The organism is uncultured Caulobacter sp., from assembly GCF_947036865.1.
In the GTDB taxonomy this organism is placed as follows: Bacteria; Pseudomonadota; Alphaproteobacteria; order Caulobacterales; family Caulobacteraceae; genus Caulobacter.
Map to the genome: position 1 here is coordinate 1 of NZ_CAMQSF010000011.1, position 92,961 is coordinate 92,961.

A 92,961-nucleotide genomic window follows, 5' to 3' on the forward strand; every position below is an offset into this window, starting at 1 on the left:
AAACCCTCCTCTAAACGGAACCCTCAATCTGTCTCATGGGCGCTGACGGCGGACACTTGCGCCTGATCGCGATAGAAGTTGATCGCGCCAGTGGGACGCCGACCGGCCCGGGCGAGCGCGGTGGCGACGATCGCCGAGTCCAGTCCGCCGGAGATTTCACAGAGCATCGTCTCGGCATCGCTGGCCTCAGCCGCGACGCTGACGTCCACCCAGCGCCTGAGCGCGTCAGCAGGATCGTCCGGCGGCCTGCGCTCGCGCACGATCCGGGCTGGCGACCAAAGGCGCAGGGATTCGCCCGCGCCGACACCATGCCGGCACTCTCCGGGGTCAACGCCCAGGACGCCGCTCAGCGGCGGGGCCGCGCCGGTCCGGCGAGGATCGTCCAGGAGATCGCCGACCCGGCGCCAATCGATCGCAAGCCCTAGCGGCGCGGCCAGGCCCCTGGGGGCTTCTGATCCAATCAAGGTGACGCCGTCCCGGCGCCAGATGAAGGCCTCGACCTGACCGGTAGGATCGCGCAGCACGACCGGCGGGTCGGGGCGTCGCGGGGCCAGCACCGCCACGTAGCCGCCCCAAGCGCTCTGGATGAGGCGCGAGACCGCCTCGATGGGATCCAGATCGACCAGGCCATCGAGCTGAGGTTGGCGCGCCTCCCCAGCCTCTCCCGCCGCTCGATCGAATACGCGCCCCAGCAAGACGCCACCGACGCCGTGCGCGCCGGCAAGCGGCAGGACCGGCAGCGGCGCGGCGCCCTTGACCAGCACCGCCAGGGCATAGGCCTTGACGACATGGCGCCATCCTTGCCGCGCGACCAGGTCTTCGAGCATGGCGTCGAAGGCGGCGGCGGTGGCGCCGGGCGTGCGGACCAGAACGATATAGCCCATGGCTCAGACCACCAGGATCGGGTGGTAGGCGGACAGGCGCTCGGCCTCGTCGTCCAAGACCGCGTCCTCGACCTGTAGCCAGCAATGAGCGTCGAAAGGCCAGACGCTGACGCCAAAGACCCAGGCTGCGTCGTGCCCGAGCGCGCGAAGATAGGCGCGCAGCATGTGGCTGCGAAAAAGGCAGGCGCCGTCGATCGGGAGCCACGGCGTCAGGCGTCGGTAGGCCGCCAGATCGTCGAGGAAGTCAGGCGAGAGCGCCTGGGCCTGGGCGGGCGGTCCGGCAATGAGCTGCGCGAACGGCCGGTACCGGCCGGCGCGCGCGACGAGGACCGCGTGCGCCAGGGCGCGCCATCGCCGCACGGTCGCACGCGCGTCGATCGTCTCGAGGTGCTCCAGGATCCGACGCGCCGTGCGCGCCACCGGCGCGACACAGGCCGGCTCTGTCGTCGGGAGCGTCCCGCGCTCGGCCAATCGCGCCTCAACCAGCGCTCGCGCCAGCGGTTCGGGCGCGCCGTGCACCTGGCCGTCCGGGTCGATAACCACGCCCCTGATCGCGGGCAGGCAGAAATAGGCGTCGGCTTCGGCGTCGAGCAACACCAGGTCGTCCTCGACGCTGACTCCGCGCACGTGTCGGGCCAGGCACAGCGACATGCTGCCTCCAGAGACTTTGGGAAAGACAGGGAGCCGGCGCCGCGCGGCGCCGGCGCGCCCGCTAGACAGGGTCGTAGTAGAGCGGCAGGCCTTCTTCCATGTGCATAGTGCCGCCGCCGGCTCGGGTCAGGGCCATGGCGCTGCCGAGGCGGATCAGTCGAGGCATGGAGGTCATTGGACCGTCTCCATGAGCGTATGCCGCGCAAAAGCGCGATGAGACGGCGCGCCGTCGGATTGTGACCGGCAGGCGCGCCGCACGGAAGACGGCGTCCGCGAGCGGGCGCCGTCCGCGCCGGGTTCAGAGCGGGTCGTACCGGATGAACTCGACGGACTCGGCCTTCAGGGTGCCGCCGCTGGCCTGGGTCAGCTGCTTGGCCGAGCCGAGGCGGATCAGTTGCAGGGAGTCACGCATCGCAGGTCTCCTTTCGTTCAGCCGCGGGTTGCGGCTTAATCAGGAGGCGACGCGGAGGTGGTATATTCAAACTATATCCGGGCTATATCTGCAGCCGCTCGAGGGTCGCCGAAAGAACCCGCGCCGCGCCCTGGATGCGCCGGCGGTAGAAGGCCCGGGCGAGCGCGCGCAAGCGGCCGGGGTCGGGATAGGCCTGCGCCAGTTCGGCCATGACCGCCTCGGTGTCGCCGATCACCAGGGCTTCGGCCGCAATAAACACCGACAGGGGCTCACGCGTGCGCCGCAAAGCAGCCAGCAGGGTGCGGTCTCCGGCCAGGGCCACGATCACATCGAAGACCTGGTTGGGATCCTCGCCGTCGATCAGCGGCCAGGACGCGCGCCTTACCGGCCCAACGCCACGAGCCGCACCGCCCCGGGCATCGGCCGACAAAGCGGCCAGGACGTGGGCCAGGTTCAAGCGATAGAGTTCGGCCAGGCTCGTGGCGTCATGCGAGCGGCCGACATAGCCGGTCCGGGTGCGGACGATCAGACCTTCGCCGGCCAACCATGCCAGAGCTTCTCGCACCGGGGTCTGGCTGACGCCAAGCGCCTTGGCGAGCAGATTGATGGCCAGGGCCCGGCCCTGCAGCCCCTCCCCCTCCCGAAGCTTCAGCCGAATGGCTTCCAACGCCCGCTCGAACGGATCGCGATCACGGCTCACGACATCCCCACCACAAAGCGGCAAGCGTGAACGTCCCGCTTCCTGGCTGTCGAGGCGCGAAGGGCGCGATGCGCCACCAGGCGGTCAAATGTGTTCGCTCAGAGACTCAACCGGTGGGTGGAAACCAGAAGACGACGGCTCTTCCCCCAGAATCGTGCGGATTGGTTCGCATGGTTTAGAGCAAACCCGTCGCCGATCCCGCGACGGGCGCCGGAATTCGCAAAAACCTGCCCACCTGCACGCAATTGCAACCTTCGGTCATTGATCCGGCTGCGGACGAGCGCCAGATTGCAATTCTGCCTTAGGTTGACCGCGTGTGGTTGCGGAGTGAGCATGTCCCAGCAGGATATCAGCTATGCCCGGCAGTCGGAGTTGCTGTCCACAATCCTCAAGAAGATCCGGGTCATACGAAGGCTCACCCAGGTCGAAGTCGCCGAGGCGATGGGCATCGCCGAGAAGACCTACGAGAACTTCGAGGCGGGTCGAGGACGCTTGCACTTCGACCGCATCAAGCGGTTCGCGGAGGTGACACGCAGCGACGCCTTGGCGATCGTCCACGGCGTCATGTTCGAGGATCCGGAAGTGGCCTACCGGGCGATGGACAACAAGTCGTCCATGATCCTTTGGCTGGCCCACCGGGAGTTCAGCGCCGAGGCCGGAGACGCCGGCGCCCTGCTCCCGGGGACCGCCATTTTCGAGGCCTTCCGGCAGGCATTCGCCCATCTAAAGGCCTTGTTGGCGCGGCGCCGCGACGGGGCCGAGCACTGGCTCGAACGAGAGATCGGCCGGCTCTACCGCAGCGGTGACGCTTCGGAAACTTGACCCAGGCCTAGGCGGGCGGCGGTTTGTCGACCGGCGTCTCGGCCCGGCGGAACCAGACCAGCGGCAGCACCCCATCCTCGGCGGCCATGATCCGGCCGCTCACCGGCTCGGGCCAGGTCGGGTCGTCGATCTTGACGCTGAGCACCGCGCCGCTGGCGTCATTGACCCGCCAGCCTGCCCCGCACTCGCGCTGCCCCGACCAGGCGATGAAGTCCGGGGCCTTGGCCGAGAACTTCTCGGCTGGGGTCAGGGTGATGAGCGCGTCGCTGGCGAAGGTGTCCAGCTTGCCGGTGAAGCCGTCGCCGTCGCGACGGAATTGGCCGATGGTCATCATGAGGTTCTCCTTTTTGCGCTGTCGTGGTCCCCGCCTGGACGATGCCGGCGCCCGACCGGCGGCGGCTCGAGAGACCAGCTGGGGGGAGTTGAGCTGGTCGGACGAGCCGCCGCCTCGCCGCGCTCCGGGGGGAACGAGAGCGCCGCGACGCGCGGGTGCGAAACGGACGCCTGGGCGGGCGGTTGGTGGCGTCCTCGCGAGACCCGCAAGACCCTTGTGTGCCAGCGCCCAAAGGCTCTCAAGGCGCCCAGGACGCCAGTCGTAGAAAGACAGGCCATGGCGTGGAAACGGCGGCTCCGCCCCACGCCGAGCCCCGCTGAAGGCCGGCTTGAAACATCCCCGGCGCGCCGCGCCCGCCCCGCCGGATCGGCGGGGCGGGCTGACCGCCTTAGTCCTCCTTGGGGCCGGTGCTACGCGACCAGACCAGGGTGTGGACCGTCTCGATGACCACCAGGGCGGCGTTGATCGCCGCGCCGAACGAGGGGTCGTCCAGCTTGACCGACAGGTACTCGTTGTTGTCCTTGCTCGTCTTCTTCCAGGCGGCCCCGAGATTGGCGGCGCCGGCGGTGATGCGGAAATCGGGGCTCTTGTCGCTGGGCTTGTCGGCGACCGGGCGGATCTGGACCTTCTTGAGGTTGATGGCCAGGGTGTGGATCTCGCCCGTGAACGAGCCGTCAGCGTTGGCGGTGAAGGCGCCGATGGTGGACATGGTGGTCTCTCCGATCTGAACCGGGCCGCGCCGATCGCGGCCTCGATGGCGATCGCTGGACCGGGGCTTAAAGTCCGCCCCGCAGAGCGCGCCCCGCCCGTCCAAGCCGTGCTTGCGGGCGCGCTCCCGGAGCCTTGCGGAGGACCGAAGGCGTTGAAGTTTCTTGTCTCGCGAGGAATGGGGCGCCTGCGCCCCAAGGGAAGAAAGTCCAAGGCCAAGGTTGCGGGGACGGACCGGTCCCCGGTCAGATCAGGCCAGAAGAGGACGCGGTCGACGCGCCCGGCTCAGATTTTCATGGAGAGACCGCCTGTTCATCTCGGCGCCGGAACGACAACCCTGGCGGCTGGTTCAGCGGCGAGATCCACACCCTGACCATCGGCCTCGAGAGTCCAGGTCCGCCCGGTTGCCGACAAGTCCGCGACATGAGCTCGGGCTTTCGCATCACCTGCGGGAATGCCGGGTTCGGGCCGCCGGACGATGACGAGTAAGGATGACAGCGAGCACCAGTTGGTCAGCCTGGACGTCCCTTGTTCGGCGCGGCGATCAACGCCGCCCTGGCGATCGTCGAGAAGGCGACCCCCTGGTCTGGTCGCGCAGCACTGGCCCCGAGGTGGACTAAGGCGGTCAACCCGCCCCGCTGATCCGGTGGGGCGGGCGCGGCGCGCCGGTCCTTCAGCCCGTCACTCGATCCCTGCCCTCGCGCGGTCCACTGGGCGCTGACGTCTTGATCCGAGGCTGACTGGCGAAGCGCGCGACGCAGGCTATAGGCAGGGACATGCCCGCTCCCGTCGTCATCGGCGTCATCATCGCCTGCACCGCGCCGACCGTTCACGACGGCGATACCCTGCGCTGCGGGAAGACGTATGTTCGGCTGTTCGGCGTCGACGCCCCGGAAGTGCGGCGCGGCAAGACGGCGGCGGAGCCCTTGGCCTACGAGGCTCGCGATTTGCTTTTCAGCCTGACCCGCGAGCGGGTCGGCTGTCGGGTTGTGGCGGCGGACCGCTACGGCCGGCAAGTGGCCAAGTGCTGGTCGAGCGCCAGTCCTGACCTCAACGCCGCGATGATCCGGTCGGGCCTGGCGACGGAGTGGCGCCGCTACAGCAAGGGCGCTTACGCCGCCGCGCAGGACGAGGCGCGCATCGCTAAACGTGGCAACTGGGCACCGGGGGCGACGGCGCGCCCGGCCCGCTGACCCCGCAGGCGCTAGACCTTGGCGTCCTCGCGGCTCTTGAGGTCTTCGAATGACTTGGGGTCTTCGCCCATCGCCACGGCCTCGGCGCGCGTCCACACCCTCGTCTCGCGGCCCTTGGCGACCTTGATCTGAATTCCGCGCGTACGAATGCCGCGTCCTAGCGTGGTGCAGCAGGTCGAAAGGTTGGCGCCGACCCAGTCATCCCGGTCGAAGGTGATCAGGCCGGGACGCTCGCCATCGTCGCCGGTCTTCTCGAAGGCGGCTTGCATCTCTTCGAGGATGCGGTCGATCTGATCCTGAGTCATCGAGCGGCGATAGGTCGATTCCGCGCGTCGCCGACCGTCGATCCAGACCATCAGCCCGATGGTCCACAGGAAAGCGGGCGACGCCAAACGAAAGCGGCCGATCCCAAAGGATCGGCCGCGCCGGTCTTGCCGAAAAGATGACGGGTGGCCGCAAGGCCGCCCGTCCCTCCCTACTCGGCCGCGTCCAGCAGAGCCGCGACCTCAGCCTCGTCCGCTGCGGTCTGTTCGGCCTCGCCGCCGCCCAAGACATCGTCCACGTCGGGCGCGACCTCCTCGGCCTCGTCTTGAGCGCCCGCCCCCTCGGGCGCCCCGGCCTCGGGGGTCGGGCCTTGATCGTCGTCCTCGGCGGACGCCTCGGCACGCGGACTGACGGTGCGCAGGACGGGCGGCAGCCATCCGGCTTCGACCAGCAGCGGCTCGGCCGCCTCGACCATCTGCGGCTTCTTCAAGCCCGACAGCCGCCCCGCCACCTCGGCCGACACACCATCGCCGACCGCCGCCATGATCTGGGCCTTGGTGACGCGGTCCAGGTAGCGCACGGCGGTCGGCCTCCAGTAGGCCCGCATGTCGAGATCAAGCGCCGTGGCCAGGGTCTCGACATGGGCCAGGATCGTTCGCTCACGACGCTCCCAGGTGCGCAGGCCATCGAGCGTCAGGCTCACGCAGTGGGCGAGCAGACAGGCGCGGCTGTCGGCGTCGAGCCCGACCACGAACGCCCAGATGTCCTCGGGGGCGCCGGGGACTTGGCGCGCCCAATGGCTGTGGCGTTCGGCGATGGAGAGCCCCGCCGGGCTTTCCTCGATGCCTTCGCCAAAGCCATTGAGGTTGCGCGACCCCCAACGGATGTCGAGGCAGGTCGCCGGAACGCCGAGGGCGAAGACCCGGCTGACCAGAGCGTGGACCAGGGCGAGTTGGGCAAGGTCCGGGTCCTGGGCCAGGGCGTCGCGAAGGGCCGCGGTGCGATGGGCGGTCAGTTCGGCGATCACGCGGTCGGGCAGCGGCGCGGCGGCGTCACCGTCGGGCTCGTCGATGTCGTCGTCTTCGCCGCCGTCGTCTGCGTCGCCGTCGCCGTCTTCTTCGTCCCTGTCGTCGTCTTCGCCGAGGAATGGGCCGTGATCATCGGCGCCGTCCTGCCCGTCATCGGCCTCGTCTTCCGGTTCGGGCGCGGGCTCGTCCTCGGGGCGGACAAAGCCCCGGTCGATCCGCACGTCGCCGTAGGGCAGCAACACCACCATAACACCGGCTCGCGCCTTCTCTTGCGCCGTGTGGCCGAAGTCGTCGCCCAGCGCCTCCAGTTCGGCTTCGATGGCCTCGAAGCGCGCGGCGACCTCGGGCGGCAGCGGGTCTGCCTCGGCCCACTGCTCGGTCAGGGCCGCCTCTTCAGCCTGCAATGCGTTCACGGCGGCGACCGCCTCGGGCGTGCGCTCAAGCGCGTGTTCCCAGATACGGGCCAGGCCGTGGCCGTGCGGGAATTCGAGGTGAGCGCTCGCCCACTTCCAGCCCTCACGGTCGCGGATGTCCTGGGCCAGAGCGGCGAGCTTTTCGCCGACCAGGCGGTCGAGCAGAACGACGTCCTCGACCCAGCCGTCGTTGTCCTCGGTAAAGAGGTCGCGCAGCACCGGGCCGCCCGCCGCGACATAGGCGTCCAGCCCTAAGAAGCGCACGCGGCGGTCGTCGGCCCCCACCTTCATCTCGGTCATGAGGCGACGGATGGCGTAGGGCTGGCGATTGCCCGGCGACAGCTGCTCATAGACCTGCATCTGCCGCACCGGATCGGGATTGACCGCGAAGGCGGTCACCTGATCGAGGGTCAGGACCCCTTCGCGATAGAGGTCGAGCAGCGCGGGCGACACCGCGCCGAGCCGCAGGTGCTTGCGCACGGTCTCGGGGCTTGGCCCGAACCGCGCGCTCAGCTCCTCGGCGCTGTAGCCCTTGCGCTCGGCGAGGTCCTTGTAGGCTTCGTACTGGTCAGCCGGGTGCATCGGTTCGCGGCTAAGGTTCTCGTCCATTGAGACCTCGGACGGGTCGTTGACCGTATCGACCACGCAGCGAACCGGCGCCCCCTTGGCCAACCGCTTGCGCTGGGCCAGCAGGCGTAGGGCTTGGCGACGCCCTTCGCCCGCGCTGACGAGGTAGTAGCCGGTTTCGCGCCCATCCTTGATCTCGGGTTCGACGACGAGCGGTTGCAGCACGCCCTTGTAGGTGATTGAGGCCGCGCGGGACTCGATCACCTGGGCGCTGTGACCGACGCGTCGGACGTTGCGAGGCGAGGCTTTCAGGCGGTTCAAGGGAATGTCCCGAACCTCGCCGTACTGGACGACGATCTGGCTGGGCTTGGCGGCCGAAGCGTCAGCGACGGTCGCGCGGGTTTCTTGGGGGGTCATGTCTGCCTCCTTGGGCAAGGGTTGCAGGCACGCGGAAGGCGCGCCTGAAACCCTGCCAAGCGGCGAGCGCGGGGGTGCAAACGGAGGGGCGTCTTCGCGGGGACCCGCCTGCAGGACGCGACCTGGCGATGGCTGATCCCTGTCGACACGGCCGAAGGTGGGCGGAAGACGATCCGAAGTGCGCTGGGGGCGGAGCCCCAAGCCACGGCCGCGGCAGCGGCCAAACAAGCCAAAACTCAGTCGGCCGATCTTATCGCGGATCCGGCCTTCGCAGAGATGGGCCCTCGATCGCGGCCAGGGCGGCTAGCCAGGCCGGCGTATCGGGTTCGGCCGTCACAGAGATGGACCCTCGTGGCCTTATCGTCGCAGCGCGCCCACCGCGCCTCGCGCTGTGACCCATAGGCCAAGAACACTCGTAGTGATCCGAGCAACCGAACATCGACCTTCCGCCGACAGGCCAAGCTTGCACCAGGCTGCGGGTCGAGCGACTTGGTATTGGCGGCCTGGCATTGGACCGTCATGGTGACCCAAACGGCCAGGACGCTTTTGATGCCCAGACCCAGCAAGATCGACGAGGAGAGGTGGCGCACCGCGCTTGCCCTGGTGATCGTCGAGACGGGCATGCGCAACTCTCGCCTAGAGGAGCTGCACGCGGGAATCTTCCCGACTTCGGCGGTCGGCGACTACAGCGACGTCAAGGTCGTCACGCCCTACGGCGAGATCCCCTGGTCGCGGCTTTCGCGGCTGTGCGACGAGGAAATGAAGTCGCTGATGATCGAGGTGGTCAATCGCGTCTACACGATCTTGATGAATCCCGAGCCCTTCAAGCGACTAATGGGGGCCGCGCGTTGGAACAAGCCCGAGCCCGATCCGGCCCTGATGGATGTCATCGCCCGCTGGGAGGCCAGGCAGCGTGGGATTTCGGACGAGGAGATCTGGGCGAAGTGGCCTCTGGACGAGTCCAAGCGCCCGCCGCCGATCCGCATGGAGCAACGAACGGCCGCCTATGAGGCCGAGCTCGACGAACCACGGGAGCACTGGTCGTTCGAGGCGACGCCAGGAAGCCTGCGGGCCCTGGCCGAGGCTCCGGTTGCCGACGCGGCCTGGATCGCCAAGGCCCGCGAGGCCCTGCGGCTGGGGGCCGAGGAATGGGAGCGCGATCGGATGACGATCCTAGACGAGGAAGACGCAGCCTATCTGCGCGACGAAACGTGACAACCCAGCAGCGAAGACGCAGGCTCGCGCCTTCGATTCCCACACGGAGCCTACAAGATGAACGTTTCGGATCTCGTCGACGCCGCCGTCGCGGCTGAACCCAAGCTCACCAAGGCCCAGGCGAAGGCCATCATCGATGGCGTGTTCAAGTCGCTCGCGGACGCGGCGGTGAAGGGCGAGGAAGTCTCGATTCCCGGCTTTGGCAAGTTCAAGGTCCAAGCCAAGCCCGCGCGCACGGGTCGCAACCCTTCGACCGGCGCGAGCATCGAGATCGCCGCCAGCAAGAAAGTTGCCTTCTCGCCGGCCAAGCAGCTGAAGGACGCGGTGAATTCCTAATCTTTCGGGCAAGGGGCCATCGACAAAATGGCCCCTTCGCTGGACAAACGCGTCGGTGGACGGCGGTCAGAACAAGCCAGCCGTGCGTCCGCCCCACGGTGCTGTCCCATCTCAACGACCTTAGCCGAAGCCCTGGCCCACGCCCGTAAGCTCTGCCGGACGCTGGCGAGCGCGCCCCTCCCCCAGGTTCGCGCCAAGGAGGTTTTCCAGACCTTGGTGCGTGCGCACGATTGGAGCCCGGCTTAGAAGAGAGATCATCGCCTTTGGGCGGTGGCTCGACAACCGTCCCGCGCCCGGCGCGATCAATGAGCGCTACGAGCGGATGCTGAACGCCCTCTAGGGTTCAGCGCCGGAGGCGGCCCAACCCAGCCGCCGTGACCAAAGGTCTTGTACGCCGCCACGATCAGGCCCGCCACGCCCGCCAGCGCCTGGAAGCGGAGCCCCAAGCCTTTCCAAGCTGGAGGCTCGCCGTGGGCGAGCCGTCGCTACGTCGGATCTACGCGGGTTGGTGTCAGACCGGCTAGTCGAAGAGCCCTCCCAGGAAGCCCCGACGCCGGCCGTGGCCACCACCGTGACCGCCGCCGTGCTTTCCGCCCCCGTGCTTTCCACCGTGGCCGCCGCGATCATGATCACCGCGATACTCCCCTTCCCAGGGGCCGCCGTACTCGGGCGCCTGCTGACGCGGCGTCGGCGCGGGCTGAGGCGGCGGGGCCGCTTCATAGGCCATGCTGCGCTCGATGATCTTGTCGAGTTCGCCCCGATCCAGCCACACACCACGGCATTTCGGGCAGTAGTCGATCTCGATGCCTTGCCGATCCGTCATGACCAGATCGACGCGGCAGACGGGGCACAGCAGACCGCCTTCATGGCGGGCGGCGGACATCGTATCGGTCATTCGCAAGCTCCTCGGAACGGCTGCCCTGTGACGATGGCGACGGATTTTGGAACCCGCCAGGACTGACGGCCACTTAAGAACTCGCACGAGGCCATATAGTGGCGCTCGGCACGCTGGTTCCTGTCAAAGTATGGCGGAAAGACCTGCCCCTGTTGGAGACGTCCGTACGCCATGAAGGTTGATCCGACCGCGCTGTGGGAGACTGCCAACCACGTCTTCAACCTGGCCCTGGCCTTCATCCTGGCCTTGCCGGTCGGTTGGGATCGCGAGCGCGAGGAGCGCAGCGCTGGCATCCGGACGTTCCCGCTGGTCGCCATCGCCGCCTGCGGCTTCGTGCTGGTCGGCATCGCGGTGCTCGGCCGCGGATCGCCCGGCCAGGCCCGGATCATGGAAGGCCTGATCACCGGCGTAGGATTCATCGGTGGCGGGGCGATCCTCAAGCAAGGCGCCCGCGCATCCGGAACCGCGACCGCCGCCAGCCTCTGGGCGACCGGGGCGATGGGAGCGGCGGTCGGCTACGGCCTCTACGACATCGCCGTCGTGCTGGCCCTGACCACCTACCTGACCCTGCGGTTTGCCCGCCCGCTTAAGCAAGCCGCCCGCGATGATAAGGCCGACAGTGAGGCGACCGCTGGCGAGGATCGCGGCGAATATAGCTAGGCACTGGACCGTCCAGCGTCCCCGAACCGTTCCGGCGCTGCGGCTACAGCCGCCGCGCCGGAAGGTCTCGCCTGATTCCTCCGTAGTCGCCCTGAGCCAGGCTGGCGTGAGTGGCAGGCGACAGCCGCCGATTGATCGGATAAAGGCGCCGTCGTGAGCCGCTCGACCGCCATCGCCAGATTCTTGGCCCGCGACGCCTTCCTGGTGCTCGCGACCTTGGCGATCGCCCTCCGGATCATGCTCCCGGCCGGCTACATGCCAGGCCAGGCCACCGGCGACAGGCTGCCGTTCGCTCTGGTGCTCTGCACCGGCAACGGCCCCATGACCATCCAGCCCGGTGAAGACCTGGGGGCGCGCCACGGCGAGGCGCCGGGCGAGCCGTCCGCTCACGACACCCCCTGCCCGTTCGCCGCCCAGGGCGCCGCGGTCGCGCCGCCGACCATCACCGCCGTCGGCCAGGCCAAGGCCGTAGCCTATGCCGAACGGCCCTTGGCCGCCGCGGCGAACCTGACGCCCGGCCGAGGTCTTGCGGCCCCACCGCCTCCGCCGACCGGTCCTCCCAGCGTCCTGATCTGATCTCCGGCGGCCTTGCGCCGCCATCCGAGCCCGCGCGTTCGCGTCGAACCGCGCGCGGCAGATCGATCACGGCCGTCTCGCGCGGCCCAAGGACCTGAACAACGCCATGAAATCGCTCCTGCTGGCCGCCTCGGCCATTACCCTCTGCACGCCTGTCACCGCCCTGGCCGCCGATCTCGCGGCCGCCAACGACCAGACACCGGCCGATAGCCAAGTCTCGTCGGTCATCGTCACCGCCCGCCCGAACCCCGAGGACCCGCAGGTCGTCGCCGACGCCCGCCGACGGCTGTCGGAGACCCCCGGCGGCGTGTCGGTGGTCTCGCAAGAGAGCTACATCAGCCGCCAGGCCCTGGCGCTGGACGACATGCTGCGCGACGCCCCCGGCGTCTACGCCCAGCGCAAATGGGGCGGCGACATCCGCATCTCGATCCGCGGCTCTGGCATCGGCAACACCGTCCACAATCGCGGGCTGCTGCTGGCCCAGGACGGCGTGCCGCTGAATGAAGCCGATGGGTTTGGTGACAGCCAGGTCGCCGACCCGCTGAACACCCGCTACGCCGAGGTCTATCGCGGCGGCAACGCCCTGCGCTTCGGCGGGGCCTTGCTGGGCGGGGCGGTCAACCTGGTCACGCCCACGGGCAAGGACGCGGGCTTCGCCAACCAAGTCCGGATCGACGGCGGCTCGTTCGGGCTGCTACGTGAGCATGTCGCCATCGCCCGCCAGTCGGGGAGCTGGGACGTCTATGCCGCGGCCACAAACCAGACGGCCCAGGGCTGGCGCTCGCAGAGCCAGCAGAACATCCAGTTCGGCTCGCTCAATATCGGCCGCAGCTTCGGCGAGGACCGCGAGGTCCGCTTCATCGTCAACGGCTCGAATATCAACCAGGAGATCCCCGGATCCCTGACCCTGGCCCAGTTCCAGGCCAATCCGCACCAGTCGGCGGCCGGCAACCTCTCCGGCGACCAGAGCCGCAACCAGCGCGGCCTGCGCGGTTCGCTGCGCACCACCTGGCGGCTGGACGACAGCTTGGTGTTCGAGGGCGCTGTCTATGCGGTGTGGAAGGACCTGGACCACCCGATCTTCCAGGTCATCGACCAGCAGAGCCGCAACTGGGGCGCCTTCGGCCGCTTCGACTGGGACGGCGAACTGGCCGGCAAGCGGGCCGACGCCTTCTTCGGCGCCTGGGTGCGGACCGGCGACTTGGACAGCAATTTCTACGTCAACAATCGCGGCGCTCGCGGCGCGCCGACCTCGCGGACCTTGCAGAACGCCAAGGCCGTGGACGTGTTCGGCGAGGGCCGTCTGTTCGTCACCGACCGCGTCGCCGTGGTGGCCGGCGCGACCTGGGGCGAGGCGCGGCGCGACTACACCAGCTTCGCCATCCCCGGCCAGGCGGCGACCTTCAACCTCAAGGCCGACAAAACCTATGACTGGGTCTCGCCGCGCGTCGGCCTCCTCTGGCAGGACGAGACCGGCAACCAGGTCTTCGCCAACCTGACCCGCTCGGTCGAGCCGCCGAACTTCAGCTCGATGAGCCCGACCAATACCGGCTTCGCCCCCGTGAAGGCGCAGAAGGCCTGGACCGGCGAGGTCGGGGCGCGCGGCCACAAGGGTCCGTTCACATACGACCTGACGCTCTATCGCGCCGAGCTTCGGGACGAGATGCTGCAATATGCGGTGACCTCGTCGATCCCGGCCTCGACCTTCAATGCCGACAAGACAATGCACCAGGGGATCGAGGCGGCGCTGGACTGGGCCGTGGCCCCGCGCTGGCGCCTGCGCCAGACCTGGAGCCTGTCGGACTTCCGCTTCAAGGACGACGTGCAGTTCGGCGACAACCGCCTGCCGATCGTGCCGAAGACCTTCTACCGCTCTGAGGTCCGCTACGACGACCCGCGCGGCTGGTTCATCGCGCCGTCGGTCGAGTGGTCGGCCAGCGACGCCTGGATCGACTACAAGAACACCCAGGCCACGCCCAGCTATGCGATCGTCAATCTGAACGCCGGCTGGAAGGTCACGCCCGCCGTGTCGCTGTTCGTCGATGCCCGCAACCTGACCGACAAGGCCTATGTCTCCAACACCCAGGCCGCCGTCGCCTGGACCGCTGCGACTGCCACCCTGTGGCCCGGCGACGGCCGGTCGATCTTCGGCGGGGTCACCGTAAACTTCTGACCTATGCAGGCGCGCCCGGCGCGTCTGCCCCACCCGCCCTTTCGAGCCGCTACACCTGTCCCCCCATGGACGAGTCGGTCGGCCAAAACAGGGCGCTACGGTTTGCGAACCCCTCGTCCTTGCCCCAATTCAGGGTGCGCCGGCCAAGCGTGAGGTGAATCTTCGAGCCCATCACGCGATGGATCCGCGCCTGGCCGGATGGTTCAAGTTCCGTGTGAGCTCCTTGCATCGCGCACGGTGACGCCGATCGACGGCGGGCCTGGTCGTGCCAACCTTGGGCGAGCGACGCTGAAGGCTGAATCCTTGGGGAGCCCCTCAGCGGGCCTCGCCGCTCGGTGGGTGACCAATCAGCTGGGCGCATAGTGCTTCGGCCAGGTCCGGGTCCCCGTCGGCGATGGCCTGACCCAGACCCCGGTGAAGTCCGACGTCCTCCAGCTGGCTCTCCGGCGACTGCTTTTCCATCTGCCAGATCCAGAACCGGGTGGCGACGTTCTGCAGGGCGATCACGAACCGGGCCAGCGTCGGGTTCTGGGCGGCGACGGCGACCGCGCGGTGAAAGGCCAGGTCCATGGCCAGCATGGCGCGAAAATCACCCGTGGCGATGGCGTCTTCGGCGCCGGCGAAGGCGTCGAGAATGGCCACGACATCGGTCGGACGGCGATTGCGCGCGGCCAGCGCGGCGGCCTTGCCTTCGAGCATCCGCCGGACCTGAAAGGCGTGCTCGATCTCGGCGACATCGAGGGGCGCGACGATGGTGCCCACGCGCGGGCGACGCACCACCAGCCCCTCGATGGCCAAGCGCCCCAGGGCGTCCCGGATGCCCGCGACACCGCCTGCGTAGCGGGCGGCCAGGGCATTCTCCTCCAGGACCTGCATGGGCGGCAGATCACCCAGGATGATGTCCTGCAGAAGGAGGTCATAGAGCCTGGCCTTCTGGAGACCGGGCGACCAGGCGCCGTGCGGCGCGACACTATTGAGGGGCCCCTTCATGGGCGGGGCGCGATCGACGACTTCATGGCCAAGGTCCTAGTGACAAACCCCGCCGACGTCATTCCCATTGGCCTCTAAAATGTAAGACTTTCGAACGGCGACAAGCGCTTGGCCCGGGCCGGCCGCCCGCTCTAAGTCGCCGCCATGTCCTGCCCCCACCCTGCTCCCGGCGCCGTCGCATCGGCGTTCCAACAGGCCCTTGAAGCCGGCGCGGCCCTGGCCGGCGCCACCGCGCCCAATCCACCGGTCGGGTGCGCCGCCCTAGCCGCCGATGGCGAGATCCTGGCTGTCGCCGCCCACCATGGCGCCGGTCACGCCCATGCCGAGGTCGCCGCGCTGGAAGCCTGTCGCCAGACCGGCCGGCTGGATGCGGTGAGCGCCCTCGTCGTCACGCTCGAACCCTGCAATCACCACGGCCGCACCCCGCCCTGCGTCGAGACCATCCTGGCCAGTCCCGTCCGCGCCGTCTGGATCGGCACGCCAGATCCGAACCCGGCGGTGCGCGGCGGAGGCGCGCGCCAGCTCGCCGCCGCCGGTCTGGACGTGACCTTCGCCGCCGACCTGCCCCACCCGATGGCGCCGCGGCTGGCCGCCCGGAGCGCCCGGCTCATCGCGCCCTTCGCGCGGCGCCTGCGAAGCGGCCGGCCGTGGGTGACGGTCAAGCAGGCCCTGCGATCGGATGGCTCCATGATCCCGCCCGCCGGCGCCAAGACCTTCACCAGCGCCACGTCGCTGGACCTGGCGCACGCCTTGCGCCGCCGCGCTGACGCCATCGTCACCGGCTCTGGCACGATCCTGGCCGACAGCCCTCTCTTCACCGTGCGGCGGGTCCCCGACCCGCGCCTGTCCCCGCGCCGCCTGGCCATCCTCGACCGCCGCCGCCGCGTCCCGGCCGCCTATCTGGCCCGGGCACGGATGCAGGGCTTCGCGCCGAGCCTACACGACGACCTGCCGACGCTGCTGGCGCAACTGGCGGAAGATGGCGCCCTGGAGGCTTTGATTGAGGCTGGGCCGACCGTGACCACGGCGGTGCTGGCCGGCGATCTCTGGGATGAGCACGTCGTCATCAGGACAGCGGACGCGGCCGATCAGGACGACCGGATCGAGGTTCGGCTGGCCCACGATCTGGAGGCCCGCGCCTGATGTTCACCGGGATCATCGAGACCGTCGGCGAGACCCTGTGGGTGACGCAAGCGGGGGACGGCGCCCTCAAGATCGGCCTGGCCACTGGGTTTTCCGATCTGACCCTGGGCGAAAGCGTCGCCGTCGATGGCGTCTGCCTGACGGTGATCGCCCAGGACGACGCTGGAGAGGCCACCTTCTTCCTCAGCGCCGAGACGCTGGCGCGCAGTACCTTCCCGACCCTCGCCGTCGGCGCCCGCGTCAATCTCGAACGGGCGCTGCAGGTGTCGGCGCGGCTGTCGGGTCACATCGTGCAGGGTCATGTCGATGGCCTGGCGCGGATCACGGCCATCACCGGCGACGAGGACGATCGTCGCGTGCGCCTCAGACTGCCCGACGGCCTCTGGCCCTACTGCGTCGAGAAGGGATCGATCACCCTGAACGGCATCAGCCTGACCCTGACCGATGTCGGCCCGATCCAGGCCCCTGACGGGTTCAGCGTCGGCGTCGCCCTCATTCCCCACACCTGGACCCACACCACCCTGCGGCACGCGGTCGTCGGCGATCTCGTCAATGTCGAAGTCGACGTGCTGGCCAAATATGCGGAGCGTCTATGTCACGTCTATCTGAAGCGCTCGCACGCCTGAGGGCGGGCGGGATGATCATCGTGGTCGACGACGTCGACCGGGAGAACGAAGGCGACCTGGTCATGGCCGCCGAGCATGTCGACGCCGCCGCCATCGCGTTCATGGCCAAGGAAGGCAGCGGGCTGATCTGCCTGTCGCTGGAGGCCGGGGCCGTCGAGCGCCTGGGCCTGGCGCCCATGGTCGCCGACAACCGCACCCGACGCGGCACGGCCTTCACGGTCTCGATCGAGGCGGCGGAAGGCATCGACACCGGCATCTCGGCCCACGACCGGGCCAAGACCATCGCCGCGGCCACCGCGCCGGGCGCATCCGCCGTCGACCTGGTCTCGCCGGGCCACGTCTTCCCGCTGCGGGCCGCGCCGGGCGGCGTCCTGGCCCGCCGCGGTCACACCGAGGCCTCCATCGATCTGGCGAAACTGGCCGGACTGAGGCCCGCCGCCGTGATCTGCGAGATCATGAACCCCGACGGCGCGATGGCGCGGGGCCCGAGCCTGGACGCCTTCGCGGCGCGTCACGACCTGCCGATCGTCTCGATCGCCGAGCTGGTGGCCCATCGTCAGGCTGTGACCGAAGTGGCGCGCTCGCACCTGCCCAGCGCGCGCGGCGACTTTGAAGTCGTGGCGTTCCGGTCGGCGGAAGCTGAACACCTGGCCCTGATCGCCGGTCCGCGCGATGGCGCCGCGCCGTTGGTCCGTATCCACTCGGAGTGCCTGACCGGCGACGCCCTGGGCTCTGGGCGATGCGACTGTGGCGAGCAGCTGCGCGCCGCGATGGACCGCATCGGCCAGGAAGGCGGTGTGCTGATCTATCTGGGCGGTCACGAAGGGCGGGGCCTTGGCCTGGCCAACAAGATCGCCGCCTACGCCCTGCAGGACCAAGGTCTCGACACGGTGTCGGCCAACCATGCCTTGGGCTTCGTCGACGACGCGCGCGACTACGGCGCGGCGTGCCAGATCCTGCAGGCCCTGGGCGTGCGGCAGGTGCGCCTGATGACAAACAATCCGCGCAAGGCCGAGGCCGTGACGGCCGGCGGCCTGACCGTGGTCGAGCGCGTGCCGGTGCTGGCCCCGATCACCGCCGACAACGCCGCCTATCTCAACGCCAAACGCGACCGGCTTGGCCATGACCTCGGTCACGTCGCCTGAAAGGACCTCACGCCATGACCCATGATCTTCCCCGCATCGCCCTCGTCGTCAGCCGCTTCAATGCCGACATTGTTGACGGCCTGGTGCTGGGCGCCCGCGCGGTCCTCGAGGCCGAGGGCGTCAGCCTGGGCGAGGAGGACATCGTGGAGGCCCCGGGCGCTTTCGAGTTGCCGCTGATCGCCCAGACCCTGGCCGCCAGCGGGCGGTTCGATGGGATCGTCTGCCTGGGCTGCGTCATCAAGGGCGACACCGCGCACTTCGAGTATATCAGCCAGGGGGTCGCGGCCGGCCTGATGACTGCGGGGCTCAGCACCGGACGGCCGATCAGCTTCGGCGTCCTGACGACCTACGACGAAGACCAGGCCCTGGCCCGCAGCCGCGAGGACGTAGACAACAAGGGCCGCGAGGCCGCCCACGCCTGTCTCCAGGCCTGGCGGACGCTCCGGTCGATCAGATCACGCGCGGCCTAGACGGCGCCGCAGGCCGACGACCGCCCGGACTGAACGGCGTCGCCGATTGGGGAGCGGGTGACTGCCACAGGAACGGGCGAACACGCCCATTCCTGTGTCGAACACTCGACATCGAATACTGTCTAACCTCCTGACTTTGCTCTGGAACCAAAGTCTTTCGCTGGGATTGAAGCTGCAGTGAGCGGCCTCGGCAAAGGTTGTCCGGGCCGGCGGTGAGGACAGGGCCAGCCCATGACGACGGCGTCACGCGACAAGATCTTCGAAAAAGAACTGGTTTCGCAGATCCCCCACCTGCGCGCGTTCGCCCGCTCGCTCTGTGGGGATGCGGTTCAGGCCGACGACTTGGCCCAGGACGCCGTCGCCAAGGCCTGGCGCTGCCGTGAAAGCTTCGAGCTGGGCACCAACATGCGCGCCTGGACCTTCATGATCCTGCGCAACCAGTTCCTGTCTGAGAAGCGGCGCAGCTGGCGGTCGGTGGAACTGGATCAGGAACGGGCCGAGCAGACCCTGGTCGCCACCGACAATCCAGCCGCCGCGATCGAGCTGGACGATGTCCGCCAGGCGCTGATGGCGCTGCCGGTCCCGCAGCGCGAAGCCCTGATCATGGTCGGGGCCGGCGGCTTTTCCTACGAAGAGGCCGCCGCGGTGATGAACGTGGCGATCGGCACGGTGAAGAGCCGGGTCAACCGCGCGCGCACCGAGCTGCAACGCCTGCTGGAGACTGGCGACTATGCCCGCGATGGCCGCCCGGTCGGCGAGGCCATGGCCGCGCTCACCCCCTGGGACGTGGCGCAACGCGCCGACGTCGTGCTGGACGCGCAGTCGGCCGCGTGACGGCCGCCCCGCCCCCGGACACCACCCAGCGCCCGGCGACCAGCCTGCTGCGCAAGCTCGGACCTGGTCTCGTCACCGGGGCGGCGGACGATGATCCCAGCGGCATCGCCACCTATTCCCAGACCGGCGCGCAGTTCGGCTATGGCCTCTTGTGGACCATGGTCCTGACCTATCCGCTGATGAGCGCGATCCAGCTGGTCAGCGCCCAGATCGGTCGGGTGACCGGCAAGGGCCTAGCGGCCAATCTTGGCGAGGTGATGCCGCGCTGGGCGGTCAATCTGCTGGTGGTTCTGCTGCTGGTGGCCAACACCATCAACATCGGCGCGAACCTGGCGGCCATGGGCGCGGCCGCCGAGCTTCTCGCCCATCGCGGGTCCCACATCTTCACCGTGGGGTTCGCGGTGCTCTCGCTACTGCTGCAGCTCTTCGTGCCTTACCAGCGCTACGTCGCGTTCCTCAAATGGCTGACCTTCGTCCTGCTGGCCTATGTCGCGGTGCTGTTCACCGTGAAGCTCGATTGGACCTCGGTCATCCAGGGTCTGGTCTGGCCGCGCGCGCAGCCGTCGGCGGCGCTGATCACGGCGATCGTGGCCATCTTCGGGACCACGATCAGCCCGTATCTCTTCTTCTGGCAAGCCGCCCAGGAGGTCGAGGAGGTCAATCGCAAGGCCCATGCCAAGCCGCTGACCGAAGCGCCCAAACAGGCCGGCCGGGCCATGCGGCGCATCCGGCTCGACACCCTGGTCGGCATGGCCGTCTCCAACCTGGTGGCCATCGCCATCATGCTGGCCACCGCCGCCACTCTGCATGTCCAGGGCAAGACCGACATCACCAGCGCCGCCGACGCGGCGCGGGCCCTGGAGCCGGCCGCCGGGCGCTTTGCCTTCCTGCTGTTCGCGCTGGGCATCATCGGCACCGGCCTATTGTCCGTCCCGGTACTGGCCGGCTCGGCCGCCTATGCGGTCGGGGAGTGCCGCAAGTGGAAGTGCGGCCTGGCGCACAAGCCGTGGGAGGCGCCGGGGTTCTATGGCGTGATCGCCGCGGCCACCCTGCTGGGGGTCGGTATCGACTGGTCGCCGCTCGACCCGATGAAGGCGCTGTTCTGGAGCGCGGTGATCAACGGCGTGATCGCCGTGCCGATGATGGCGGCGATGATGCGGGTGGCTTCGCGGCCCGGCCAGATGGGGCAGTTCGTGGTCGGGCGCGGTGTGCGCCTGCTGGGATGGATCGCCACGGTCGTGATGGGCCTGGCGGTGGCGGCCATGGCGCTCTCGCCGCTGCTGCCGCGCGGCTGAAGCGGCCGGGCGCGGAGTCCTCGCGCAACTGGAACCGGGTCAGGTCCAGTTCCGTTGAGCCGATGGAACCGACGCCGAGAGATAGCGCCCGATGATCTACGACGCCCTCATCGTCGGCGCCGGCCCGGCAGGCCTGACGGCGGCTACCTATCTCGGGCGCTTCCGCCGCAAGGTCCTGGTGCTCGACGGCGGCCCGTCCCGCGCCAGCTGGATCCCCGAGAGCCACAACACGCCGGGCTTCCCGCAGGGAGTTGGCGGCGGAGCGTTGCTCGCCCGTATGCGCGACCAGGCCGAACGCTACGGCGCCGTGTTCCAGACCGCGCGGGCAGAGACCTTCGAGCGTCGCGGCGACCTTTTCGCGGTACGCCTCTCCGGCGAGAGCGGCGGAACGGTTCAAGGGCGCACCCTGCTGCTCGCCGCTGGCGTGGTGGACATCAAGCCCGACCTTCCCGGGATCGATGCGGCCATCCGGCGGGCGCTCGTGAGGATCTGCCCGATCTGCGACGCCTATGAGGCCATCGACCAGGCCATTGCGGTGCTCGGCGATGGGCCGCTGGGCGCGCGCGAAGCGATCTTCCTGCGCACCTATTCCAACCAGGTGACCTTGCTGCATCTGGGCGCGAGCGACGATCTCGACCTTGTGGCGCTGCGCGAGGCCGGCGTCACCGTGATGGCCACCTCGCTGGGCGCCGTCAGGCTGGAGGACCAGGTGATCGTCGAGACGGGCGACGGTCGGGCGACCTTCGACTGCCTCTATCTGGCGCTCGGGTGCGAGATGCAGAGCCGTCTGGCGGTGCGGTGGGGCGCCGAGCACGACGACGACGGCAACCTGAACGTCGACGCCCATCAGCGCTGCTCGATCGACGGCCTCTATGCGGCGGGGGACGTGGTCCGAGGCCTCAACCAGATCGCCATCGCCACGGCCGAGGCGGCGGTCGCGGCCACCGATATCCACCGACGCCTGCGGCAGATCGATCCTTCGCCCGGCGCCTGAAGGCGGCGCCGGGCGGGGATTACCCGTCGGCCTCTTCCTCGCGCTCGTCGAGGACGGCCATCGCGCCCATCAAGTCCAAGATCTGACGCCGCGCGGTGGACGGCAGGGCTGGAAAGTTCCGCGCCAACTCGACGCCCTCGGCCGACATCAGGAAGGCCTGCGTGGTGCGGGCGATCCGCTCGGCGTCCTGAGCCAGGGCGCTCTCGGGCTCGACGGGATCGGGCAAACCCTCGAAGAACCAGCCGACCGAGGTGTTCAGCACCGCCGCCATGCCGTGGAGCTTGGAGGCGCTGATCCGGTTGGCGCCGCGCTCGTATTTCTGGAGCTGCTGGAAGGTCAGGCCGACCGCGTCGGCCAGGGTCGTCTGGCTCATGCCCAGGCTCTTTCGGCGCAGGCGAAGCCGGGCGCCGACATGCAGATCGACGAAGTGGGGTGATGTTTCGGTCGGCACGTCGGTGCTCCCTGGGCGCAATTGTCCTCAGGGGACATGACGGTTGACCGCCGTTACGCCGAGTCGGTCCAGCAGCCAGCGGTCGCGCGCGGGCGAGTCTCGTCCCAGACGCGAAAGTCGAGACGCGCAACATCCCCGATCAGGGTTCGCGGCCACGGTCGGCCCGCCCCTCGCGCGTCCTCAGCCAAGGGCGCGCACAGCCGCCAAGAACAACATCAGGGCGCCGAGTAACCCGGCGATCCGGCTAGCGCCCAGAACCAGGCGCTCGAGGCCACGCGTGGTCACCGACGCGCCGAAGCTGCTGAAGGTTTCCAGCCCGGCCATATTGCGCCGATAGAAGCGACGGCGTTTGACCCACAGGTCGGCAGCGACGGCCAAGGCCACTAGCCCGATACCAACAATCCATTCCATGGCAGCCTCCACGCGCCGAACTCAACCCTGGATAAACTATCACACCCCTGGCGACATCCAGAGCCGAACGATCAAGCCACCCGCCCGTCAGGTCCGCCCACGACCCCGACAATCTCTTCGAGGCCGGAAGAATGTCCCGCCGCCGCGCGCCGCCGCCTTTGCGGCGGCGCGTCGCGACGCGCCTGCCCCCCCCTGGCCCAGCAAGCCGGAGCGCCCTCCCCGCCCCGGCCGCCTCTGGCGCCAGGCCTAGTATTCCTCGGCCAGCATCAGGGTCAGCACCCGCTTGGTCACGGCCGGGTCGGCCGGATCGGTCGAAGCCATGCAGAGGTCGAGGTCGTAGTAGTCGATCTTCCAGAAGAGCTTGGCGTCGCCGACCATAAAGGCCCCGCAATCGCGCTCGCCGTGCGGGTTGTTGTCCTCGTGGAAGTCGGTGAAGGCGGTCACGGCGGCGAAGGCCTTCAGCTTGTCGCCCTCAGGCAGCGCGTGAACGCCCTGGGTCAATACCCAGCCCGCGCCGGGCTCGGCGCGGCAGGCGTCGTTCAGGGCCGCGATGGCGGCGGTATGGTCTTGCTCGGTCATAGGAATTTTCTCCTAGGTGCTCGGGGTCAGGCGCAAAGCGCGCCTGACCCCGACGCCCGTCGGCGAGACCGGGTGTGCAAACGGAGGGGCGGCTTCGCGGGGACCCGGCTGCAGGACGGCCAAGGGCCGGCCGAAGCTGGGCGGAAGCCGATCCGAAGTGCGCCGAGGGCGGAGCCCTAAGCTGGCGCGTCCGCGTCAGCGGGCGCTCATGACAATGAAGCCTGCACAGGAGCCCGCGCGCAGCGCGTGGCGGGAGGCGGCGTCGAGCGTCCGGCGGCAGGCCAAAAGCCTGCCCGCAGGGGCGCGCCCGAGGGAGCGGCGAAAGCCGCGGGACCGAGCGTGCCCGCCGGTCGCTCGCCGGATCAGGCAGAGCCTGGCGCGAAAGCGCCGGGCGGCGCCCCGAGTAGCCCATTTGGACGCCCGCAACAGCGACGCCGGTCAGCGAACGCCGTTAACCAAGCTTGACAAGAGGCAAGTTTTGTGGTAGTATAGAAGTAGGATTGGGATTCCCTCAATCCGTTTTCAGCGCCCTTCAAACCGACGACTGAGAAAGAAATCAGATGAACTGAAATCTATAAGAGAGTTATAAATTGTATAATCCATTTATTCAACGCATTTTCCAATCCCGCCAAGCTCGCAACGGCGGGCTCGTTCGCCGCAATATCGGCTGGGTCAATCTTTTCGCCTCCATGGAACAGCTCGAAGCCGAGGTTCGCCGCCGCGGCTTCCACATGTTTGTCGTCGGCGACCAGGCGCTCATCCTCTGCAACAGCGGAGGCCTCACCTTGGTCTGCTAAAGCGCCCCACCACCGTCCTGGGCCTCTGGCCCAGGACGTATTCTCTTCACGGCCCCCGCCCCTGCGGGATGCGAATGACTCCCGGACAGGCGACGGAAGCTCTCTTTGACCGACACGAAGATCACCGAGGGGCTGCGCCCATCCAACCGCGTCCAGCGGGTCCTGATCTCATCGACCAGCTGGTTCATCGGCGAGTTCGCCGGCGATGATCTCTTGATCACCCACGCCTGGCCCAGCCTTGGAAACCGGGCGGCACGCCAGAGGATGCTGGCCGATCGCCATGCGCGCGGCGCCTTCGTGGCTGCGTTTCTGACCGACGACTACGAGAAGGCCCCAGGCGTCGTGGTCCCGCAATATGCCGGCTACGGCGAGATGTTCGCGGCCGGGATGAGCGTGCTGTTCGGCAAGCGCTTCGACGCCCATGGCTCGCTGCAGAACGATGGCATCTTCAACCTGCCCGATCTCAGCGCGTTCTCGACCTTCACCGATCCGGAGCTGCCGCAGAACAACCACCGTCCGCGCAAGACCCTGCCCGTCCTGCTGAACCTGGAAGAGGTCACCCGCCTCTATCCCGTCTGGACGGGCACGCGCGACATCCCGGCCCTGCACGCCTTCGACGCTGCGTGCCGCTTCTACATGCGCGCGCTACAGAGCAGCGAGCACGATCCCGAACAGGCCTATCTGCACCTGATCACGGCCGGCGAGATCATCTCCGAAGCCCAGTACCCGGCCGGCGGGCGGCTGCTCGACCCGGAGCTGGAGGCTCTCCTGCAGCGGATCGAGAAGGACCTGCCCGACGGCAAGGCCGCCGGCAGCACGCTGCGAAAGCGACTGTTCGAAATCAAGCGACGGTTCGTGACCACCTTCGTGGACTATATCGACCAGCCCTTCTTCGATGGGGGCGAGGCCGAGGCGGCATTCTGGTGCTTCCAGCCCGACAGCTTCAAGGCGTCCATCGGCGCGGCCTACGACCTGCGAAGCCGCTTCGTCCATACTGGCCAGTCATTCGCGGGCTGGGTCGAGCCCAGCCACCGGCTCAACGACGTCCAAGGCGGCCAGCCCGTCGTCAACGACAAAGACCTCCGCAAGATCCTGGAGCGCGCCCCGACCATCCTGGGTCTCGAGCGCGCAACCCGCTATCTGATCCTGCGCTTTGGCCAAGCGCGCCTCGGCCTCGACCTGACACCGCCCCCGCCACCCGAAACCACAGCCTAGCGACCCCAGACCGGGCATCCAGCGTTGAAGAACCCAACCGAAGGCGCGACAATGCGCCGGTTCATTCACCCGGGGGAACCGTGGGCCTCGCTGCGTTCAAAACCGTTCGACAGGCATTGGTGGCTTTCGCCGCCCTGCTGATGGCGGGGCTGTCCGTGCAGGCGCCGGTCGAGCAGGCCCATCTCGACGCGGACTTCGTTCAGGCCGCCAGCGCTTTGACCCAAGCGGCCGCACCCGCGGTCGCCGAGACGCAGGACGCTTCAACCTCCGTGAGACCGAGCGCGGTTCAGACCCCGACCGATCCTCACGCATCCGAGGCGCCGGCCTCGGGCGCGCATCATCACCATGCCGACGGCCCGCCCCTTCACGATCAGGTCGCGAACGCCAACGCTCCGACCATCGCGGCCACTGCAGCGGCTCGGTTCCGGCTGGACAATGACCACCGCGCCGGCCTGACCGGCAACCCGCAAGACCGCCCGCCCAGATCCGACCTCGAACCTATCGCCTAGACCGCGCGGCCCTGGCCGCGTCCTTCGTGTTCGAGGATTCCCATGTTTCTGAAATCTTCAGGCCGCACGTCGCGGCTCCATGCGCCCGCGCGCGCCTCCACTCTGCTGTCGTCGATTGATCACCGGAGCGTCGCTCCGTGAGCCCGATCCATGACCTCACCCTCTATGCCGCCGCCCATCCCTGGGCCGTGACGGCCGCCGTGCTGCTGGTCCTGATCGTCCTGATCGCCAGCCTGGTCTGGCTCTGGCAACGGCAGGCCGAGGAGATCCTCAGCCTCTACAAACAACCCGACGACGACCCACACCGGATCGATCTTGAGAACGGGCGCTTTCGGCTGGACATCGTGCGCCGCCACGCCGGCTGGCGGTTCGTGATCACCTGCCGTGACCACGATCTCAAACCCGGCGACGTGGTCGTGACCACAATCCGTCCGGACGGCTTGGGCCAGCGTTTCGACTTCGCTCGCCGCGGTCGACGCCTGCAATCGATCGTCAAGGTGCGTGAACCGCTGATCTTCGTGGCCCACGTGTCGATCAGCTGGGGCGGTTTCGACTCCACCTTCGTGATCGGCTTTGGCGGCGCCGTAGAACCGATCCGCGCCCACGGCGAAGTGCTCCGGCGCCCGGAGACCACCGCTGACAAAGGCTAGAGCGCCGACCTGGCGCGCCCGCCGGGTTCGCCCGGCGGGCCCTGGGGCTCGGCTCGCCCTACACTGGTGGACCGCGGAACGGATCGTTCTCCCGCAGCCAGCGCCGGGCCGGTCGCTCGACCGCGTGATAGACCGCCACCGACACAAGGAGGCACACCGCCAGGACCCCGAACCTGGCGCCCCAGGCCCAGACCCCGGTCGGCGGCGCCGGCAGGCGGTCCAGGACTTCGAAATAGGCGATGTCGACCGGCAAGTGGGTCATGTAGACCGCGTAGGAGATCTCGCCGAGATAGACCGCCAGCGGCGCGGCCAGGAGGGTGGCGCGCCCAGCCTTGTCCGTTTCCGCCAGGCAGAAGATCAGCGCCGCCAGGCCCGGCCAGATCCAACGATCGGCCAGACCCAGGGCGGTGGACAAGACGATCCAGACCACCGCGAGACCCGTACCCAGCAGCGCCAGCCTCGGCGACATCGACCGTGTCGCGCCCAACCGATGCAGGGCCACGCCCATGGCGAAGGACGGCACGATCCGCAACGCCCCGCCCTGGGCGGTCAACCGGGTCAGCGATCCGCCGAAGGTCTGCACGATCCCGTCGAGCGCGAAGAACAGGACGATCGCCAGCACCACGGCCAGAACGGGACGCGCGCGTAAGGCGATGGATGCGACGGCCGCCGCCGGGAACAGCAGGTAGGCGAACCATTCGGCCGAGATCGACCAGGATGGGAAGTTCCACTGCACGGTTGGCGTCGACCACCAGGCATGGATCAGCACCAGATGCTGCGGGATGGCGCTGGGATCGAAGGCCTGTGTCTCGAAGCTGGCGCCGGCCCAGCGGCCCAGGGCCCAGAGGACGATGGTCGCGCCCAGGGTCAGCAGATGCACCGGATAGAGCCGCGCCAGGCGGGCCCACAGGAAGGAACCGTATCGGAAGCGCCCCTCGGACCAGGCCTTCAGATAGACATGGGAGAGGATGAAGCCCGACAGGATGAAGAAGAGATCGACCCCGAGATAACCCTTGGCGATCAGACCGAACCGTTCGAGGTCGAGACCGAGGCGATTGCGGAAGTGGTAGACGAGCACCCAGGCGGCCGCGACGATGCGCAGGCCGGTCAGAGATCGAAGATCGGCTGGATACATGGTCCCCCCCGGGATGTTGATGGCCTAGCCCTCGCCGAGCATGCCGCCATCGCGGCGCGTTTCGGTTTCGCTCTCGACGCCCTCGACATTGCCGCCCGTCGGGCCGCCCTCGTCGATCATGCCGCCGTCCTTGCGGGGCGCGGGCTCCGGGGATGACGACGGCTTGCCATCGGTGCTGGTCGCCGCGTCGGGCTTGGGGGGATTGGGATTGGTCATGTGCTGCTCCTGAAAACTGGCCGTGGGGGCGGGTCGGGACGCGCCTGGCTCCGCGCTAGGCGGTCGCGGCCCCGGTGCGGTGTCGGTGGCCGCCATAGGCGACGACCTGGATCTTGCCGATGGTCGCCAACCCCACATCGGCGGCCACTTCCAAGGTCGCGGCCAAGGCGTCGAGCTTGGCGCGGCTGTCGACCATCTCGACGATCAGATGCTGTTCGGGAGCCAGGTCGCGGGCCTTGGCGCCGTGCAGCACCGCCTCGCCAAAGGCTTCTTCGATACGCAGCACCGCCGCGCCGGCGATGTCCATCTCGCGGGCGCGCGCCATAAGTACCGCGTCATAGGCGACCCCGTTCAGGGTCGCGCCGGCGTCCAGGTAGATCCGCAGGATGTGCAGGTCGTCTTCGTTCACGCGTCACCTCACGCTCTAAAGTCTGGCGCGCCCCAAGGTCTGGGGCGGCCAGCAGATTGAGGGCCGGCCGCCTAAGCGTGCCGCCCCTCCTCTCCGCACTCGGTCACTTCGGTCTGGATGGTGACGTGGTGCAGGTCGAAGTCGGTCTCTAGTCGGGTGGCGATCGCCGTGCGCACGGCCTCGCCCTGCGCTCCCTCTGTCAGCACGACATGGACGGTGCAGACCGCCTGGTCCGCGCCCGTGGTCCACAGATGCAGCTCGTGAACGCTGGCCACGCCAGGGGCCTCGGTAATGGCCTTGCGCACGCCGGCCAGGGCCATTCCGGGAGGCGCGCCTTCCAGGAGGATTCGGGTGGTGTCCTTCAAAAGGATCCAGGTCCGCGGCAGCACCCACAGGCCGATGCCGATGGCCACGATCGGGTCGACGAACCGCCAGCCGGTGATCTTGATGACGATGGCCCCGACGACCACGCCCAGCGAGCCGAGCATATCGGCCCAGACCTCGAGATAGGCGCCCTTGACGTTGAGGCTCTTGTCCTTGTGGCTGGCCAGAAGGCGCATGGAGATCAGGTTGATGACCAGGCCCAGCGCCGCGACGATGAACATCCCCACCGAGCCGACGGGCTCGGGGTTGAGGATGCGCTTGACGCCTTCGACCAGAACATAGATGGCGACGCCGAACAGCAGGATGGCGTTGAAAGCCGCCGCGAGGATCTCGAAGCGCCGATAGCCGAAGGTGAAGTCCTCGGTGGGCTTGCGCTGGCCGACCCGGATCGCCGCCAGGGCGATGGCCAGGGCGGCGGCGTCGGTGAACATGTGCGCGGCGTCTGACAGCAGCGCCAGGCTGTTGAAGGCGATGCCGGCGACGACCTCAGCGATCAGGAATGTCGAGGTCAGCGCCAGGGCTATGGCAAGCCGCTTGCCGTTCGCCTGGCTCGCGCCGTGATCGTGTCCAGCTCCCATTGAAAACCTCTCCTCTTCACGTGCGCCGAAACGCGCCTGCCAAGTTTGAGGGATCAACGCACGAAACCCGCCAAATGGGAGCTTCGCGCGCGCTCCCCCGCGTCTATTTCTTGTCGAGGATGGAGAGGGTCGCTTTCTCCATCGCGTCCTGGGTATCGAGGACGTTGAGATTGGCCTCATAGGCTTTCATAGCCTGCTTGAGGTCGAGGCTCTCGGCCAGGCTGTTGACGTTGGGCAGCAGCACGTAACCGGCGGCGTTGGCCGCTGGGTGGCCGGGGTCGTAGGCTTGAGGGAATGGTTTGGGATCGGCTTTCACGCCGCTCAACACCACGCCCTCATCGCCGCCCATCGGCTCGACCTTGAACACCGGGATCTGGCGGCGATAGGGCTCGCCGCCGGGGGTTCTGGCGGTCGAGTTCGCGTTGGCGATGTTCTCGGCCAGGATCTGGATACGCTTCTTCTGGGCTTGCAGTCCCGACACGGCGATCGCCGTGCTTCCCCCTTCGATCGGCTTACTCATTCAAGTGCTCCGTGGGTGGATATGAAGAACGGGCGGCGCGCCGGAGCTTGTCCGGCGCGCCGCCTTGGTCTTAGGCGTCGGCGGGTCTCCGGATTTCGGCCTTACGCAGGACGAAGCGGCAGATCGCCGGCAGGACGAAGAGCGTGAGGGCCGTGGCGGTGATCAGCCCGCCGATGACGACGGTGGCCAGCGGACGCTGGACCTCCGCGCCGGTGCCGGTCGCCAGGGCCATGGGAACGAAGCCCAGCGAGGCGACCAGACCGGTCATCATCACCGGCCGCAGCCGCTCCATGGCCCCGTCGATGATCGCCTTCTCCAGCGGCATGCCGGTGGCGAGGCGCTGTCGGATGGCGGTCATCATGACCAGGCCGTTCAGCACCGCCACGCCCGAGAGCGCGATGAAGCCGACGGCGGCCGAGACGGAGAACGGGATCCCGCGCAAGGCCAGGCCGAAGACGCCGCCGGCCAGGGCCAGCGGGATCGCCGAGAACACGGCCGCGGCCGGCGCGATGCCGCCCAGGGCCATGTAGAGCAGGCCGAAGATCAGCAGGAAGCAGAGCGGGACCACGAGCGCCAGGCGGCCTTGGGCGGCCTTCAGATTCTCGTACTGACCACCCCAGACCAGCCAGGAGCCGGCCGGCAGCTTGACCTGCGCATCGACCTTCTGCTGGGCCTGCGTGACGAACGAGCCCAGGTCCGCGCCGCGAACATTCGACTGGACCACGACGCGACGCTTGCCGTTCTCGCGGCTGACCTGGTTGAGGCCTTCCGAATAGGAGAACTTGGCCACGTCGCGCAGAGGCACCGAGGCGCGGGCGCCGCCCCCTGCCCGCTCAGGCAGCATGACCGGCAGGGCGCCGACGGCGTCCAGGTCGTTGCGGCTGGCGTCCGGCAAGCGGACCACCACGTCGAAGCGTCGGTCGCCCTGGAAGACCAGGCCGGCCTCGCGGCCGCCCATGGCCACGGCCAGGGTGTCGGCGACCTCCTCGACCGTCAGGCCGAGGCGACCGATGGCGTCGCGATCGAGCTGGACGTCCAGGGTCGGGAAGCCCGAGGTCTGCTCGACCTTGACGTCCGCCGCGCCCTTCACCGTCCGCAGGACCGTGGCGATCTCTTCGGCGGTGCGGCTCATGGCGTCGAGATCGTCGCCATAAACCTTGATCGCCACGTCGCCGCGCACGCCGGCGATCAGCTCGTTGAAGCGCATCTGGATCGGCTGGCTGAACTCGTAGGCGTTGCCCGTCAGGCCTTCCAGCTTGTTCTCGATGCGGCCGATCAGCTCGGCTTTGGTCTCATTCTTATTGGGCCATTCGTCCTTGGGCTTGAGGATGATGAAGGCGTCCGAGGCATTGGGCGGCATGGGGTCGCTGGCGACCTCGGCCGTGCCGGTCTTGGAGTAGACGAAGGCCACTTCGGGGAAACCCGCCACGACGCGCTCGATCCGGCGCTGCATGCGCAGCGACTGCTCCAGCGAGGTCGACGGGATGCGCAGGGCCTGGACGGCCATGTCCTTCTCGTCGAGCTGAGGCGTGAACTCCCGGCCCAGGAACCCGAAGGTCACGGCGGCCAGGACAAAGAGCGCCACCGCGCCGCCGATCACCGGCCAGGGCTTGGCCACGACCTTGTGCAGCAGCGGCTCATAGCGGGACTTGGTCCAGCGGACCGGCGCGACTTCCTTCTCGGCCACCTTGCCGTTGATCAACAGGGCGATCATGGCCGGGATGAAGGTCAGCGACAGCACGAAGGCGCCGGCCAGGGCCAGCATCACGGTGATGGCCATCGGCGAGAAGGTCTTGCCCTCCACGCCGGTGAAGGTCAGCAGTGGGGCGTAGACCAGGAGGATGATCGCCTGGCCATAGACGGTGGGCGAGATCATCTCGCGGGCGGCTTCGCGGGTTTCGCCCAGGCGCTCGGACAGCGTCAGGAGACGGCCCTCGTGGTGCTGGCGCTCGGCCAGGCGCCGCAAGGCGTTTTCGACGATGATCACGGCGCCGTCGACGATCAGACCAAAGTCCAGCGCGCCCAGGCTCATCAGATTGCCCGAGACGCCCAGCTTGTTCATGCCGATGGCGGTCATCAGCATCGACAGCGGGATGACCAGGGCGGTGATCAGGGCGGCGCGGAAGTTCCCGAGCAGCAGGAACAGCACCACGATGACAAGCAGAGCGCCTTCGGTCAGGTTCTTTTCGACGGTCTTGATGGTCGCGCCGACCAGCTTGGAGCGGTCGTAGACCACCTGGACCTTCACGCCGACCGGCAGACTCTTGGCCACCTCGGTCAGCTTCTCGGCCGAGGCGCCCGCGACGGTGCGGCTGTTCTCGCCGGTCAGCATCAGCACGGTGCCGACAACGACCTCTTCGCCGTTCTCCGAAGCCGCACCGGTGCGCAGGGCGCCGCCGAGCTTGACGGTGGCGACGTCACGCACGCGGATCGAGACACCTTCACGCGCCGCGACCGTGGCGTTGGCGATCTCGTCGACCGTGCGGACGCGGGCGTCGGCGCGAACGAGGAAGGCTTCCCCGCCCTTCTCGACGAAGTTGGCGCCGACGGCGAGGTTCGCCGCCTCCAGGGCTTTGGCCAGGTCGTTGAACGAGACGCCGACCGAGGCCATGCGGGTCGGATCGGGCTGGACGATGAACTGCTTTTCGAAGCCGCCGATGGAGTCGACACCGGCCACACCCGCGACCGAGCGCATCTGGGGCCGGACGATCCAGTCCTGCACTTCGCGCAGGAACGCCGCCTGGGCCGTGGGATCGGAAAGCCGCTCCCCCGTCGAGGTCAGGTAGGACCCGTCGCTCTGCCAGCCGGGCGAACCTTCGGTGACCTTGGCGCCCTTGCCGCCCGGATGCTCGAAGGCCACGGTCCACATCAGGACCTCGCCCAGACCCGAGGAGATCGGGCCCATGGCCGGTTCGGCTCCGGCCGGCAGGCTTTGGCGCACCTGGGTCAGGCGCTCGGCCACCTGCTGGCGGGCGAAGTAGATGTCGGTCTTTTCCTTGAAGACGATCGTCACCTGGGAAAAGCCGTTGCGCGAGATCGAGCGCGTGGACTCCAGGCCAGGGATGCCGGCCATGGCCGTCTCCACCGGGAAGGTGACGAGCTTTTCCACCTCGGCCGGGGCCAGGGTTCCCGAGACGGTGTTGATCTGGACCTGCTTGTTGGTGATGTCGGGCACCGCGTCGATCGGCAGGCGCACGAGGTTGTAGACGCCTAGGGCCGCGACCAGCGTGACCAGGGCGATGACGGCCCACCGGAAGCGGACCGAAAGGTCGAGGATACGGCCGATCATCGGGCCACCTCGCCGGTTTCCATGGCGTGGGGCTTGTCCTGATAGCGGACTTCCAGCTTGGTCACCGAGGCCAGCTGAAGCAGCGGAAAGGTCGCTTCAAAGCGAGCCGGCTCCCGGTCGGTGCGCTGGGGGCTGAGCGCCGCCAGGCGCGTGGGGACGGTGATCGCCCAGTGCCCGTCGGGATCGAAGGCGCTGACGTCGAGGTGGGCGGTGACCGGCGGCAGGCTGCGGCCTGGCGCGCGTCGGACCAGGCCCGACACGCGCAGGCCGTTGCCGGTATCGCGCGCCGAGGCGGTGATGATCTCGACGGTGCGGCCGCCGACACGGTCGATCGTCACCGCATCCTTGGCTTGGGCCGTTGAGGTGGTGAGCGAAGCGACCAGGGCGGCCGCGGCGAGGATGAGCTTAGTCTTCATGGCTCGCCTCCCCCTTGCCGAGTTCAGCCTTCAGCAGGAAAGCGCCCTTGCCGGCGATCTGCTCGCCGGTGCGCACGCCCGAGAGGATCTCGACCTGGCCGCCGCCACGGCGACCGACCCGGACCGGGCGCGGCTCGAAGCCGTTCTTGGTGCGCACGAAGACGACCTCGGCGCCATTGACGGTCTGGACGGCCTCGTCTGGTGCGGAGATGCGGCCGCTGACGCTGGCGGCGGCGCCGCGCGGGGTGATGCGCGCGCGCAGCGCCTGGCCGGGGGTCAGCATCGGGGCTTCGCCACTGACGGCCAGTACGGCGGTAGCCGAACGGTTCTCGGCGTCCAGCGCCGGGGTGATGCTGCGCACGGTGGCGTTCACCGAACCGCTTGCGGTCTCGACCACGGCCGCGTCGCCGGGCTTGACGCGCTGGGCGTCGGCGACCGGGAGCGCGGCCTGGATCTCGATGCGGCCCGGATCGGCGACCCGGAAGAGTTCGGAGCCGGCGGCGACATAGGCGCCGAGGGTGGCGGTGGCGGCGGTGATCCGGCCCGAAATCGGGCTGGTCACGGCCAGGGTGCGGCCATTGCCGCTGACGCCAGCGGCGGCGCTGGCGCCGCTCGCGCGCCGCAGCTCGGACTCGGCGATGGCGGCCTCGCGCTGGGCGGCTTCCAGGTCCTGGCGAGCGGTGATCTTGGCCTCGAACAGGCGCTGCTCACGGACCAGGGCCTGGCGGGCGGCGGCGGCCTTGGCGGCCGCGGCGCTCCGGTCGGCGCTGATGGCGGCGGCGTCGCGGCTCTCGATGGCGGCGATCACCTCGCCGGCGGCGACGGGGTCGCCCAGGCGCTTGTTGATACGAACGATGGCCCCGTCGGCGCGAGCCGCCAGGATCGCCGCGCCATTGGGCGTGGCCACCACCGTGGCCTGGGCCGGAACGGCCGCATCGAGCCCGCCGCCGGCCAGGGTCACCAGCTGGATGCCGTCGGCGGCGATGCGCTCGGCGGTCATCGCGACATGGGGCTTTTCGCCGGCGTGATCTTCCTTGGCCTCGGCGGCCGGGGCGTCCTTGGCGGGCGAGGACAGCATGGTCTTGCCGATCAGCACGCCGGCGCCGGCGGCCAGGACGGCGCTGACCGCCACGGCCGTCAGCAGGGTCTTTCTATCGTTGGACTTCATGGTGAGCTTTCCTATTGCGCGGCGGCGCGTTCGAGCGCGGCCAGCGCCTTGGCGCGTTCGAGGCGCGCGGCGATGAGTTCGGTGCGGGCGGTCGTCAGGGCGCCTTGCGCGTCGAGGACTTCGAGCAGCGAGAACTTCCCCGCCTCGAAGCCACCGCGCGCCAGATCGACGGCGGTTTGGGCCTGCGGGACGATCTTGCTGTCGAGCACTTCCAGCCGGGCATTGGCCGCGCGCAGCGAGGCTTCGCCGTCACGCACCGCCCGGACCGAGCGAGCCAGCGCCAGGCGCTCACGCGCCTCGGCGGCGGTCGCGTCGGCGCGAGCGGCCGCGACCGTGCCCTGGTTGCGATTGGAGATCGGGATCGGGGCCGTGAAGCCGACGATCATCGCCGAGTCGCCGGTCTGCTCGAACCGCCGCACGCCGGCCTGAACCGTCAGGTCCGGGCGGCCGGCGGCGCGCTCGCGATCGATGACGGCGCGGGCCGTTTCGAGGTCCGCGCGCGCCTGGCGCACGTCCAGGGTCTCGCTGGGATCGATCGTGGTCTGGGGGGGCGCGGCCGGGTCCTGACCGCGCACAAGCTCGATCGTCTCGCCCGCGTCGCCCCAGAGGGTGACGAGCGCGCGCCGGGCGGCCAGCGCCTCGGCTTCGGCGGCGATCACCGCAGCGGCCGCTTCGCGGCTGGCGGCTTCGGCGCGCAAGGCCCGCAGCGGCGGCTCGCGTCCGGCCTCGACCAGGGTGCCGGCGACCTTGGACAGCCCCTCGGCGCGGGCGGCGGTTTCACGCGCCAGGACCAGGCGATCCTGGGCGGCCAACGCCTCCGCGTAACGGACCCGAACTTCCTGGGTCAGGTCGGCCTTGGCGATGGTGAAGCCGATACGGGCGGCATCGACTTCGGCATTGGCGGCGGCGGCGCGGGTGCGGCGCTTGCCGCCCAGCTCCAGGCGCTGGCTAATCGTGGCGGTGGTTTCGGCGGCGCCGAACCGGCCATAGGGGCCCGAGCCGGCGAAGTTCTCCGATTGGAGGCCGGCTTCGGGGTTGGGCATCAGGCCAGCCTGGCGCGCGCGGCCTTCCGCCGCCTTCACCGAAGCTTCGGCGGCCGTGACAAGCGGTGACTGGGTCTGGGCGCGCGAAATGGCGGCGTCCAGGGTGAGCGGCTCGGCAGCGGCGCGCGAGAACGCGCCGACACCGGCGAGCGCCAGAACCGCGCCGAGAACGGCAGCGGGCCGGGCATAACGGGAATGCATGGGAGGTCCCTGTGTGAGAACTGACGATGGCGATTACGCGCGCGAAGGCGCGGCCAGGGTCAGGCTCGAGGGGGCTCGTTGGGGCCGTCAGGCATGCGCGAGGGCGGCATGTTGAGGGCCGAGGCGACCAACCGGATACGGTCGGCGGACACGACGTGCTGCGCCCCAACGACCGGGTTCATCAGCTGAGGCACATGGTGGCAGTGACCGCCCGGTTCGCCGCCTTTGGCGTCCGAGGCGTCCGCCGCGTCCTGGTCGTCGATCTGGGTGAAGCTCGCGGCTTCAGCCGCGGCGCCATGCTCGGCGGTCACCGACGTCTCCGGCGGACAGACGTCCAACCGGAACGACGGCGCGGCGACGGCGAGCACCAGCAGGCACGCGAAAAGCGCTCCCGTCCAAGTCTTCAGCCATGTCGGCACGTCGAACATAAAAGGGCCTATAGCGTCCGTGTTGCGTCGAGGAAATACGTTACAAGATACACTTGGCGTGGCGCATCAGCGCAGCCGCAAGGGTCAGATCCGGGTCCGCGGACGTGACCGGGTCACTGCACGCAAAGGCGTGCTGGTGGTGATATATTTCGCGAGAGCTTCCAGCCGGAAGTTGTAGATTCTAACCAACTTTTCGTGCTCAGCCTTAAACTTGAACTGCAAGGCCGCCAAACCGGTGATCTCGTTGGTGTGGCGAAGCAAGGTGCCGCGCGCACTCGGTTCGAGCCGGAAGTATTCGTACGATCGCGCGAAGAACGGCCCCGACTGGAACGCGACTTCCTCGGCCGGCGCCATGCCGATCACCTTGGCCCTGAACCGCAGCCGCTTCTCCGGGTTCGAACCGATGCGGATATAGACCCTAGCGCCCTGCACCGGCACGCCTTCGATCTCCCAGTGCGGGTGCCAGCGCGGATAGGCGCCAAACTCCGTCAAGGTTCGCCAGACCTTGGTCGGGGGCGCGGCGATATCGATCTCTGATTCTATGATCATGGGCGGCCTTTCGTCGCCTTGTCGCCCGCGCCCGATGGGGCCACGACGGGCTCCGGGCACGGGCGGTTCGTGGAAAGCAAGCAGACACGGAACAGCTCGCCGTCTATCGGCGGACTGGCCGTGGGCAAGTCGAAGAACGTGCAGTGGCGCTCGCGCCCGCGCAGATCCCAAAGGACCTTCGACGCGGTGCTCAGGATGTGGCCGTCGCGATCGAGGCGATCGGCTCGCACGAAGCGCGGCGCGGGACCGGCGGTGCGTCGGCAGACCGCGCCGTGGAAGCGCACGCCCTGGCCCTCGGCGACGGCGCGGACCGAGTCCAGCACAAAGCCGCGCGGGGTCGAAAGCGCGATCGGCTTGTCGATGGTGTCGGCCAGGGCCGAGCCGGCGATCGATGCGCCAATCATGGCCAGGCCAAGCGCCATGGCCGGGACGGATCGATGCCCGATCATGGCCGATGCCCCATGCCGATCACCGCCACGGCGATGGTTGCGGCGAGAAACACCATCGCGGCCACCAGGGCGAATAGGGCGCGGCGGGCCGAACGGCGGGCCCAGGCCGCGGCCTCGTCGTGGGATTCAGGGACGCTCATGCCCGGCGCTCCTTGTAAGCCAGGAGGCGCAGGGCGTTGGCCACGACCAGCAGGGTCGAGCCTTCGTGGAAGATCACCGCCTCGCCGATCTTCAAGCCAAACAAGGTCGCCGGGATCAGCACCGCGACCATGCCCAGGCTGACCCAGAGATTTTGGCGGATGATGCCGCTCGTCTTTCGGCTGAGCCCCACCGCGAACGGCAGATGGTTCAGGTCATCGGCCATCAAGGCGACATCGGCGGTCTCCAGGGCCACGTCCGAGCCAGCCGCGCCCATGGCGATGCCGACCGTGGCATTGGCCATGGCCGGGGCGTCGTTGACGCCGTCGCCGACCATCGCGGCCTTGCCGAACTGCTCGCGCAGGGCCTTGATCGTGGCGACCTTGTCCTCCGGCATCAGACCGCCACGGGCCTCATCGAGACCCAGATCACGGGCAATGGCGTCGGAGACCGACTGGTTGTCGCCTGACAGCATGATCATCCGGGTGATCCCGAGGGATCGCAGGCGCTTAATGACGTCGCGCGCCGCCGGACGGGCCGTGTCCATCAGGCCGAGCACGCCAAGATATCGGTCGCCATGGCGCACCATGACGACGGTGCGGCCATTGGCTTCCAGTTTCTGGGCCTCGCTCCACACATCTTCCGGCGGTCGCGGCCCCTCGGCTTCGAACAGGCCTGGCTTGCCGATCACGGCGGACTTGCCGTCCACCTGCGCCTGGATCCCCTGCCCTGTCAGGCTCTTGATGCTGGTGGCTTCCCGGCGGGCCTGGCCGTTCAGCTTGGCCTCGCCGTCGCGCACGACGGCGGCGGCCAGCGGGTGGTCGCTGAGCGCCTCGACCGCCACGGCGATGGCCAGCAGTTCGTCTTCCTCGACGCCTTGGGCCGGGACGATATCGGTCAGCTTGGGCTTGCCTTCGGTCAGGGTGCCGGTCTTGTCGAAAGCCAGGGCCGTCAGGGTGCCCAGGTTCTCCAGCGGACCGCCGCCCTTGACCAGGACGCCGCCGCGGCCGGCCCGGGCCACGCCGCTCAGCACCGCACTGGGCACCGAAATGGCGAGAGCACAGGGGCTGGCGGCCACCAGCACGGCCATGGCGCGGTAGAAGCTGCGGCTGAAGGGCTCATCGAGCACCAGGAAGGCCAGCATCAGGGTCGCGACCAGGACCAGCACGGCCGGAACAAAGACCTTCTCGAACCGGTCGGTGAAGCGCTGGGTGGGCGAGCGCTGGGCCTCGGCCTCGGCGACCATGCGCACCACGCGGGCCAGGGTGCTCTCGCCGGCCTTGCGGGCCACGCGGATGTCGAGCGCGCCCGCGCCATTGATGGTGCCGGCGAACACACGGTATTCCGCGCTGGCCTTGGCGAAGTCGAGATCGCGATCGGCGCTGGCGCGCTTGTCGACGGGCACGCTTTCGCCGGTGACCGGGGCCTGGTTGACGCTGCTGTCGCCCGCCACGACGACGCCGTCGGCGGCGATGCGCTCATTGGGCCGGACCAGGATGATGTCACCGATCTCCAGGGCCTCGACGGCGACGTCCTCGGTCTTGCCGTCACGGCGGACCGTGGCGCGCTCGGGGGCCAGCTTGGCCAGGGCCTCGATCGCCCGGCGGGCCCGGCCCATGGCATAGTGTTCCAGCGAGTGGCCCATGCTGAACAGGAAGAGCAGCAGTGCGCCCTCAGCCCATTGCCCGAGCGCCGCGGCCCCGGCGGCGGCCACCAGCATCAAGGTGTCGATCTCGAACTTGCGCTTGCGCAGGTTTTCGATCGCCTCGGTCAGGGTGAACCAGCCGCCGAACAGGTAGGCCGCCAAGTAGAAGGCCAGCGGCATCCACCCATCGGCCTTGAGGCTGATCAGCCACCCGACCAGCAGCGTCGCGCCGCACAGCAGGGCGAAGATGAGTTCGGTTCGCTCGCCAAACAGCCCACCATGGGCGTGGCCATGGCCGCCCTCCCCGTCGCCATGCTTGTGGTCGCCCTGATCGCCATGGTCATGGCCTTCATGGGCATGCGCAGACTTGCTGGTCATGGCGCTCGCTCCTACCGGTGCGGCTCGACGTGATGGCCGCCGTAACGCAACACCTCGACCTTCTCGAAGGTGACGAGGCCGATGTCCTTGAGATCGTCGAGCTTGGTCAGGAACTCGCGCAAGCGGGCTTCCTCGTCGACGAACTCGATCACCACCGGCAGGTTGTCATTGAAGTCCAGCGGCCGAGGCTCATGCATGCGCGCGGACTCGCCAAAGCCCTTGCGGCCGCGCAGGACCGTGGCGCCGGCCAGTCGATTGGCCTGCGCGCGCTGGACGATGACGTCCATCAGGGACCGGTCGCCGACCAGGGCGTTTTCGTCGGTGTAGATGCGGAGAAGGACCGCTTGTCCGGGGGTTTGCATAGGCGTCTCCTCTTGGTGATTACGGCCCCCGAAGGCTTGGCCCTCGGGGCGTTTGAAGGTGATGCGCCGGCGCGACGCTGTGGGGGCTGAGGGGCCGCGCCGGCGCCCCGGCTAGTGCGTCGTGCTCAAATCCGACGCGGCCGGACCCTCGTCTGGGGTCTTCCGACCAGACCCCAGTTGGAGGATGAGATTGGCGATGGCGGGCAAGACGAGCAGGGTCACGGCGGTGGCCGTGACCAGGCCGCCGATGACCACCATGGCCAGGGGCTTTTGCACTTCGGCGCCGGTCCCGCTGGCCAGGGCCATCGGGATGAAACCGATGGCCGGGACGAGGCCCGTCATCAGAACCGGACGGAAGCGCTCGACCGAGCCCTCGTAGATCGCCTGGGCCACGGGCACGCCCGCTTCGAGGCGCTCTCGGACGCTGGTCATGACGACCAGGCCGTTGAGAACCGCGACGCCGGCCAGAACGATGAAGCCGACGGCGGCCGAGATCGAGAATGTGATCCCCGTCAGCGCCAGGGCGAACACACCGCCCGAAAGTCCGAGCGGGATCGCCGCGAACACCGAGGCTGCGGGTCCGAACCCGCCCAGCGCCATGTAGAGCACCAGGAAGATCAGCGCGAAGCACAGCGGCACGACGATCGACAGGCGTTGGGTGGCGGCCTTCAGGTTCTCGAACTGGCCGCCCCAGGTCAGCCAGTAGCCGGTCGGAAGCTGGACGGCTTCGACCTTTGTACGGGCTTCGGTGACGAACGAACCGATGTCGCGGCCCCGCACGTTGACCTGGATGACCACCCGGCGCTTGCCGTCCTCGCGGCTGATCTGGTTCAGACCATCGGAGAAGCGGAACTGCACCAGCTCGCGCAGCGGCACCGAACGTTGCACACCACTGTCGCCGGCCGGCAGCATGACCGGCAGGGCGCCCAGGGCGTCCAGGTCGTTGCGCTGGGCCATCGGCACGCGGACGGTGATGTCGAAGCGGCGGTCACCCTCGAAGACATCGCCTGCCTGGCGCCCGCCCATGGCCGTGGCCACGGTGTCGGCGACTTGGTCGATGCTGAGACCAAAGCGGGCGATGGCGGCCCGGTCGAACTTGACGTCCAGGGTGGGAGCCCCGCCGACCTGTTCGACGCGAACGCCTTCAGCGCCTTGGATCGACTCCAGCACCGCGCCGATCTTGGCGGCGGTGGCGCTCATCTTGTCCAGATCATCGCCATAAAGCTTGATGGCGACGTCACCGCGCACACCGGCGATCAGCTCGTTGAAGCGCATCTGGATGGGCTGGGTGACTTCGAAGCTGTTGCCCAGCAGCGGCGCGACCTTGGCCTCGATGCGTTGAACGACACCGGCTTTGTTCTCGACGGTCTTGGGCCACTCCTTTTGCGGCTTGAGGATGATGAAGCCGTCCGAGGCGTTGGGCGGCATCGGGTCGGTGGCGACCTCGGCCGTGCCGGTCTTGGAGAACATCATCTCCACTTCAGGCAGGGACGAGACGTTCTTTTCGACCTGGCGCTGCATGGTCAGCGACTGTTCGAGCGCCGTCGACGGGATCTTCAGCGAGCCCATGGCGACGTTCTTTTCGTCCAGCTGCGGGATGAACTCCTGGCCCAGCGTCGTGTAGACCACGCCGGCGACCAGGAAGAGCGCCACCGCGCCGCCGATGAACGGCCAGGGACGATCGACCACGCGCTTCAGGACAGGCTCATAACGCTGCCTGGAGACGGCGATCACCTTGACTTCCTTCTCCGAGATCTTGCCGCGCATCAGGATGGCGACGAGAGCCGGAACGAAGGTCAGCGACAGGATGAAGGCCGCGCCCAGGGCCAGCATGATGGTGATGGCCATCGGCGAGAAGGTCTTGCCTTCCACGCCCGTGAAGGTCAGCAGCGGGGCGAAGACCAAGAAGATGATCGCCTGGCCGAAGACGGTCGGACGGATCATTTCCTGGGCCGCGCGCAGCACGGTTTCCAGGCGTTCGGGCAGTCGCAGCAGGCGGCCTTCGTGGTGCTGGCGCTCGGCCAGGCGTAGCAGACAGTTTTCGATGATGATGACGGTGCCGTCGACGATCAGGCCGAAGTCCAGCGCCCCCAGGCTCATCAGGTTGCCGGGCACCTTCAGCTCGTTCATGCCGATGGCCATCATCACGAAGGACAGCGGGATGATCAGCACGGCGATGAAGGCCGCGCGGACGTTGCCGAGCAGCAGGAACAGGGTCGCGGCGACCAGGATGGCGCCTTCGGTCAGGTTGCGTTCAACGGTCTTGATGGTGGCGTTGACCAGCACCGAGCGGTCGAGCGCGGTGGTGATCACCACGCCATTCGGCAGGGCCTTGCGAACATCGACGAGCTTATCGCCGACCGACTTGGCGACCGAGCGGCTGTTTTCGCCGATCAGCATCAGGGCGGTGCCGACAACGACTTCTTCGCCGTTCTTGCTGGCTGCGCCGGTGCGCAGGTCACCGCCGACCCGCACGGTGGCGACGTCCTTGACGGCGACGGGCACGGTGCGGCGGGTGGCGATGATGGCGTTCTGGATCTCGTCCAGCGTGCGCACCCTTGCGTCGGCCCGGACCAGATAGGCCTCGCCCGCGCGCTGGATGAAGTTGGCGCCGACGGAGAGGTTGGCGCCTTCCAGGGCCTTGGCCAGATCGGTGTAGGAGACGCCGTAGGCGACGAGCTTGGCCGGGTCGGGTTCGACCACATACTGCTTTTGGAAGCCGCCGATGGAGTCGACGCCGGCCACGCCCTTGACGGTGCGCAGTTGCGGACGAACGACCCAGTCCTGGATGGTGCGCAGATACGCGCCCTGCGAGGTGGCGTCGGTGAGGCGTTCGCCCTCCGGCGTCAGATAGGCGCCGTCGCTCTGCCAGCCGGTCTGGCCGTCACGAACCTTGGCGCCCTTGCCGCCCGGATTGGCGTACTCGACCGAGTACATGTAGACCTCGCCGAGGCCCGTGGTGACGGGCCCGATCTGCGGCTGGATCCCGGCTGGCAGGCTATCGCCCGCCTGGGTCAGACGCTCGGCCACCTGTTGGCGGGCGAAGTAGAGGTTGGTCTTCTCCGAGAAGATCGCGGTGACCTGCGAGAAGCCGTTGCGCGAGATCGAGCGGGTGGTCTCCAGGCCGGGGATGCCGGCCAGGGCCGTTTCCACCGGGAAGGTCACCCGCTTTTCGATTTCGACCGGCGAAAGCGCGCCGGCGACGGTGTTGATCTGCACCTGGTTGTTGGTGATGTCGGGAACGGCGTCGATGGGCAGCTTGGTCAGCTGCCACGTGCCGAGGAGTGCGATGATGACGGTGAGAAGCAGGACGTACCAACGCCCCTTCACCGACATCGAGAGTAAGCGACCGATCATTTCGGCGTGTCTCCAGAATAGCGGTTAGGGGTCAGTCTTCTTCCGAGCTCTTGCCGAGTTCGGCCTTGAGCAAGAAGGCGTTCTTGACCGCCAGGGTCTCGCCGCCTTTCAGACCATCGACGATGACGACACGTCCGCCGCTGCGCTGACCGGCCAGCACGTGCTGGACACGGAAGCCCTCCTTTGTCCGCACGAACACCACGTCGTTGCCGTTGACCGTCTGGACGGCCTCTTCGGACACGACGATCCCGCTCGAGGTCGATTGGCGCGAGGTGATGCGGGCGCGGACCAGCTGGCCCGGCTGCAACTGCCCTGCCCCGCCCGTCAGGGTCAGGACGACCGTGGCGCTGCGGGTTTCCTCGTTCACGCCTGGCGTCACGGAGCGGACGACGGCGGTGCGGGTTTCGCCGCCGGTCGTCTCGACGATGGCCTGGTCGCCGGGCTGAATGCGCCGGGCGTCGACGGCGGTAACCGAGGCGTTGACCTGGATCTTGGCCGGGTCGGAGATGCGGAAGAGTTCGGTCTCCGGCGCGACGAAGGCGCCCAGGCTGGCGGTCATGGCGGTCACGCGGCCGTTGATCGGGCTGATGACGGCGACATAGCCACCCGATACCGCCGAGGCGCCGGCCGCGGTCGCGGCGCGACGGGCCTCGGCCTCGGCCACGGCCACTTCGGCCTGGGCGGTCTCATAGTCCTGGCGCGGGCTGACCTTCTGTTCGAAGAGACGCTTCTCACGGGCCAGGTTCTTGCGGGCCAGGTCGGCCTTGGCCGAGGCGACGCTGCGGTCGGCCGAGATCTGGGCGGCCTCGCGGCTGGAGACCAGGGCCAGGGTCTCGCCGGCCCGCACGGGGTCGCCGAGGCGCTTGGTGATGCGGGTGATCGAGCCGGCGGCGCGGGCGGTCAGGGCCGCCTCACCGCCCGGTTCGGCTTCGACGGTGGCCTGAGCGACGACCTCGGCGGCCAGGCCGCCAGTGTTGACCGTCTGCAGCTGGACGCCCGAGGCGGTGATACGCTCGGGACCCATGGCCAGGTTTTGCGGTCCGGCCGCTTCCGCGGCTGCCGCGGGCTTTTCGGTCGCCGGTGTCTCGGCGGGTTTGCCGCCGGACATCTTTCCGACCGAGAAGGCGGCGATGGCGACGACCACGACGGCCGCGCCGCCCAGCAACAACTGCCGGTTCGAGGAATTGGACTTGGGCATCAACGGTCTCCGAAGAGGCGGCCTTGCAGGCGCGCCAGGTCGGCCTCGGCGCGGACGCGCGCCAGCTGGGCCTGGATGGTTTGGTCGCGCGCTTCGGCCAGAGACCGGCGCGCATTGATCAGCTCGACCAGGGGGGCCTTGCCGGACTCGTAGGCGATGCGGGTAAGACGGAAGGCTTCGGCCGCACTGGTTTCGCCTTCGCTCGCCGCGTTGGCCCGCGATTGGGCGGCGCCGAGCTGGAACCGGGCCGTGCGGATGTCGGCCTCGGCGTCGAAGCGGGCAGCGTTAAGCCGGGCCTCGGCCGCCTGCAGCTCGCCCTGAGCGGCGGTGATGTTGCCGCGGTTCTGGTCGAAGACCGGGATGGGCAGCGAGACGCCAGCGACCAGGGCCGTGGAGTCGTCGCCGCTAAAGCGGCGAATGCCAGCCGATACCGTGACGTCCGGCACCGCGCGGGTTCGTTCGATCCGCACCCGCCGGGCGGCGGCTTCACGGTCGGCTTCCGCCGCTACGACCGCCGGGGTCGACAGCGCATCGATGTCGCCGGGCTGGCTCGTGACCTTGGGGCTGGTCAGCAGGCTGTCGCTCAGCGAGGTGAAGGGCGTTGCCGACCCGACGAGGGCTGTCAGCCGCGAGAAGGCGCCGGTCCGTTCGGCCCGAGCCTCTTCTCGGGAGGCCCGCGCGGCGGTCAAGGCCGCTTGAGCCTGCAGGGTGCGTAGCTCGGCTTCCTTGCCGGCGTCGACCATGACCCGCGAGGCGCGCAGCGTCTCGTCGGACAGGGTCACGGCTTCGTCAGCCAGGGCGACACGACGTTCGGCCGCCTCGGCCAGGGCGTAGGCGTCGGCCAGGGCGAAGGCGAAATCAGCCTTGGACTGAACCAGGCGCGCCCGCGCCGCATCGAGAGCGGCGCGACCGGCGGCGACCCGCGCGTCGCGCTTGCCCCCGACTTCGAGCGGCTGGCTCAGCTGGAAGGTCGTCTCGGCATTGTTCGTACCGCTGTAGATCCCCTTGCCGCTGAAGTTCTCGACGGTCACCCCGGCAGTCGGATTGGGGCGGGCGCCGGCCTGGCGGGCCAGACCTTCCGCTTGACGAACGCCGGCCGCCGCTTCGGCGAGCCTGGGCGCATTGGCCTGCGCTTGAGTAAGCAGGTCCTTGAACGGCGGCGCCGGATCGGCGGCCGCGCCGGTCGCGGACGCCAACGCGCCTACGATCGCGGCCGCGCTCACGGCCGCGAAACGCAGCCGCCCACGCATGATGAGAGTCATGAAGATGTGTTCCTAGAGATTGAGACGCAGACGGTCCGCCGCGATGGGCGGAAGGGTCGCGTCAGGCTCTAGGCGGACGATCCAGAAGGACGGGGCGCTCGATCAGCAGGCCCTGGTCCTGCACGGGCTGCCAGGCGGCACGGTCCTCGAACGCGACCGTCTGGGGCGCGAACGACACCGGCAGGCTGATGCTGTGGGCCGAGCAATGGCCCGTACAGGCCGCGAGGGTCTTCTTGACAGGGACCTTTTGGTCGCCCGCGACCTTGATCACGGCCGGGGCCTGGACGTTCGACGCCATGACCTGGGAGGCCACGGACGTCTCGGTTTCCAGAGCCGCGTGTTCGGCCGGGCCGCAAATGACGATGCCCATCAGGAAGACGACGGTGACGAAGAGCGCCACGGCCTTACCGAAGGTGAAACGCACGGGCTGGCCACGGCGCGAGCGCCGCTTTGCGGCGTTTCCGCCGACTTGCCAGCCATGGAGTGCGAGTCCAACCATCCTGAGCTGGCATACCTCTGCTTAGCCGAGATTGAAATGCGTTATATGATTACATGTTATACAATTACACTGAGTGACGACTTGATGCGCCGCAGCGAACACTGAGAAAAGCTAGGCAATACCTAACATCCCCGCCCCAGAACTTCGCCACGACGCGCCAAGATGCCGCATCCAGAAACTCGACCTAACGCCCCGTCGGATAGGGCACGGCCTGCAGGTTGACGTAGTAGGCTTCGAGATCCGTGCCCGCGCCGTCCACCGGCTGCATGACCAGGGCGATATCGTGCCGCCCCTTGGGCAGGGTGAAGACGAAGGACCCATCGGCCGGCTGACGGTCGTGCTCGTAGCGATCGACGGTCTGGACGCTGGGCGCCCCGACATTGACCCGCTTGACGATAACCGGCGCCTGGTCGTTGACCCGCAACAGCGCGCGGACCGAACAAGGACACCCCGCCCCGGTTTCGGCGGCCAGACCGCTGGTGAAGCTGACCATGACGTCGGCCTCGGCGTCCAGGTCCAGCCGGACCTTGCCGACATCGGTCGCGGCCTTTGGGTCAAGCGCCGTCCCGTGGCGATTGGGTGTGTTGAAGTAGGCGATCGCCTTTCGGCTGACGCCATAGGCTGCGGGCTGCTCGGTTGTCGCCGTCGCGGGGGCGTGGGCATGGCCATGCGCGCCATGATCCTGGGCCAATGCCCCATGGGACGCCGCCAGCCAGAGGAGACCCGCCAGGATGGCCGGGGGGAGGATTGCGCGCATACGGGTTCTCCAGGACGGAGAGGCCCTCGCCTCTCCGTCCGCTGGGGTTAGAAGCGATAGCTGGTCTTGATGTAGTAGGTGCGGCCGTTGACGCCGTACGGCGCGACATAGGCGTAAGGGAAGATGCCGTTGTTGTCGGAGCCGTTGGTTCCGGCCGCCACGCTGGCCGCTGTCGAGGCGATCTGCTTTTCAGGATACTTATCGAAGACGTTGTTGACCCCCGCCGACAGGCGCAGCTTGTCGTTGACACGCCAGGCCACGTCCAGGTCCGCGACGATGTCGGCGCGGAAGCGCTGGATAATGTCGGAATTGGCCGAGCCGGGCGCCGAGGGCACCACGGTTACATTGTAGCCGGGGATCAGTGCAGCAACCTGGGCCTGGGTCTTGCCGGTTAGGCCCACCTGGCTGACCTGGCCATAACGCGTTCCGGTCAGGTTGACGCTCCAGGGCCCCTTCTCCCAGTTGAAGTTCAGGGTGATCTTGTCCTTGGGCGTGCTGTCGGTGGTGCGCACCTGCTGGGTGAGGTCAAACAGCGGCGTGGCGATGCCGAGCGCGGCGAGCGGCGCGGGCGTCCCGGCCACGCGATCGAGGCGGGTCTTGTTGAAGTTGGCCGCCAGGGTCGTGGTCAGCTCGCCGAAATCGCCCAGGCCCGCCTTGTGCCGGACGGTCACGTCGACCCCGGTGGTGGTGGTGTCGACCGCGTTGCTTTCGAAGGCGACGGCCGAAATCCCCGAATAGCCTTTGGAGGCCAGCAGCGTGGTGAGCGCCGTGCTCTGGAAGTTCGACGACATGACGATGCGGTCGTCGATAGCGATCCGGTACCAGTCGACGGAGCCGGACAGACCAAAGCCTTGGAACACCGCGCCGACCGAGATGTTGTCGGACTTCTCGGGCGTGAGCGGCTTGGTGCCGACCAGCGCCCCGATGGCGGTGTTGACCGGTACGGTCAGGATCTTCAGCGGCTGGCCGTTGACGAAGCTGATGTTGGTGTTGCCGAAGTACGACTGGGCCAGCGCCGGAGCCCGGAAGCCAGACCCCGCCGAGGCGCGCACCGCCAGGCCCTCGAACAGTTCGAACCGTCCGGCGACCTTGTAGTTGGTCGTGCTGCCGAAGTCGGAGTAGTCCTCGTATCGAATGGCCGCATCGATCATGAAGCGGTCGCCGAAGTCCTTCTCGATTTCGGCATAGAGCGCCTTGGCGGTGCGGTTGGCCGCGGCCGCGTCGGCGGGCGTGATGCCGCCGCCCGGCTGGGCCCCGACCGGGGCTGGTTTGCCGGCGTTGGGCCCATCCAGGATCAGGCCGCCGCCGTTGGCGTAGGACGCCAGCTCCCCGGCGACGAGGTCGTAGTAGTCTTTCCGGTATTCCGCCCCCAGGGCCAGCTTCAGGGGCGAGCCAAGGCCCAGATCCAGCTGACGGGTGAGGTCGAGGTTGGTTGTCCACTGGCGGAACCGCGAACCACCCCGATAGAAGGTGGTCGGCGTGGTCAGCCCCATCGAGACGTTGTTGGAATTGCTGTAGCCGATGTCGTTGATGCTGGTGCCCAGCCCCGTCGACAGGTCCCACTTGAAGCCCAGGACGTCGTCGCCGCGCAGGCCCAGGTTCACCGAATTGTTCTGCAGCTTGATGTCCTGCAAGGGCACGAAGCCGTCTGGATAGAGGGATCGGATGGTTTCATCCTGACCGGCCCGGCGGAAGAAGTTGAAGCTCGTTCCCTTCAGGCGATTGAAGCCACCGAACCCGTAGGCGGTGACCTGGTCGTTGATCGGCAACTCGCCGTTCAAGAAAACGCTGGTGTTGGTGTACTCGGGATCGCCGAACACCCAGATGTTCCGATCGACGGTGGCTTCGCGCGGATCGAGCGTGCCGCTCGACGGCGTCAAGCCAGTGCCGGACCCGAAGTTGGCCGAAGGCGCCACCGCGCCGCCGGCGGCGTTGCGGCCGAAGTACTGCTGGCGGGTGTCGGGCGCGGCGCGGTCGGAGTGTTCGTGGTCCTGGTACTGCACGGTCATGCGGATGACGCCGCCGTCGCCGACGGCGAAGCCCGCCCCGATCGAGCCCTGCAGATCACGTCCATCGCCCTGCGAGGTGACCCCGGCTTGGCCGTTGGCGGTGACGCCGATCGACTTATCCAGCTGCAGGTTCATGACCCCGGCGATGGCGTCCGAACCATACTGGGCGGCGGCGCCGTCCCGCAGCACTTCGATCCGGCTGATCGCGGCGGCGGGAATGGAGTTGAAGTCATAGGCGACGTCGCCCCGGCCGATCTGGTTGCCGTTGTTGAGGTCGGCCGAGGTGTGGCGACGTTTGCCATTGACCAGGACCAAGATCTGTCCGGTCGAGAGGCCGCGCATGGTCGGCGGCGTGATGAAGTCGAGCGCGCCGGCCGCAACGGGACGCGGAGTGCTGAAGCTGGGCACGGCGACCTTCAGCATGTCCTGGAGGTTCGGCGCCGCCCCGCGGGTCAGCTCATCATTGGTGATGGCGTCGATCGGCGTCGCCGAATTGATCGCGGTGCGACCGCCAAAGCGCGAACCGGTGACGACGACCTCCTCCACCTGGGTGTCGGCGGCCGTGGCCTGGGCCATCGCGTCCGACGCCGCAGCGCTCAAGATCGAAACGCCCACGCCCGCCAAAAGCCAGGCGCGACGCTTTCCCCCGTTCGAAGCCATATGAGTTCCCCTTCTTGGACGCTCTTGGTGAACGTCGGTCGCTCACGACGGTGTGGGGATGACGGTAGAATGACAATTGACGGGGGAACACCACTCCATAACTAACTGTTATAGGTCGCCCAGCGCCCACATTAGTAAGGGGCTGAAGCACAGTGCGAGGTCGCCCCGCGATTTTCTTGCCGCGACCTGACGCGATCCTGCGGCGCCGGCGCCCGATAATTGTGCGCCCGACGAATACCTAGCCGCTAGGCCTGGTTGCTGGACACGCTGGAGACGTGGGCCAAAGGCCGAAGAGCGACCGCCCCCATAACAACAGCGTATGGAGCCTTGCAGTCGGAGCCATTGTCACGCCGAGCGCAGCGGCCAAGGATCAGCACCGCTAAAGTCGCCGTGTCGAGGTTTCTCATGTCGTTTCGCCGCTCTGCCCTGCTCGCTCTTCTGTTGGGCGGATCGATGCTCGCGACCGCCCCGGCCAAGGCCGGATCGCCGGCTGGGCAAAGCGATGTGACGGCCATGCTCAAGGACCTGATCCGCTACGACACCACCAATGCGCCCGGCGACACGCGGGCCGTCGCCGACTACTTGAAGACCGTCTTCGACGCCGCCGGGATCCCCAACGAGATCATCTTGGCGCCCAACGGCAAGGCCGCGCATTTCATCGCCCGGCTGAAGGGCGACGGCCGCCAGCGCCCGGTGCTGCTGGCCGCCCATACCGACGTGGTCCCCGTTCAGAAGGAGCGCTGGAGCGTCGATCCGTTCGGGGCGGTCGAGAAGGACGGCTTCATCTATGGACGCGGCGCGCTGGACAACAAGGGCTCGGTCGCCGTGTTCGCCCAGGCCGTCCTGAAGCTTGCCAAGGACCCGGCGGCCCGGTCGCGCGACGTGATCTTTTTGGCCGAAGCCGACGAGGAACAGGGCCAGTTCAACACCAACTGGCTAGCTGAAAACCACTGGGACAAGATCGACGCCGAATTCACCCTGAACGAGGGCGGACGCACGGTGGGAAGCCCGGATGGCAAGGTCCGCGAACTTCAGGTCACCTATGCCGACAAGCTTACGCTCAATCTGAAGATCAAGACCCACGGCCCGACCGGCCACTCTTCCCGCCCCATTCCCATCACCAGCTCGGCCAATGGCCAGCTGGTAACGGCGCTGAATCGGCTTCAGTCGTACGAGACGACCGTGCAGCTGTCTCCGGAGGTCCGCGCCTTTCTGCAGAAGAAGGCCAGGTTGAGCAGCCCGGCCTTGGCGGCGGCCATCGACCAGCTGCTGAAGGCCAAGGACGCTCCAGCACGCGCCACGGCCGCACGCGTGGTCGTGGCCAATGATCCTGGCGGCTGGGGGATGGAGGGCTTGCTGCGCAACACCCTTGTCCTGACCATGCTGAACGCGGGCCAAAAGCCCAATGTCATCCCCGGCGACGCCGAGGCCGTGCTGAACGCGCGCCTGCTGCCTGGTCAGACCGTCGAGGGCTTCATCGCCGAGCTGAAGCAGGTGATCGCCAATCCCAAGGTCGAGATCGAGATCATCAGCGCCCGGCCCAAGGCCGAGATCGCCGCCTACTTCGACAAGCGCTCGAAGATCGCCCCGTCCAATCTCAACACGGCGCTCTTCAAGGCCTTGGAAGACAGCGCCCAGGCGACCTGGCCCGGTGTCTCCGTACTGCCGACCTTGCTGGTCGCCAGCACCGACGCCACGCCTTGGCGCGAACGGGGCGTGCCCGTCTACGGGATTGGAGCCCTCCCCGCCGATCCTGACAGCGCCAGCCGCATCCATGGCGATGACGAACGCGCCGGGATCGCGGACCTGCGCCAGGGGGAGGCCTTTGTTTTCGGCATTCTCAAGCGGGTGACGACCGCTCCAGCGGCGGCGACGGCCGCGAAGCCATAGACGCTACAGTCGAACTTGCCGCAATCCATGCGCAAACCTTATGGTTCTCGTCTGGAGGCGTGGGGCGGCATGAACTTTCGACATCTTGAGGTTTTCCGCGCGGTGATGATCAGCGGCTCGGCCTCGCGCGCCGCCGAGCTGCTGCAGATCACCCAGCCGGCGGTCAGCCGCGCCCTCTCCGATCTGGAGGCCTCGCTGGGCTTCAACCTCTATGATCGCGTCCGCGGACGGCTCGTGCCGACGCCGGAGGGGCAGCTGTTCTTTCGGGACGTCAACACCAGCTTCGTGGGTCTGGACCGTCTGCGCGCCTCGGCCGCCCAGATTCGCGACTTCGGATCCGGCTCCTTGCGGATCGCCAGCCATGCCGCGCTGGGCTCGGCCCTGGTGCCGCGCGCCATCGCCTCGTTCCGCGCCAAGCATCCCAAGATCGCCATCACCCTCCAGACCCCGTCCTCGACGGCGGTGCGCGACCTGGTGGTCCACCAGCAGTTCGACGTGGGATTGGCCGCCGACGAGGTCGATCTCTCGGGCGTCGACCATCGGGTATTCGGCAACTTCCGCGCCCTGTGCGCCATGCCGCCAGGCCATCCCCTCGCCCAGGAACCGGTCATTCGGCCCGAACATCTTCAGGGCGTTCCGTTCATTGCTCTCGCGCCGGAGGACCGAGCGCGCGGACGCCTAGCCAAGATCCTCGAAGCCGCCGAGGTCCACCCCGAGATCGTGGTGGAGACGCCCAGCTCCTCGACCGTCTGCGCCCTGGTGTTGGAAGGCGCCGGCGTTGGCCTCATCAACCCGTGCTCGGCCCACGGCTTCTCCGAACGCGGCGTGATCTTCCGCCCATTCGAGCCCGAGGTGCTGTTCCGGTCGTACCTGCTGTTCCGGCCGGACGCCCAGCGGGCCCGCCACGTGAACGCCTTCGTGGCCGAACTGCTGAAGGCCCGGGCCGGCATCGTCAAATCGACCGGCTCCTAGATCGCCAGCCTCAAGGCTTCATCGCCGTGGAAGCCCCCGTCGACGGCGCCCCTCTCCCGAAATATCAAGGCCTCGCCGATGACCAGTTGCCTGCTCGCCAAGTCCCCAGACCGTCTCGTGGCCGTCGCCGACGGGCGTCTGTCAGTCACTTCAAAGGGCGTACTGACCACCAGCCTCGACAGCGCCCAGAAGATCGTGGTGTTTCCGACGCGCTACGAGATACCGGTCGTCTCGGTGGGACGCTTCAGCCACTTCTCCGAGTACACGGGGCCGACCTGGCACATCGCCTATGCCGGCACCCACGCCTTGGTGAGCGAGATCCTTGACGGATTTCGCAGCCAAGTTTGCGGAAACCTTCGCCTGTCGAGAGGCGAGAATGGCGTCCCGACCTTTGACGAACACTTCGACCGGTCAAGGTCCTATGACGACAGCTACAACTTCGACAATGACGAATTGCCCAAGCTAGAACCCTGGGAACTGATCCACGAGTTCCGGCAGGTGGCGGAGGCGAAATCCACGGAGTGGGCCCTTAACCGCGCCTTCCCCGACTGCGAGTTCCTGCTGTTCGGCAAAGAACTCCAAACCCGGCGCTACGTGGCCCACAAGGCGGTCCCTCGGCATTTGGGCTGGAGTACGGGCTCGCGGGTCGAATTCGATTTCCACTTGATCAAGGACGGGGAACTGGCGGCGATCGGGTCGCCGGAGGTGTCGAAGCGCGCCTATGCCGACGCAGAGCTGATCGGCGGGCTGAGCGGCTGGAGCAAGGCGGCCGACGCCTTCGGAGACGGGTCGATGTTCGCCGACTTTGATCTCGATGGAGACCTCAATGCCAAGCCGACATCAAAGGCTCCGGCGCCGCCCCAGCCCGATCCGGCGGACTGGGGGACCAACAAGGTGCAAGAGCGCCTGATCGAGCACGTGCTCGGAGCCGGCGACGCCGGCGTCGGTGGCAAGCTCACAATCGCCACCGGCGGCTGGTACGGCGAGATTCAGATTGAGAAGCGCTGATCTGACTCGTCACGCGACCTCAATAATGGCGTCGACCTCGACGGCGAAGCCCAAGGGTAGCTGGTAGACGCCGACGGCAGAGCGGGCGTGACGGCCGACGTCGCCGAAGACTTCGACCATCAGGTCCGAGCAGCCGTTGATGACCTTGGGGATGTCGTGGAAGCCGGGACCGGCCTGCACGAAGCCGCCCAGCTTGATCACGCGGACCAGCCGATCGAGGTCGCCCTCGCAGGCCGCCTTGAATTGGGCGATCAGGTTGATCCCGCAGAGCCGCGCGGCCGCCACGGCCTGGTCGATGTCGACGGCCTCGCCGACCACGCCCTTGATGCCGCCACCAACGTCCAGCGAGAGCTGGCCGGAGATATGGACGATATTGCCCGAGCGGACCGACGGCACGTAGTTGGCTACCGGCGGGGTTAGGGCCGGCAGCACGATGCCCAGCTGTGCGAGGCGTTGATCGATCTTGGGCATGGATAGGCTCCTTGCGCCGGCGCGAAGCGCGCGGCGGTCAAACTTCAGCTGGCGAAAAGGGTGAAGGTTAGTGCAGCACCTGGGCCAGGAACTGGCGGGTGCGCTCATGGCGCGGGGCGGCGAAGAATTCGCCCGGCGGCGCGACCTCCAGGATTTGGCCGGCGTCCATGAACACCACCCGATCGGCGGCCTGGCGGGCAAAGCCCATCTCGTGGGTGACGCAGATCATGGTCATGCCCTCGGCGGCCAGCTCGACCATGATGTCGAGCACCTCCTTGACCATCTCGGCGTCCAAGGCCGAGGTCGGCTCGTCGAACAGCATGACCTTCGGGTCCATGCACAGCGACCGGGCGATGGCCACGCGCTGCTGCTGGCCACCCGACAGCTGGCCCGGATACTTGCCGGCCTGCTCGGGGATGCGCACGCGCTCGAGGTAGCGCATGGCCGTCTCCTGGGCGACTTTCTGCGGCACCTTCTTGGCCCAGGTCTGGGCCAGGGTGCAGTTCTCCAGGATCGTCAGGTGCGGGAAGAGGTTGAAGCTCTGGAACACCATGCCGACCTCGCGCCGCGTAGCGTCGATGGTCTTGGGATCGCCGGTCAGCTCGACGCCCCCCACCCGGATGTGGCCGCGATGATGGGCCTCCAGGCGATTGACGCAACGGATCATGGTCGACTTGCCGGAGCCCGAGGGTCCGCAGACCACGATCTTCTCGCCGCTGGCCACGCTGAGCGTGACATCGCGCAGGGCGTGGTAGTCGCCGTACCACTTGTGGACGCCGGACAGCTCGACGGCGGCAGGGGTATCGGTCATCGGCGGACTCCGAAGGCGGCGCGACGCTCCAGCCAGGCCGCGTAGCGCGACACCGAAAAGCAGATCGCGAAATAGATCAGGGCGATGAAGAGGTAGGTCTCGGCATAGGGACCAGGCCAGGCCGGGTCGGCCAGGGCCGCGCGGCCGGAGCTGAGCAGGTCGAACAGACCCACGACCAGGACGAGGCTGGTGTTCTTGACGATCACAACCACGGTGTTGGTCAGCGGCGGGATCACCTTGGCGATGGCTTGGGGCAGGACGACCAGCCGCGTGGTCTGGAACCACGTCAGGCCCAAGGCGCGGGCCGCCTCGGCCTGTCCGGGCGGGATGGTCTGCAGGCCGCCGCGCAACACCTCGGCCAAATAGGCCGCGGAAAACACCGTCAGCGCCTCCAGGGCTCGCAGCAGCTTGTCGATCGTCACGCCGTCGGGGAGCATGATCGGCAGCATGATCGCGGCCACATAGAGGATGCTAAGCAGCGGCAGGCCGCGGACGATCTCGATCAGGGCCACGGCGATCATGCGCGGCACTGGCAGATCCGACTGGCGCGCCAGTGCCAGGACTACGGCCAGCGGAAAACCCAGGCCCAACGAACTGACGGTTAGCAACAGGGTGATCGGCAAGCCGCCCCAGTCGGAGGTCGAGACCTCCTCCAGGCCGAAGACGCCTCCGCCCATCAGCACCAGCACGGCCGCCGTGCCCACGCCCCAGGCCGCGAGGGTGACACGCGTCCAGTGGCGGGGCGGCAGGCTCCAAAGCGAAAGGCCCAGGAAGATCGCCACGACCAGCATCGATCGCCACTGCTCTTCCGGCGGATAGATGCCGAACAGGATCTGCGGATGCTTGTCACGCAGAAAGGCCCAGCAGGCCCCGACGCCGGTACAGGCCGCGCCCTCGCCGCTCCAGACGGCATTGATCACGCCCCAAGACAGCAGCTTGGGCAGGGCCAGGATCACCAGGGCGGCGATCAGCAGGGTGGCGAGACTCGTGGCCAGGTCGCCAAACAGCGCCTTGACCAGATCGAGGCGCGCCCGGGGCGGCGGCGGCTCGGCGGTCAGCGTCTCGGTGCGCAGGAAGACCTGGGCGACGCTGGGTGGGACGGCTTGCGTGCTCATCGTTGCACCAGCGCGATGCGGCGGTTGTACCAGTTCATGAACAGCGAGGCCGAGAGGCTAAGGGTCAGGAACACCGCCATCAGGACGAGGACGCCCTCCACGGCCTGGCCCGTCTGGTTGATGGTGGTGGCGATCACCGAAGAAATGTCCGGATAGCCGACGACCAGGGCCAGGGTCGTGTTCTTGACCACGTTGACGTACTGGCTGGTCATCGGCGGGATGATCACGCGCAGGGCCTGAGGGATGACGACCAACCGCAGGGTCTGGCGCTCCGAGAGGCCCAGCGCCCTGCCCGCTTCCCACTGCCCGATCGGCACGGCGTCGATGCCGCCCCGGATGATCTCGCCGATGAAGGCCGCCGAATAGAGGATCAGGCCCAGCAGCAGAGCGACCAGCTCGGGCGTCAGGGCAAAACCGCCGGCGTAGTTGAAGTGGCCCAGGCGGGGCGTCTCGACGGTCACGCCGGCCTTCACCGCCAGACCCAGCAGCGAGAGCGCGACCAGCCCCGCGCCGCCGAGGATCATCCCACGCTTGCCGATCTCGCGCTGGGCGTAGGCCGCGCCGCCCGCGATCACCACGACCGCGCTGAGCGTCAGGAACAGCGCCGCGCTCGAGAGCCGCAGTCCCGGCAGATAGAGGCCGCGATCCGTCAGGAAGACGCCCTCGATCGGGCTCATCGCCGCGTGGACATTTGGCAGTCCGACGGTGACCAGCGCGTACCAGAACAAGAGCTGCACCACGAGCGGCGTGTTGCGCAGCGCCTCGACGAAGACGGTCGAGACGCCGCGCGCCAACGGGTTCTGAGAGCGGCGCGCCAGGGCGACGACCAGGCCCAGCGCCGTCGAGACCGCGCCGATGACGATGGCCAGCATCAGGGTGTTGGCCAGGCCGGCCGCGAACGCCCAGGCGAAGCTGTCTGACGGCTGGTAGGGCAAGACGCCCTCGGAGATCGGGAAGCGGGCCGAGCGGGTGACGAAGTCGAAGCCGACGGTGATGCCGCGCTTGGCCAGGTTTGCCAGTGTGTTGCCGACCAGCCAGGCTGCGACGCCGGCCACGGCCAGGATCACCAGGCCTTGGTAGACGAGACCGCGAAGACGGCCTTGGGTTGGCGCGAGCCCCGACATGGGCGCGCTCAGTTGAAGGCCAGGGGGACCATCAGCCCCCCGTCGCGCTGCAGGCGGTTGAGGCCACGGTCGATCTTCAGCTTGCTGTCCTTGCCGACGTTGCGGTCATAAACCTCGGCATAGTTGCCGACCTGATGGACCACGTCGTAGGCGAAAGCCTCATTCAGCCCCAGCGCCTTGCCGTTGCCCTTCTCGACGCCGAGGAAGCGACGGACGGTCGGGCTGTCGGATTTCAGCATGGCTTCGGCATTGGCCGAGGTGATCCCCAGCTGCTCGCCCATCAGCATGGCCTGGAACGACCATTTGACGATGTCGAACCACTGGTCGTCGCCGTGGCGGACAGCCGGCGTCAGCGGCGCGACCTCGTCATTGGCCGGGATGATCACGTAGTCGTCGGGATTGGCCGCCTGGGTGGCGCGCACCGAGGCCAGGGCCGAGGCGTCGGTGATCAGGGCGTCGCAGCGGCCGCTGAAGAAGGCTTGGCGCGTGGCCTGGACGCTGTCGAACACCACGGCGTGCAGGCCAAGGCCATACTGCCGCGAGACGTCGGTGAAGGTCACCTCGGTCGTCGAACCGGTCTGGACGCACACAGACGCACCGGCGAGGTCTTTCACGTTCCCGACCTTTGCCGACTTGGGCACCAGTAGTCCGACATAGTCGTAGTAATTGGGAAAAGCGAAGTTCACGCCGTTGCCGTCGCGCGACAGCGTCCAGGTCGTGGTCCGGGGCAGGACGTCGATCTCACCGCTCTGCAAGGCGGTCAGGCGCTGCTGGCCGGTCAGGGGCACGAAGCGGACCTTGTCCTTGTCGCCCAGGGCGGCGGCCGCGACCGCGCGGCAGGTATCGACATCGAGGCCTCGCCAATAGCCCTTCTTGTCGGGCATGCCGAAGCCGACGGTCAGCGGGCTGGCGCCGCAGATCACGTAGCCGCGCTTGCGGACGGCCGCGAGGGTCGCCCCGCCACCGCCGGACTTGTCCTTGGGCTTCTCTGCGCAGGCCGCGAGTCCACAAAGGACCCCCGCCGCCAGAACCATCGAGACCAGTGCGCGCATGTCCTCGCCCCTCCGCTCGCCTTAGGCCAAGGCCGCGAACAGGCCTTCCAGGTCGGCCCACAGATCCTCAGGATCTTCCAGACCGATGCTGATGCGCAGGATGGTCCCCTCTTCCGTCCACGGCACGGCCACCCGGTCTGGACGGATGTCCATCGGTACGATCAGGCTGCGAACGCCGCCCCAGGAGGCGCCGATGGTGAAGGTCTTGAGCGCGGTCAGAGCCGGGCCGAGCTTGTCGTCGACACCCGGCTTCAGCACCACGGCAAAGAGGCCGCTGGCCCCGGCAAAGTCGCGTTCCCAGAACTCTCGGCCGGGGCACTCGGGCAAGGCCGGATGCAGCACGCGCTCCACGCCGGGCAGGCCGACGATCTTATGGGCCAGGTCCGTGCCGACCTTGCCGACATGGGCCAGGCGCACACCCATGGTCTGCAGGCCACGGATGGCCAGCTGCACCTCGTCGGGCGAGACGCCGATGCCGATCATCCGGGTCGTGGCCTTCAGCGCCTTGAATAGCTCGACGTCGCGGACGCTGATCGAGCCCAGCAGCAGGTCCGAGTGACCGCCGACATACTTGGTCAGGGCTTCCATCGAGAAATCCGCGCCATGGACCAGCGGCTTGAACAGCAAGGGCGTGGCCCAGGTGTTGTCGCAACCGACCAGCGCGCCCTTGGCGTGGGCCGCGGCGATGATCGCCGGCACGTCCTGAAATTCCATAGTCGTCGAGCCGGGGGACTCGATCCAGACGAGCTTGGTCCGATCGTCGATCAGGTCGGCGATCCCCGCCCCGATCATCGGGTCATAGACCTCATGGTCGATGCCGCGCGGCTTCAGATAGTTCACGCAGAAGCCGCGCACTGGCGGATAGGCGGTGTCGGGGATCAGCACCTTGTCGCCCGGCAACAGCACGGTGAGGAAGACGATGGTCGCCCCGGCCTGGCCCGAGGGCACGATCACCGTGCGCTCGCCGCCTTCCAGCGCGGTCAGATAGGCTTCGAGGGTCTTGGTCGTCGGCGTACCGTGCAGTCCGTAGGTATAGCCGTCGGGGCCCCGGTACTTTCGGTTCGAATAGGCGTCGGCGTCTTCGAAGACGATGGTCGAGGCGCGGTAGGTCGGCACCTGCAGGCTGGCGTAGCCTTCGTGCGAAACTTCCGGGTAGTGCACGACGCGCGACAGGTCTTTCATGGTGTCCCTCGACTGATGTCGAAGCGGACATTCGGGCCAGCCGGGTAGAAACACAATTGACCGTCAGGCACCGGTCCATGCCCTACGGTTATAGCTCAGGGACCTACCGCGATCGGGTGCCCCTCAGCGCCGCGGCGAAGAAGGATCGTCGGGCAAGGATTGGCCTGGCGGCGCCGGTTAGCTCTGCGCGGACCCGGTCCCACTCCTCCTTGAGGACGATGTCGCCCCAAATGATGAGCCATTTGGAGCGGCGCATCCGCTGTTTCAGGGTGCCGGGCTTTTCGAGGGTTCGGATCGCATCGAGGAGATTGCGCGAAGGCACTTCGGTTGGATTGAGCAGCAACTTGATCTTGGCGACCTTGGTATTGGCCAGCCGCTGCTGGGCCTCTCGGGCTTTTCGATCGGCGGCGGACTCTTTCACGCCCGGGGGTGGATCCTGATAGTTCCCCAGCAGGGAGTGAACATCCGCGATCAGCTCCCGCAAGTCGTTGATCCATTCCTGGCGCAAGCGGGCCACGGCATGAATGCCCAGATTGGCCGAATTCGTTGCGGCGATCTCCACATTGCGGGCCGCCGCCGCCGCGTTCGTTCGGGCCACTTCAACATTGTCGGCCGCGGCCTGGGCGTTCTTGTCGGCCACTTCTACGGACCTGAGGCTGGTCGCCGCCTGCTTCTCGCTCACATCGACGGCCCGGGCGCTGATCGCCGCGAGCTTGTTGGCATTCAGGCGAGCCATGAGGGGCGTGACGATCAAGGCAGCCAGCGAAGCGATCAGCGCCGCGATCGAGCTGAGCGCGGTCCACTTCGAAGACTTGTCCGGTTTCTCGACGGCTTCCTTCTGTGCGGTCGTTGAAGGTTCGGAGCCCTTGGCACCGTTGTCCCGCGCCTGGTCCTGCGTGTGTACGAGGCCGGTCTGCGCCGCCGCTGGTAGACCGGCGTCAGCAACAGGTGACGACGGTGCGGCCGCCGGCTGTTCCTGGGCGATGGTGGGAAGTGCGCCGACGACGGAAAGCGCGATTCCTGCGGAGATGATCAGGCAAAGACGCCGAAATGACACGGTTCGAATAGACACGGGCAATCCACACAGGCTTGGCGACTTCAGGATGGGGCCGTCTAAGTGACGCCCAGCGGAGCCGATAGGATCACGCTTGCGACACCTTTCAACGGGTCTCAGTCACTTGTCCTAGCTGGCCTCAGCTTCCTCCTGAAGCATCGGCCCGATTTTGAAGTGAGGCGTGCGCAATGACGCGGGAAGATCCTCAATCATGAGATCTGTCCATGTGTACCCCTTCGACCGCATGCCACCTGCTATCTCCGGGTAGTTCTTGAACATCACCGAATTGTACTCCGGTTTGAAACGGTGGATGAGTTGAGCCTCCACCTCCCTGGTCATGGCCTCGTCGCCCAAAGCGACCAGGGGCTCGCTCATGAAGCGTACGAAGGCCTCTGAGTCGGACAGGTCCACGTCATGCAAAAGCGTCTGAATGCCCGAGACATCGCTCATTCCGCCGTACGGCAGCTCGGCAACGTCCGTCAGGCCGACGACCGATAGCAAGATCAAGGAAACCTCGAACGGTGCCCTCGCGGCGGGGGCGGCCCCCACCGGGCTCTGCACTGTGAGGATCTTTTGCATCTTCTCGTGCCCAGTCAGTCTGTCCCAGACTTTCTGGTCGAACGCTTTCCCCACGTAAAGAACGGTGAAGTCTAAAAACGAAAGGGGATCGCCGCTTCCCGTGGTGTCGACTTCGAGTCCCCTCACAAGCATCTCGTAAAGAAGCTTCTGCGGACTCCACCAGACGATCAAACTTTTGTCTTTTCGAAACAGCTTGATCGCGCCTACATCACGAAATGGCTGCTCTTTGCCCGGTGCCTTGGTGAAATAATGGGTCTCGACGCAAATTGCTTCGCCGGGACCGCAAAGGCCAGCATTGACGAGGTCTACGCGGCAAGCCAAAGGCGTCGTTTCGCCGTCCGCGATTTCGAAAGAAATGACGCCGTCGTCGAGGACCACGTTGTCGAAGTAGGTCAGCGGCCGCTGGACCAGCAGATACAGCGTGCATTTGTCGAGCCGCTCGCGGACGACCTCCTCCTCCTTGAGAAACTCGAACTCATAAGCCGAGACGATCGGGTAGTTCACGGCTACCTGAATATTCGCGACCTTCGCCCCTTGGACGACGTCACCGTCCGCTGCTGCGGTGTCCATGCCCTGCCCTCCCACGCGCTCCAACGACCTTGAGCGATTACGTTGAGAGTCGCCAGCGCAGCAAGACGAACCCGTCAGCTATAGATTTTCTGCTCGTCCAATCCAACAGACCCAAGTACGCGGCAGCCCTCGGACCGACGCCAGGGCACGACGCGCAAGTGTACACGATGAGTTCACGACACCCCGTAAGTCTTTGATATTTATGATTGCTTCCTACAGTCCATCATCGGGGCGACGGAAAATCTGTGAGGGCGGTGCGGCAAAGCTCGTCGCGTTCAATGGCTTGAAGATCGAGGGGTCGTCTTCCATAGCTTCCCGTCGCTGTCCAGCGTTCGCCAGCCGCCGTCTCCGCGGAGTCCGGGCCTCACGGCGCGGTGTCGGCGCCCACGTCCTCGAGCCGGTTCTCGAAGCCCAGGGCGCGCATCCGCGACTTCAGCGCCGTCAGCTTGCCGGCTGGGAGACCCGGCGAGCGCGCCAGCAGGGCGACGAACTTGCCGTCCGAGGTGCTGGCGATCATCCAGCCATAGTCGTCGCCGTGATCGATGACCCAATAGTGCCGGCGGATCAGGCCGCCGAAGAAGCTGGCCTCGAACTTGGCGTTGGTCGTGGGATCGACGATCCGCGCCGAGGTGCCGACGTGTCGCGCGGGGCCCTGCCGACCGCCGGCGTGACACACCTGGTCGATCTGGAAGGTGTCCCTCGGGGTCTTGCTCCACACCTGATACGCGCCATAGCAATTGCGCTGGCGGTCGTTGGGCGTGCGGACGATCTCGTACCAGCGGCCCATGAAGCGATCGATGTCGATCGAGCGCCTCGGCTCCGGCCCCGTCTCGGCCAGGGCGACTATCGGCGCGGCCAGGGCGGCGGCGAGGGCAAGGCCGGCCAGTCTCGGACCGATCGACGAGGATTTTCGCATGCGGCGTCTCCGGGCGTCAGGCGCGATCGCGCCTTGTCCGGTGAGCTACGATCCAAACGAGTTTTCGGACGCGCGCATCCAATCAACGACGACCGGCCGTATCTACCGGGCGGCCCCGAACACTGGGGTTCATCAGAAGGGACAGCGCATGGGCTTGTTGACCGCCTCCATCAACCGCTTGCAGGACGCGCCCTTTCCCGACTTCGTCACGCGCCCGGCGATCGCGGCGCTGGTCGCCGAGGCCCGCCGTCGCCTCGATGGGCCCACCGAGGGCGTCGACGCGGCCTTCGCGGCGGAGATGTCGCGGCGCGCCCTGGCCGAGCACGTCGACGCCGCCAACGCCCAGCACTACGAGCTGCCGCCGCGCTTCTTCCAGATCGTGCTGGGCCCGCGCCTGAAATATTCCAGCGCCTATTACGAGACCCCCAGCGCCACACTGGCCGAGGCCGAGATCAGCGCCCTCAAGCGCACGTGCGACAACGCCGACATCGCCGACGGCCAGAGCATTCTGGAACTGGGCTGCGGCTGGGGCTCGCTGTCGCTGTGGCTGGCCGAGACCTACCCGCGCGCCACGATCACGGCGGTGTCGAATTCCCGGGGCCAGAAGGCGTTCATCGACGGCCAGGCCCAGGCGCGCGGCCTGTCGAACCTGCGCGTGATCACCGCCGACATGAACGTCTTCGACACCGATCAGCGCCACGATCGCATCGTCTCCGTGGAGATGTTCGAGCACATGGCCAACTGGCGCGCCCTGCTGACCCGCGCGCGCGGCTGGCTGGCGCCGGGCGGCAAGCTGTTCATCCACGTCTTCGCCCACCGGGGCACGCCGTATCGCTTCGAGGTCGAGGATCGCTCGGACTTCATCGCCCAGCACTTCTTCACCGGCGGCGTGATGCCCAGCCACGGCCTGATGCGGCAGTACCCGGACCTTTTCTCGGTCGAGGCCGAGTGGCGCTGGAGCGGCGCGCACTACGAGCGCACGGCCTATGACTGGCTCGCCAATTTCGACCGCCACACGCCCGAGGTGATGGATCTGATGCGCCAGGTCTACGGCGCCGACGCCCGTCTCTGGGCCCGCCGCTGGCGCCGCTTCTTCCTGGCCACGGCCGGCCTGTTCGGCGACAGCGGCGGCGCCGAATGGGGCGTCAGCCACTATCGCCTGACGCCGGCCTGAGGATCTTCGGCCGGAGCTCGATCAGACCTTCATGAAGCCCAGGTCGGCCGTCTTGAACGCCTGCAGACGCGGGAAGATCTTGGCCAGGTCGGCGTTGGTCACGCCGAACCACCGCCCGATCGTGGCCAGGTATTGATCCACCGACGTGGTCGGGATCAGGGCGTTGCCGGCCATGTCGGGGTTGTTGAACCCCGAGGCGGCGTCGTCCACGCCCACCGTCGGGAAGGTCCCGTAGATGTCGCCGCCCTTGACCGCGCCGCCCAGGATCAGGTGGTGCCCGCCCCAGGCGTGGTCGGTGCCGTCGCCATTGGTGGTGAAGGTCCGGTTGAAGTCCGAGGCGGTGAAGGTGGTCACGGCGTTTCCGTAGCCGCGCGCGGTCATCTCGGCGTCGAAATAGTTCAGCGCGTGGTCGACCTGGGCCAGCAGCAGGCTCTGGCGATCGTTCTGGCCGTCATGGGTGTCGAACGAGCCGATCTGCACGAAGAACACCTGGCGGCTGGGCCCCAGGGTCCCGTGCGCGACGATGGTCTGGGCGACGGCGCGCATCTGGTCGGCCAGGGCGTTGCCGGCCGCCGTGCCGGTCAGCGGGTTGATGAAGGCCGGCGGGGCGCTGACCTGCGAGGCGGCCAGGGCGGTGCTGAAGGTGGTGGCGGTGTTGTTGGACGTCACCACCGCATCGGCATAGGTCCGCCCCAGCATGTTGCCGTCGGCGTCGTTGCCCAGCAGGGTCTCGCGCAGCGCCGCCAGGAAGGTCGGCGAGTTGTTGTAGCTGCCGGTGCGCTGCAGCAGGTCGATGCCGACCGCGCTGCCGCCGCCGCTCGCGCTGTACGAGATGCGGTAGGCCTTGACCGCGCCGCCGACGGGGAAGCCGGTCAGACCCTGCGTGGTGAACGAAGTGAAGTTGATCGCGCTGGCGTTGCCGGACGCGGCGAAGACGTCGCCGAGCTGTCCGCCCCAGCCGAGGGCCGTGAACTCCACCGACCCCGTCTGCCAGGCCTGCTGCTGGTCGCTGTGCGAATAGAGGCGCGGCGGGATCGGCGTGCCCGTCGTGGGCTTCTGGTACTGGGCCTTGGTCAGCGGGGCCAGCAGCGTGCCGACATTGGCCAGCGCGGCCAGCCGGCCGGCGACGAACGCCTTCTGCATGTTCGGCATCAGCGGGTGCAGACCGAAGGTCCGCGCCGGAGCGCCCGGCGCCGCGCCGGCCGAGAACTGCGGCGTCTTGGGCGTGATCGGCAGCACCCCGCCCCAGTATTCGGGATAGTTGGTCGCCGTCACCTTGCGGTTGGTGACCGTATTGGTCGAGCCCACGGCGGTGGCGGGGGTCCCGGGCGGCATCAGGGCGATCGGCGTCGCGCCGCGGAAGCGGGCGCTCCAGTAGCGCTTCCAGCTGGTGTCGTCGGTGGCCAGCAGCAGGTTGTTGGAGTCGTTGCCGCCCACCAGGAACAGGCAGACGATCGCCTTGTAGTCGGTCTGGCCGGTGGTCGCCGCGGCGGCCCCCAGGCTGGAGAGGTTCAGGACCAGCGGCCCGGCGGTCCCGAGGGCTGCCAGGGCTTTCAGGGCGTTGCGGCGGCTCAGCGTTTCGCGCGTCATGCTCCGGCCCTCAGCGCTGGATCAGATAGTCGGTGGACACCATGGCCAGCGCCACGGCGTTGCGAACGCGGTCGAGATTGATCTGCGCGATCTGGGCGGCCGTGGGCTTGGGCGTCGTCGTGGCGGTCGAGGCCACAACCGACAGGATCCGTTTCGCCAGCGTGTCGCCCATCTGGCCGCCGAACAGCAGCAGATCCAGCCGTCGCGCCAGGCGCTTGGCGTCGACCCAGCCTTGAGCGTCCACCAGGGCCTGGGCCTTGGCGTAGCTGACGACGACGTCCTTGTTGCCCCAGTTGGCGGCCATGACGTTGGCGATCATCTTGTTGACGTAGCTGGCGGTCGTGAGGACGTCGACGCCCTGGAACTCCGGCGCCACCTGCTTAGCTTCGGCCACGGGGCTGCCCGCGGGCGAGAAGTCCGGCAGCCAGAAATTGAACACCGACGGCGCCTGGAGCGGCGCCTGGTTGAAGGCGTTGGCCGGGCTGAAGTCGTAGGGCTGCAGGAAGTTCTTCGACACCGAGGTCGTGGCGTCGAAGGCGCGCAGCCAATGGGCCAGACGAACCGTCGGCTCGCGCAGGCGGCCGTCGAACGGGCCCGGGCTGGACGGGCGGGCCTCCGCGTCCGTCAGCACCGCGGAGATGACCGCCGCCAGATTGCCGCGCACCCCCGTCCCGTCATTGACGAACACCTTCGCCACCCGGCCGATATAGGCGGGGGTCGGGTTGCTCTTGACGAAGCGCTGGATCAGCCGCCGGGCGATGAACGGCGGAACGTTCGGATGGTTGGCGATGGTGTCGAGGGCGAACTTCAGCCCCGCGACCTGATAGGCGCCGGTGCTCTTGGTGACGCCGGTCGGCGGAACCCAGGCCGAATAGGCCGGGAACGTCACGCCCAGGAAGCTCTTGGAGAGCAGCGAGTGGTTTTGCGGATAGGCGATCAGCGGCTTGATGTCGGAGTCCGGATCGACCGGTCGACCGAACGAGGTCGTCGTCGGCTTGGCCGCCGCGAAGCCCCAGCCGGTGAACATCTTGGCCAGGCCGGCGATGTCGCTGGCGCCATAGGTCGGGATCGGGGCGCCGCTGGCGTCCAGCTTGGGCGAGCCGTCCATGTTCAGCTGCTGCAGGCCGATCGACATCAGCTGCATGATCTCGCGAGCGTAGTTCTCGTCGGGGTGCCGCGTGGCGTCGTTGTCGGACTGAATGTTGCCGATGATGTTCAGGTACATGCCCATCGCGGGCGACAGGGTCACGGCCTCGATCAGGTCGCGATAGAGTCCCAGGCCGCGCCCGCGCAGCATGTCGAAATAGGCCGCGCCCATCCGCAGCGTGACCTGCGAGCCCTGGAACGAGACGACGCAGATCTCCGACAGGGCGAAGGCCATCCGCAGGCGAAGCTGGTCCGGAGCCGTCAGGACCGAGGCCCAGAACGCTTCCTGGAATTGGCCGACGCTGGCGTGGGCCCGCTTGTTCGGGTCGGCGGCGTTAATCTCGCCGTCCCGACGCGTCACCCAATCGACGAAGAAGGTCTGCGGGAAGCTCAGCGCCGTCTGGGCGTTCAGCCAGCCCATGGGCGTGGTCGCCTTGAACTCGGCGATGGCCGCGTCGTTCGCCCCGAACGTGGCCTGGTTCAGAAATCGCGCCGCGTCGTAATCGGCGGGTGTCGGGTCGCCGCCTTCCGCGCCGGCCAGGACGCCGCCGGAGCCGGCGGCCAGAACCGCCACGGTCGCGGCCGCCGCGACGGTCGCGGCCACGACGGCTGTCGCCCCCGCTGTATTGGAACCGCCAGAAGCCATCTCGACGCACTCCCCCCCAGGGACGAACCCGGCCTTGGATATCAGACGCCAGGAGAAAGACCAAACCGCTAAGCCGTAAGGGAAATGGCGCGTTTACCCAATTTCGGTTTACACCCGCGCCCGCTCCGCCTTCGCCTCCGGTTGCTCCCGCGTCGCGACGTCCTATGCTGCGAAGGCCGAGGATCGGCCGTCCGTCGGGAGCATCGCTGATTTGTCGGTCGCGCACGACGGGCTAGATGTCGCGGGGGCCGAACGCGGACGCGCCTTGTCTCCGGCGAGAACGGCGCGATACTCGCGCGAACGGCGTGAGGAGTGAGCGTGACGGGAACGGGGGGTCAAGCACGGCGGCGGACTGTGGGCGGGCTGGCCCTGGCCATCGCGCTGACGGTCGTCGTGGCCGCGCCGCGCGCGCACGCCGGCGTGCTCGAGATCGACGACAGCGGTCGCGTCCGCCGATTCGACGGGCCGACCCAATTCGTCGGCTCCGCGGCCCAGGCTCTGCCTATCGCTCAAGCCGCGCCGGCGCCGACCGCCCGCGCGCCCCACCGCCGCGCGGCCGCCGCCGTGGTCGACGCGGCCGCGACTCGACACGGCCTCAGCCCCGAACTGCTGCGCTCGGTCGCCCAGCGTGAGTCGGGCCTCGACCCGGCGGCCCGCTCGCCCAAGGGCGCGACGGGTCTCATGCAGCTGATGCCCGGCACGGCGCGCGACCTGGGCGTCGACGCCCGCGACCCCGCCGCCAACGCCGACGGCGGCGCCCGCTACCTTCAGCGCCTGCTGGCCCGCTATGACGGCGACATCGTCAAGGCGCTAGCGGCCTACAACGCCGGCCCCGGCGCGGTCGACCGCCACGGCGGCCCGCCGCCCTACGCCGAAACCCGAGCCTATGTCGACGCCATCCTGGAACGGATGGCCCAGTCGGTCGCGCCGCGACCCCAAGCTACCGTGAGGACCGCGCCTTGACCCAAGCCCGCCGCCTGCCGCTGATCGCGACCTTCCTCGTCGCGGCCACGCCCGCCGCCGCCCAGAGCGTGACGGCCAATCCCGCTGGCTCCGGACCTCTGATCGCCGCCCTGGAGTGGCTGCAAGGCACGCTGCTGGGCAATATCGCCACCACCGCCGCGGTGATCGCCGTGGCCGGCGTGGGCCTGATGATGCTGACGGGCCGCATCGACTGGCGGCGCGGCGCGACCGTGATCCTCGGCGCCTTCATCGTGTTCGGGGCGGTCGCGATCGTCTCGGGCATTCGCGGCGTCGCCACGGGGGCGCAATGAGCGGCCTGGGATCGGATCCGGTTTTCGGCGCCCTGACCCGGCCGCAGATGGTGGCGGGGGTCACCTACAGCTTCGCGATCTTCAACCTGATCGTCACGGTCGAGGCCTTCCTGATCAGCAAGTCGTTCTGGTCGCTGCTGATCGCGCCCGCGCTGCATCTGGTCGGCTATCTGGGCTGCCTGCGCGAGCCCCGGTTCTTCGACCTCTGGATCACCAAGGTCAGCCGCTGCCCGCGCATCCGCAACCACGCGTTCTGGCGCGCCAACTCCTACCGCCCATGACCGCGCGCTTCGTCAGTCTCGGCTTCGGATCCCGCCTCGCCCCGCGCGAGGCGTCTATCGGCGAGCGCCTGCCCTATGCGCGCCACGTCGACGACGTGACGCTGCGCACGCGCGAGGGCCTGCTGCTGCAGGTCATCAAGCTGGACGGCCTGCCCTTCGAAACCGCCGACGACGAGGAGCTGACCTATCGCAAGCAGGTGCGCGAGACCCTGCTGCGCGGCGCGGCCAGCTCGCGCCTGTCGATCTATCACCACCTGATCCGCCGCCGGGTCGCGCCGCGGCAGGAGCCGGTGCGCGGCGACGCCTTCACCGAGGCCCTCGACGAGGCCTGGCGCGAGCGCCTGACCGACCGCAGCCTGTTCGTCAACGACCTCTACCTGACCCTGGTCAGCCGGCCGCTGCAGGGTAAGGTCGGGTGGCTCGAGAGCCTGGTCCGCCGCGCGCCCGGGGCCGACGACACCCAGGCGCAGGACCTTCGCCGCCTGCACGGCCTGCGCGAGACCGTGCTGGCCAGCCTCGCCCCCTACGGCGCCCGGACGCTGGGCCGCGTTCGCGAGCGCGGGATCGAGCGCTCCGAGCCGTGCGCCTTCCTGTCCGAGATCCTGAACGGCGAGCCGCGCGCGGTGGCCACGCCCGTCGGCGACATCGGCGAGGCGCTGGGCGACCGGCGCCTGACCTTCGGCCTCGACGCGCTGGAGATCGCCGCCGCCGGCGGCCGCCCTCGCCGCTTCGGCGCCCTGGTGTCGCTGAAGGACTACCCGGCTCGCTCCACCCCCGGCATGTTCGACGGCGTCTTCCGCCTGCCCTGCGAGATGGTGGTCACCGAGAGCTTCTCGTTCGTCGACCGCCAGGCGGCCCTGGACCGCATGGGCCTGGCGCTGCGCCGGCTGCGCGCCGCCGAGGACGACGCCTACTCCCTGCGCGAGGATCTGGCCGCCGCGCGCGACGAGGTCGGCGCCGGTCGCGCGGCGTTCGGCGAGCATCACATGAGCGTGCTGGTCCGGGCCGACGATTTCGCCAGCCTCGACGCCGCCGTCGCCGACGTGCAGTCGGCCTTCACCGAGGCCGGCGCCGTGGCGGTGCGCGAGGATGTCAATCTGGAGCCCGGCTTCTGGGCGCAGTTCCCGGGCAACTTCCAGTTCATCGCCCGCAAGGCGCTGGTCTCGGCCGCCAATTTCGCCGCCTTCGCCTCGCTGCACAACCATTCGAGCGGTCGGGCCGAAGGCGGTCCGTGGGGCGCGCCGGTCACGGTGCTGGAGACCACCGCCCACGGCCCCTATCACTTCAACTTCCACAACGGCGATCTCGGCAACTTCACCGTCATCGGCCCCAGCGGCGCGGGCAAGACGGTGCTGCTGACCTTCCTGTTGGCCCAGGCGCGGCGCTTCTCGCCGCAGATCGTCTATTTCGACAAGGATCGCGGCGCCGAGCCGTTCATCCGCGCGGTCGGCGGCCGCTACGACATCCTGCGGCCCGACGAGCCCTCCGGCTTCAATCCGCTGCTGCTGCCCGACACCCCGGCCAATCGCGGCTTCCTGAGCGCCTGGCTGGCCCAGCTGCTGGGCGGGGCCGAGCGGCTGGACGCCGAGGACCTGGCCATGCTGGCCGACGCGGTGGACGCCAATTTCGACCAGCCGGCCGACCACCGCCGGCTGCTCTATCTGCGGGAACTCTTCCTCGGCGCGCGGCGTCCCAAGGCCGGCGATCTGGCGGCGCGGCTGCGCCCCTGGTGCGAGGGCGGCGAGCACGCCTGGCTGTTCGACAACCCCGTCGACCGCGTGCAGCTGGACGAGGCCGCGTTCGGCTTCGACATGACCCGCATCCTGGACACGCCGCTGACCCGCACGCCGGCGATGATGTACCTGTTCCACCGCATCGAGCAGGCGCTGGACGGCCGGCCCACGATCATCGTCGTCGACGAGGGCTGGAAGGCGCTGGACGATCAGGTCTTCACCCAGCGCTTGAAGGACTGGGAAAAGACCCTGCGCAAGCGCAACGGCGTCGTCGGCTTCTGCACCCAGAGCGCCTCGGACGCGCTGGAGAGCCGCATCGCCGCCTCGATCGTCGAGCAGGCCGCCACCCAGATCTTCCTGCCCAATCCCAAGGCCAAGGCGGCCGACTATATCGACGGCTTCGGCCTGACCGCTCACGAGTTCGACCTGGTGCGCGCCCTGCCCGACACCTCGCGCTGCTTCCTGGTCAAGCAGGCCGACCACAGCGCCGTCGCGCGGCTGGACCTCACGGGCCTGGACGAGGCGCTGACGGTGCTGGCCGGCAACGAGCGGCGCGTGCGGCGGCTGGATCAGGTCCGCGCCGAGGTCGGCGACGATCCGGCCGACTGGCTGCCGCTGTACCTCGCTGGCGCGCGGGAGCGTCGCTGATGGACGCCTGCCCCGCCCCCGCCGCCGACGCCGGCGTCATCCGAGGCGTGCTGTCGACGATCGACTGTCACACCCGCGTCTACGCCCAGAGCGGCTACGACGCCCTGACCGGACCGCAGTCGGTGTTTCCGACGGCGCTGACCATCCTCCTGACGCTCTATGTGGCGCTGATCGGCTATCGCCTGATGTTCGGCCTGGGCGGCACGCGGCTGACCGACGCGCCGCTGGCGGCGCTGAAGATCGGCTTCGTCCTGTCGCTGGCCTTGAATTGGAACACCTTCCAGACCCTGGTCTTCGACGTGACCATGAAGGCGCCGCTGCAGCTGGCCCAGACGATCGGCGCGCCGGCGGCGTCGGGGGGGGCGGTGCTGGTCTCCGATCCGCTGGGCGGCCTGCAGGTGACCTATGACGAACTGGCCCGCAGCGCCTCGGCGCTGGGCAAGCTGGCCGGGCCCAACCCGCAGGTGCTGCGCGGCGGCGAGGCCGCGGCGGCCGACGCCCTCTGGAAGGCCCAGACCGCGCTCTTCATGAGCACCGCCGGCGTACTGTCGATCGCCATCATCGCCGTCGGGGTGCTGTCGGCCACCGGCCCGATCTTCATCACCCTCGTATTGTTCGAGTCCACGCGCGGCCTGTTCGCCGGCTGGCTTCGCGCCCTGCTGGCGGCGGCCTTCACGCCGATGATGTGCTGGATCACCACGACCCTGTTCCTGGTGATCATCGACCCGCTGCTGGTGCGCCTGGCCCAGGGCCGAACGGTCGGCCTGCCCGACACCCAGGCGGCGATGATGGTCTCGGCGATCATCTTCATCTTCGCCGCCGCCCAGGCCGCCCTGACCATCGGCGCGTCGGTGATCGCCGGCGGCTTCCAGATCGGCGGCAAGCGCGACGCCCGGGAAGGCGCCGAGCGCGCGGCCGAGGCGTCGTCGCGCGAGACGGTCGTCATCTCCCGCGCCGAGCAGCTGGGCCACGTGCTTCGCCGCGACGCGCCGGCGGGCGCGCCGCGCGCGACGATCGCCACCGTCTCGTCCAGCGTCACCGTCGACACGCGCGGGGGCGCGGCCGTCCCCGCCTTCGCCGGCCTCGCGCGGCGCGAGGACCCCTACCGCCGGGACGCCTTCATGGACCGGTATCGCAGAATGACCGGAGGGCGCCGATGATCCGGCGAAGCCTGATGCTTGGCCTGGCCGCCGCCGTGGTCGCCGCGCCCGTCGCCCAGGCGGCGACGCTGGACCATCGCATCCGCGTGATCCGCTATGTTCCGGACCAGGTCACGCGGCTGGACTGCACGCTGGGCTATGTCGTGACCCTCTATCTGGGCGCCGACGAGCGGATCGAGAACGTCGCCATCGGCGACAGCCTGGGCTGGCAGATCACGCCGAACCGCCGGGCCCGCGTGCTGTTCATCAAGCCCAACGAGCGGGCGACGACCACCAACATGTCGGTGGTCACCAACCTGCGCAGCTACGACTTCGATCTGCGGGCCTTCCGCCCCTCCCGCGCGCGTGGCGAGGCGGTGCTGTTCACGGTCCGCTTCGACTATCCCGAACCCGCCGTGGCGGCCGTCACGCCGCCGCCGCCCCCGCCGCCGCCCGAAGCGCCCAAGGACGTCAATCACGCCTACAGCTTCAGCGGCTCGAACAAGGGTCTGCCGACCCGCGTGTTCGACGACGGCCATTCCACCTATTTCGTCTTCGCCGAGGGCGCCGACTTCCCGGCGATCTTCGCCGTGGATCCCGACAACAAGGAAGCGGTCGTCAACATCGCCCAGCGCGACGGCTATGTGGTCGTCGACCGGCTGGCGGCGGCCTTCGTGCTGCGCCGGGGCGAGCTGACCACCCGCATCATCAATGACGGCTATCGGGAGGACGCCGGCCAGCCCAGCGAGCTCTCCCCGCACAAGAAGCGATGACGAGGCTCTTTCCCATGCGTGCGTCAGACAAGCCCGCCGACGGCGACCTCGACAGCCCGGTCCTGGACCGCCTGGCCTATGAGCCGACCGCCGTCAGCCGCCGCGACTCCCCGTGGGGGCCGGCCCTGGCCATGGTGGCGATCGTGATCGTGGCCTTCGCCGTCTACACCTCGCTGAGCCACGCGCGCGAGACGCGGGCGAACCGCCGCGCGCCCACCGCCTATCCCGCCGCCAGCTCGCCCCCCGCCGCCTCGACCATGCCGCCGCCGGCGGTGGCCACCGGCGAGATGGCGCAGGCCCTGCCGCCGGCCACGGCCCCCGTCCCGGCCGCGCCCGGCGTCGCGGCGATGGAGGCCACGACCCCGCAGGACGCCACCTCGCGCCTGCACGCCCCGGCCATGGTCGTCGACCTGGTCGACGCCCCGGCCGCCGGCGGCGCGATCGAGGCCCCCATGGCCCAGGCCGCGGCCAAGCCCGCCGCCGCGCGTCCGGCCGGCGCCGACGACGCCAAGATGTCGGCCGAGGAGCGCTTCGCCGAGAAGGTGTCCGGCGGAACGGCCGACACCGCCCGGGCCAGTCATCTGGGCGACCCCAGCCTGATCGCCACCCAGGGCACGGTGATCCCGGCGATCCTGGAGACCGCGATCAACTCCGACCTGCCCGGCTTCGTCCGCGCCGTGGTCAGCCGCGACGTCCGGGGCTTCGACGGCACCACCGTGCTGATCCCCAGGGGCTCGAAGCTGATCGGCCAGTACAAGAGCGGCGTCGCCGCGGGCCAGTCCCGCGCCTTCGTGGTCTGGTCGCGCGTGATCACCCCGGAAGGCGTCTCGATCGACATCGGCTCGCCGGGCGGCGATCGCCTGGGGCGCGGCGGCCTGGATGGCGAGACCAACACCCACTTCTTCCGCCGCTTCGGCGCCTCGATCATGCTGTCGGTGCTGAACGCCGGGCTGCAGGCGGCCGCCAATGGTCGCGACAACGGCAACACGGCGATCATCATCGGCTCGCCGCAGCAGGCGACCAACATCGCCTCGATCGCCCTGCAGCGCGAGATCGACATCCCCACGACGATCAGCGTCGCCCAGGGCACGCCGATCCGCGTGTTCATCGCCCGCGACCTGGACTTCTCGGGCGTGACCCGGAAGACCCCATGAGCTCGGGCGTCTATCTGGCGGCCTATCTCGCGCCGCTGAAGCCCTGGCTGGATCGCCCGGACGTCACCGACATCTGGGTCAACCAGCCCGGAGAGGCCTGGATCGAGACCACGCGCGGCGAGACCTCGCGCGAGGCCGCGCCGGACCTGACCGAACAGGCCCTGGGCCGCCTGGCCCGCCAGATCGCCGCCTCCAGCCACCAAGGCGTCAGCCGCGAACACCCGCTGCTGTCGGCCAGCCTGCCGGACGGCGCGCGCGTACAGGTCATCGGGCCTCCCGCGACGCGCGGCGGCTTCGTGCTGGCGGTGCGCAAGCACACCCTCAGCGACCTCACCCTCGCCGATCTCGGCAAGGGCGGCAGCCTGCCCAAGCTGAACGAAGCGGCCTCGCACGACGCCGACGACGCCTTGCGCCGCCTGCACGAGGCTGGAGAGGTCGAGGCCTTCCTGCGCCTTGCGGTCCAGCGACGTAAGACGATCGTCCTGTCCGGCGGCACCTCGTCGGGCAAGACCACGCTGCTGAACGCGCTCGTCAAGGAGATCGCGCCGCACGAGCGCCTGGTGCTGATCGAGGACGCCCCCGAGATCCAGCTACGTCACGAGAACGCCGTCGGCCTGATCGCCGTCCGCAACGAGACCGGCGAGGCCCAGGTGGACGCCGAGGACCTGCTGCAGGCCACCCTGCGCATGCGGCCCGACCGGATCCTGCTGGGCGAGCTACGCGGGCGCGAGGCGTTCACCTTCCTGCGCGCGGTCAATACCGGCCATCCGGGCTCGATCACCACCGTCCACGCCGACAGCGCGCGCGGCGCGATCGACCAGATCGCCCTGCTCTCCCTGCTCAGCGGCGTCGATCTGGGCTGGGAGACGGTCCGCAGCTATGTGCGCCAGGTCGTCGACGTCGTGGTGCAACTCAAGCGCGTCGACGGCGTTCGCCGGGTGACGGAGCTGGAGTTCCTCAAGGCCTGAGGCGGCGACACGCGCCAAGCGGCCGAACACTGTTACGCCGAAACTTGGGGGGTCTTCGGCGAACCCGATGGCGTCGCGCGCGTTGGTGCAAGCCAGATAGTGACGCTTCGGAACCCAGCCTTGACCCCCAGTGACGACGACCGCCCCCGCCAACAGCCTCTGGAGGACGTGGAGGGCGGCGGCCAGAGCCGCGGCGTGCCCGCCGCCGGGACCCTCGACGACGGCCCGTCCGAGCCGCTGGGCGTCCCTGGCCGCCGTCACTGGCGCGAGAGCACGATCACCCGGCCCGATCTGAACGATCGCGGCGGCGTGTTCTTCGCCGCCGTCGAGATGACGCGGATGCCGATGATCCTCACGGATCCCAACCTGCCCGACAATCCGGTGGTCTTCGCCAACAAGGCTTTCCTGGACCTGACCGGCTACGAGGAGGCCGAGATCCTCGGCCGCAACTGCCGGTTCCTGCAGGGACCGGGCTCGGACCGCGAGGTGGTCGCCGAAATCCGCGAGGCGGTCGAAAAGGTCGAGGCGATCTCGGTCGAGATCCTGAACTACAAGCGCGACGGCACGCCGTTCTGGAACGCGGTGTTCCTGGGCCCGGTGTTCGACACCAAGGGCGAACTGCTCTACTTCTTCGCCAGCCAGCTGGACGTCAGCCGCCGCCGCAACAGCGAGCAGGCCTATCGGCAGTCGCAGAAGATGGAGGCGATCGGCCAGCTGACCGCCGGCCTCGCCCACGACTTCAACAATCTGCTCCAGGTGGTCAACGGCAACCTCGAACTGCTGGCCGCCCGCCCGCTGGACGAGCGCAGCCTGCGCTATATCGACGCCGCCCGCTCGGCCGCCGAGCGCGGGGCCAAGCTGACCCGGCAGCTTCTGGCCTTCGCCCGCAAGACACGGCTGGAGCCGACGCCGGTCAACCTGTCCGAACTGATCGCCAATTTCGGCGAGCTGATCGAAAGCACGCTGGGCGCGACGATCGACGTGCAGCTGAACCTGCGGCGACGCTTGCCGGCGGTGCTGGTCGACGCCGACCACTTCGAAATGGCCTTGCTGAACATCGTCATCAACGCCCGCGACGCCATGCCCGACGGCGGGGTCGTGACCATCACCACCAAGAGCGTCCACCTCAATGGCGACGCCGAGGCCCGCCAGCTGCCCAGCGGCGACTATGTGGCCGTCGAGGTGCGCGACGAGGGCCAGGGCATGCCGCGCCACGTGCTGGAGCGCGCCATGGAGCCGTTCTTCACCACCAAGGGCGTCGGCAAGGGCACGGGCCTGGGCCTGGCCATGGCCCACGGCTTCGTCCAGCAGTCGCGCGGGCGGCTGGAGATCGAGAGCGAGGTCGGCCAAGGCGCGCTGATCCGCATGATCTTCCCGGCGGCCGCCGACGCCGTGGCCCGTCCGGTCCGGGGGCCGACGGCCAGCCCCGCCATCGCCGCGCCGGTCGAGGCGCCGTCCCCCGGCGCGGCGCGCATCCTGCTGGTCGAGGACAATCCCGAGGTCCAGGCCCTGGCGCGGGAGATCCTCACCGCCGAGGGCTATGGCGTGACCCTGGCCGCCTCCGGCGACGAGGGCTTTACGACGTTCGCCGCCGCGCCCGACCAGTTCGACCTGCTGTTCAGCGACATCGTCATGCCCGGCGGCCGCAACGGCATCGTGCTGGCCGAGGACGTCCGCCGCCTGCGGCCGGACCTGCCGGTCCTGCTGACCACCGGCTATAACGAAGACCTGCTGGTCGAGGGCCCCGCCCGCCCCTCGCTGGACGTGATCGGCAAGCCCTATCGCCGCGCCGAGCTGCTGGACCGGGTGCGCCAAGCCCTCGGTCAGTCGCCGGGCGGCGTGAGGCGCACGCCCTCGGACTTCGGCTCGGCCGAGGCCTGACGGCGCGATCCGCTCAGATGATGGTCATGCCGCCGTCGACGACCAGGATCTGGCCGGTGATGTGCCCGCCAGCGTCCGAGGCCAGCAGCAGGGCCGGCCCCATCAGATCGGTGTCGCCGCCCAGCTTGCCCAGCGGCGTCTGGCGCAGCATCGTCTCGCCGTGCTCGCCCAGCGTGGCCGCCGTCATCTTCGACGGGAAATAGCCCGGCGCCAGGGCGTTCACCCGGATGTTCCTGGGCCCCCACTCGGCGGCCAGGGCCCGGGTCATGTTCACGACCGCGCCCTTGGCCGTGTTGTAGGCGATCGTGCCCAGCTGGTCGGGATGGTGGCCCTGCAGGCCCTCGATCGAGGCGACATTGACCACCGCGCCCTTACCCTGTTTCAGAAACGCCGCCCGCGCCACCGCCTGGGTCAGCAGGAAGAGGCCGGTGACGTTCAGGTCCATGACCTTGGCCCAGCCGTGCAGCGGATAGTCCTCGGCCGGCGCGCCCCAGGCCGCGCCGGCGTTGTTGACCAGCACGTCGATACGCCCGAAGCGATCCATCACCCGCTCGGTCAGGTTGGCCGCCGCCTCGGGCGCGCCGAGATCGGCCACGAAGCCCGCCGCCGTCACGCCGCGCTCGCCCAGCGCCGCCACCGCCGCGTCCAGCTCGTCCGGCTTGCGGGCCGCCAGGGCCAGGCTCGCGCCATATTCGCCCAGCGCGCTGGCGATCTGGAAGCCGAGGCCCCGCGAGCCGCCCGTCACCAGGGCCACCTTGCCGCTCAGGTCGAACAGACCCGCCAGAACACCGCTCATCGCCGCCTCTTCAAAGCCAAGACGGCGGCGACAGCACCGTCCGCGGAGGACGACGTCAAGGCTTCCGGTGCGGCAGGTCCGCCGTCAGCGCTTGACCGGATTGGCCAGCTTGTCGCCGACGATCTTCTGGAAGGTCGCCAGCGGGCAAGGCGCCGCGCCGCAGCCGGGGATCGCGAAGTACGAATAGGCCGGCGGATTGCTCGCGGTCAGCGGTTGCAGCGCCCGCAGTTGGTCCATCGTCTGGGCGGTGTAGAAGGCGCGCACGAACGACGCCCCCTTGGCGTCCTTCAGGAGCTCGAAGCCCATGGCGCCGCCGGGCGGCGGATCGTCCTGAGGATAGTCGGCCGCGGTGAAGTGGGCGTCGAGGAAGCCCCGCAGCGCCGCGATATTGGTGTCGTGGCCGACCAGCAGGGTCAGCTTGCCCGTCCCGGCCTCGCCGTTCAGCGCCGCCAGGATCGTCTTGGCCACCGGCGCCGCGTAGCGCTGGGCGACGTAGGGCGGGCCGACCTCGTAGCGGAACTTGACGGTGTGGAAGCGCAGCAGCGCCTGGATGTCGGCCTTGGAGGCGCGGCCCCAGCCGACCTCGGCCATCGGCTTGCCCTCGACATATTCCAGCAGCAGCGTCTGGCCGGCGGTCGAGGCGATGCCCAGCGCGCCCTCGAGATTGGCGTTGTCGTCCTTGACCGCTTCCAGGCGCGAGCCCTGCTTGGCGATGTCGACGCCGAGCACGCGATGCAGCGTGGCGAATTCCTTGGCCAACGCCTTGGTTTCGGCCGCGAGGCCAGGCTTCTGCCGCTGAGACGCCTTCAGGGCCAGGTCGCCGTCGATGATGGCGGCGGGATGGAAGACGGTGTCGGTCTCCTCGCTGGCCGGCCGGGCGACCTTGACGCCGCAGCCGGGCTGGAGGCCGTCGACGAAGGCCTCGGCCGTCTTGATCGCCCGCGACTTGCTGCTGGCCCAGACGACGACGTCGCCGGCGGGCGCGCAGCCCTCGCGCGGCAGCAGGCCCCGCGCGCCGAGGAAGGTGCGGTAATAGCCGCCCATCAGCCGCGCGCCCTGGGCGCCGTGCGGCGTCAGGTCGCCATACGGGGTGGTCCAGCTGGACCAGGGCTGGGCGGTCGTTCCGGGCGGCGTGGCCTGGGCCTTGGTCGGCGGACGCACGCTGTGGCGCATCACCATCACCACCCGCTGCAGGGTCAGGCCGTCGGCGGCGTCGGCCGCCTTGGCCGTCGAGAGCGGCGCGGCCATCATCACAGCCGCCAGCAGCGCGTTTCGGATCCCGGTCATCATCCCCTCCGCCGATCGATGTTTTCGCATCTAGGCCGTCTCGGCGACTAAACCGTGACAGGCGTTCGGGCAAAGAAAAAGCCCGGCGCGAGCCGGGCCGAGAAGTCGGGAGGAAACGCCCGGAAAGGGCAGAGGCGGGCTGGCCTCACGTTCGAGGATCTATGTTCGACGAAGCGGCGTTCAAGGGGCCGCCTGAAAAAACTTCCCCGCCGGCGCGCTTGGCTTGCCCTCGCCTTATGGTAAGGAGCGCGCTGACGATTGAGGGCCTGCGCCCGAAGCGAGCGCCAGTCCATGTCCGACCCGTCCGATCCCACCGACGACCTCCCGGCCCCCAAGCCGCGCAAGCCTCGCAAGCCCCGCGCCAAGGCGACCCCGCCGGCGAGTTCGTCCGAGCCCACCGATACCGCCGACGCCGCGCCCGCCGCGCCGCCGAAGCCTCGCCGTCCGCGCAAGCCCCGCGCGCCCAAGCCGCCGACCGAGGTCGTGGCCGAAACGACGGCCGAGCCCCAGCCCACCGTTGAGCCCGAGCTCCCGCCGGACGTCCCCGAGGCGCCCCTCGAACCGTCCGTCGCGCCCGAACCCGAGATCCCGCCCGAGGACGCCGCGCCCGCCGAGGCCGAGACCGCTCTGCCCGAGGCCGTCGAGGCGGTTCCCGAGGCCGCGCTCAGCCCGGCCGAGCCCGCGCCGACGCGCAAGCCGCCGATCTGGAAGCGTCCGGCCTGGCTGATCGGCGCGGCCGCCGCCGTCGCGCTGGTCGTGGTGCTGATCGCGTCTCTGTTCTGGTCGCTGCCGCTGAGCCGGGCGCTGGAGCCGCTGAACAATTCGGCCATCGTGCTGGTCGCCAAGGACGGCTCGCCGATCGCCCGCCGGGGCTCGTACAAGGAAGCGCCGATCGACGTCGCCAAGCTGCCGGCCTATGTGCCCGGCGCCTTCGTGGCCATCGAGGACCGCCGCTTCTACAGCCACATGGGCGTCGACCCCAAGGCCATCGCCCGCGCGCTCGGCAAGAACGCCCAGGCCGGCGGCGTGTCGGAAGGCGGCTCGACCATCACGCAGCAGTTGGCCAAGAACGCCTTCCTGTCCAGCGACCGCAACCTGCGCCGCAAGGCGCAGGAGGCGCTGATCGCCCTGTATCTGGAAGCGCGCCTCTCCAAGAACGAGATCCTGTCGCGCTACCTGTCGTCGGTCTATTTCGGCGACGGGGCCTTCGGCCTGCGGGCCGCCGCGCGGCACTATTTCGGCAAGCAGCCCGAGCAGCTCTCCGTCGGCGAGGCCGCCATGCTGGCCGGCCTGGTCAAGGCCCCCTCGCGCCTCGCTCCCACCAGCAATCTCGAGGGCGCCCGCGAGCGGATGCGCGTGGTGCTGGCCGCCATGGTCGAGACCAAGACCATCACCCAGGCCCAGGCCGACGCGGTTGGCGAGGTCTCGCCGGTCGAGAGCCAGGACAAGCTGCCGACCGGCTCCTACTTCGCCGACTGGGCCCTGCCCCAGGCCCGCGCCACGATCGGCGCGCGCTATGGCGAGACCATCGTCAAGACGACGCTGGATCCCGTGATGCAGGAAAAGGCCGAGCGGATCCTCAACGACTTCATCGAGCGCGACGGCAAGGCGCTGCACATCACCCAGGGCGCGCTGGTGGCGATGCGCAAGGACGGCCGGGTGGTGGCCATGGTCGGCGGCCGCGACTATGGCGCCAGCCAGTTCAACCGCGCCGACGGCGCGCGCCAGCCGGGCTCGTCGTTCAAGCTGTTCGTCTATCTGGCGGCCCTGCAATCGGGTATGACCACCACCAGCCCGATCCTCGACACGCCGGTGCAGGTCAGCGGCTACACGCCCAAGAACCACGAGGGCAAGTATCGCGACCGCGAGATCCCGCTGATCAGCGCCTTCGCCGCCTCGTCCAACGTCGCCGCCGTGCGCCTGGCCCACGATCTGGGTCCGGCCAAGGTCATCAAGGTCGCGCGCGAGCTGGGCGTCACCGAGAAGATCCCCACCGACCTGACCATGGCGCTGGGCACCGGCTCGATGAGCCTGACGCGCCTGACCGCCGCCTACGCGTCGATCGCGGCCGGAGAGTATCCGATCGTCGCCCACGCGCTGGAGACGGCCCCCAAGCCGAAGACCACCGCCTATGACCCGAAGGTCCTGGCCGGCATGCGCGACCTCTTGCGCTCGGCCACCCATCGCGGCACCGGGCTGGAGGCCGCCATCGACGGCGCCTATGGCAAGACCGGCACCACCCAGGATTACCACGACGCGCTGTTCGTCGGTTATGTCGACGACCTGGTGGTCGGGGTCTGGGTCGGCAATGACGACAACAGCTCGATGAACGGCGTGGTCGGCGGCGGCGAGCCCGCCAAGATCTGGAAGGCCTTCATGCTGTCCGCCTTGAACCGCCCGGTCGCGCCGGCGGTGCAGGAAGACCCGCTGGCCGATCTGGGCCTGCCGCTGGAGGGCGAGATCGGCCCCGACGGCCTGCCGGTCACGCCGCTGACGGTCCCGGCGGCACCGGCGGCTCCGAACAGCGGCGTCCCGCAGCCGCAGCCGCCGCCCGCGCCGCCGCCGCCGGAGCCGCGTCCCTAGGGCGTCTAGGAAATCGCGAGCAGCCGGCGGCTGATCACCGACCACCGGCCGGCGGACTTCCGGAGAAGATGGAGGTAGGCGCTGGTTCCGACCGGCTGGCGATAGGTCCAGACTTGAACCAGCGCCTCGGCCCCGCTTCGCGCGACGACCGGCATCGCGATCGCCACGCGCACTTGCTTGGCGTCCGAGGCCGGGTCGACGGAGACGCCCTTGGCCTTGATGTAGGCTTGAACATTGACACAAGTCGTCGCGGTCGACGCCTCGCCGCGCTCCCATTGATCAAGCACTTCGACAGACGGAGGCGGCCCGCTCCATCCTCCCTGTCGCAGTTCTCTGGCTCGCTTCCAAGCTGGGCCGCGAAAGCGAGGCTCGGGAGTACCGCTGATCGACGTTTGCGTCGCACTGGAGGTCAGGATGTCTTCAACGACCCGTTCAGCGGCGGCGCAGGCGGGAGATGGCGGACGATCAGCGTGTCCAGGCGCGGCCGCCGCGAGGAGTAACAACAGCACCTCGACCTCCTTCAGGGCGCCATCCGGGAGACCAACTCGCCCGCGTTCAAGGAAGAAGGCCTAGGCGGCCATTGGCCCAGTAGACGTTCAGCCAAGTCCTCCGGTCCGCGGGCGAGCGCGGAACGCCGTTGATGCGGATCAACTCATAGCCGCCGTCCTGACAGAGGAACTCCAGACCGGTCATCGCGGAGAACCGTTCTAGGAACCTGTTCCACGCCTCGAGTTGGGCGGGCGGGGCCGGTCCAGCGCTCCCGCTATAGAACACGACTTTCACGGCCCCCTCTTGGGCCTTCACCTTGATCGCGACAGGTTTGGCCGCGCAGACATACGAGCCCTCGACCGTCGCGGCGCTCGGCGGCGCGTATTCCACTAGGGGCGGCGCCGCCGGCTGTTGCGCCGCCGAAGCGAGGAGGGCCGCGCCCAGGGCATTGATGGCGGCCATCGCGCGATCTCACAAACTTGACGCGGCCGGAGAGACCACAGGACGTCCAGCCTCCTACACCAATCCGACGACGAGCGTGAGCCCCACTTCCTTAAGTTGACCCAAGTAACGCAGCGAGGCCGCGTGCAAGCCGGCGCCCCCTAGCGCCCCAGCACCAGCGGCAGCTGGCCGGCCTCGACCATCCGGCGGGTGACGCCGCCGAACAGCGCCTCGGTCATCCGGCCGCGGCCATAGGCGCCCATCACGCAATAGGCGGCGCGATCGAGCTCGGCCTGGCGGAGCAGATGGACGTCCGGCGTCTCCTTGCCCGCCTCCAGCAGATGGACCTTGGCGTGGATGTCGTGCCGCGACAGATAGACGGCCGCCTCCTGCGCCGACGCCCCGCCGGACGGCTCGCCGACCGCGACGAGGTGGACGCTCCGGGCCAGCTTCAGCAGAGGAACGCTGGCGCGCAGGGTCGCGGCGGCCGGCTCGGAGCCGTCCCACGCCACCAGCGCCACGCCCGAGACGTTGAAACCCACGGCGTCATCGGGAACCGCCACCAGCGGACAGCGCGCCTCTCCGGCCAGATCGCTGATCAGGTTGGGCCGGTCCATCTCCAGCAGGCCGTCGCGCTTGCAGTTGACGACGATCAGATCGGCCAGGCGCGCTTCGCTGGCCAGGCACAGGGCCATGTCGCCGATGCTGTCGGTCCAGTCGAAACTGACGTCCTCATGGGCCAGGCGCGTCTGGAGCTTGGCGCGGTTGTCGATCTCGACCTTGCGGTCCTCGGCCAGCACCAGGCCCGACATCGCGCCGTCGAAATCGCCCGGAAAGATGGACAGCGGCGTGACGTCGACGCAGCGGATGTGGCCGTCGAGGCCCCGCGCCAGATCCAGCGCCGCCTGCAGGCGGGCCTCCTGGCCCCGGTCGTCATGCACCAGCAGTAGAATGGTCTTCATGGCTGCCTCCTCGCGCGGAAGGCGGGCGCTCGGCGCGTCCAGCCTCCAAGCCAAGGCGACTGTGCGCCCGAAGGCCGGCCGGCGCATCCGCAGGATCCCTTAGAGGCGTCCACCTAGGCGGGAGCCCTCCTCGTTCGCCGCCCGGACGGAGGCCTTTCAAGAATTGTCATTTGATAAACGCCCGCTCGACTGGATAGGGTCTCGCCCGGCAAGCTTGTGGTACGCCCCCGGCCTCCACCGGTGATCGCTCCTGGACCCCATCTCGGGCCCCGAGGTCGGACGAACGGGCGAGCCGCCGCGCGCGCGCTGGGTAGTGCTTCATGATCCGGAGGCTGGGGGGGCGGCGCACGGGCGTCGACTTCGGTCGTGAAGAACGGACCAGGCGGGCCTGGTTCCTGGCCGCGCCCCGGCGGCGGAGTCTTTTCGAGCCTTCAGGAGAACTATCATGAAAACGGTCATGTTCGCCCTCGCGGCGCTGTGTCTCGCGCCGGCCGCCGCCTCGGCCGCCACGTCGCCCAAGGACCTCTGCCCCAACGGCCAGCTGGTCACCATCCGGTTCAGCGAGATCAAGCCGACCGGCACCAAGGCCGGCTTCGCCAAGGCCGCCGCCGACAACCAGGCCTGGTACGTCTCGCACGGCCTGACCCAGAACCATCAGAACGCCGGCGTCGTGCTGCAACGCAACGACAAGGGCGAGTGGACCGAGTCGCCGAACGCCGTGGTGACCGTCCACACCAACCCGCCCGGCTCGACCGCGCCCGCGCCGGACGACGCCTGGAAGGCCTTCGTCGCCGAGTACGACGCCAACAGCACCATGAAGAGCCAGACGATGGTCTGCTTCAGCCAGCCGCTCCGCTAAGACAGCGGACGCAAGCGCCAACACGGAGAGAGCCGAGCCGTCTCTCCGCGTTGGCGCCGCTACTTCGGCAGGGTCAGGCGGTAGACCAGCACCAGGTTGTCGTTGTCGCCGGTCCCGGTCGGCCCCGTCAGCGACGCGTCGAAGTCCTGGCCGTTCACCCGCCCCTTGGCGGTGGCGAAGTCATTGTCCGAACCTACCAGCAGGAAGACGTCGCCCGTCCCGTCGAGGGTCGGGGCCAGGGCCAGGGCCTCGAGCTTCTCGGGCAGGCTGGTCGGGGTCGAGGGCGACACCGACAGGTTCATGCCGACCTTGGCCAGCTGGGCAGGGTTCAGGATGTTGACGAACTCGGCCTCGGCCGCCGGCTTGATGTCCGGGTTCAGCACGCCGTCCTTGGCGATCGGCGTGACGCTCTGCTCGTACGGCGTGCCGGCGAGGTTGGTCGCGTCCGCCAGATCGACCAGCAGGACGGACTTGTAGACTGGCGGGTTCGGCGCGCCCTTGCCCCGGCCATTGCCGTCCCGCGCCAGCACCAGCAGGCGATGCTGGTCCAGCGCCAGGGCCTCGGACTGAGCGGCGGTGGCGTCGGCGGCCCGGCCGTCGCCGGCCTCGCGCACGGTCGGCAGTCGCAGCACGTAGTGGCCGATCGGCGCCTTGGGCAGCTGGGTCTTCTCGATGTCGTAGACCAGCACCCGGGTATGGTCGCGCGTGGCGTGGCCGGCGGCGCTGTCCTGCACGGTCGCGCTCTGCAGCACCGCGATCAGGCGCTTGCCGTCGGGACTGATGGTCAGCCCCTCCAGGCCCTGGTTGTTGCGGCGCCCGGTGGTCGGCGGCTTTTCCGCGCCGAAGTCGAGGACGCCCTTGCGCATCGGCAGGATCGCCGGGACCGTCTCGATGACGCCCAACAGCGTGCCGGTCCTGTCGAACAGATAGATCCCGGCCGCGTACTCGTCGGACACGTAGAAGCGCCCGTCCGGCAGATAGGCGATCGCCTCGCTGTCCAGGCTGATCCGTCCCGCGCCCTGCCCGCTGGCCGGCGAGGGATAGCGCGCCCCGCCACGGGTGATGACGTTCGAGCCCGGGTCCGCGCCGGTCATCGGCTTCCCGGTCTGATCCCGAAGGAAGAAGCCGCCGGTCGGCGTCAGGGTCAGACCCTTGCCCGGAACCAGCCGGATCGCGTGCTCGTGGACGCGATTGGCGTAGTCGGTCGCGCCCTTGAACGGCCCGACATTGTTCGGGCCGCGATCCGGCAGGGTCCGCAGGACCCCGGCGTACGAGCCGTCGGCGTTCCGCGTCCAGCCCGACAGCGCCATGCTGGAGAACGAGCCCAGCGTCTCGTCGTTGAAGTCGCGCGTCGCCGCCGGCAGCCAGCCCGCCGCGACCAGGCCGTGATTGACATAGGTCTTGCCGCCGAACGTCACCGCGATATCGCCGACCCGCGTGTCCCAGTGCGGGGTCAGGTAGCTGGACGACTGGGCCAGCGCGGGGGCGGCGATCAAAGCCGCCAGGCCGGCGAAGGCTCCAGCGAGGCGACGGCGGGGCATTTAAGCGCTCCTTCAGCGTGACGGGGCCCTGGTAGGAAGCCCTCGCGTTACTTTTGTGACACCCGCCCTTCCGCGAACCGTTCTCGACGTCGGCAAACCGTCATCAACCTCTGGGATAGGTGCGCGAAGAGCGGCGCCGGAATCGCCGGCGCGGAGGAACCGGGACGTCGCGGCCTCCGTTGTCGGCGCTCGGATCGCCGCTTTCGACGTCAGAACCCCGCGCGCCGCGCGGCGTTGGCGCGCCAAGCGGCGCCGCGCGAAGTCGGGTGTTCGTCGGCGGCCTTGGCCCTTGTAGCAGGCGCTGCAACCGCTTCTAAGCTTGGGCATTACACCACGCGCGCGGCCATCACCGCCGCGCCTTCGCACGTCGCACTCAGCGCGGAGGCGCACCCCATGAGCGATCCGTATATCGAAAGCCTCCGGCCGCACGAGCGGCCGATGTTCCCCGGCTCGCCGGCCACGCCGGACTTCTCGCGGCGCATTCGATTCGCCTATGGCTGCGTCGGGGTGCTGCTGGCCTTCACCAGCGCCATGGGCACGGCCCTGATCACGGTCAACCTGCCCAGCATCCAGGGCACGCTGGGGCTGGACCCGGCCCAGGCGTCGTGGCTCCCGACCGCCTATGTGATGACGACGGTCTCGATGAACCTGCTGCTGGTCAAGTTCCGCCAGCAGTACGGGCTGCGCCTGTTCGTCCAGCTGGGCCTTGGGACCTATCTCGCCGCCGTCGTCGCCCACCTGCTGATCAACGACTTCGCCTCGGCGCTGATCGTGCGCGCCGCCAGCGGCATCGCGGCCGCGCCGCTGTCGTCGCTGGGCGTCTTCTACCTGCTGCAGGCCTTTCCGGCCTCGCGGCGGCTGTCGGCCTTCGTGCTGGCGCTGGGCCTGCCGCTGGTCGCCACGCCGCTGGCGCGCTGCTTCTCGCCGGACCTGCTGCAGTTGGGGCAGTTCCGCACGCTGTACCTGATCGAGCTGGCCCTGGCCCTGGCGACCTTGGCGGCCGTCCTGGCCCTGCGCCTGCCGCCGTCCGAGCGCGTCAAGGTGTTCGAGTGGGGCGACTTCGTCACCTATCCGCTGGTCGCCGTCGGCCTGGCCCTGATCTGCGCCGTGCTGGGCCAGGGTCGTCTGGAGTGGTGGTTCGACGCGCCCTGGATCGGCGTCGCCCTGGCCGTGGCGGTCGTGCTGATCATCGCGGCCCTGGCCTTCGAGTGGCACAGGCCCAACCCGCTGATCGACCTGACCTGGGCCTTCTCGCCCGACTTCATGGGCTTCATGCTGATCGCCGTCCTGACCCGCGTGATCCTGTCGGAGCAGAGCGTCGGCGCCGCCGGCCTCCTGGCCACGGTCGGCATGGGCCAGGAGCAGACGCGCGGCCTCTATCTGGTCGTCATGCTGGCCACCTTGGCGGGCACGATCGTCGGCTCCCTGACCATCAGCCAGAAGACGGTGATGATCCAGATCATGATCGCCGTGGTCATGGTCGCGATCGCCGCCTTCCTCGACAGCCACGCCAACGCCCTGACCCGGCCCGCCCAACTCTATGTCAGCCAGTCGATCCTGGGCTTCGCCTCGGCCCTGCTGATCGCCCCCACCCTGCTGATCGGCTTCGTCCAGGTGCTGCAGCGCGGCTGGCGCTCGTTCCCCACCCTGGTCGTCTCGTTCGGCGTCGCCCAGAACCTCGGCGCGCTGTTCGCCATCGCCCTGCTGCAGACCTTCCAGTACGACCGCACGCGCTTTCACTACGCCCACCTGATCGGCCAACTCGACGCCGGGATCCCGCTGGTCGCCGAGCGGCTGCGGGCCGGTCCCGCCGCCCTGGTCGGCCAGGTCACGCGCGAGGCCAACGTGCTGGCCTATAACGACGTCTTCCTCGTCATCCTCGTCATCGCCGTGCTGACCCTGGTCAACACGGCCGTCTTCACGCTCCGCGCCATCGCCAAGATGAAAGCCGCCCAAAGGGCCGTTCAATGACCGACGCCGCCGCTCCCTCCGCCGCCCCCGACGCCGCCGACGCCCCGCGCCGCCCGCCGCGCGTCAGTCCCAGGACCCTGGCCATCGCCGTCACCGCGGCCGTCGCCGCCGTGCTGGTGATCCTGTTCGTCTGGCGACTGCCGCCGTTCGCCACCACCCTGCAAGTGACCGAGAACGCCTATGTGCGCGGCCAGGTCACGGTCATGGCGCCCCAGGTCAGCGGCTATGTCGTCGAGGTCGCGGTGCAGGACTTCGACCACGTCCGCCAGGGACAGCTGCTGGCCCGGATCGACGAGCGCATCTATCGCCAGCGGGTCGAGCAGGCCCGCGCCACCCTGGCGGCGCGCGAGGCCGACCTTTCCAACCTCGACCAGGCCGAGCGCGCCCGCACCGCCGCCGTCGCCGGCCGGGAGGCCGAGCAGGCCTCGGCCCAGGCCCAGGCCCAGCGCGCCCGCGCCGACCTCGCCCGCATCGAGGACCTGGCCCGCGACGGCTCGGTGTCCCTGCGCGAGCGCGACCAGGCCGTCGCCACCCTGCGCCAGACCGAGGCCGCCGTCCGCCAGAGCGCCGCCGGCGGCGAGATCGCCCGCCAGGACGTCCGCTCTGTCGCCGTGTCGCGCGAGGGCCTGAAGGCCGCCGCCGAGGCCGCGCGCGCCGCCCTGCGCCTGGCGCAGATCGATCTCGATAACACCGCCATCCGCGCGCCGCGCGACGGTCAGCTGGGCGAGGTGTCGGTGCGCCTGGGCCAGTATGTCACGGCCGGCACGCAGCTGATGGCGCTGGTCCCCGCCCGCCTGTGGGTGACGGCCAACTACAAGGAAGGCCAGACCGCGCGCATGGCCGTCGGCCAGCCGGTCACCTTCACCGTCGACGCCCTGGGCAAGCGCCAGCTGCGCGGGGTGGTCGAGGACCTGGCGCCCGCCACCGGCTCGGAGTTCTCGGTGCTGCGGCCGGAAAACGCCACCGGCAACTTCGTCAAGGTCGCCCAGCGCATCCCGGTCAAGATCGCCATCAGCCCGAACCAGCCGCTGGCCGCGCGCCTGCGGCCCGGCATGTCGGTGGTGACCAAGGTCGACACGCGAGGCGGCCGCTGATGCGCCGCCTCCTCGTCCTGGCGCTGGTTGGCGCGAGCCTGTCGGCCTGCGCCGCCGTCCCGTCCTCCGACCACCCCGCCGCGCCGGTCACGCCGCCCGCCGCCTGGCGCACGAGCCCGAGCGCGCAAGGTCCGCTGGCCGCCGACTGGTGGACGCTGCTGGGCGATCCCCAACTGAACGCCCTGGTCGACAAGGCCCTGGCCCGCAACGCCGACTTGGCGGTCGCCGCCGCCCGGGTCGACGAGGCCCGCGCCCTCTCGCGCGCGGCGGCCTCGGCGCTGCTGCCCTCGGTCGATCTGGCGGGCGGGATCCAGGGGTCGCGCCAGCTGAACGCCTTCGGCCAGACCTACGACTCGACCGCCGAGCAGGTCGGCCTGCGCGTCGCCTACGAGGTCGATCTGTGGGGGCGGGTGCGCAGCCTCGACGCCGCCGGCCGCGCCAGCCTGCAAGGCGCCGCCGCCGCCCGCGACAGCGCCCGCCTGTCGATCGCCGCCACCGTGGCCCGGACCTATGTCAGCCTGCTGTCGCTGGACGCCCAGCTGAACGTGGCCCGCGAGACCATCGCCGCCCGCGAAGCCGGCCTGAAGGTGGCGACCCGCCGCGCCGAGGCCGGCTATGCGACGGAGCTGGAACACAACCAGGCCCAGGCCGAGCTGGCTGGCGTTCGCCGCCAGGTTCCGGCGCTGGAACTGGCCATCGCGCGCCTGGAGGCCTCGCTCAGCGCCCTCACCGGCGATCCGCCCGGCGCGATCGCGCGGGGCGCGGACCTCTTTGCCCTGCTGCCCTCCCCCATCCCGGTGGAGGCCCCGTCGAGCCTGCTGGCCCGCCGCCCCGACATCGCCCAGGCCCAGGACGCCCTGATCGCCGCCGACGCCAACCTTTCGGCGTCGCGCGCCCAGCTGCTGCCCCAGGTGCGCCTGACCGCCTCGGCGGACCGGGTCTTCACCGACGCCCTGCCCGATCCGTTCTCCCTCTGGAACGTCGCCGGCGGCCTGGCCCAGCCGCTGTTCAACGGCGGACGCCTGCGCGCCCAGGTCCAGGCCTCGGAGGCGCGCAGGGCCCAGGCCGCGTCCGCCTATCGCGGCGTCGTGCTGAACGCCTTCGCCGAGACCGAGACCGCCCTGCGCGCCGTCGCCGACCAGCAGCGGCAGGAGACCGAGATCGCCGCCCAGCGCGCGGCCCTGGCCGACGCCGCCCGCCGCGCCCGCGAACGCTACCGCGCCGGCTACGCCTCGTTCCTGGAACAGATCGACGCCGAGCGGGGCCTCTTGGCGGCCGACCAGGCGGCGATCCAGGCCAGGGAGGCGCGCGTCACCGCCGCCATCGACCTGGCCCGCGCTCTCGGCGGCGGCTGGACCGCGACGCCGTAAGGCGCGCGGGGCGGCTATTTCCTAACGCCCGCGCCTGTGGAACTAAGGCGCGCGAGGAGGACTCGCGCCGATCCGACGCGCGACGACTCTTGAACAAGGATCCCGCATGACCGCCTCCGACGATTTCCCGATCACCATCTTCCACAATCCCAAGTGCGGGACGTCGCGCAACGTCGTGGCGATGGTCGAGGCGGCGGGCTACGTCCCGACGGTGGTGGAATATCTGAAGGCGGGCTGGACGCGGGAACAGCTGCTGGATCTGTCGACCCGTTCGGGCCTCTCCCCGCGCCAGATGCTGCGGGAAAAGGGCACGCCGGCCGAAGAGCTTGGCCTGCTCGCCGAAGGGGTGACGGACGAGACGATCCTGGCGGCGATGGTCGAGCATCCGATCCTGGTCAACCGGCCGATCGTGGTCACGCCCAGGGGCGCCGCCCTGGCCCGTCCGTCGGAAAAGGTCCTCGACCTGCTGGAGCGCAAGCCCACGTCCTTCACCAAGGAAGACGGCGAGGTCGTCAAGCTCTAGCTTCGTCCGTCCACGGACTCTGCGTCTTAAAACTGTCTTGCAACCGTGACAAAAGCCCTGGCATTGCTCCGGCAGGTTTCCCCCACGCCATCCGGACCAGACAGGATTTGACGTGATGAACAAACTGCTCGGCGCCGTCGCCGCCATGGCCCTGCTCGCAGTCGCCGATCAGGCCCACGCGGCCCGCGATTATGTCTGGGCGGCCGGCTCCTCGACGGTGTTCCCGTTCTCGACCCGCGTCGCCGAAAACTTCTCGAAGAAGACCGGCAAGAAGTCGCCGAAGGTCGAGAGCCTGGGCACCGGCGGCGGCATCAAGATGTTCTGCGGCGGCGCGGGCGAAGGCTTCCCCGACATCGCCAACGCCTCGCGCCCGATGAAGAAGTCCGAGTTCCAGGCCTGCCAGAAGGCCGGGGTGCGCGACATCGTCGAGATCAAGATCGGCTTCGACGGCATCGTCGTGGCCGCCGACAAGAAGTCGCCGGACTACAACTTCAAGCTCGAGCAGCTCTATATGGGTCTCGCCGACCAGAGCGCGCGCGGCGACAAGACCCTCAAGAACCCCTACAAGCAGTGGAGCGACATCGGTCCGGGCCTGCCCAAGGCGCGCATCCTGGTCTACGGCCCGCCGCCGACCTCGGGCACCCGTGACGCCTTCGTCGAACTGGCCATGGAAGGCGGCGCCGCCAAGCTGCCGTTCCTGGCCAAGCTGAAGGCCAGCGACGAGAAGCGCTTCAAGGCCACCGTCTCGCCGATGCGCACCGACGGCGGCTGGGTGGACGCCGGCGAGAACGACAACGCCATCGTCGGCACGATCGAGAAGACCCCGAACGCCCTGGGCGTCTTCGGCTACTCGTTCCTCGAAGAGAACGCCTCGCGCATCAAGGGCGCGTCGATCAACGGCGTGAAGCCCTCGCCCCAGACGATCGCCACTGGCCAGTATCCGCTGTCGCGCTCGCTGTACATCTATGTGAAGAAGTCGCAGGTCGGCGTGACGCCGGGCCTGAAGGACTTCGTCGCCGAGTTCGTGTCCGACGCCGCCACCGGTCGCGGCGGCTATCTGCAAGGCCGCGGCCTGATCCCGCTGCCGCCGGCGGTCCACGCTCAGATGAAGCAGAAGGCCGCCGCCCTGCCCGCCATGCCGGCGCCGAAGGAATAAGAGGCTTCGAAAAGAAGCCAGTGTGGGGAGAAGGCGGTCGCTTCGGCGGCCGCCTTTTTCATTCGCCATTGGGCCGCCCATAGGGCCGTTCGGTCTCGGGGATCACGTCCCAGGCCGGGGCGTCGGGCGCGTATTCGTGGAAGTCCGGCGAAGGGCTAGGCTGCATATCGAGACAGTTGGCGGCGATCGCCGCGACGCGTCCGCTGTCCGGATCGCCCAGCGACGCGCCGCAGCGCTTGCAGAACACCCGGTTGAAGCTGAACGGCGGTTTGGGGCGATAGCGGACCAGCAGGTGACGACCGGCGACCCAGTGGAACGCCTCGGCCCGCACATAGGCATAGACGGTGGAGCCGACCTTGCGGCAACGCGAGCAGTGGCAGGCGCCCACCATCGCCGGCGGCTCGAACAGCTCGAACCGCACGCCGCCGCAGCAGCAGCTTCCCTTGATCGTCAACCGGCGTCTCCTTGAGGGCCTCGGCACCCTGCGCCCCGTCTGTCGCCAGCCTGGTGTCAGCAGCCGTTCGCCATGAATCCGCCGCGCTCGCGGATCATTGCCTCGCCGAAACGGGGAGCTTCACCATGGACATCGAGATTTCCGCCGAGGCTAAGAGCAAGTCGCTCAACCGGATGGTGGCCATCACCGTCGTCGTGCTGTCGGTGTTTCTGGGCATCATGAAGATCAAGGACGACAACCTCGTCCAGGCCATGCAGCAGGCCAAGGCCGACGCGGTCGACACCTGGGGCGAGTACCAGGCGACCAAGACCAAGCTCCACATCACCGAGGGCACGATCGACGAGATGACCCTGCTGCGCGGCATGGCGCGTCCGGCCGAGGCGAGCGTCTTTGGGGCGCGCCTGACGGCTCTGCGCGCCCAGGCCGACAAGTACCGCGCCGAGATCCCGGCCCTGGCGGACAAGGCCCGGGGCTTCGAAAAGCGCTACGACGACCTGAACTACCACGACGACCAGTTCGACATGTGCGACGCCCTGGTGTCGATCGCCGTCTCCACGGCGGCCGTCGCGGCCCTGACCGAGAGCGCCGCGGTGCTGTATGTCAGCTGGGCGTTCGGCGGGCTGGGGTTGCTGATGGGCCTGTCGGGATTCTTCGGCTGGATGATCCACCCCGACGCGATCAGCCGGCTGCTGAGCTGAAGCGAGCTTTCTGATTTGCTCAAAGAAATCCGTCTTCCTAGGCCTTGTGAGTAGGAAGGCAGAACCGTTGGACGTTCGCCCGGCGACCTACCGCGTCCGCGACGTCATGCCGGCGGCCGCCGCGTCGTCGGCGACCTGCGGGTCCAGCGGCGGGGCGGCGCCCGCCGGGCGGTCGGCCT

90 protein-coding genes and 1 pseudogene are annotated in these 92,961 nt (G+C 68.7%); 39 read left to right on the plus strand and 52 right to left on the minus strand.

Annotated features, from left to right (window positions below; genetic code table 11):
- Positions 1 to 23 precede the first annotated feature (23 nt).
- The 3 genes from Q0V34_RS08645 to Q0V34_RS08655 form a co-directional block, all read right to left on the minus strand.
- Positions 24 to 884, minus strand: a complete 861-nt coding sequence (locus Q0V34_RS08645) for a hypothetical protein (protein WP_297510679.1) — start codon at positions 882 to 884, stop codon at positions 24 to 26.
- A 3-nt stretch (positions 885 to 887) separates the two neighbouring features.
- Positions 888 to 1,535 carry a lasso peptide biosynthesis B2 protein gene (locus Q0V34_RS08650; RefSeq protein WP_062098567.1) on the minus strand — a complete coding sequence of 216 codons (648 nt, stop codon included), beginning with the start codon at positions 1,533 to 1,535 and terminating at the stop codon, positions 888 to 890.
- 494 nt (positions 1,536 to 2,029) lie between these two features.
- Positions 2,030 to 2,647: a GntR family transcriptional regulator gene (locus Q0V34_RS08655; RefSeq protein WP_062098569.1), complete on the minus strand. Its 618-nt coding sequence runs from the start codon at positions 2,645 to 2,647 to the stop codon at positions 2,030 to 2,032.
- 333 nt (positions 2,648 to 2,980) lie between these two features.
- On the opposite strand from Q0V34_RS08655, the gene Q0V34_RS08660 reads away from it, so the two are divergent.
- Complete coding sequence (locus tag Q0V34_RS08660; RefSeq protein WP_062098571.1) at positions 2,981 to 3,469, plus strand: helix-turn-helix transcriptional regulator; 489 nt, start codon at positions 2,981 to 2,983, stop codon at positions 3,467 to 3,469.
- Positions 3,470 to 3,476: 7 nt separating this feature from the next.
- Here the strand turns inward: Q0V34_RS08660 and Q0V34_RS08665 are convergent, their stop codons facing one another.
- Together Q0V34_RS08665 and Q0V34_RS08670 are read right to left on the minus strand one after the other, a co-directional pair.
- Entirely contained in the window at positions 3,477 to 3,803 is a 327-nt protein-coding gene (locus Q0V34_RS08665) for a DUF736 family protein (protein WP_062098573.1), read from the minus strand.
- Positions 3,804 to 4,191: 388 nt separating this feature from the next.
- Positions 4,192 to 4,512, minus strand: coding sequence for a DUF736 domain-containing protein (locus Q0V34_RS08670; RefSeq protein WP_062098575.1), 321 nt, complete (start codon positions 4,510 to 4,512; stop codon positions 4,192 to 4,194).
- Positions 4,513 to 5,287: 775 nt separating this feature from the next.
- On the opposite strand from Q0V34_RS08670, the gene Q0V34_RS08675 reads away from it, so the two are divergent.
- On the plus strand, positions 5,288 to 5,704 hold the full coding sequence (locus Q0V34_RS08675) for a thermonuclease family protein (protein WP_062098577.1): 417 nt from the start codon (positions 5,288 to 5,290) through the stop codon (positions 5,702 to 5,704).
- A gap of 11 nt (positions 5,705 to 5,715) precedes the next feature.
- Here the strand turns inward: Q0V34_RS08675 and Q0V34_RS08680 are convergent, their stop codons facing one another.
- On the minus strand, positions 5,716 to 6,096 hold the full coding sequence (locus Q0V34_RS08680) for a hypothetical protein (RefSeq protein WP_062098579.1): 381 nt from the start codon (positions 6,094 to 6,096) through the stop codon (positions 5,716 to 5,718).
- 83 nt (positions 6,097 to 6,179) lie between these two features.
- Positions 6,180 to 8,393 carry a ParB/RepB/Spo0J family partition protein gene (locus tag Q0V34_RS08685; protein ID WP_062098581.1) on the minus strand — a complete coding sequence of 738 codons (2,214 nt, stop codon included), beginning with the start codon at positions 8,391 to 8,393 and terminating at the stop codon, positions 6,180 to 6,182.
- Between the two features lie 549 nt (positions 8,394 to 8,942).
- Between Q0V34_RS08685 and Q0V34_RS08690 the strand changes: the two genes are divergently transcribed.
- The gene (locus Q0V34_RS08690; RefSeq protein ID WP_197425296.1) at positions 8,943 to 9,608 is read left to right on the plus strand and encodes a hypothetical protein; all 666 of its coding nucleotides are present in this window, start codon (positions 8,943 to 8,945) and stop codon (positions 9,606 to 9,608) included.
- Positions 9,609 to 9,665: 57 nt separating this feature from the next.
- Positions 9,666 to 9,944, plus strand: coding sequence for an HU family DNA-binding protein (locus Q0V34_RS08695; protein WP_062098584.1), 279 nt, complete (start codon positions 9,666 to 9,668; stop codon positions 9,942 to 9,944).
- Positions 9,945 to 10,464: 520 nt separating this feature from the next.
- On the opposite strand, the gene Q0V34_RS08700 is transcribed toward Q0V34_RS08695, so the two are convergent.
- Positions 10,465 to 10,839, minus strand: a complete 375-nt coding sequence (locus Q0V34_RS08700; RefSeq protein ID WP_062098586.1) for a zf-TFIIB domain-containing protein — start codon at positions 10,837 to 10,839, stop codon at positions 10,465 to 10,467.
- A 171-nt stretch (positions 10,840 to 11,010) separates the two neighbouring features.
- Between Q0V34_RS08700 and Q0V34_RS08705 the strand changes: the two genes are divergently transcribed.
- The 3 genes from Q0V34_RS08705 to Q0V34_RS08715 all read left to right on the plus strand — a co-directional run bounded on the left by Q0V34_RS08705 (position 11,011) and on the right by Q0V34_RS08715 (position 14,248).
- Positions 11,011 to 11,499, plus strand: a complete 489-nt coding sequence (locus tag Q0V34_RS08705) for an MgtC/SapB family protein (RefSeq protein WP_062098588.1) — start codon at positions 11,011 to 11,013, stop codon at positions 11,497 to 11,499.
- A gap of 153 nt (positions 11,500 to 11,652) precedes the next feature.
- Positions 11,653 to 12,075 carry a hypothetical protein gene (locus Q0V34_RS08710; RefSeq protein ID WP_062098590.1) on the plus strand — a complete coding sequence of 141 codons (423 nt, stop codon included), beginning with the start codon at positions 11,653 to 11,655 and terminating at the stop codon, positions 12,073 to 12,075.
- 106 nt (positions 12,076 to 12,181) lie between these two features.
- The gene (locus Q0V34_RS08715; RefSeq protein WP_099503343.1) at positions 12,182 to 14,248 is read left to right on the plus strand and encodes a TonB-dependent receptor; all 2,067 of its coding nucleotides are present in this window, start codon (positions 12,182 to 12,184) and stop codon (positions 14,246 to 14,248) included.
- A 315-nt stretch (positions 14,249 to 14,563) separates the two neighbouring features.
- Here Q0V34_RS08715 and Q0V34_RS08720 read toward each other — a convergent pair whose 3' ends face one another.
- Positions 14,564 to 15,238 (minus strand): GntR family transcriptional regulator, encoded by a 675-nt coding sequence (locus Q0V34_RS08720; protein ID WP_062099893.1) that lies wholly within the window; start codon positions 15,236 to 15,238, stop codon positions 14,564 to 14,566.
- Between the two features lie 144 nt (positions 15,239 to 15,382).
- Between Q0V34_RS08720 and ribD the strand changes: the two genes are divergently transcribed.
- From ribD to Q0V34_RS08755, 7 genes are all read left to right on the plus strand, one after another.
- On the plus strand, positions 15,383 to 16,381 hold the full coding sequence (gene ribD / locus Q0V34_RS08725; RefSeq protein ID WP_062099894.1) for a bifunctional diaminohydroxyphosphoribosylaminopyrimidine deaminase/5-amino-6-(5-phosphoribosylamino)uracil reductase RibD: 999 nt from the start codon (positions 15,383 to 15,385) through the stop codon (positions 16,379 to 16,381).
- Entirely contained in the window at positions 16,381 to 17,007 is a 627-nt protein-coding gene (locus Q0V34_RS08730; RefSeq protein WP_062099902.1) for a riboflavin synthase, read from the plus strand. Before ribD ends, Q0V34_RS08730 begins: the two co-directional genes overlap by 1 nt.
- Positions 17,008 to 17,018: 11 nt before the next feature.
- Positions 17,019 to 18,152 (plus strand): 3,4-dihydroxy-2-butanone-4-phosphate synthase, encoded by a 1,134-nt coding sequence (ribB, locus tag Q0V34_RS08735; protein ID WP_231732214.1) that lies wholly within the window; start codon positions 17,019 to 17,021, stop codon positions 18,150 to 18,152.
- Positions 18,153 to 18,166: 14 nt separating this feature from the next.
- A complete protein-coding gene (gene ribH, locus Q0V34_RS08740) occupies positions 18,167 to 18,622 on the plus strand; it encodes a 6,7-dimethyl-8-ribityllumazine synthase (protein ID WP_062099896.1) in 456 nt (151 codons plus the stop codon).
- A gap of 231 nt (positions 18,623 to 18,853) precedes the next feature.
- Positions 18,854 to 19,456: a sigma-70 family RNA polymerase sigma factor gene (locus tag Q0V34_RS08745; RefSeq protein WP_066683756.1), complete on the plus strand. Its 603-nt coding sequence runs from the start codon at positions 18,854 to 18,856 to the stop codon at positions 19,454 to 19,456.
- Positions 19,453 to 20,751 carry an Nramp family divalent metal transporter gene (locus Q0V34_RS08750; RefSeq protein WP_062099897.1) on the plus strand — a complete coding sequence of 433 codons (1,299 nt, stop codon included), beginning with the start codon at positions 19,453 to 19,455 and terminating at the stop codon, positions 20,749 to 20,751. Before Q0V34_RS08745 ends, Q0V34_RS08750 begins: the two co-directional genes overlap by 4 nt.
- A 91-nt stretch (positions 20,752 to 20,842) precedes the next feature.
- Positions 20,843 to 21,745 (plus strand): NAD(P)/FAD-dependent oxidoreductase, encoded by a 903-nt coding sequence (locus Q0V34_RS08755; protein ID WP_062099898.1) that lies wholly within the window; start codon positions 20,843 to 20,845, stop codon positions 21,743 to 21,745.
- A gap of 19 nt (positions 21,746 to 21,764) precedes the next feature.
- Here the strand turns inward: Q0V34_RS08755 and Q0V34_RS08760 are convergent, their stop codons facing one another.
- From Q0V34_RS08760 to Q0V34_RS08770, 3 genes are all read right to left on the minus strand, one after another.
- On the minus strand, positions 21,765 to 22,196 hold the full coding sequence (locus tag Q0V34_RS08760) for a helix-turn-helix domain-containing protein (protein WP_062099899.1): 432 nt from the start codon (positions 22,194 to 22,196) through the stop codon (positions 21,765 to 21,767).
- A gap of 180 nt (positions 22,197 to 22,376) precedes the next feature.
- A complete protein-coding gene (locus tag Q0V34_RS08765) occupies positions 22,377 to 22,607 on the minus strand; it encodes a hypothetical protein (RefSeq protein ID WP_062099900.1) in 231 nt (76 codons plus the stop codon).
- Positions 22,608 to 22,853: 246 nt separating this feature from the next.
- Complete coding sequence (locus Q0V34_RS08770; RefSeq protein WP_066730511.1) at positions 22,854 to 23,186, minus strand: DUF3768 domain-containing protein; 333 nt, start codon at positions 23,184 to 23,186, stop codon at positions 22,854 to 22,856.
- Between the two features lie 590 nt (positions 23,187 to 23,776).
- On the opposite strand from Q0V34_RS08770, the gene Q0V34_RS08775 reads away from it, so the two are divergent.
- The 4 genes from Q0V34_RS08775 (at position 23,777) to Q0V34_RS08790 (ending at position 26,357) form a co-directional block, all read left to right on the plus strand.
- Positions 23,777 to 23,983, plus strand: a complete 207-nt coding sequence (locus Q0V34_RS08775) for a hypothetical protein (RefSeq protein ID WP_062095592.1) — start codon at positions 23,777 to 23,779, stop codon at positions 23,981 to 23,983.
- A gap of 105 nt (positions 23,984 to 24,088) precedes the next feature.
- Positions 24,089 to 25,198, plus strand: a complete 1,110-nt coding sequence (locus tag Q0V34_RS08780) for a HEPN domain-containing protein (protein WP_062095594.1) — start codon at positions 24,089 to 24,091, stop codon at positions 25,196 to 25,198.
- Positions 25,199 to 25,278: 80 nt separating this feature from the next.
- Complete coding sequence (locus Q0V34_RS08785; RefSeq protein WP_297510718.1) at positions 25,279 to 25,707, plus strand: hypothetical protein; 429 nt, start codon at positions 25,279 to 25,281, stop codon at positions 25,705 to 25,707.
- A gap of 137 nt (positions 25,708 to 25,844) precedes the next feature.
- Complete coding sequence (locus Q0V34_RS08790; RefSeq protein WP_062095599.1) at positions 25,845 to 26,357, plus strand: hypothetical protein; 513 nt, start codon at positions 25,845 to 25,847, stop codon at positions 26,355 to 26,357.
- 58 nt (positions 26,358 to 26,415) lie between these two features.
- Here the strand turns inward: Q0V34_RS08790 and Q0V34_RS08795 are convergent, their stop codons facing one another.
- The 21 genes from Q0V34_RS08795 to Q0V34_RS08895 form a co-directional block, all read right to left on the minus strand.
- Entirely contained in the window at positions 26,416 to 27,492 is a 1,077-nt protein-coding gene (locus tag Q0V34_RS08795) for an acyltransferase (protein ID WP_062095602.1), read from the minus strand.
- 24 nt (positions 27,493 to 27,516) lie between these two features.
- Positions 27,517 to 27,708, minus strand: coding sequence for a hypothetical protein (locus Q0V34_RS08800; protein ID WP_062095604.1), 192 nt, complete (start codon positions 27,706 to 27,708; stop codon positions 27,517 to 27,519).
- 55 nt (positions 27,709 to 27,763) lie between these two features.
- Positions 27,764 to 28,117: a DUF190 domain-containing protein gene (locus Q0V34_RS08805; RefSeq protein ID WP_062095606.1), complete on the minus strand. Its 354-nt coding sequence runs from the start codon at positions 28,115 to 28,117 to the stop codon at positions 27,764 to 27,766.
- A gap of 71 nt (positions 28,118 to 28,188) precedes the next feature.
- On the minus strand, positions 28,189 to 29,079 hold the full coding sequence (locus Q0V34_RS08810) for a cation diffusion facilitator family transporter (RefSeq protein WP_062095608.1): 891 nt from the start codon (positions 29,077 to 29,079) through the stop codon (positions 28,189 to 28,191).
- Between the two features lie 103 nt (positions 29,080 to 29,182).
- Entirely contained in the window at positions 29,183 to 29,599 is a 417-nt protein-coding gene (flgC, locus tag Q0V34_RS08815; RefSeq protein WP_062095610.1) for a flagellar basal body rod protein FlgC, read from the minus strand.
- Positions 29,600 to 29,669: 70 nt separating this feature from the next.
- Positions 29,670 to 32,888, minus strand: coding sequence for a CusA/CzcA family heavy metal efflux RND transporter (locus tag Q0V34_RS08820; protein WP_099503341.1), 3,219 nt, complete (start codon positions 32,886 to 32,888; stop codon positions 29,670 to 29,672).
- Positions 32,885 to 33,304: a hypothetical protein gene (locus Q0V34_RS08825; RefSeq protein ID WP_062096444.1), complete on the minus strand. Its 420-nt coding sequence runs from the start codon at positions 33,302 to 33,304 to the stop codon at positions 32,885 to 32,887. The genes Q0V34_RS08820 and Q0V34_RS08825 overlap by 4 nt, the downstream gene beginning before the upstream one ends.
- Positions 33,294 to 34,472, minus strand: a complete 1,179-nt coding sequence (locus Q0V34_RS08830; protein ID WP_062096442.1) for an efflux RND transporter periplasmic adaptor subunit — start codon at positions 34,470 to 34,472, stop codon at positions 33,294 to 33,296. The genes Q0V34_RS08825 and Q0V34_RS08830 overlap by 11 nt, the downstream gene beginning before the upstream one ends.
- Positions 34,473 to 34,483: 11 nt before the next feature.
- A complete protein-coding gene (locus Q0V34_RS08835) occupies positions 34,484 to 35,716 on the minus strand; it encodes a TolC family protein (protein WP_066730480.1) in 1,233 nt (410 codons plus the stop codon).
- Between the two features lie 59 nt (positions 35,717 to 35,775).
- The gene (locus Q0V34_RS08840) at positions 35,776 to 36,144 is read right to left on the minus strand and encodes a hypothetical protein (RefSeq protein WP_066682844.1); all 369 of its coding nucleotides are present in this window, start codon (positions 36,142 to 36,144) and stop codon (positions 35,776 to 35,778) included.
- 84 nt (positions 36,145 to 36,228) lie between these two features.
- Entirely contained in the window at positions 36,229 to 36,693 is a 465-nt protein-coding gene (locus Q0V34_RS08845; RefSeq protein ID WP_066682845.1) for an SRPBCC family protein, read from the minus strand.
- The gene (locus Q0V34_RS08850) at positions 36,690 to 37,142 is read right to left on the minus strand and encodes a hypothetical protein (RefSeq protein WP_127846984.1); all 453 of its coding nucleotides are present in this window, start codon (positions 37,140 to 37,142) and stop codon (positions 36,690 to 36,692) included. The genes Q0V34_RS08845 and Q0V34_RS08850 overlap by 4 nt, the downstream gene beginning before the upstream one ends.
- Positions 37,139 to 37,282, minus strand: a complete 144-nt coding sequence (locus tag Q0V34_RS08855) for a hypothetical protein (protein ID WP_156449688.1) — start codon at positions 37,280 to 37,282, stop codon at positions 37,139 to 37,141. Before Q0V34_RS08855 ends, Q0V34_RS08850 begins: the two co-directional genes overlap by 4 nt.
- A complete protein-coding gene (locus Q0V34_RS08860; protein ID WP_099503339.1) occupies positions 37,279 to 39,303 on the minus strand; it encodes a heavy metal translocating P-type ATPase in 2,025 nt (674 codons plus the stop codon). The genes Q0V34_RS08855 and Q0V34_RS08860 overlap by 4 nt, the downstream gene beginning before the upstream one ends.
- 11 nt (positions 39,304 to 39,314) lie before the next feature.
- Complete coding sequence (locus Q0V34_RS08865; RefSeq protein ID WP_066684438.1) at positions 39,315 to 39,665, minus strand: DUF190 domain-containing protein; 351 nt, start codon at positions 39,663 to 39,665, stop codon at positions 39,315 to 39,317.
- A 111-nt stretch (positions 39,666 to 39,776) separates the two neighbouring features.
- The gene (locus Q0V34_RS08870) at positions 39,777 to 43,022 is read right to left on the minus strand and encodes a CusA/CzcA family heavy metal efflux RND transporter (protein ID WP_099503337.1); all 3,246 of its coding nucleotides are present in this window, start codon (positions 43,020 to 43,022) and stop codon (positions 39,777 to 39,779) included.
- A gap of 31 nt (positions 43,023 to 43,053) precedes the next feature.
- Positions 43,054 to 44,220 carry an efflux RND transporter periplasmic adaptor subunit gene (locus Q0V34_RS08875; protein WP_099503335.1) on the minus strand — a complete coding sequence of 389 codons (1,167 nt, stop codon included), beginning with the start codon at positions 44,218 to 44,220 and terminating at the stop codon, positions 43,054 to 43,056.
- The gene (locus tag Q0V34_RS08880) at positions 44,220 to 45,482 is read right to left on the minus strand and encodes a TolC family protein (RefSeq protein ID WP_062100102.1); all 1,263 of its coding nucleotides are present in this window, start codon (positions 45,480 to 45,482) and stop codon (positions 44,220 to 44,222) included. Before Q0V34_RS08880 ends, Q0V34_RS08875 begins: the two co-directional genes overlap by 1 nt.
- A gap of 61 nt (positions 45,483 to 45,543) precedes the next feature.
- Positions 45,544 to 45,906, minus strand: coding sequence for a hypothetical protein (locus tag Q0V34_RS08885; RefSeq protein ID WP_062100101.1), 363 nt, complete (start codon positions 45,904 to 45,906; stop codon positions 45,544 to 45,546).
- 259 nt (positions 45,907 to 46,165) lie between these two features.
- Positions 46,166 to 46,738 carry a hypothetical protein gene (locus Q0V34_RS08890; RefSeq protein WP_062100100.1) on the minus strand — a complete coding sequence of 191 codons (573 nt, stop codon included), beginning with the start codon at positions 46,736 to 46,738 and terminating at the stop codon, positions 46,166 to 46,168.
- A 47-nt stretch (positions 46,739 to 46,785) separates the two neighbouring features.
- A complete protein-coding gene (locus Q0V34_RS08895; RefSeq protein ID WP_197426802.1) occupies positions 46,786 to 49,347 on the minus strand; it encodes a TonB-dependent siderophore receptor in 2,562 nt (853 codons plus the stop codon).
- A 513-nt stretch (positions 49,348 to 49,860) separates the two neighbouring features.
- Between Q0V34_RS08895 and Q0V34_RS08900 the strand changes: the two genes are divergently transcribed.
- The 3 genes from Q0V34_RS08900 to Q0V34_RS08910 all read left to right on the plus strand — a co-directional run bounded on the left by Q0V34_RS08900 (position 49,861) and on the right by Q0V34_RS08910 (position 53,277).
- Complete coding sequence (locus Q0V34_RS08900) at positions 49,861 to 51,297, plus strand: M20/M25/M40 family metallo-hydrolase (RefSeq protein ID WP_168193665.1); 1,437 nt, start codon at positions 49,861 to 49,863, stop codon at positions 51,295 to 51,297.
- 69 nt (positions 51,298 to 51,366) lie between these two features.
- The gene (locus Q0V34_RS08905; RefSeq protein ID WP_062100097.1) at positions 51,367 to 52,269 is read left to right on the plus strand and encodes a LysR substrate-binding domain-containing protein; all 903 of its coding nucleotides are present in this window, start codon (positions 51,367 to 51,369) and stop codon (positions 52,267 to 52,269) included.
- A 78-nt stretch (positions 52,270 to 52,347) separates the two neighbouring features.
- On the plus strand, positions 52,348 to 53,277 hold the full coding sequence (locus Q0V34_RS08910) for a hypothetical protein (protein ID WP_062100096.1): 930 nt from the start codon (positions 52,348 to 52,350) through the stop codon (positions 53,275 to 53,277).
- A 9-nt stretch (positions 53,278 to 53,286) separates the two neighbouring features.
- Here Q0V34_RS08910 and Q0V34_RS08915 read toward each other — a convergent pair whose 3' ends face one another.
- The 9 genes from Q0V34_RS08915 to Q0V34_RS08955 all read right to left on the minus strand — a co-directional run bounded on the left by Q0V34_RS08915 (position 53,287) and on the right by Q0V34_RS08955 (position 62,151).
- Entirely contained in the window at positions 53,287 to 53,748 is a 462-nt protein-coding gene (locus Q0V34_RS08915) for a RidA family protein (RefSeq protein WP_062100095.1), read from the minus strand.
- A gap of 67 nt (positions 53,749 to 53,815) precedes the next feature.
- Positions 53,816 to 54,559 (minus strand): amino acid ABC transporter ATP-binding protein, encoded by a 744-nt coding sequence (locus Q0V34_RS08920; RefSeq protein WP_066680041.1) that lies wholly within the window; start codon positions 54,557 to 54,559, stop codon positions 53,816 to 53,818.
- Positions 54,556 to 55,674 carry an amino acid ABC transporter permease gene (locus Q0V34_RS08925; RefSeq protein ID WP_062100093.1) on the minus strand — a complete coding sequence of 373 codons (1,119 nt, stop codon included), beginning with the start codon at positions 55,672 to 55,674 and terminating at the stop codon, positions 54,556 to 54,558. Before Q0V34_RS08925 ends, Q0V34_RS08920 begins: the two co-directional genes overlap by 4 nt.
- Entirely contained in the window at positions 55,671 to 56,798 is a 1,128-nt protein-coding gene (locus Q0V34_RS08930; protein WP_062100092.1) for an ABC transporter permease subunit, read from the minus strand. The genes Q0V34_RS08925 and Q0V34_RS08930 overlap by 4 nt, the downstream gene beginning before the upstream one ends.
- Before the next feature lie 8 nt (positions 56,799 to 56,806).
- The gene (locus Q0V34_RS08935; RefSeq protein WP_062100091.1) at positions 56,807 to 57,850 is read right to left on the minus strand and encodes an amino acid ABC transporter substrate-binding protein; all 1,044 of its coding nucleotides are present in this window, start codon (positions 57,848 to 57,850) and stop codon (positions 56,807 to 56,809) included.
- 21 nt (positions 57,851 to 57,871) lie between these two features.
- Complete coding sequence (gene metC / locus Q0V34_RS08940) at positions 57,872 to 59,032, minus strand: cystathionine beta-lyase (RefSeq protein ID WP_062100090.1); 1,161 nt, start codon at positions 59,030 to 59,032, stop codon at positions 57,872 to 57,874.
- A gap of 103 nt (positions 59,033 to 59,135) precedes the next feature.
- Complete coding sequence (locus Q0V34_RS08945) at positions 59,136 to 60,104, minus strand: hypothetical protein (protein WP_297510763.1); 969 nt, start codon at positions 60,102 to 60,104, stop codon at positions 59,136 to 59,138.
- A gap of 111 nt (positions 60,105 to 60,215) precedes the next feature.
- Positions 60,216 to 61,235: a hypothetical protein gene (locus tag Q0V34_RS08950; protein ID WP_062100088.1), complete on the minus strand. Its 1,020-nt coding sequence runs from the start codon at positions 61,233 to 61,235 to the stop codon at positions 60,216 to 60,218.
- 364 nt (positions 61,236 to 61,599) lie between these two features.
- A complete protein-coding gene (locus Q0V34_RS08955) occupies positions 61,600 to 62,151 on the minus strand; it encodes a lipocalin family protein (protein WP_297510767.1) in 552 nt (183 codons plus the stop codon).
- A gap of 148 nt (positions 62,152 to 62,299) precedes the next feature.
- On the opposite strand from Q0V34_RS08955, the gene Q0V34_RS08960 reads away from it, so the two are divergent.
- Positions 62,300 to 63,325 (plus strand): cyclopropane-fatty-acyl-phospholipid synthase family protein, encoded by a 1,026-nt coding sequence (locus tag Q0V34_RS08960; protein ID WP_297510770.1) that lies wholly within the window; start codon positions 62,300 to 62,302, stop codon positions 63,323 to 63,325.
- 21 nt (positions 63,326 to 63,346) lie between these two features.
- Here Q0V34_RS08960 and Q0V34_RS08965 read toward each other — a convergent pair whose 3' ends face one another.
- Together Q0V34_RS08965 and Q0V34_RS08970 are read right to left on the minus strand one after the other, a co-directional pair.
- The gene (locus Q0V34_RS08965; RefSeq protein WP_297510773.1) at positions 63,347 to 64,915 is read right to left on the minus strand and encodes a DUF1501 domain-containing protein; all 1,569 of its coding nucleotides are present in this window, start codon (positions 64,913 to 64,915) and stop codon (positions 63,347 to 63,349) included.
- 10 nt (positions 64,916 to 64,925) lie between these two features.
- A complete protein-coding gene (locus Q0V34_RS08970) occupies positions 64,926 to 66,665 on the minus strand; it encodes a DUF1800 family protein (RefSeq protein ID WP_297510776.1) in 1,740 nt (579 codons plus the stop codon).
- A gap of 396 nt (positions 66,666 to 67,061) precedes the next feature.
- On the opposite strand from Q0V34_RS08970, the gene Q0V34_RS08975 reads away from it, so the two are divergent.
- From Q0V34_RS08975 to Q0V34_RS09015, 9 genes are all read left to right on the plus strand, one after another.
- Entirely contained in the window at positions 67,062 to 67,670 is a 609-nt protein-coding gene (locus Q0V34_RS08975) for a lytic transglycosylase domain-containing protein (RefSeq protein WP_297510779.1), read from the plus strand.
- Positions 67,667 to 67,981, plus strand: a complete 315-nt coding sequence (locus Q0V34_RS08980; RefSeq protein WP_297510783.1) for a TrbC/VirB2 family protein — start codon at positions 67,667 to 67,669, stop codon at positions 67,979 to 67,981. The genes Q0V34_RS08975 and Q0V34_RS08980 overlap by 4 nt, the downstream gene beginning before the upstream one ends.
- Positions 67,978 to 68,262 carry a type IV secretion system protein VirB3 gene (locus Q0V34_RS08985; protein ID WP_297510786.1) on the plus strand — a complete coding sequence of 95 codons (285 nt, stop codon included), beginning with the start codon at positions 67,978 to 67,980 and terminating at the stop codon, positions 68,260 to 68,262. The genes Q0V34_RS08980 and Q0V34_RS08985 overlap by 4 nt, the downstream gene beginning before the upstream one ends.
- Positions 68,259 to 70,643, plus strand: a complete 2,385-nt coding sequence (locus Q0V34_RS08990) for a VirB4 family type IV secretion/conjugal transfer ATPase (protein ID WP_297510789.1) — start codon at positions 68,259 to 68,261, stop codon at positions 70,641 to 70,643. Before Q0V34_RS08985 ends, Q0V34_RS08990 begins: the two co-directional genes overlap by 4 nt.
- Complete coding sequence (locus Q0V34_RS08995; RefSeq protein WP_297510792.1) at positions 70,643 to 71,803, plus strand: type IV secretion system protein; 1,161 nt, start codon at positions 70,643 to 70,645, stop codon at positions 71,801 to 71,803. The genes Q0V34_RS08990 and Q0V34_RS08995 overlap by 1 nt, the downstream gene beginning before the upstream one ends.
- Positions 71,800 to 72,555 (plus strand): TrbG/VirB9 family P-type conjugative transfer protein, encoded by a 756-nt coding sequence (locus Q0V34_RS09000; RefSeq protein ID WP_297510794.1) that lies wholly within the window; start codon positions 71,800 to 71,802, stop codon positions 72,553 to 72,555. Before Q0V34_RS08995 ends, Q0V34_RS09000 begins: the two co-directional genes overlap by 4 nt.
- Positions 72,556 to 72,569: 14 nt before the next feature.
- The gene (gene virB10 / locus Q0V34_RS09005; protein WP_297510797.1) at positions 72,570 to 73,709 is read left to right on the plus strand and encodes a type IV secretion system protein VirB10; all 1,140 of its coding nucleotides are present in this window, start codon (positions 72,570 to 72,572) and stop codon (positions 73,707 to 73,709) included.
- Positions 73,706 to 74,677: a P-type DNA transfer ATPase VirB11 gene (gene virB11, locus Q0V34_RS09010; protein ID WP_297510800.1), complete on the plus strand. Its 972-nt coding sequence runs from the start codon at positions 73,706 to 73,708 to the stop codon at positions 74,675 to 74,677. The genes virB10 and virB11 overlap by 4 nt, the downstream gene beginning before the upstream one ends.
- Positions 74,678 to 74,797: 120 nt before the next feature.
- Positions 74,798 to 76,558, plus strand: a complete 1,761-nt coding sequence (locus Q0V34_RS09015) for a histidine kinase famiy protein (protein ID WP_297510803.1) — start codon at positions 74,798 to 74,800, stop codon at positions 76,556 to 76,558.
- 13 nt (positions 76,559 to 76,571) lie between these two features.
- Here Q0V34_RS09015 and Q0V34_RS09020 read toward each other — a convergent pair whose 3' ends face one another.
- Together Q0V34_RS09020 and Q0V34_RS09025 are read right to left on the minus strand one after the other, a co-directional pair.
- On the minus strand, positions 76,572 to 77,354 hold the full coding sequence (locus tag Q0V34_RS09020) for an SDR family oxidoreductase (protein WP_297510806.1): 783 nt from the start codon (positions 77,352 to 77,354) through the stop codon (positions 76,572 to 76,574).
- 84 nt (positions 77,355 to 77,438) lie between these two features.
- Entirely contained in the window at positions 77,439 to 78,641 is a 1,203-nt protein-coding gene (locus Q0V34_RS09025; protein ID WP_297510810.1) for a histidine-type phosphatase, read from the minus strand.
- 291 nt (positions 78,642 to 78,932) lie between these two features.
- Here Q0V34_RS09025 and Q0V34_RS09030 point away from each other — a divergent pair, with 291 nt between their 5' ends.
- A complete protein-coding gene (locus Q0V34_RS09030) occupies positions 78,933 to 81,224 on the plus strand; it encodes a transglycosylase domain-containing protein (RefSeq protein ID WP_297510813.1) in 2,292 nt (763 codons plus the stop codon).
- A 5-nt stretch (positions 81,225 to 81,229) separates the two neighbouring features.
- On the opposite strand, the gene Q0V34_RS09035 is transcribed toward Q0V34_RS09030, so the two are convergent.
- From Q0V34_RS09035 to Q0V34_RS09045, 3 genes are all read right to left on the minus strand, one after another.
- On the minus strand, positions 81,230 to 81,733 hold the full coding sequence (locus tag Q0V34_RS09035; RefSeq protein WP_297510816.1) for a hypothetical protein: 504 nt from the start codon (positions 81,731 to 81,733) through the stop codon (positions 81,230 to 81,232).
- Between the two features lie 46 nt (positions 81,734 to 81,779).
- Complete coding sequence (locus tag Q0V34_RS09040) at positions 81,780 to 82,175, minus strand: hypothetical protein (protein WP_297510820.1); 396 nt, start codon at positions 82,173 to 82,175, stop codon at positions 81,780 to 81,782.
- A 140-nt stretch (positions 82,176 to 82,315) separates the two neighbouring features.
- Positions 82,316 to 83,116, minus strand: a complete 801-nt coding sequence (locus Q0V34_RS09045) for a universal stress protein (RefSeq protein ID WP_297510822.1) — start codon at positions 83,114 to 83,116, stop codon at positions 82,316 to 82,318.
- A 445-nt stretch (positions 83,117 to 83,561) separates the two neighbouring features.
- On the opposite strand from Q0V34_RS09045, the gene Q0V34_RS09050 reads away from it, so the two are divergent.
- Complete coding sequence (locus Q0V34_RS09050) at positions 83,562 to 83,975, plus strand: hypothetical protein (protein ID WP_297510825.1); 414 nt, start codon at positions 83,562 to 83,564, stop codon at positions 83,973 to 83,975.
- 59 nt (positions 83,976 to 84,034) lie between these two features.
- On the opposite strand, the gene Q0V34_RS09055 is transcribed toward Q0V34_RS09050, so the two are convergent.
- Complete coding sequence (locus Q0V34_RS09055; protein ID WP_297510829.1) at positions 84,035 to 85,516, minus strand: esterase-like activity of phytase family protein; 1,482 nt, start codon at positions 85,514 to 85,516, stop codon at positions 84,035 to 84,037.
- A gap of 393 nt (positions 85,517 to 85,909) precedes the next feature.
- Here Q0V34_RS09055 and Q0V34_RS09060 point away from each other — a divergent pair, with 393 nt between their 5' ends.
- From Q0V34_RS09060 to Q0V34_RS09080, 5 genes are all read left to right on the plus strand, one after another.
- The gene (locus tag Q0V34_RS09060; RefSeq protein ID WP_297510832.1) at positions 85,910 to 87,487 is read left to right on the plus strand and encodes an MFS transporter; all 1,578 of its coding nucleotides are present in this window, start codon (positions 85,910 to 85,912) and stop codon (positions 87,485 to 87,487) included.
- Positions 87,484 to 88,581 carry an HlyD family secretion protein gene (locus tag Q0V34_RS09065; RefSeq protein WP_297510835.1) on the plus strand — a complete coding sequence of 366 codons (1,098 nt, stop codon included), beginning with the start codon at positions 87,484 to 87,486 and terminating at the stop codon, positions 88,579 to 88,581. The genes Q0V34_RS09060 and Q0V34_RS09065 overlap by 4 nt, the downstream gene beginning before the upstream one ends.
- On the plus strand, positions 88,581 to 89,951 hold the full coding sequence (locus Q0V34_RS09070) for an efflux transporter outer membrane subunit (protein WP_297510838.1): 1,371 nt from the start codon (positions 88,581 to 88,583) through the stop codon (positions 89,949 to 89,951). The genes Q0V34_RS09065 and Q0V34_RS09070 overlap by 1 nt, the downstream gene beginning before the upstream one ends.
- A gap of 106 nt (positions 89,952 to 90,057) precedes the next feature.
- Complete coding sequence (gene arsC, locus Q0V34_RS09075) at positions 90,058 to 90,474, plus strand: arsenate reductase (glutaredoxin) (RefSeq protein ID WP_297510843.1); 417 nt, start codon at positions 90,058 to 90,060, stop codon at positions 90,472 to 90,474.
- Positions 90,475 to 90,589: 115 nt separating this feature from the next.
- Positions 90,590 to 91,630: a substrate-binding domain-containing protein gene (locus Q0V34_RS09080; RefSeq protein WP_297510847.1), complete on the plus strand. Its 1,041-nt coding sequence runs from the start codon at positions 90,590 to 90,592 to the stop codon at positions 91,628 to 91,630.
- 58 nt (positions 91,631 to 91,688) lie between these two features.
- Here the strand turns inward: Q0V34_RS09080 and Q0V34_RS09085 are convergent, their stop codons facing one another.
- A complete protein-coding gene (locus tag Q0V34_RS09085) occupies positions 91,689 to 92,084 on the minus strand; it encodes a GFA family protein (RefSeq protein WP_297510850.1) in 396 nt (131 codons plus the stop codon).
- Positions 92,085 to 92,209: 125 nt separating this feature from the next.
- Between Q0V34_RS09085 and Q0V34_RS09090 the strand changes: the two genes are divergently transcribed.
- Positions 92,210 to 92,782, plus strand: coding sequence for a DUF4337 domain-containing protein (locus Q0V34_RS09090; protein WP_297510852.1), 573 nt, complete (start codon positions 92,210 to 92,212; stop codon positions 92,780 to 92,782).
- A gap of 87 nt (positions 92,783 to 92,869) precedes the next feature.
- Here Q0V34_RS09090 and Q0V34_RS09095 read toward each other — a convergent pair.
- Positions 92,870 to 92,961: pseudogene (locus Q0V34_RS09095) on the minus strand (hypothetical protein); the annotation flags it as partial.

Excerpts from the sequence above, each read along its gene's own strand:
- Q0V34_RS08890 (WP_062100100.1), bottom strand. The coding sequence starts at position 46,738 with ATGCGCGCAATCCTCCCCCCGGCCATCCTGGCGGGTCTCCTCTGGCTG.
- Q0V34_RS08765 (WP_062099900.1), bottom strand. The coding sequence starts at position 22,607 with ATGGAATGGATTGTTGGTATCGGGCTAGTGGCCTTGGCCGTCGCTGCC.
- ribB (WP_231732214.1), top strand. The coding sequence starts at position 17,019 with ATGATCATCGTGGTCGACGACGTCGACCGGGAGAACGAAGGCGACCTG.
- ribH (WP_062099896.1), top strand. The coding sequence starts at position 18,167 with ATGACCCATGATCTTCCCCGCATCGCCCTCGTCGTCAGCCGCTTCAAT.
- Q0V34_RS08685 (WP_062098581.1), bottom strand. The coding sequence starts at position 8,393 with ATGACCCCCCAAGAAACCCGCGCGACCGTCGCTGACGCTTCGGCCGCC.
- Q0V34_RS08835 (WP_066730480.1), bottom strand. The coding sequence starts at position 35,716 with ATGCATTCCCGTTATGCCCGGCCCGCTGCCGTTCTCGGCGCGGTTCTG.
- Q0V34_RS08690 (WP_197425296.1), top strand. The coding sequence starts at position 8,943 with ATGCCCAGACCCAGCAAGATCGACGAGGAGAGGTGGCGCACCGCGCTT.
- Q0V34_RS08955 (WP_297510767.1), bottom strand. The coding sequence starts at position 62,151 with ATGCGAAAATCCTCGTCGATCGGTCCGAGACTGGCCGGCCTTGCCCTC.
- Q0V34_RS08820 (WP_099503341.1), bottom strand. The coding sequence starts at position 32,888 with ATGATCGGCCGTATCCTCGACCTTTCGGTCCGCTTCCGGTGGGCCGTC.
- Q0V34_RS09080 (WP_297510847.1), top strand. The coding sequence starts at position 90,590 with ATGAACAAACTGCTCGGCGCCGTCGCCGCCATGGCCCTGCTCGCAGTC.
- ribD (WP_062099894.1), top strand. The coding sequence starts at position 15,383 with ATGTCCTGCCCCCACCCTGCTCCCGGCGCCGTCGCATCGGCGTTCCAA.
- Q0V34_RS09000 (WP_297510794.1), top strand. The coding sequence starts at position 71,800 with ATGATCCGGCGAAGCCTGATGCTTGGCCTGGCCGCCGCCGTGGTCGCC.
- Q0V34_RS09040 (WP_297510820.1), bottom strand. The coding sequence starts at position 82,175 with ATGGCCGCCATCAATGCCCTGGGCGCGGCCCTCCTCGCTTCGGCGGCG.
- Q0V34_RS08900 (WP_168193665.1), top strand. The coding sequence starts at position 49,861 with ATGCTCGCGACCGCCCCGGCCAAGGCCGGATCGCCGGCTGGGCAAAGC.
- Q0V34_RS08795 (WP_062095602.1), bottom strand. The coding sequence starts at position 27,492 with ATGTATCCAGCCGATCTTCGATCTCTGACCGGCCTGCGCATCGTCGCG.
- Q0V34_RS09020 (WP_297510806.1), bottom strand. The coding sequence starts at position 77,354 with ATGAGCGGTGTTCTGGCGGGTCTGTTCGACCTGAGCGGCAAGGTGGCC.
- Q0V34_RS08875 (WP_099503335.1), bottom strand. The coding sequence starts at position 44,220 with ATGCCCAAGTCCAATTCCTCGAACCGGCAGTTGTTGCTGGGCGGCGCG.
- Q0V34_RS08930 (WP_062100092.1), bottom strand. The coding sequence starts at position 56,798 with ATGTCGGGGCTCGCGCCAACCCAAGGCCGTCTTCGCGGTCTCGTCTAC.
- Q0V34_RS08675 (WP_062098577.1), top strand. The coding sequence starts at position 5,288 with ATGCCCGCTCCCGTCGTCATCGGCGTCATCATCGCCTGCACCGCGCCG.
- Q0V34_RS08715 (WP_099503343.1), top strand. The coding sequence starts at position 12,182 with ATGAAATCGCTCCTGCTGGCCGCCTCGGCCATTACCCTCTGCACGCCT.
- Q0V34_RS08830 (WP_062096442.1), bottom strand. The coding sequence starts at position 34,472 with ATGAAGTCCAACGATAGAAAGACCCTGCTGACGGCCGTGGCGGTCAGC.
- Q0V34_RS08995 (WP_297510792.1), top strand. The coding sequence starts at position 70,643 with ATGGACGCCTGCCCCGCCCCCGCCGCCGACGCCGGCGTCATCCGAGGC.
- Q0V34_RS08825 (WP_062096444.1), bottom strand. The coding sequence starts at position 33,304 with ATGAAGACTAAGCTCATCCTCGCCGCGGCCGCCCTGGTCGCTTCGCTC.
- Q0V34_RS08915 (WP_062100095.1), bottom strand. The coding sequence starts at position 53,748 with ATGCCCAAGATCGATCAACGCCTCGCACAGCTGGGCATCGTGCTGCCG.
- Q0V34_RS08865 (WP_066684438.1), bottom strand. The coding sequence starts at position 39,665 with ATGCAAACCCCCGGACAAGCGGTCCTTCTCCGCATCTACACCGACGAA.
- Q0V34_RS08770 (WP_066730511.1), bottom strand. The coding sequence starts at position 23,186 with ATGACCGAGCAAGACCATACCGCCGCCATCGCGGCCCTGAACGACGCC.
- Q0V34_RS08860 (WP_099503339.1), bottom strand. The coding sequence starts at position 39,303 with ATGACCAGCAAGTCTGCGCATGCCCATGAAGGCCATGACCATGGCGAT.
- Q0V34_RS08665 (WP_062098573.1), bottom strand. The coding sequence starts at position 3,803 with ATGATGACCATCGGCCAATTCCGTCGCGACGGCGACGGCTTCACCGGC.
- Q0V34_RS08920 (WP_066680041.1), bottom strand. The coding sequence starts at position 54,559 with ATGACCGATACCCCTGCCGCCGTCGAGCTGTCCGGCGTCCACAAGTGG.
- arsC (WP_297510843.1), top strand. The coding sequence starts at position 90,058 with ATGACCGCCTCCGACGATTTCCCGATCACCATCTTCCACAATCCCAAG.
- virB11 (WP_297510800.1), top strand. The coding sequence starts at position 73,706 with ATGAGCTCGGGCGTCTATCTGGCGGCCTATCTCGCGCCGCTGAAGCCC.
- Q0V34_RS09070 (WP_297510838.1), top strand. The coding sequence starts at position 88,581 with ATGCGCCGCCTCCTCGTCCTGGCGCTGGTTGGCGCGAGCCTGTCGGCC.
- Q0V34_RS08855 (WP_156449688.1), bottom strand. The coding sequence starts at position 37,282 with ATGAGCGTCCCTGAATCCCACGACGAGGCCGCGGCCTGGGCCCGCCGT.
- Q0V34_RS09060 (WP_297510832.1), top strand. The coding sequence starts at position 85,910 with ATGAGCGATCCGTATATCGAAAGCCTCCGGCCGCACGAGCGGCCGATG.
- Q0V34_RS08905 (WP_062100097.1), top strand. The coding sequence starts at position 51,367 with ATGAACTTTCGACATCTTGAGGTTTTCCGCGCGGTGATGATCAGCGGC.
- Q0V34_RS08965 (WP_297510773.1), bottom strand. The coding sequence starts at position 64,915 with ATGACGCGCGAAACGCTGAGCCGCCGCAACGCCCTGAAAGCCCTGGCA.
- Q0V34_RS08720 (WP_062099893.1), bottom strand. The coding sequence starts at position 15,238 with ATGAAGGGGCCCCTCAATAGTGTCGCGCCGCACGGCGCCTGGTCGCCC.
- Q0V34_RS08695 (WP_062098584.1), top strand. The coding sequence starts at position 9,666 with ATGAACGTTTCGGATCTCGTCGACGCCGCCGTCGCGGCTGAACCCAAG.
- Q0V34_RS08650 (WP_062098567.1), bottom strand. The coding sequence starts at position 1,535 with ATGTCGCTGTGCCTGGCCCGACACGTGCGCGGAGTCAGCGTCGAGGAC.
- Q0V34_RS08910 (WP_062100096.1), top strand. The coding sequence starts at position 52,348 with ATGACCAGTTGCCTGCTCGCCAAGTCCCCAGACCGTCTCGTGGCCGTC.
- Q0V34_RS08990 (WP_297510789.1), top strand. The coding sequence starts at position 68,259 with ATGACCGCGCGCTTCGTCAGTCTCGGCTTCGGATCCCGCCTCGCCCCG.
- Q0V34_RS08840 (WP_066682844.1), bottom strand. The coding sequence starts at position 36,144 with ATGTTCGACGTGCCGACATGGCTGAAGACTTGGACGGGAGCGCTTTTC.
- Q0V34_RS08850 (WP_127846984.1), bottom strand. The coding sequence starts at position 37,142 with ATGATCGGGCATCGATCCGTCCCGGCCATGGCGCTTGGCCTGGCCATG.
- metC (WP_062100090.1), bottom strand. The coding sequence starts at position 59,032 with ATGAAAGACCTGTCGCGCGTCGTGCACTACCCGGAAGTTTCGCACGAA.
- Q0V34_RS08810 (WP_062095608.1), bottom strand. The coding sequence starts at position 29,079 with ATGGGAGCTGGACACGATCACGGCGCGAGCCAGGCGAACGGCAAGCGG.
- Q0V34_RS08745 (WP_066683756.1), top strand. The coding sequence starts at position 18,854 with ATGACGACGGCGTCACGCGACAAGATCTTCGAAAAAGAACTGGTTTCG.
- Q0V34_RS09065 (WP_297510835.1), top strand. The coding sequence starts at position 87,484 with ATGACCGACGCCGCCGCTCCCTCCGCCGCCCCCGACGCCGCCGACGCC.
- Q0V34_RS08950 (WP_062100088.1), bottom strand. The coding sequence starts at position 61,235 with ATGGACACCGCAGCAGCGGACGGTGACGTCGTCCAAGGGGCGAAGGTC.
- Q0V34_RS09055 (WP_297510829.1), bottom strand. The coding sequence starts at position 85,516 with ATGCCCCGCCGTCGCCTCGCTGGAGCCTTCGCCGGCCTGGCGGCTTTG.
- Q0V34_RS08935 (WP_062100091.1), bottom strand. The coding sequence starts at position 57,850 with ATGCGCGCACTGGTCTCGATGGTTCTGGCGGCGGGGGTCCTTTGTGGA.
- Q0V34_RS08800 (WP_062095604.1), bottom strand. The coding sequence starts at position 27,708 with ATGACCAATCCCAATCCCCCCAAGCCCGACGCGGCGACCAGCACCGAT.
- Q0V34_RS08645 (WP_297510679.1), bottom strand. The coding sequence starts at position 884 with ATGGGCTATATCGTTCTGGTCCGCACGCCCGGCGCCACCGCCGCCGCC.
- Q0V34_RS08880 (WP_062100102.1), bottom strand. The coding sequence starts at position 45,482 with ATGACTCTCATCATGCGTGGGCGGCTGCGTTTCGCGGCCGTGAGCGCG.
- Q0V34_RS09045 (WP_297510822.1), bottom strand. The coding sequence starts at position 83,116 with ATGAAGACCATTCTACTGCTGGTGCATGACGACCGGGGCCAGGAGGCC.
- Q0V34_RS09050 (WP_297510825.1), top strand. The coding sequence starts at position 83,562 with ATGAAAACGGTCATGTTCGCCCTCGCGGCGCTGTGTCTCGCGCCGGCC.
- Q0V34_RS08845 (WP_066682845.1), bottom strand. The coding sequence starts at position 36,693 with ATGATCATAGAATCAGAGATCGATATCGCCGCGCCCCCGACCAAGGTC.
- Q0V34_RS08700 (WP_062098586.1), bottom strand. The coding sequence starts at position 10,839 with ATGACCGATACGATGTCCGCCGCCCGCCATGAAGGCGGTCTGCTGTGC.
- Q0V34_RS08755 (WP_062099898.1), top strand. The coding sequence starts at position 20,843 with ATGATCTACGACGCCCTCATCGTCGGCGCCGGCCCGGCAGGCCTGACG.
- Q0V34_RS08705 (WP_062098588.1), top strand. The coding sequence starts at position 11,011 with ATGAAGGTTGATCCGACCGCGCTGTGGGAGACTGCCAACCACGTCTTC.
- Q0V34_RS08870 (WP_099503337.1), bottom strand. The coding sequence starts at position 43,022 with ATGATCGGTCGCTTACTCTCGATGTCGGTGAAGGGGCGTTGGTACGTC.
- Q0V34_RS08730 (WP_062099902.1), top strand. The coding sequence starts at position 16,381 with ATGTTCACCGGGATCATCGAGACCGTCGGCGAGACCCTGTGGGTGACG.
- Q0V34_RS08960 (WP_297510770.1), top strand. The coding sequence starts at position 62,300 with ATGGGCTTGTTGACCGCCTCCATCAACCGCTTGCAGGACGCGCCCTTT.
- Q0V34_RS08985 (WP_297510786.1), top strand. The coding sequence starts at position 67,978 with ATGAGCGGCCTGGGATCGGATCCGGTTTTCGGCGCCCTGACCCGGCCG.
- flgC (WP_062095610.1), bottom strand. The coding sequence starts at position 29,599 with ATGAGTAAGCCGATCGAAGGGGGAAGCACGGCGATCGCCGTGTCGGGA.
- Q0V34_RS08925 (WP_062100093.1), bottom strand. The coding sequence starts at position 55,674 with ATGAGCACGCAAGCCGTCCCACCCAGCGTCGCCCAGGTCTTCCTGCGC.
- Q0V34_RS09090 (WP_297510852.1), top strand. The coding sequence starts at position 92,210 with ATGGACATCGAGATTTCCGCCGAGGCTAAGAGCAAGTCGCTCAACCGG.
- Q0V34_RS08660 (WP_062098571.1), top strand. The coding sequence starts at position 2,981 with ATGTCCCAGCAGGATATCAGCTATGCCCGGCAGTCGGAGTTGCTGTCC.
- Q0V34_RS09025 (WP_297510810.1), bottom strand. The coding sequence starts at position 78,641 with ATGACCGGGATCCGAAACGCGCTGCTGGCGGCTGTGATGATGGCCGCG.
- Q0V34_RS08670 (WP_062098575.1), bottom strand. The coding sequence starts at position 4,512 with ATGTCCACCATCGGCGCCTTCACCGCCAACGCTGACGGCTCGTTCACG.
- virB10 (WP_297510797.1), top strand. The coding sequence starts at position 72,570 with ATGCGTGCGTCAGACAAGCCCGCCGACGGCGACCTCGACAGCCCGGTC.
- Q0V34_RS09030 (WP_297510813.1), top strand. The coding sequence starts at position 78,933 with ATGTCCGACCCGTCCGATCCCACCGACGACCTCCCGGCCCCCAAGCCG.